Source organism: Levilactobacillus suantsaiihabitans (assembly GCF_004745505.1).
Classification (GTDB): domain Bacteria; phylum Bacillota; class Bacilli; order Lactobacillales; family Lactobacillaceae; genus Levilactobacillus; species Levilactobacillus suantsaiihabitans.
Genome location: NZ_RKLX01000002.1, coordinates 57672 through 173014, shown reverse-complemented (window position 1 = coordinate 173014; position 115343 = coordinate 57672). Strand labels below are relative to the sequence as shown.

Annotated in this window: 93 protein-coding genes and 1 tRNA gene (2 of these 94 cut by a window edge); 57 read left to right on the top strand and 37 right to left on the bottom strand. The window is 52.2% G+C overall.

Annotated elements, in window-relative coordinates:
- A protein-coding gene (locus EGT51_RS02360; RefSeq protein ID WP_135367199.1) for a cation-translocating P-type ATPase crosses the window boundary here: on the top strand, window positions 1–1088 show its 3' portion. 1258 nt of this gene lie to the left of the window's left edge; 1088 of the gene's 2346 nt are visible here — the last part of the coding sequence; its start codon lies off the left edge, out of view; it ends in the stop codon at window positions 1086–1088.
- An 89-nt stretch (window positions 1089–1177) separates the two neighbouring features.
- Window positions 1178–1702, top strand: a complete 525-nt coding sequence (locus EGT51_RS02355; RefSeq protein WP_125575546.1) for a DUF1836 domain-containing protein — start codon at window positions 1178–1180, stop codon at window positions 1700–1702.
- Between the two features lie 466 nt (window positions 1703–2168).
- Here EGT51_RS02355 and EGT51_RS02350 read toward each other — a convergent pair whose 3' ends face one another.
- Entirely contained in the window at window positions 2169–3962 is a 1794-nt protein-coding gene (locus tag EGT51_RS02350) for a glycerophosphoryl diester phosphodiesterase membrane domain-containing protein (RefSeq protein WP_135367198.1), read from the bottom strand.
- A 409-nt stretch (window positions 3963–4371) separates the two neighbouring features.
- Between EGT51_RS02350 and adhE the strand changes: the two genes are divergently transcribed.
- The 5 genes from adhE (at window position 4372) to EGT51_RS02325 (ending at window position 11947) form a co-directional block, all read left to right on the top strand.
- On the top strand, window positions 4372–6990 hold the full coding sequence (gene adhE, locus EGT51_RS02345; RefSeq protein WP_135367197.1) for a bifunctional acetaldehyde-CoA/alcohol dehydrogenase: 2619 nt from the start codon (window positions 4372–4374) through the stop codon (window positions 6988–6990).
- Between the two features lie 672 nt (window positions 6991–7662).
- Window positions 7663–8283 carry an aggregation-promoting factor gene (apf, locus tag EGT51_RS02340; protein ID WP_135367196.1) on the top strand — a complete coding sequence of 207 codons (621 nt, stop codon included), beginning with the start codon at window positions 7663–7665 and terminating at the stop codon, window positions 8281–8283.
- A gap of 1076 nt (window positions 8284–9359) precedes the next feature.
- Window positions 9360–10004: an aggregation-promoting factor gene (gene apf / locus EGT51_RS02335; RefSeq protein WP_135367195.1), complete on the top strand. Its 645-nt coding sequence runs from the start codon at window positions 9360–9362 to the stop codon at window positions 10002–10004.
- 224 nt (window positions 10005–10228) lie between these two features.
- Window positions 10229–10576 (top strand): aggregation-promoting factor C-terminal-like domain-containing protein, encoded by a 348-nt coding sequence (locus EGT51_RS02330; RefSeq protein ID WP_135367194.1) that lies wholly within the window; start codon window positions 10229–10231, stop codon window positions 10574–10576.
- A 183-nt stretch (window positions 10577–10759) separates the two neighbouring features.
- Entirely contained in the window at window positions 10760–11947 is a 1188-nt protein-coding gene (locus tag EGT51_RS02325) for an acetate/propionate family kinase (protein WP_135367193.1), read from the top strand.
- Window positions 11948–12343: 396 nt separating this feature from the next.
- On the opposite strand, the gene EGT51_RS02320 is transcribed toward EGT51_RS02325, so the two are convergent.
- Complete coding sequence (locus EGT51_RS02320) at window positions 12344–13141, bottom strand: alpha/beta fold hydrolase (RefSeq protein WP_135367192.1); 798 nt, start codon at window positions 13139–13141, stop codon at window positions 12344–12346.
- Window positions 13142–13375: 234 nt separating this feature from the next.
- Here EGT51_RS02320 and EGT51_RS02315 point away from each other — a divergent pair, with 234 nt between their 5' ends.
- Window positions 13376–13855 (top strand): hypothetical protein, encoded by a 480-nt coding sequence (locus tag EGT51_RS02315; RefSeq protein ID WP_135367191.1) that lies wholly within the window; start codon window positions 13376–13378, stop codon window positions 13853–13855.
- 381 nt (window positions 13856–14236) lie between these two features.
- Here the strand turns inward: EGT51_RS02315 and EGT51_RS02310 are convergent, their stop codons facing one another.
- Together EGT51_RS02310 and EGT51_RS02305 are read right to left on the bottom strand one after the other, a co-directional pair.
- Window positions 14237–15859: an ABC transporter permease gene (locus EGT51_RS02310; RefSeq protein WP_135367190.1), complete on the bottom strand. Its 1623-nt coding sequence runs from the start codon at window positions 15857–15859 to the stop codon at window positions 14237–14239.
- 5 nt (window positions 15860–15864) lie between these two features.
- Complete coding sequence (locus tag EGT51_RS02305; RefSeq protein ID WP_135367189.1) at window positions 15865–16758, bottom strand: ABC transporter ATP-binding protein; 894 nt, start codon at window positions 16756–16758, stop codon at window positions 15865–15867.
- Window positions 16759–16935: 177 nt separating this feature from the next.
- On the opposite strand from EGT51_RS02305, the gene EGT51_RS02300 reads away from it, so the two are divergent.
- From EGT51_RS02300 to EGT51_RS02280, 5 genes are all read left to right on the top strand, one after another.
- Complete coding sequence (locus EGT51_RS02300; protein WP_135367188.1) at window positions 16936–17571, top strand: TetR/AcrR family transcriptional regulator; 636 nt, start codon at window positions 16936–16938, stop codon at window positions 17569–17571.
- Window positions 17568–18227: an HD domain-containing protein gene (locus tag EGT51_RS02295; protein ID WP_225428666.1), complete on the top strand. Its 660-nt coding sequence runs from the start codon at window positions 17568–17570 to the stop codon at window positions 18225–18227. The genes EGT51_RS02300 and EGT51_RS02295 overlap by 4 nt, the downstream gene beginning before the upstream one ends.
- 192 nt (window positions 18228–18419) lie before the next feature.
- The gene (locus tag EGT51_RS02290; RefSeq protein ID WP_135367187.1) at window positions 18420–19823 is read left to right on the top strand and encodes an MFS transporter; all 1404 of its coding nucleotides are present in this window, start codon (window positions 18420–18422) and stop codon (window positions 19821–19823) included.
- A 190-nt stretch (window positions 19824–20013) separates the two neighbouring features.
- Window positions 20014–20418, top strand: coding sequence for a winged helix-turn-helix transcriptional regulator (locus EGT51_RS02285; protein WP_135367186.1), 405 nt, complete (start codon window positions 20014–20016; stop codon window positions 20416–20418).
- A gap of 173 nt (window positions 20419–20591) precedes the next feature.
- Entirely contained in the window at window positions 20592–21848 is a 1257-nt protein-coding gene (locus EGT51_RS02280) for an oxidoreductase (protein WP_135367185.1), read from the top strand.
- A 136-nt stretch (window positions 21849–21984) separates the two neighbouring features.
- Here the strand turns inward: EGT51_RS02280 and EGT51_RS02275 are convergent, their stop codons facing one another.
- Both EGT51_RS02275 and ybaK read right to left on the bottom strand, forming a co-directional pair.
- Window positions 21985–22848: a hypothetical protein gene (locus tag EGT51_RS02275; protein ID WP_225428665.1), complete on the bottom strand. Its 864-nt coding sequence runs from the start codon at window positions 22846–22848 to the stop codon at window positions 21985–21987.
- The gene (gene ybaK / locus EGT51_RS02270; RefSeq protein ID WP_135367184.1) at window positions 22793–23296 is read right to left on the bottom strand and encodes a Cys-tRNA(Pro) deacylase; all 504 of its coding nucleotides are present in this window, start codon (window positions 23294–23296) and stop codon (window positions 22793–22795) included. The genes EGT51_RS02275 and ybaK overlap by 56 nt, the downstream gene beginning before the upstream one ends.
- A gap of 185 nt (window positions 23297–23481) precedes the next feature.
- On the opposite strand from ybaK, the gene EGT51_RS02265 reads away from it, so the two are divergent.
- Both EGT51_RS02265 and EGT51_RS02260 read left to right on the top strand, forming a co-directional pair.
- On the top strand, window positions 23482–24207 hold the full coding sequence (locus tag EGT51_RS02265; RefSeq protein WP_135367183.1) for a GntR family transcriptional regulator: 726 nt from the start codon (window positions 23482–23484) through the stop codon (window positions 24205–24207).
- Between the two features lie 462 nt (window positions 24208–24669).
- Window positions 24670–27048, top strand: coding sequence for a phosphoketolase family protein (locus EGT51_RS02260; protein WP_135367182.1), 2379 nt, complete (start codon window positions 24670–24672; stop codon window positions 27046–27048).
- A gap of 552 nt (window positions 27049–27600) precedes the next feature.
- Here the strand turns inward: EGT51_RS02260 and EGT51_RS02255 are convergent.
- A complete protein-coding gene (locus EGT51_RS02255; protein ID WP_135367181.1) occupies window positions 27601–28980 on the bottom strand; it encodes an MDR family MFS transporter in 1380 nt (459 codons plus the stop codon).
- 95 nt (window positions 28981–29075) lie between these two features.
- Between EGT51_RS02255 and EGT51_RS02250 the strand changes: the two genes are divergently transcribed.
- Entirely contained in the window at window positions 29076–29666 is a 591-nt protein-coding gene (locus EGT51_RS02250; protein WP_135367180.1) for a TetR/AcrR family transcriptional regulator, read from the top strand.
- An 803-nt stretch (window positions 29667–30469) separates the two neighbouring features.
- Here the strand turns inward: EGT51_RS02250 and greA are convergent.
- Window positions 30470–30961, bottom strand: coding sequence for a transcription elongation factor GreA (gene greA, locus EGT51_RS02245; protein ID WP_135367179.1), 492 nt, complete (start codon window positions 30959–30961; stop codon window positions 30470–30472).
- Between the two features lie 71 nt (window positions 30962–31032).
- Between greA and EGT51_RS02240 the strand changes: the two genes are divergently transcribed.
- From EGT51_RS02240 to EGT51_RS02225, 4 genes are all read left to right on the top strand, one after another.
- Complete coding sequence (locus EGT51_RS02240; protein WP_135367178.1) at window positions 31033–31461, top strand: hypothetical protein; 429 nt, start codon at window positions 31033–31035, stop codon at window positions 31459–31461.
- A gap of 865 nt (window positions 31462–32326) precedes the next feature.
- Window positions 32327–33082, top strand: a complete 756-nt coding sequence (locus EGT51_RS02235; RefSeq protein WP_135367177.1) for a response regulator transcription factor — start codon at window positions 32327–32329, stop codon at window positions 33080–33082.
- A gap of 15 nt (window positions 33083–33097) precedes the next feature.
- A complete protein-coding gene (locus EGT51_RS02230; protein WP_135367176.1) occupies window positions 33098–34423 on the top strand; it encodes a GHKL domain-containing protein in 1326 nt (441 codons plus the stop codon).
- Between the two features lie 4 nt (window positions 34424–34427).
- Window positions 34428–35762, top strand: a complete 1335-nt coding sequence (locus EGT51_RS02225; RefSeq protein WP_135367175.1) for a signal transduction protein — start codon at window positions 34428–34430, stop codon at window positions 35760–35762.
- 478 nt (window positions 35763–36240) lie between these two features.
- Here EGT51_RS02225 and EGT51_RS02220 read toward each other — a convergent pair whose 3' ends face one another.
- The 4 genes from EGT51_RS02220 to EGT51_RS02205 form a co-directional block, all read right to left on the bottom strand.
- Window positions 36241–36840, bottom strand: a complete 600-nt coding sequence (locus EGT51_RS02220) for a zeta toxin family protein (protein ID WP_135367174.1) — start codon at window positions 36838–36840, stop codon at window positions 36241–36243.
- Window positions 36840–37022 carry a hypothetical protein gene (locus EGT51_RS02215; RefSeq protein ID WP_135367173.1) on the bottom strand — a complete coding sequence of 61 codons (183 nt, stop codon included), beginning with the start codon at window positions 37020–37022 and terminating at the stop codon, window positions 36840–36842. The genes EGT51_RS02220 and EGT51_RS02215 overlap by 1 nt, the downstream gene beginning before the upstream one ends.
- 360 nt (window positions 37023–37382) lie before the next feature.
- Window positions 37383–38273: an RluA family pseudouridine synthase gene (locus EGT51_RS02210; RefSeq protein ID WP_135367172.1), complete on the bottom strand. Its 891-nt coding sequence runs from the start codon at window positions 38271–38273 to the stop codon at window positions 37383–37385.
- A 120-nt stretch (window positions 38274–38393) separates the two neighbouring features.
- Entirely contained in the window at window positions 38394–38849 is a 456-nt protein-coding gene (locus tag EGT51_RS02205) for a universal stress protein (RefSeq protein WP_125575520.1), read from the bottom strand.
- Between the two features lie 531 nt (window positions 38850–39380).
- Between EGT51_RS02205 and EGT51_RS02200 the strand changes: the two genes are divergently transcribed.
- Window positions 39381–40049, top strand: coding sequence for a hypothetical protein (locus EGT51_RS02200; RefSeq protein ID WP_135367171.1), 669 nt, complete (start codon window positions 39381–39383; stop codon window positions 40047–40049).
- A gap of 13 nt (window positions 40050–40062) precedes the next feature.
- Here the strand turns inward: EGT51_RS02200 and EGT51_RS02195 are convergent, their stop codons facing one another.
- The 5 genes from EGT51_RS02195 to EGT51_RS02175 all read right to left on the bottom strand — a co-directional run bounded on the left by EGT51_RS02195 (window position 40063) and on the right by EGT51_RS02175 (window position 45922).
- The gene (locus tag EGT51_RS02195; protein ID WP_135367170.1) at window positions 40063–41874 is read right to left on the bottom strand and encodes an oligopeptide ABC transporter substrate-binding protein; all 1812 of its coding nucleotides are present in this window, start codon (window positions 41872–41874) and stop codon (window positions 40063–40065) included.
- Between the two features lie 139 nt (window positions 41875–42013).
- The gene (locus EGT51_RS02190; protein WP_135367169.1) at window positions 42014–42964 is read right to left on the bottom strand and encodes an ABC transporter permease; all 951 of its coding nucleotides are present in this window, start codon (window positions 42962–42964) and stop codon (window positions 42014–42016) included.
- A 14-nt stretch (window positions 42965–42978) separates the two neighbouring features.
- Complete coding sequence (locus tag EGT51_RS02185; protein WP_135367168.1) at window positions 42979–43938, bottom strand: ABC transporter permease; 960 nt, start codon at window positions 43936–43938, stop codon at window positions 42979–42981.
- Window positions 43938–44912, bottom strand: coding sequence for an ATP-binding cassette domain-containing protein (locus tag EGT51_RS02180; protein ID WP_135367167.1), 975 nt, complete (start codon window positions 44910–44912; stop codon window positions 43938–43940). The genes EGT51_RS02185 and EGT51_RS02180 overlap by 1 nt, the downstream gene beginning before the upstream one ends.
- Window positions 44909–45922 carry an ABC transporter ATP-binding protein gene (locus EGT51_RS02175; protein ID WP_179951122.1) on the bottom strand — a complete coding sequence of 338 codons (1014 nt, stop codon included), beginning with the start codon at window positions 45920–45922 and terminating at the stop codon, window positions 44909–44911. The genes EGT51_RS02180 and EGT51_RS02175 overlap by 4 nt, the downstream gene beginning before the upstream one ends.
- A gap of 437 nt (window positions 45923–46359) precedes the next feature.
- Here EGT51_RS02175 and EGT51_RS02170 point away from each other — a divergent pair, with 437 nt between their 5' ends.
- The 6 genes from EGT51_RS02170 (at window position 46360) to EGT51_RS02145 (ending at window position 51471) form a co-directional block, all read left to right on the top strand.
- The gene (locus EGT51_RS02170) at window positions 46360–46830 is read left to right on the top strand and encodes an Rrf2 family transcriptional regulator (protein ID WP_135367165.1); all 471 of its coding nucleotides are present in this window, start codon (window positions 46360–46362) and stop codon (window positions 46828–46830) included.
- Between the two features lie 440 nt (window positions 46831–47270).
- Window positions 47271–48284, top strand: coding sequence for a lipoate--protein ligase (locus EGT51_RS02165; RefSeq protein WP_135367164.1), 1014 nt, complete (start codon window positions 47271–47273; stop codon window positions 48282–48284).
- 132 nt (window positions 48285–48416) lie between these two features.
- Window positions 48417–48839: a hypothetical protein gene (locus tag EGT51_RS02160; RefSeq protein ID WP_135367163.1), complete on the top strand. Its 423-nt coding sequence runs from the start codon at window positions 48417–48419 to the stop codon at window positions 48837–48839.
- Between the two features lie 10 nt (window positions 48840–48849).
- Entirely contained in the window at window positions 48850–49461 is a 612-nt protein-coding gene (locus tag EGT51_RS02155; RefSeq protein ID WP_225428664.1) for a hypothetical protein, read from the top strand.
- A 336-nt stretch (window positions 49462–49797) separates the two neighbouring features.
- Window positions 49798–50388 carry a TMEM175 family protein gene (locus EGT51_RS02150; RefSeq protein ID WP_135367162.1) on the top strand — a complete coding sequence of 197 codons (591 nt, stop codon included), beginning with the start codon at window positions 49798–49800 and terminating at the stop codon, window positions 50386–50388.
- 15 nt (window positions 50389–50403) lie between these two features.
- Window positions 50404–51471: a YdcF family protein gene (locus EGT51_RS02145; RefSeq protein WP_135367161.1), complete on the top strand. Its 1068-nt coding sequence runs from the start codon at window positions 50404–50406 to the stop codon at window positions 51469–51471.
- Between the two features lie 337 nt (window positions 51472–51808).
- Here the strand turns inward: EGT51_RS02145 and EGT51_RS02140 are convergent, their stop codons facing one another.
- The 3 genes from EGT51_RS02140 to EGT51_RS02130 all read right to left on the bottom strand — a co-directional run bounded on the left by EGT51_RS02140 (window position 51809) and on the right by EGT51_RS02130 (window position 55554).
- A complete protein-coding gene (locus EGT51_RS02140) occupies window positions 51809–52660 on the bottom strand; it encodes an SAM-dependent methyltransferase (protein ID WP_135367160.1) in 852 nt (283 codons plus the stop codon).
- A 150-nt stretch (window positions 52661–52810) separates the two neighbouring features.
- Window positions 52811–53230 carry a helix-turn-helix domain-containing protein gene (locus EGT51_RS02135; RefSeq protein WP_135367222.1) on the bottom strand — a complete coding sequence of 140 codons (420 nt, stop codon included), beginning with the start codon at window positions 53228–53230 and terminating at the stop codon, window positions 52811–52813.
- A 515-nt stretch (window positions 53231–53745) separates the two neighbouring features.
- A complete protein-coding gene (locus EGT51_RS02130) occupies window positions 53746–55554 on the bottom strand; it encodes a M3 family oligoendopeptidase (RefSeq protein WP_135367159.1) in 1809 nt (602 codons plus the stop codon).
- Between the two features lie 126 nt (window positions 55555–55680).
- Here EGT51_RS02130 and EGT51_RS02125 point away from each other — a divergent pair, with 126 nt between their 5' ends.
- The 3 genes from EGT51_RS02125 (at window position 55681) to rny (ending at window position 60239) form a co-directional block, all read left to right on the top strand.
- Entirely contained in the window at window positions 55681–56625 is a 945-nt protein-coding gene (locus EGT51_RS02125) for an alpha/beta hydrolase (protein ID WP_135367158.1), read from the top strand.
- A gap of 655 nt (window positions 56626–57280) precedes the next feature.
- Entirely contained in the window at window positions 57281–57973 is a 693-nt protein-coding gene (locus tag EGT51_RS02120; protein WP_135367157.1) for a YoaK family protein, read from the top strand.
- A 655-nt stretch (window positions 57974–58628) separates the two neighbouring features.
- Entirely contained in the window at window positions 58629–60239 is a 1611-nt protein-coding gene (gene rny, locus EGT51_RS02115; RefSeq protein WP_135367156.1) for a ribonuclease Y, read from the top strand.
- 204 nt (window positions 60240–60443) lie between these two features.
- Here the strand turns inward: rny and EGT51_RS02110 are convergent, their stop codons facing one another.
- Both EGT51_RS02110 and EGT51_RS02105 read right to left on the bottom strand, forming a co-directional pair.
- Window positions 60444–62021: a bifunctional metallophosphatase/5'-nucleotidase gene (locus EGT51_RS02110; protein WP_135367155.1), complete on the bottom strand. Its 1578-nt coding sequence runs from the start codon at window positions 62019–62021 to the stop codon at window positions 60444–60446.
- A 1159-nt stretch (window positions 62022–63180) separates the two neighbouring features.
- Window positions 63181–65259, bottom strand: a complete 2079-nt coding sequence (locus EGT51_RS02105; protein WP_135367154.1) for a cation:proton antiporter — start codon at window positions 65257–65259, stop codon at window positions 63181–63183.
- Window positions 65260–65785: 526 nt separating this feature from the next.
- Between EGT51_RS02105 and spx the strand changes: the two genes are divergently transcribed.
- A complete protein-coding gene (gene spx, locus EGT51_RS02100) occupies window positions 65786–66184 on the top strand; it encodes a transcriptional regulator Spx (RefSeq protein WP_125575502.1) in 399 nt (132 codons plus the stop codon).
- A gap of 278 nt (window positions 66185–66462) precedes the next feature.
- Here spx and EGT51_RS02095 read toward each other — a convergent pair whose 3' ends face one another.
- Complete coding sequence (locus EGT51_RS02095) at window positions 66463–66747, bottom strand: ATP cone domain-containing protein (RefSeq protein ID WP_135367153.1); 285 nt, start codon at window positions 66745–66747, stop codon at window positions 66463–66465.
- Between the two features lie 730 nt (window positions 66748–67477).
- Entirely contained in the window at window positions 67478–68410 is a 933-nt protein-coding gene (locus EGT51_RS02090; RefSeq protein WP_135367152.1) for a ketopantoate reductase family protein, read from the bottom strand.
- Between the two features lie 161 nt (window positions 68411–68571).
- On the opposite strand from EGT51_RS02090, the gene EGT51_RS02085 reads away from it, so the two are divergent.
- The 3 genes from EGT51_RS02085 to EGT51_RS02075 all read left to right on the top strand — a co-directional run bounded on the left by EGT51_RS02085 (window position 68572) and on the right by EGT51_RS02075 (window position 74538).
- A complete protein-coding gene (locus EGT51_RS02085) occupies window positions 68572–70554 on the top strand; it encodes a S9 family peptidase (RefSeq protein WP_135367151.1) in 1983 nt (660 codons plus the stop codon).
- 651 nt (window positions 70555–71205) lie between these two features.
- Window positions 71206–72816 carry a putative polysaccharide biosynthesis protein gene (locus EGT51_RS02080; RefSeq protein WP_135367150.1) on the top strand — a complete coding sequence of 537 codons (1611 nt, stop codon included), beginning with the start codon at window positions 71206–71208 and terminating at the stop codon, window positions 72814–72816.
- 369 nt (window positions 72817–73185) lie between these two features.
- Window positions 73186–74538 (top strand): DUF5776 domain-containing protein, encoded by a 1353-nt coding sequence (locus tag EGT51_RS02075; protein ID WP_135367149.1) that lies wholly within the window; start codon window positions 73186–73188, stop codon window positions 74536–74538.
- A 664-nt stretch (window positions 74539–75202) separates the two neighbouring features.
- On the opposite strand, the gene EGT51_RS02070 is transcribed toward EGT51_RS02075, so the two are convergent.
- Window positions 75203–75676, bottom strand: a complete 474-nt coding sequence (locus tag EGT51_RS02070) for a C40 family peptidase (protein ID WP_125575497.1) — start codon at window positions 75674–75676, stop codon at window positions 75203–75205.
- Window positions 75677–75834: 158 nt separating this feature from the next.
- A complete protein-coding gene (locus EGT51_RS02065) occupies window positions 75835–76791 on the bottom strand; it encodes a linear amide C-N hydrolase (RefSeq protein ID WP_135367148.1) in 957 nt (318 codons plus the stop codon).
- A gap of 166 nt (window positions 76792–76957) precedes the next feature.
- Here EGT51_RS02065 and EGT51_RS02060 point away from each other — a divergent pair, with 166 nt between their 5' ends.
- Window positions 76958–77584, top strand: coding sequence for an LVIS_2131 family protein (locus EGT51_RS02060; protein WP_135367147.1), 627 nt, complete (start codon window positions 76958–76960; stop codon window positions 77582–77584).
- 255 nt (window positions 77585–77839) lie between these two features.
- Here the strand turns inward: EGT51_RS02060 and EGT51_RS02055 are convergent, their stop codons facing one another.
- From EGT51_RS02055 to EGT51_RS02045, 3 genes are all read right to left on the bottom strand, one after another.
- Window positions 77840–78394: a M15 family metallopeptidase gene (locus EGT51_RS02055; RefSeq protein ID WP_135367146.1), complete on the bottom strand. Its 555-nt coding sequence runs from the start codon at window positions 78392–78394 to the stop codon at window positions 77840–77842.
- 266 nt (window positions 78395–78660) lie between these two features.
- Window positions 78661–79308 (bottom strand): NAD(P)H-hydrate epimerase, encoded by a 648-nt coding sequence (locus tag EGT51_RS02050; RefSeq protein ID WP_135367145.1) that lies wholly within the window; start codon window positions 79306–79308, stop codon window positions 78661–78663.
- A 27-nt stretch (window positions 79309–79335) separates the two neighbouring features.
- Window positions 79336–79785, bottom strand: a complete 450-nt coding sequence (locus tag EGT51_RS02045) for a MarR family winged helix-turn-helix transcriptional regulator (RefSeq protein WP_135367144.1) — start codon at window positions 79783–79785, stop codon at window positions 79336–79338.
- Between the two features lie 140 nt (window positions 79786–79925).
- Here EGT51_RS02045 and EGT51_RS02040 point away from each other — a divergent pair, with 140 nt between their 5' ends.
- Both EGT51_RS02040 and EGT51_RS02035 read left to right on the top strand, forming a co-directional pair.
- Complete coding sequence (locus tag EGT51_RS02040) at window positions 79926–80252, top strand: hypothetical protein (protein ID WP_135367143.1); 327 nt, start codon at window positions 79926–79928, stop codon at window positions 80250–80252.
- Between the two features lie 51 nt (window positions 80253–80303).
- Window positions 80304–80375 (top strand) — tRNA-Arg (locus EGT51_RS02035).
- Window positions 80376–80498: 123 nt separating this feature from the next.
- Here the strand turns inward: EGT51_RS02035 and EGT51_RS13140 are convergent.
- On the bottom strand, window positions 80499–82226 hold the full coding sequence (locus EGT51_RS13140; RefSeq protein ID WP_135367142.1) for a phosphatase PAP2 family protein: 1728 nt from the start codon (window positions 82224–82226) through the stop codon (window positions 80499–80501).
- A 385-nt stretch (window positions 82227–82611) separates the two neighbouring features.
- Between EGT51_RS13140 and EGT51_RS02025 the strand changes: the two genes are divergently transcribed.
- Together EGT51_RS02025 and EGT51_RS02020 are read left to right on the top strand one after the other, a co-directional pair.
- A complete protein-coding gene (locus EGT51_RS02025) occupies window positions 82612–83574 on the top strand; it encodes a helix-turn-helix transcriptional regulator (RefSeq protein WP_135367141.1) in 963 nt (320 codons plus the stop codon).
- Between the two features lie 126 nt (window positions 83575–83700).
- Entirely contained in the window at window positions 83701–84636 is a 936-nt protein-coding gene (locus EGT51_RS02020; RefSeq protein WP_135367140.1) for a restriction endonuclease, read from the top strand.
- A gap of 68 nt (window positions 84637–84704) precedes the next feature.
- On the opposite strand, the gene EGT51_RS02015 is transcribed toward EGT51_RS02020, so the two are convergent.
- Window positions 84705–85787 (bottom strand): family 20 glycosylhydrolase, encoded by a 1083-nt coding sequence (locus EGT51_RS02015; protein WP_135367139.1) that lies wholly within the window; start codon window positions 85785–85787, stop codon window positions 84705–84707.
- Window positions 85788–86049: 262 nt separating this feature from the next.
- Here EGT51_RS02015 and EGT51_RS02010 point away from each other — a divergent pair, with 262 nt between their 5' ends.
- The 6 genes from EGT51_RS02010 to EGT51_RS01985 all read left to right on the top strand — a co-directional run bounded on the left by EGT51_RS02010 (window position 86050) and on the right by EGT51_RS01985 (window position 92375).
- Window positions 86050–86370: a nucleotide pyrophosphohydrolase gene (locus EGT51_RS02010; RefSeq protein ID WP_135367138.1), complete on the top strand. Its 321-nt coding sequence runs from the start codon at window positions 86050–86052 to the stop codon at window positions 86368–86370.
- A 10-nt stretch (window positions 86371–86380) separates the two neighbouring features.
- Window positions 86381–88117, top strand: coding sequence for a DUF2075 domain-containing protein (locus tag EGT51_RS02005; RefSeq protein ID WP_135367137.1), 1737 nt, complete (start codon window positions 86381–86383; stop codon window positions 88115–88117).
- 77 nt (window positions 88118–88194) lie between these two features.
- The gene (locus EGT51_RS02000; protein ID WP_135367136.1) at window positions 88195–89511 is read left to right on the top strand and encodes a replication-associated recombination protein A; all 1317 of its coding nucleotides are present in this window, start codon (window positions 88195–88197) and stop codon (window positions 89509–89511) included.
- Window positions 89512–89528: 17 nt separating this feature from the next.
- Window positions 89529–89957, top strand: coding sequence for an arsenate reductase (thioredoxin) (arsC, locus tag EGT51_RS01995; protein WP_135367135.1), 429 nt, complete (start codon window positions 89529–89531; stop codon window positions 89955–89957).
- Window positions 89954–90796: an aldo/keto reductase gene (locus EGT51_RS01990; protein ID WP_135367134.1), complete on the top strand. Its 843-nt coding sequence runs from the start codon at window positions 89954–89956 to the stop codon at window positions 90794–90796. Before arsC ends, EGT51_RS01990 begins: the two co-directional genes overlap by 4 nt.
- Before the next feature lie 385 nt (window positions 90797–91181).
- Complete coding sequence (locus EGT51_RS01985; protein WP_135367133.1) at window positions 91182–92375, top strand: ROK family protein; 1194 nt, start codon at window positions 91182–91184, stop codon at window positions 92373–92375.
- A 49-nt stretch (window positions 92376–92424) separates the two neighbouring features.
- Here the strand turns inward: EGT51_RS01985 and EGT51_RS01980 are convergent, their stop codons facing one another.
- The gene (locus tag EGT51_RS01980; RefSeq protein ID WP_135367132.1) at window positions 92425–94782 is read right to left on the bottom strand and encodes a MucBP domain-containing protein; all 2358 of its coding nucleotides are present in this window, start codon (window positions 94780–94782) and stop codon (window positions 92425–92427) included.
- Window positions 94783–95138: 356 nt separating this feature from the next.
- Between EGT51_RS01980 and xylA the strand changes: the two genes are divergently transcribed.
- The 6 genes from xylA to EGT51_RS01950 all read left to right on the top strand — a co-directional run bounded on the left by xylA (window position 95139) and on the right by EGT51_RS01950 (window position 103630).
- Window positions 95139–96488: a xylose isomerase gene (xylA, locus tag EGT51_RS01975; RefSeq protein WP_135367131.1), complete on the top strand. Its 1350-nt coding sequence runs from the start codon at window positions 95139–95141 to the stop codon at window positions 96486–96488.
- Between the two features lie 129 nt (window positions 96489–96617).
- Window positions 96618–98126 carry a xylulokinase gene (xylB, locus tag EGT51_RS01970; RefSeq protein WP_135367130.1) on the top strand — a complete coding sequence of 503 codons (1509 nt, stop codon included), beginning with the start codon at window positions 96618–96620 and terminating at the stop codon, window positions 98124–98126.
- A 459-nt stretch (window positions 98127–98585) separates the two neighbouring features.
- Window positions 98586–99959 (top strand): sugar porter family MFS transporter, encoded by a 1374-nt coding sequence (locus EGT51_RS01965; protein ID WP_135367129.1) that lies wholly within the window; start codon window positions 98586–98588, stop codon window positions 99957–99959.
- 331 nt (window positions 99960–100290) lie between these two features.
- Window positions 100291–101667 carry a sugar porter family MFS transporter gene (locus EGT51_RS01960; RefSeq protein ID WP_135367128.1) on the top strand — a complete coding sequence of 459 codons (1377 nt, stop codon included), beginning with the start codon at window positions 100291–100293 and terminating at the stop codon, window positions 101665–101667.
- A 257-nt stretch (window positions 101668–101924) separates the two neighbouring features.
- Window positions 101925–102704: a (S)-acetoin forming diacetyl reductase gene (locus EGT51_RS01955; protein ID WP_125575470.1), complete on the top strand. Its 780-nt coding sequence runs from the start codon at window positions 101925–101927 to the stop codon at window positions 102702–102704.
- A gap of 551 nt (window positions 102705–103255) precedes the next feature.
- Window positions 103256–103630, top strand: coding sequence for an iron chaperone (locus EGT51_RS01950; protein WP_179951121.1), 375 nt, complete (start codon window positions 103256–103258; stop codon window positions 103628–103630).
- A 704-nt stretch (window positions 103631–104334) separates the two neighbouring features.
- Here EGT51_RS01950 and EGT51_RS01945 read toward each other — a convergent pair.
- Window positions 104335–104850 (bottom strand): universal stress protein, encoded by a 516-nt coding sequence (locus tag EGT51_RS01945; protein ID WP_167850120.1) that lies wholly within the window; start codon window positions 104848–104850, stop codon window positions 104335–104337.
- Between the two features lie 20 nt (window positions 104851–104870).
- Window positions 104871–105380, bottom strand: coding sequence for a YbhB/YbcL family Raf kinase inhibitor-like protein (locus EGT51_RS01940; RefSeq protein ID WP_135367126.1), 510 nt, complete (start codon window positions 105378–105380; stop codon window positions 104871–104873).
- Between the two features lie 194 nt (window positions 105381–105574).
- Here EGT51_RS01940 and EGT51_RS01935 point away from each other — a divergent pair, with 194 nt between their 5' ends.
- Window positions 105575–106744 carry an ArgE/DapE family deacylase gene (locus EGT51_RS01935; RefSeq protein ID WP_135367125.1) on the top strand — a complete coding sequence of 390 codons (1170 nt, stop codon included), beginning with the start codon at window positions 105575–105577 and terminating at the stop codon, window positions 106742–106744.
- A gap of 277 nt (window positions 106745–107021) precedes the next feature.
- Window positions 107022–107801 carry a potassium channel family protein gene (locus EGT51_RS01930; RefSeq protein ID WP_135367124.1) on the top strand — a complete coding sequence of 260 codons (780 nt, stop codon included), beginning with the start codon at window positions 107022–107024 and terminating at the stop codon, window positions 107799–107801.
- A 40-nt stretch (window positions 107802–107841) separates the two neighbouring features.
- On the opposite strand, the gene EGT51_RS01925 is transcribed toward EGT51_RS01930, so the two are convergent.
- Window positions 107842–108456, bottom strand: a complete 615-nt coding sequence (locus EGT51_RS01925; protein WP_135367123.1) for a hypothetical protein — start codon at window positions 108454–108456, stop codon at window positions 107842–107844.
- A gap of 206 nt (window positions 108457–108662) precedes the next feature.
- On the opposite strand from EGT51_RS01925, the gene EGT51_RS01920 reads away from it, so the two are divergent.
- Window positions 108663–109526, top strand: coding sequence for an aldo/keto reductase (locus EGT51_RS01920; RefSeq protein ID WP_135367122.1), 864 nt, complete (start codon window positions 108663–108665; stop codon window positions 109524–109526).
- 807 nt (window positions 109527–110333) lie between these two features.
- Here the strand turns inward: EGT51_RS01920 and EGT51_RS01915 are convergent.
- Window positions 110334–110723 carry a hypothetical protein gene (locus EGT51_RS01915; RefSeq protein ID WP_135367121.1) on the bottom strand — a complete coding sequence of 130 codons (390 nt, stop codon included), beginning with the start codon at window positions 110721–110723 and terminating at the stop codon, window positions 110334–110336.
- Between the two features lie 169 nt (window positions 110724–110892).
- Here EGT51_RS01915 and EGT51_RS01910 point away from each other — a divergent pair, with 169 nt between their 5' ends.
- On the top strand, window positions 110893–111429 hold the full coding sequence (locus tag EGT51_RS01910) for a GNAT family N-acetyltransferase (protein ID WP_135367120.1): 537 nt from the start codon (window positions 110893–110895) through the stop codon (window positions 111427–111429).
- A gap of 451 nt (window positions 111430–111880) precedes the next feature.
- Complete coding sequence (nhaC, locus tag EGT51_RS01905; RefSeq protein WP_135367119.1) at window positions 111881–113323, top strand: Na+/H+ antiporter NhaC; 1443 nt, start codon at window positions 111881–111883, stop codon at window positions 113321–113323.
- A 790-nt stretch (window positions 113324–114113) separates the two neighbouring features.
- On the opposite strand, the gene EGT51_RS01900 is transcribed toward nhaC, so the two are convergent.
- Window positions 114114–114779 (bottom strand): metal-dependent transcriptional regulator, encoded by a 666-nt coding sequence (locus tag EGT51_RS01900; protein ID WP_135367118.1) that lies wholly within the window; start codon window positions 114777–114779, stop codon window positions 114114–114116.
- A 391-nt stretch (window positions 114780–115170) separates the two neighbouring features.
- On the opposite strand from EGT51_RS01900, the gene EGT51_RS01895 reads away from it, so the two are divergent.
- Window positions 115171–115343, top strand: partial view of an Nramp family divalent metal transporter gene (locus EGT51_RS01895; RefSeq protein WP_135367117.1) — the 5' portion only. The gene runs 1420 nt beyond the window's last position; only the first 173 of its 1593 coding nucleotides appear in the window; the start codon lies at window positions 115171–115173; the stop codon falls past the right edge of the window.

The following is a 115343-nucleotide window of genomic DNA, read 5'->3' as shown; positions in this document are numbered from 1 at the left end:
CAGCCGATTTAGCGACGCCGCGGCCGACTGATCCGCAGGCCATTGGTTTGGTGCTCATTACCGATGAACTCCGGCCGCGGGCCAAGGATACCTTTGGTTATTTTGCCAATCAAGACGTGGCCTTGAAGGTCATTTCCGGGGACAATCCCGTAACGGTCGCCAGCATCGCCGCACGTGCCGACATCGCCGGTGCCCAACAACTGGTCGACATGAGTCAGGTGGGCCCGAGCCCGGACTACGCCCAGCTGGTGGCGGACTACAACGTCTTCGGCCGGGTGACGCCGCAACAAAAGGAGTCGCTGATCAAGGCCTACCAAGCGGCGGGGCACACGGTCGCCATGACCGGTGACGGGGTCAACGACCTGTTGGCGTTACGCCAGGCCGATTGCAGCATCGCCATGGCCTCGGGGAGCGAAGCCACCAAGAGTTTGGCGGATTTCGTCTTAGTGAACTCGAATTTTGACGCCATGATCAACGTCTTAAATGAAGGTCGCCGGGTTATTAACAACATCGAGCGGGTGGCCTCGCTCTTCTTGATCAAGACCATGTATTCCGTAGCCTTGACGCTGATTTTTATCTTCATGAGTCGCAGCTATCCCTTTGAACCGATTCAACTGACGCCCATCTCGTCTTTGATGGTGGGTATTCCCACGTTCTTCTTGGCTCTACAGCCCAACTATGCGCGGATTACTGGTCGCTTTATGAAGCAAGTCATGGAAATCGCCGCGCCGGCCGCCGTCTGCGTGGTCGGCTACATCCTGGTCATTATGGGGATCGGCACGCAATTTCATCTGAGTTTTGCGACGACCTCAACGCTGAGCGTCTTGATGACCGGCCTCATCAGTCTCAACGCCCTGGTCATGGTGGCTCGGCCGCTGAATCGCTTCAAGGTCGGGTTGGTGGCGCTGATGGCCGGGTTATTTGCCATCATCTTCATCTTCTTTGGCCCCATCTTTTCGCTGGTCAGCCTGCTAAATTGGCGCTTGGCCTTGCTCTACTTGCCGCTGATGGTGAGCGTGGTTCCGGTCTTCATCTTGGTCCAAGACGTCTTGGGACACCGGATCTTAAGCAAGATTCACTGGCGCTAGGTGAATTGTCAAAATTGAGCTTTAGCTAGTCATTGAGACTAGATTATATGCTATAATTGGACCTAGAAACGGAAGGGTAGGGAAAAGACATGGCTGATTTTAATCAATACACCCGTTGGGAACACCAGATGCACGGCGTCAAGTTGCCCCGGTGGGATGATTTACCGAAGTTTGACTTGTACATGGACCAGGTAACGGCACTGATCAACGACGTGCTGGGGCCGCTGGGCGTTGACATGATTACGCCGGCGATGATTAACAATTACGTGAAGCATAACGTCATCTTGGCACCGGTGAAGAAGAAGTATCAGACCATGCAGCTGACCGATATTTTAATGATCAGCCTCCTAAAGCCCATGTTCCAAACGGATACGGTCCGCTCAGGAATCGACCAAATCACGGCGGGTGACTATCCCAAGCAGGCCTATGATAACTTCATCGACCGCCTGGAAGATCGGCTCCACCACTTGGGTGAAGACCAGGTCCAACCCGCGGCCAAGGACCTGAACGAAAAGCTGATGCAAGTCGCCGTCGATGCCGTGGTGGCGCGCTTGCAATCGGAAAAGTTGTTGCACTTGATCAAGCGGCCGATTCGTAAAATTGAGAAGAAATAATGGAAAAAGCGTGTGAGAGTGGGACAAAAGGCGATTAGCCGGCTGCCTCTTGGCGCACGTTTCAGCTATGTAAAGGTCACGCGAACGAGCCTGGTAGGTTTTGTCCCAGGCTCGAGTGATTCTAGCCAGTTTTAGGCTTTCAACCTACAGATTTAAAGATAAAAACGACTGCCGACCAGGCCGAAACCTGTGTCAACAGTCGTTTTTGTGTACAGCTGAAGGTTGAAAGACGAAAATCAGCTGGAATAATTGTTATCATGCGACTTATGGCGTCAAGAATAGTTGTTTTCAGCCTCACAATTTGAACTTGGCCGTCTACCGTCCGCCAAACATGGGTTGGAACGCTGGGGCGGACGGGTCTCGCCGCCTCGCTTTGAGCCGAAAGTCGCGTCTCAAAGACGCCAGTTGTCTAAGTGGCAGAACCGCGCCGTTAAGACAACTTCCATGGCTGAACCCCTATGCGGCATTATTGGGTTTGCGACTCCAAGGACAAATCATTCATCAGCGTCAACAACAAGTTGGCGTAGCTGGGATGATCCGTGTTTTCCTTGATTTCTTGTTGGATCACCGACAGGTTGTTGGTGATGACCCCGTTGGCGCCCAGAAACATCATTTGATCCAGGTTGGTGATGGTGTCGATGTCCCAGGCATAAACTTTCTTATGCTGACGGTTGGCCTGATCGATGAAGGAATCGTTGAGCGTGGTGGATTCCATGGTGTAGGCGTTGGCCCGGGTGTGCGGGAACGTCAGGTTGTAGGGCATGATGTAGCTGACGAACAGGTCGGGGTGCTCAGTCTTCAATTGATTCATGATTTTATAACTGAGCGTGTGAATCTGCTCGTGGTGGGCCAGGATGCGTTGGCCAAATTGCCGGTAGAAGCGTTCCGAGAGATCCGGTGTATCGGCGCTGCCCGTCTTGATCTCAATCAGGAGACGTTGATGGTGGCGGATGGCCGTGTTCAGGTACTGGTTAAAGCTGGGAATCTTGGCCTGGTAGCCGTTTTCCGTGACGGTCACCTTAGTCAGCTGCTTGAGCGTCATCTTGGCCACGGACCGTTTCAAGCCAGCCAGCGCCTTCAGATTGGCATCGTGCATCACGACAAATTGGTGATCCTTGGTCATGCGGACGTCCATTTCCACGAAGTCGGGTTTCTCGCGGCTGGTCTTGATCATGGCGGGAATCGTGTTTTGGACGCCGTTGCCATGGTCGACGCCGCGGTGGGCAATCGTCAGCGGTTTGGTCATGGCCAGGCCGTTTAAGTAGATGAGGTTGAAGCCGACCAGCGTGGCACTAATGACGGCCAGTCCACTGACAATCAACAGGCGGGTCCGCAACTTGGTCTTGGCAGGTTCTCTGAAGCTAAACAGCGACAACGGGGTCCGCTGGTGACGGTCGTGACTGCTCAAGATGATCATCATGAACAGCACCGTCGCGTAGCACACGATAAATTCCGTAATGACTTCCATCAAGAAGAGGTTGGCGGTCGCCGCGACCAGAGCCACGTGCGTTTTATCAAACAACACCTGGCCAATGTAGAGGGCGGCGTAGATGACAAAGACGGTGGCGCTGATCAAAGCTAGCGTCAATAGAATTTTACTCAGGTAGTTCCAGAAATTGTGGCGGGTTCGTTGCCAGCTCAGGCGAATGGCCTCACGACTGTGGTAGTGGTCGAGCATCATCAGCGGCAAGACCGCAATCAGGCGAATGCCGATGTAGGCCGCCACCACGTAGCCGACTGCCAATAGCGCGGCCCACAGCGGGTTATCCATGAGATAACTCACGATAAAGGCGGGAATCTTGGCCTTGTTGAGCAGGGGCGTGGTGAACAGCTCGCTACCAAACGGGATGATGACGATGAAGTAGCCGATGAAAAATAAAAAGGTGCTGGGGGAGGCGCCGGCAATGCTCCGGACCGTGTCGGCCAAGAGGGCTCGGGTGGATTCCGGGCGCCCGTTACGAATGTTAATGATCCCCAGTAATAAGTAGGCAAATTGCCAATAGATCAGGGTGACGACCACCAGTAAGATTAGCACCAGGCCGATGATGGCCAAAGGATGCTGGAACGCAATGGCGCCAATGTTGGTGTAGGACACGTAAGGGACGTGTTGCCAGTCCATCAAAGCGGACGTCAGCCAAGTCAAGGCCGGCACCGCCAGATAGCTAATGGCCAGATTGGTCACGAAGACCAGTGTCACGTAGCTCCCCCAGTGTTGGAAAAAATGACGGGTCGCTTCCCGCCAGAACCGCCAAGCTTGCACAGTTCTCAACTCCTCTCAACGAGTGAAAGTCCCAGTGGTTACCGGCACTTTCGCTAATGTATTTACCTTCTACTTTAGCACAATCACGGGCCGGCTACCTGAGAACTGTGGCGGGGCGTGTTCGCCGGTGAGATGGGAGGCGTATTTTGAAAAGACTACGGATAGTTATGAAAACAAAATAGTTCGGTAGTGATTTTATTCACAGATATAAGAACCGGTAATTTATTTTTACCGAGGTGTATGCGCTTACATTTCAAACGGCCGTAAGCCCCGTTAAATCAAGGCTAGTAAGCTGGACAAATTAATTGTGATATTTTTAACAAAAAGGTCTTGCGTAATTTCAAAATCATGATATGATATATCTCGTGAAGAAGTTAACAAAGATGTTTTCAAAAATGGAGGCATAACCATGTTAAAAGACGTGAAAGAGAAAACCACTACTAAAAAACAAGAAAACAATGAAACTGTTGATCAAATGATCGACCGCTTAACCGCCAAGGCTCACGACGCCTTGTGCGCGATGGACAGCTTTGACCAAGCCAAGGTCGACCACATCGTCCACCAGATGGCCATCGCCGGGTTGGACCACCATATGGAACTGGCCCAAGCCGCTTTCGACGAAACGGGTCGGGGTGTGATGGAAGACAAGGCCATCAAAAACATGTACGCGACTGAAGAAATTTGGCACTCAATCAAAAAGGACAAGACGGTCGGCATCATCAAAGACGACCACGAACGCCAACTGATTACGGTGGCAGAACCGCTGGGCATCTTAGCCGGGGTCACGCCGGTCACCAACCCAACGTCCACGACCTTATTCAAGTCCCTGATTGCGGTCAAGACGCGTAACCCGATCATCTTCGCGTTCCACCCGCAAGCACAGAAGTCTTCCGTCATGGCGGCTAAAGTCGTGCGCGACGCTGCCATTGCGGCCGGGGCACCTGAAGGCGTGATCTCTTGGATCGAAAAGCCTAGTATCGAAGCCACGACCGCTTTGATGAACCACCCGATGGTTGCCAGTGTCTTGGCAACTGGGGGTCCAGGCATGGTCAAGGCCGCTTACTCCACCGGGAAGCCAGCCTTAGGGGTCGGTCCTGGTAACGGTCCGGCTTACATTGAAAAGACGGCCAACATCAAGCGGGCCGTTTACGACATCGTCTTATCCAAGACCTTTGACAACGGGATGGTTTGTGCTTCTGAAAACAGTGCCATCATCGACCACGAAATCTACGCGGAAGTTAAGAAAGAAATGCAAGCACGTGGCGTCTTCTTCATTAAGAAGAGCGACGAAAAGGCCTTAGCCGAAGCCATGTTCAAGCCAGAAGGCGGCGTTAAGGGCCCCGTTCCCGGCATGTCTGCCCAGAAGATCGCTGACATTGCCGGCATCAAGATTCCTGCAGGCACCAAGGTCTTGGCCGCTGAGATCACGGGTGTGGGACCGAAATTCCCACTATCCCAAGAAAAACTGTGCCCAATGATCTCCGTTTACAAGGCTACCAGCAAGGAAAACGCTTTTGACCTCTGTGACCAACTGCTGCACTTCGGTGGGCTGGGCCACACGGCAGCCATCCACACCATGGACGACGATTTGGCCACTGAATTTGGCATCAAGATGAAGGCCAGCCGGGTCTTGGTCAATACCCCATCCGCTATCGGTGGGATTGGGAACCTCTACAACGAAATGGTGCCATCACTGACCTTGGGGACTGGTTCATGGGGCAAGAACTCCGTGTCCCACAACGTTTCCTCATTTGACCTGTTGAACATCAAAACGATTGCAAAGCGGCGAAATAATATGCAATGGATTAAATTACCTCGAGTTTACTTCGAAAAGACCTCTGTCCGTTACCTGGACGATATGCCAGGCATCAAGCGCGTGTTCTTAGTTACGGACCCAGCCATGGTGGAATTGGGTTACGTCGACACGGTCTTAAACGAATTGAAACGCCAACCAAATGGCATCGAATACTCCCTGTTTTCCGACGTAGAACCCGACCCAACGACCGACACGGTCAACCGTGGGGTCACGCAAATGCGGATGTTCAAGCCAGACACCATCGTGGCATTAGGTGGGGGCTCTGCGATGGATGCCGCCAAGAACATGTGGTTGTTCTACGAAGACCCAGAAGCTAGCTTCTTTGGGGCTAAGCAAAAGTTCTTGGATATCCGGAAGCGAGCTTACAAGTTCAACAAGCCGCACAAGGCCCAATTCGTAGCTATTCCAACGACCTCAGGGACTGGTTCAGAAGTGACGCCATTCTCCGTCATCACGGATTCCAAGACCCACGTGAAGTACCCACTGGCCGACTACGCCTTGACGCCAGACGTTGCCATCGTGGATTCTCAATTTATCGAAACGGTGCCAAAGAAGACGGTGGCTTACTCTGGACTGGACGTCTTGACCCACGCCATCGAATCCTACGTTTCCAACATGGCTTCCGATTACACGCGGCCATGGTCGCTGCAAGCCATCAAGCTGGTCATGGATAACCTGACCAACTCGTACAACGGCGACATCACGGCGCGTGAGGAAATGCATAACGCGTCGACCTTAGCCGGGATGGCCTTCGCCAACGCCTTCTTAGGGGTCGACCACTCCATCGCCCACAAACTGGGTGGCGAATTCGGCTTACCACACGGCCTGGCCATTGCCATCACCTTACCACACGTGATCCGCTACAACTTCAAGGAACCAACGAAGCTGACCATGTGGCCGAAGTACGAATACTTCCGGGCTGATGAAGACTACGCTCAAATCGCGCGTTACCTGGGCTTGCCAGGCACGACAAAGGAAGAATTGAAGGAAGCCTTGGTCAACAAGATCATCGACTTGGCCCACTCCGTTGACGTGACCTTGAGCTTGAAGGCCAACGGTGTCGACAAGGCCCACTTCGACAAGACGGTCGACAAGCTGGCGGAATTAGCCTTTGAAGACCAATGCACGACCGCTAACCCACGTGAACCACTTGTTTCTGAACTGAAACAAATTATGATTGACGAATACGATGGTAAGAACGTTGAAAAATAACGACTAACGACCGTATTCGGACTCAACTCTCTGTAAAACTAGGTCAGTTTCCCTTTACCCGGGGAGGCTGGCCTAGTTTTTTGGCGTCTTCAGGAAAAAGTGACGGACCAGAGTCGCTGTCGGGGGTCCAATCGTTTCACCTGCGCTGGGGAATGTGCCAACCCGAAGGTAAAGGGACGCCAGAATCGCTGTGCTGGTGCCGTAGAGCGGCGATTTGGGGGACGATTAGCAGTAAGTTTCTACTATAGTATAACGAGATTTATCAGTGAATCGTGGTGGGGGTTGCGCATTTGGGGGGTTAGTGATTGCGTGATGAGAGCAAAAGTTAGGCCGAATTTAGTCGGATTTCGATCGATTTTACTTAACTATTAACGACTACAATCATAAAAATCGGCCTCGCACCCCCCATTTTTCATCAAATTTTCATGAAAATTGGGAAATTTTTAGGGATATTCAGTGCAAAAGACACGGAAAAATCAGGGTCGTTTGCGCCAAAATGGGTAAAAATGAGGCCAAAAAAGCGGTTTATGTGACAACACCATTACAAATATTACAGATTGTCACACTGTAATATTTTTCTTAACGCTGGCGTAACGTAACCCCAATCTAACTGACACAACCATCAGTTATTCTAATAGCCGTTAAGCAAACAAAGGAGGACATTCATTTATCATGAATATCAAAAAAGCTTTAGTTAATACTTTGGGTACGGTTGCCGTTGTCGGTGCCGGCCTGTTCGCCACCAACGTCACGGCCAACGCCGACACTAATGTTACGGTCAAGCAGGGGGATTCTGTTTGGTCATTAGCTAACCAATACGGTTCATCCGTTAGTGCCATCGAAAGTGCCAACAGCTTGAGCAACAGCAACTTGATCTACGTGGGTCAAACGCTGAACGTGCCAAGCAGCACGAAGACGGCCACGACTAGCAGCTCTAACGTTGCCAGCCAAAACTACACGACTAACAACCAAGCTAGCCAATCCACGACTAGTCAAGCAACGACTAACCAAGCAACGACGACCAACAACACCCAAGCAAGCAGCACGACTGCTTCTACTGGTGTGTCTGGTTCCGAAGCTAGCGCTAAGGCTTGGATCGCCAACAAGGAATCTGGCGGTTCATACTCAGCTACTAACGGCCAATACATTGGAAAGTACCAACTGAGTTCTTCTTACCTGAACGGTGACTACTCAGCTGCTAACCAAGAAAAGGTTGCGAACTCATACGTCGCTTCCCGTTACGGCTCATGGTCAGCTGCCCAAGCTTTCTGGCAAGCTAACGGTTGGTACTAAACTAACCGCGGCTTAGATAAGCTAACTAATTTACGTTTAAAATCAAGTAACGCCTTCGGATGCAGGTCCGGGGGCGTTTTTTGTCGGAAATTAAGTAGGGATAATCCTGGATGTGTGGCTTCGACCCATGTTGGGAAAGACATTAAAGTGTGTTCATCCATGGCTGATCCTTTCTTTTAGTAAATACGGGATTATCTACTGAAGGTTGAAAGTGAAATTAACGCGCTGATTGCCGTAGTGACGGTGTTCTGACACCTAAAATTGGTGAAACCAGGTGCCTGCGTCAGGCTAGGGTGGGGCCTGCTATGGGGGACACCTCCAGCCTGAGGGGCGGTCTTCCGGTTCGCTTGAAAGCCTGGCAAAAATCACCAGTCTCTCAAGTCGTCCCGCGCTGTAGGCTGAGACAAAACCTCAGCCAACACCGCCGACCCAGATGGGGCCACCCTGGCTGACTCCGGCAAGGTTGACGTCTATCAGCAACATTGTGTTAATTAAAGACTAGTCGTCAATGGCAGCTATTATCTGTAGTTAAGATGACTGTTGCTGGCAAGCACTACCTTAGCCGAGAGTTCGCCAAATATGGGTTCAGCCGTGGGAGTTGCCTTAGCGGCGCGGTTCATGCCGCTTAGACAACTGGCGTCTTTGAGACGTGAACTTCGGCTCAAAGCGAGGCGTCGAGACCGCCCTTTGGCTCGGCCCGTCCGCCCCAGCGTTCCAACCCATATTTGGCGAACGGTAGGCGGCCAGTTCGGATTGTGAGGCTGTAGCCGACTATTTTTGACGTCATGAGGTGTGTAGCTACAAAAAACATCCACCACAAAGTGTTGTTCAACGACGACTGCTGTCTAAAAACGTTGCAATGGCGTGGTTGCCGTCACACTGATGCAACGTAAGAACCGGAAACCCGGTTAATGTTGCAACTGGATTAACCACATTACGGTTTGTCATTTAAGCCGGTTTTTCTTAACGTGGGTGTAACTCAGGAACAATGGCGGTGTAACCTCCACGGGTTATGATAGGTCTCGTTAAGTAATTGATAGACAGATTCACTAATCAAAAGGAGGACATTCATTTATATGAATATCAAAAAAGCTTTTATCACCACTTTAGGAACTGCAGCCATCTTAGGTGCCGGCATCTTCGCTGGGACCACTTCCGCTAACGCCGACGTCCGGGTAACGGTGAAGTCGGGAGACACGGTTGCCAAAATTGCTAACCAATACAACTCCAGCATTTCTGCTATCGAAAAAGCCAACAACTTAAAGAACGTTAACTTGATTTATGTGGGTGAATCCTTAGAGATTCCTAACGCCACGAGTGCTTCAACGACGTCAACGACTAGTGCTACCACGACACCTAGCCAATCCACGACGACTACGAACAACACCAACACTTACAATGCAGCCAATACGACCAGCAACTACAGTCAACAGTCCAGCAACACCGCTTCCACTGGTACGACTAGTAGCGCGTCTACGGCCACGTCAACCAGCACGTCAGACTCATCTTCAGCCAAGGCTTGGATCGCCAACAAGGAATCTGGTGGCTCTTACACCGCTTCTAACGGGAATTACTACGGTAAGTACCAGTTGAGCAAATCCTACTTGAACGGGGACTACTCTGCCGCTAACCAAGAAAAGGTAGCCAATGCTTACGTTAGCTCCCGTTACGGTTCTTGGGCCGCAGCCAAGGCCTTCTGGCAAGCAAACGGCTGGTACTAAACCAGTTTTCGGTCAACTAACCAATTAAATCAAAAAGAAACGACGGTTCAGTGTCAAAAACTGACCGTCGTTTTTTGTGTCTACAGCGGGCTTTAACGACATATTGTTACACCAACCCGGCGAATATGGGGTGCCTCGTTACAGGTTTGTAACATTCGGACAATCTGACTGTAACTTAAGAACGTTATGATATTCTTAACAAATTCATTAGGAGGGGCATTCATTTGAAACTTAAGACTGTTTTCATGTTAATCGTTATGGTGGTTTCTTTAGCCCTTCCTAGTGTCGCCGACGTGGTGACCCCGACCACGGCTGAAGCCAGCGTGACTTATACCTGCACCTTATCCAAGAAGGAAAAGCGGGCCAAGGCCTGGATCGCCGTCAAGGAATCCGGTGGCAACTATCGCGCCCGCAACGGTCGGTACTATGGCAAGTACCAACTGACCATTTCCATGCTGAAGGGCGATTACAGTAAAGCCAATCAAGAAAAGACGGCGGATCGTTACGCCCATAACCGTTACGGCTCATGGGTCAAGGCCAAGCGTCATTGGTTAAGCTACGGGTGGTTCTAGTCAGATAAATCGCATGTTAACGGGTCACGGCTGCGGTCGTGGCTTTTTTGATTTTCCTTATAAAGTGCGTTGCTGGAAGCCTGGTCTAAAAATTCTCACAGAAAGCCAATCTTTTCTTGAAAGCGGTTACAAAATCATTTAAACTGGGAAGTAACCGAGAAAATGATTGGGAGGATCAGGACGATGGCAAAGACATTAGCAATTAACGCAGGGAGCTCAACTTTGAAGTGGAAGTTATTTTCCATGCCCGAAGAGACGGTAATCGCCTCGGGGATGGTCGATCGGTTGAATTTACCGGGGTCCATTTTCAAGGTCAAGTTGCCTGATGGCAAGAAGATCAAGGAAACGCAGGATAACATCACCAATAAGTTGGCGGCAGCCATGGTACTGACGCGCCTGAAATCTTACGGTATCGTCAAGCACTTGAGTGAGATCACCGGGGTCGGCCACCGGGTCGTGGCTGGCGGGGAAGTCTTCAAGGACTCCGCGCTCATCACGCCGATCGTGTTAAAGCAGATCAAGGAACTCAAGGACTATGCGCCGTTGCACAACCCCGTGCAGGCTTACTACATCGAAGTCTTCCAACAACTTTTGCCGGAAGCCAAGCAGGTAGCGGTCTTTGACACGTCGCTGTACACGGAAATGCCCGCAGTGAACTACATGTACAGCATTCCGTATGAATATTATGATAAATTTGGTGCCCGGAAATATGGCGCGCACGGTACGAGTCACCGTTACGTGGCCCACCGGACCGCTGAAATCTTAGGCAAGCCGTTGTCTGACTTGAAGCTGATCACCTTGCACCTGGGCTCCGGCTCTTCCATCACGGCCTTTGACCACGGGCACGCGCTGGACACCTCGATGGGCTTCACGCCATTGGCAGGGGTCATGATGGGGACGCGCTCCGGTGACATTGACGTGTCGCTGGTGGCCTTCTTGGCAGAAAAGCTCCACAAGACCATGCCGGAAATGATCGACATTTTAAATCACAAGTCCGGCTTGCTGGGGATTTCCGAGCTGTCACCCGACCAACGGGACTTGGAAAAGACCCAAGACGAACGGCCAAAGTCCAAGTTGGCCTTGCAGATGTTCGTGGACCGCGTTGTCAGTTACGTCGGTAGCTATATCGCCGAATTGGGTGGCGTGGACGCCATCGTCTTTACGGCGGGTTCCGGTGAAAACGGTGTGGAAATGCGCCAAGCCGTGGCCGACAAGCTGAATTACTTTGGCATTGTCATCGACCCAGCCAAGAACGACTTCCGCGGCGAAGAACACATCGTCAGCCCGGATGGCAGTAAGATTCAAGTGCTGGTCGTCCCAACAAATGAAGAATTAATGATCGTGCGTGATGTGGCACGGTTAACCAAATAAGTAAAGTGAGAGCCTGGGCGGATGTTGCCTGGGTTCTTTTTTAGGTTGCGGAAGTCAGTCCGACCTGATTGCAACGTGACCGTGCTCCCGGTGATTGGTGCCGATGATGACCGATATGTTGTCGGATGTTGGGACAAGACGTGATGACCCTCGTAGTTGACAAACTTACGACAGTAGCCGGGAGTTCGCTAGAGATGCGTTCAGCTGTGGGAGTTCCCTTAGTGGCACGGGCCATGGCGCTTAGGGAACTGGCAACTTTGAGACGCGGGTTGTCGGCTCAAAGTTGAGGTCCAAGACCGTTCTTTGGCTTGGAACGGCGCCCTCAGCGTTCCAACGCATCTCTAGCGAACGGTAAGGCGGCCAGTTCGGCTGGTGTTGCCGATTACCCACTCTTTTTCAAGCAAACGTTGTCAGAAAGTGCCGGAAGTAAGCGGCCATCATGGCGTATTGGTCGATGGGCAGGTTGTGGCCGGCGTCGGCGAAGAGTCCCAGGGTGCCGTTTACTTGCTGCGCCATGAAGGCTAGGTGATCGGTGTAACCGATGGTGACGTCGTAGCGGCCAGACAACAAGGTGATTGGTTGGGTGAAGCGGGTGGCCTTGAGGTCCGATTCAAAGGTCAAGCGGTAGTGTTGGCCATGGTCGCGGTGGAGTTGGTGTAAGGCATCAAGGTCGGTGCGACGGATGCCGGGGATGACCTGCGTTTGAAAGGCCTGCCAGGTCTGCGGCGTTTGGACGACCGTGACCTTTTGGTAGTTGGCAAAGTAATCTGCGTTGGCCGTGACGTCGATGGGCGTGGTCGTAATGACGCGGTGTTTGGCCACGTGGCGTTCGCCCTTGATCCCAGTGAGGGTCGGGCAGACCAAAAAGAGACGCGCAACGCGTTCGGGTTGCTGAAAGGCCAGGCCTAACGCCAAATAGCCGCCGTAGGAATAGCCGACCACCGTGTAGGGTTGCGTCCCTAAGACCGCGTGGATGGTCTCTTGAATCGCCGCCAAGATGTGGTTGCTGTCCGTTTGGTCGGGGGGCAAGGCCGGCGTGGCGCCCATGCCCGGCAAGTCCAAATACAGGCGGGTGTGCGGTTGGTCGTCCAAAAGCGGCTCGAACCATTGCATCATGGCGTCGTGGTCGATGGCGGCGCCGTGAAGAAAGACGATTGGACTGCCGTGACCGCGTAATACGTAGTGTAGTTGCATGGAGATTCCTCCTTAAAGTCAATAGTTACCCTTAATTATACCTTAGTATCACCGTGTTAAACGGACCTTAAGTGGGGGCTTAATCCTTTCTTGCACACTATGTCAGTTTGGTAAAGACCGTGACAATTTGTCATGAACGCCGACATTCTTTAATCGAGTGGTAACGTGGGCCTAATGGCGTTGAGATATCTGGGGGGTAAGCTAAGGGTACATTCATAAGGGAGGAACCATTCGATGATTAAAAAAATTATGCTAACGGCGTTCAGCGCCGCCGCGGTCCTGGCCGCCGGTATCGGTTTTTCCAACGTTTCTGCTAGTGCGAGCGTGACGCAGACACCAGCACCAGGTTATCAAACACACGTGCAACAGGCGTCAGCGGGCTCTCAGGTGGCGTTTCGGACGACGAATCCGACCGTGGCCACGACGAGTAATGTGACCAGCAATGCTAGCGGCGCCACCATCAGCGTGGCCCAGTTCGAACAACAAGGGGTCGTCTACCTCAACGGCAATAAATGGACGTATTATTCTGGAAGTTTGACCGCCGATGGGACCCACATCAGCGCCAACGGGTTGGATCCGAACGGCTATCGGGTCGTTGCGGCACCGGCCAACGTGCCATTTGGGACCAAAATCATGACGCCACTGGGCATGGGAGTCGTGCATGATCGCGGGGCGGCCATCACCGGCAACCACTACGATGTGGTCATCCAATAAGCATAAGATAAACGTAACCGCACCTCTTCGGTCGAGCCGAGGGGTGCGGTTTTGTTTACGTCTAAATGGCTGGGGGAGCCAACGTATCTATAGCATACCTAATGTTTAGCCGAATTGCGAGTAATATCTAATTAATTTAGTTGGTCGCTTAGGGGTTAACTAGTTGAACTAAAAATGGTGGTGTGCGGACAGTTATTTTGATAATTAAATTGATTGAAAAATATAGGTAATATTATAGATAGTTAACACTTGATACCTAGCTAAAATCAGGTAAGCTAGAGAACGTTGAGAAGTAATTGCTGATGGCAGATCTTGGGGATTCCACCAAAAAAACGAGACCAGTCTAGTGGACCAATCTCGTTCGTGTAGCAAATTTAAGACTCAACTCATCTGTAAATCACGCCGCCGGTATCCCAGCCAACCGATCACGACTAGGACAACCGCTAAGCCGACCATCCAACTGAAGGTGGTCCAATCCAACGCATGTAGCGGAACCCGGGGCATCCAGCCGGTAGGGGTCACGTTTTTGACACAATCGGGCAGTTTTAAGAGACTCCCCATGTAAACGGTGATGAAACCTAGGGCCAAGTATAACCAGCTGATGGTCTTGAGACGGGGCCAGCAGCCCACTAACAGGACGCTGAGACCCAAGAAGACCCAGATTTCAGGCAATTGGGCCGCCACCCCATGCCAGAACTCGGTGGCACTGATACCGTCTTTGACGTGCGTCAGGCTGGCGTCACCCATCACCACGATGCCGCCCAAGCCGCCGATAAAGGCCAGCGTGCTGGTCACAAAGGCGGTGCCCACGTAACTGAAGAGCACGTGGGTTCGACTGATTGGCCGAGCGTAGAGCGCTTCGAGCCAGCCGCGAGTCTCATCGCTGTGGAGCTTTAAGATCAGTTGCATGCCGGGGATGATGGCGACCGCGGCCATGACGATGGCCAGCAGTGAGGTGAAGCTCAAGAGAATCTTGTGGTTGGCCTCGTGAACCATGGCGGCCCCGAAGACCTGTTGCATCGTGGGATTGGTCTTCAAGATGTCGCCAATCGTGTTGAAGACCGTCCCGTAAGCCACGCCGAAGATGATGACCGCGATGATCCAGGCGATGATCACGTTCCGTTGCCGTCGCCAAACCAAAGTGGCTGGTCCCCGCAAGTAGGCCGAGGCCTGGGCACGACCAGGCCGTGTCGTGATGGCGCCGGCGCCAATATCCCGGTGGTTATTGGCCCAAAAGGCCAGGCCCAACAAGATGATGGCTAGTACTAAACTCAACCCAATGGGTAACCACCGTGGTGAGTTGTAGGGGGCGAGCTTTTCCACCCATCCCAGTGGCGACCACCACGTTAGACGGGGATGCTGCACGTCGGTGATCATCCGGGCCAAATAACTGAGTCCAAAGAGCGTGTAGGCAATGCCCGTTGCGCTAGAAGCGTGGTCGGCCACCTGAGCGGTCAAGAGTCCCAGCATCCCAAATAACAAGCCGGTGGCAGCCAAACCGAGTCCAATCAGCCAATTGCCTTGCGTCGTGGCGCCCGGCATGTTAGCGGCACTGAGACCGACACTGTAGAGGACGCCCAAGCACAGGTTGACTAACAAGAGTTCGATAGCCGCCGCTGACAGCGGAGCCAAGGTCCCGACCGCGTGGGCGCGAACCAGTTCGGTGATGCCCAGGTCTTCTTCGGCCCGGGTCGCGTGGACACTCAAGGCCAGGTTCATAACGACTTGAATCAGCGCCATGAACAAGAGCATCTCGTTGGCAAAAATTTCGGCCGTGGTGACCTGACCCTTGAAGGAAAAGGCCCCAAACATGGCGACGATGCCCGGACTGGCCAGTGTCCCTTTAATAGCATTGATCTCACTCGGTGTGCCGTAGATGCCCTCAAATTTCCAAGCGACACTGGCCATGAGGGCGGCGAGAATCACGATCCACATGAGAATTCGGAAGCGGTCGCGGCGAAAGGCCAGCCGGACCAGCTGTCCCGTACGTCCAAAACGTGTCATGGTGATCACTCCTTCCCCGTGTAGTAGTGCATGAAGAGATCTTCCAGCGTTGGTGGTGTGCTCTGTAGGGCCGCCACGTGGTGTTGGGCCAGCGTGGCCATGACCGTGCTTAAGTGTTGGGCCTCAACGGAGAATTGCCATTCGTGTGGCGCGTGCCCGGCCTCGACGCCGTGGACACCAGGCAGGGTGGTGACATCAAAATCATCGCCTAAGGTAACCGTGACCATAGTCCGCGTCAGGTGGCGCATTTCCGCCAGACTGCCGGTTTCGATGATCTGGCCCTCGCGGATAATGCCGATACGGTCACACATGCGCTCAACTTCTGACAAGATGTGACTGGAGAGCAAGACGGCCTTACCCTGTTGCTTCAGAGTCATGACGGCATCCTGGAAGATCCGTTCGTTCAACGGGTCCAAGCCAGAGGTTGGTTCGTCAAAGATGTAAAAATCAGCGTCCTGAGAAAAGGCAGCAATCAACGCGACCTTTTGGCGGTTCCCCTTGGAGTAGGTCCGGGCCTTTTTGGTGGGGTCCAAGCCAAACTTCTTGATCAAGTCGTCGGTCTTGGCCGTGTGCGCGGTGCCGTTCATCTTGAGGAGGAGATCGATGATTTCACCCCCGGTCAGATTCGGCCACAAATACACGTCCCCGGGCACGTAGGCTAGGCGTTGGTGAATGGCTACGCTATCGGTCCAAACATTTTGGCCAAAGATGCTGGCCGTTCCCCCGGTGGCCCGAATGATGCCCAGTAAGACGCGAATCGTGGTCGATTTCCCCGCGCCGTTGGGGCCAATGAAGCCAAAAACCTCGCCAGGCCGGACGTCAAAAGTGATGTCCTTGAGCGCTTGGAAGTGGCCGAATTTCTTTTGTAGATGATTAATTTGCAGTACAGGATTCGTCATACGCAATCCCCTCCTTACAGTTTTAAAATCGATTACATCGTAAGCCCTCGGTTGGGTAAAGTCAACGAAAAAGTGAACTATTCATAAAAAATAGTTCACTAAAATTCCAACCAGCGGCCGTTTGCGGTATGATAAAATAAAAGAGCATGTCCAATCTGTGAGGAGGGAAACGGGCCAATGGCAACTAATCAGGAACGTAAAAAACAACAGCGTCAGGGAATCTTGGACGCCGCCATCAAGCTGTTCAGCACCCAGGGCTTTAAGCCGACGCATGTCAAGACGGTGGCCCAAGCGGCGGACGTGTCCCAGGTGACTCTATATAAATACTTTGATAGCAAGCTAGAGCTGGGCCACCAGGTGGTCATCGAGATGATCAATCAGGGCTATGCCAGTTTCCAAAAGTTGATCGATGATGACCAGCTGCCGTTTCCCGAGATCGTAAAGGCCATGATGGCCAACAAGGTCAAGCTCAGTGACCAGATCCATCCGGATTTCTATCAATTCGTCATTGACGAGATGGGCGGCAAAAATGGTAGCGACGTGGTGAAGCAAGCCTACGTGGCGGGAGAAGAGAAATTCTGGAACGCCGTGGTGGCGCGGGGCCGCGCGGCGGGCATGATCAATCCCAATGTTTCGGACGAGGCATTACTGTTATACTTGGAAATGTACGTGTCGTATTTCACGACGGCCAACATCGCGCCAGAGAAGTACCAGCGACTCATTGATCAGTTAATGCATTTATTTTTCTACGGGTTCGCGGGCGTGCCGGCAACCAGCGACCATCCGCAACCCACCAAGGAGGAAAAATCGTGACAGAAACCACAGTTTTAGCAGCAGTACGCCAGTTCTCTCAGGATAAAATGGGAGATGACGAAACGGGCCACGGGTTCGATCACATTCAACGCGTCGTGGGCTTAGCCGACCGCATCAGCCAGTCTTATCCGGCAGCCGATCATTTAGAAACGTTGACAGCCGCTTACTTGCACGACGTCATCGACGAAAAATTGGTGACGGACACCGCCGCGGCCAGCGCCGAGGTGAAGCAGTTCTTGGTCGACCAAGGCTTTACGACCGCCCAAATCACCGCCATCTTTTTGATCATGGACAACATGTCGTACCACAAAACGTTGGATGGCACCGCTAAGCCACTGCCGTTGGAAGGCCAGATCGTTCAAGACGCCGACCGCCTCGATGCCATCGGCGCCATCGGGATTGCCCGGGCGATTTATTTTGGTGGGCATTTTGGCGAAAAAATCTACGACCCAGCCGTGCAACCCCGGACGGCCATGACACACGCCGAATACCGGAATTTGAATCACGAAACCATCATCAATCATTTCTACGAAAAACTCTTAACCTTAAAGGATTTGATGAACACGGCGGCCGCTAAACAGATTGCGGAACACCGCCAACAGGTGATGTTGGATTATCTGGCCGAATACAAGGCCGAATGGAACGCGGAGGCTTAGGCCGACCGCGTTTTTTAGCGCCAACTGGGACACCGTCTGTCACTAGTTGAAACGTGGGCCACGGGGCAGTCGCTGCCGTTTAAACCGGCTAGCCTTAAAATTGGAATCGCTTTAATTGAAATTGGCTGGTGCATTTCCCGCTAAAAATGCGTATCATGGATAGTAATGCTAATTTAGAGAGAAGCGAATAAAATGCAAACGACTGTCCAACCCGAGAAGGTCCCGCGGGGCAATTTGATCGCCATTTTTGCGATTGCCCTGATGGCTTTCTTGGGAATTCTAGTGGAGACGTCCATGAACGTGGCGTTTCCCACCTTGATGACGCAGATGCACGTGTCACTGAACACGGTGCAGTGGATCACGACGGGGTACCTGTTGACGGTGGCCCTGTTGATGATCACGTCAGCCTTTTTGAAGCAACGGTTTACGAATCGCCAGTTATTCGTAGCGGCCGCGAGTGCCTTTATTTTAGGTGATTTAATCTGTGCGCTCGCAACTAACTTTCCCATTCTGTTGATTGGCCGCCTGATCCAGGCCGGTTGTGCTGGGTTGGCGATTCCGCTGATGTTTAACATTGTCGTCGAAAGCGTGCCGCGGTCTCGCCTGGGCTTTTACATGGGGATGGCCGGGTTGATCTTGATGATTGCGCCGGCCAGTGGCCCGACCTTTGGCGGTGTCATGGTTTACCTAGCGGATTGGCGGATGATTTTTTGGTCCACCTTGCCGATTGAAGTACTGATTCTCTTGCTGGGCTTCGGGGCCATCAAACAATTCTCGCCGGTCCAGCGGGTCAAATTTAACTGGGGGCAATTTCTCCTGTTGGCGGTGGCCTTCATTAGCTTCACGTTGGGCTTAAACAGCGTGTCCACGGCCGGGGCGTTGAGCTGGCAATTCTTAGGCGGCCTGATTTTGGCCATTGTGGCGGTTGTTGGATACATCTGGCTGGCTAAACACAGTGACCAACAACTATTGAAGCTGGAAATCTTTAAGAATCCCGTCTTCACCTACAGCTTTTTTGCCTACTTCATCCTGCAGTTCTGTAATATCGGCATCAACTTTGCCTTGCCCAATTACGCGCAAATCGTAGTCGGTGCCACGTCGCTGTTCGGAGGCTTAATGCTGTTGCCGGGGAGTCTGATTACCGCGGTGCTTCAGCCATGGTTCGGGCACCTGTTGGATGAACATGGCGCGCGGTTGCCCATCTTGTTGGGAAGCAGTTTATTTCTGTTTTCGGCACTGATTTTTACCATCTTCGGTCAGCACCTCAGTATCGTATTGATTTCGGTGATGTACATCATCTTCAGTATTGGGCGGTCGATGGCCTTCAGTAATACGCTGACTAACGGCCTCAAGGAAGTCGACATGAGTCAACGGGCCGACGCCAATGCCATCTACAACACGGGTCAGCAGTTTGCCGGGTCCGTGGGGACGACGATTCTGGCCGCCTTAATGTCATCGGTTAAGGTCAGTGGCATGTCCTACGCCCACGAAACGGCGCTGGGGAGCCAGTTAGCGTTCGGTTTGATTTTTGTACTGAGTATTTTGAACTTTGGATTTTACTTTATTGTATTTCGTTATCAAAAAACTGATAAGTAAGATTGTGGCGAGGGCGGTTGGTCCTCGTTTTTTTACATGCTAAAATTATCTTGTGGTAATGGTGTTTAAGCTACATGATAATAAGGGGTCATCACGACTTGGAATCAAGTTGTCATTTTTTATATTAATTCTTCACGTACAACTTATTTTAAGGTATTGAGCCAATTGAGCCAAAAGGAGCGTATTTGAAATGCAGAAACAAAATTATTTTTTAGGATGTAATTATATTATTGACTTGGTGGGTGGTAAATGGAAGCCATCCATCATTTGCTCACTTGGTTTAGGTGATAAGCGGTTCGGCGAGCTTCGTCATTATTTTAAGCGTCTTTACGGTGTTACACCAGCTGAAAAAGTTTTAAGCGAGCAGCTTCATCAACTGATTGAAAACAATATGGTTAAGAGAACTAGTTATGATGTTATGCCAATGAAGGTTGTTTATTCGTTAACGGATGAAGGGAAAAGATTAAAAGCCCTATTAGTTCAGATGACACAATTTGCAGAATCTATACAGAATGATTCCGTACACTTTAAATATAGTTCTAAGGCCATGTTAGGATTAGTTGATTTGAATTCACGAGAAAATTTATCAGATTAGTAATCATAACCCATTGAACGCCCTTTTAAACCTTTAGTAACCGGTTACCGTCCATTAAGGTTGGTACAACTTACTTCCGAGTAAGTATCTTACAAAGAAGTGTCTACTATTCATAAGCAAAAGAACGCTTTATAATAATTAGTGAAATAATAAACAAGAAGGAGATTACTAATATGACTGGTTTAAATGACTCTCTCACTTTTCGCCATGGTGCAACTGTTGATAACAGATTCGTTTTTCCACCTATGCTGACCAATAGCGGTAAAGATGGATATATTACTGCAGATACTATTGATTATTATCATGCCCGTGCCAAATCTGGTGGTCTAGTCATGACCGAGTATATGTATGTTACAGAAAACGGTGGACCTGCTCTAACTTGGAAACAGGGCCGGGAACAATTAGCCGCTTATGATGATAAGTTTTTGCCACAGCTAAAAGAGCTTGCTAAGACAATGAAGCGTTCCGGTAGTAAAGCTATTATGCAGATTGCCCATACTGGTCGGGAAGCAAACTATCGTGCAATGCAAGGGAAGAAAGTTTATGCACCAACGGGTTTGGAAGATGGAAGCGACTTTCCTTTTCTGGATTACAAGGTCCATTCATTATCAGATGAGCAAATTAAAGAAATAATTGCCGGTTTTGGTAAAGCTGCTAAGAGGGCCATTGACGCAGGATTCGATGGCGTTGAAATTCATGGTGCTAATCATTACCTCATTCAGCAATTTGTATCCGCTTACTCAAACCATCGTACTGATCACTGGGGTGGGTCCGTTGAGAAACGAATGAACTTCCCATTAGCAGTGGTTAAGGCCGTTATGGAGACCGTTAATAAGTATGCGCCGAAGAATTTTATTGTTGGCTACAGAATTTCACCGGAAGAAATTCATGGCAAGAATGTGGGTTATACTTGGCATGAATCCACACAGTTAATCGATCAAATTACTAAGCAATTTGATTTAGATTATATCCACCTTTCAATGTTGAATTTCGATTCAAAGCCCGGTGATGCTCTGTTATTGGATACTGATGGTGAAGCAGACAATAAATTCAAGGACTCTGACAAGCCATTTGCAACACTCTTCAAGCCATACTTGAACGGTAGCAAAGAGATTATTGTTGGTGGGATTGATAGCAAGGAAAAGGCTGAATCAGCATTATCTTTGGCTGACTTGGTTGCTGTTGGCCGGGAAAATATTATTGATCCAGATTTTGCCGAAAAGATTTTAAACCATCGAGAAGATCAAATCATTCGTTCATTGTCCGTTGAACAGACTCAGAAAAATCACATGACGCCAGGATTAATTGATACCTTCTCTGGTCCAACTGTTGCAATTCCCCTATCAGGTGCTGAGAATATTCAATCTCTACACCAGGGATTTGGTAGTTGGACTGAAATGACATATCCCAATAATAGTGAAACTAAATAATTTTATTGATGACCTAGTAGAGAAATAAGAATCAGATTAATTAATTTCATCATTATTAAAAGTCTAGCCACTATACTCAAGGTTAGGCTTTTTTGAATCAAAAAAGCCCGTGATCACAACGATCACGGGCTCAACCCTAATGCTCCTTAATCTGCAAAGCCAATCGCACCACCAAGTTTGTCAGCAACGAGATCACCAATGCGTACCCCAGCACGACTGCCAGTAAAATGATGGCGGCCGTGAGAAAACGCAGGAAGCCACTGGCCACGTTGAAGAGGGTCAGGACTACCGTCAGGGTGACCACGATGGTGATGAAGCCAATCAGACCGATGCGTGAATTGGCGAAGTCGGCCGCGCTCAGGTCAAAGCCACCGATGCTGAGATTGAGCGACAGCAAAATCATGATGGGCCAGCGCACCCAGGGATGGGGATCGCCGCCCAGCGCGCCGAAAAAGCCTGCCCAGTCTAGGGCAAAGGGATTGGCGATCAGCGTCAACATGCCCTGAAACCAACTGGGAATCAACACGGCCGTCAAGCCCAGTAGCACCGCCGCGCACCCAAAGATGGGAGCCACGCCGATGAACAGGTTGCCCGTCGTTTGGTACCAATTGCGCTGGTTCCAGGTGTGATTGACGTACCCTAACGATAGGTCCGGCTGGCCGTCACGCCCGCGTTGCTGGGGATGGGGCCGTTTTAACAAGCGCACCTGCTCGATGCGGTGGCCGAACAGCAATGCCGCCAGCAAGTGACTGAGCTCGTGGCAAAAAATGCCGATGAAGCCCAAATACAACTCGCTGTTAACGCCAAAGCCGTTGGCCAAGAACCGTTTGGTATCGCGATTCAGGTAGGTCAGCAAGGCGACGAACACGAACGGAATCACGAGCAGGTCCAACCCCACGATGCCCAGGTTTTTAAAAATCAGGCTCAGGTCGGTGTTCATCCGGTTACTCCAGCAGGTCGGTGAAGGTGCCGTGGACCAGCGTTGCCAGGTCCGTGGCATTGACTTCTACCGACCGGCCAATTTGACCAGAGGAGACGAGAATCTCGCCTTGTTCCTGCGCCGTGTTGTCGAAATAAATCGGGAAGTGGTTCTTTTCCCAAATGCCGACGGGCGTATTGGCGCCGTGTTCGTAGCCGGTCGTCTTGACCAGGTCCTTTAACGGCACCATGTCCACCTTTTTATTGCCCGACACCTTGGCCAGTTTCTTTTCGTCTAGGTGTTCGTCAATCGGCAAAACGCCGACGACCGGCCCCGTGGTGGGACCACTGAGCACCAACGTCTTGTAGATGTGGTGTTCATCCACGCTGGCGTGGTCGACTTCCAACTGCGCGACGTCACCCTTGGTGTGGGTGGCAAATTCGAACTGTTTGTAGGCGATTTTGTTTTTATCTAAAATCTGTTCCACCAATGTTTTGTGCAGGCGTTTGCCTTTTTTCTTCTTGGACATAAGCGTCACCTTTCAAAAAAATAATAAATTGGACCGCACTTTAAAATCAACTGGTCCGGTTGTTTTCCGATAAAAGAAGACACCGCCAGTAAAACCTGTTATACTCTAACACAGAGAAGTGATGTTGGGTAGCATCAACACTCAACACGTGACGGCGTTTATTTGCAGAGTTATGAGGAGATATCATGGCAGATTTAGTCTATCGACAAGTAATGCGGGACTTAAAAAAGCGAATCCATCAAAATGAATTTCCCAACAAGCGGCTACCAGACGAGCGGAGCCTCAGCGAAACTTACGGTGTTAGCCGTAGCTCGGTGAAACGAGCCCTCAGCATTTTAGCCAATCAGGGATTGATTTTTAAGAAGCGCGGTTCCGGGACATTCATTAACCCATTATATATGAAAAACCAGACAATTTTTCAATATGAGGGCTCAAATTTAGGAATTACTGACAGTATGAAGTCCGCGGGCAACACCCCCGGCATTCGGTTGTTGAACTTTAACGTGGTTCCAGCCAGCAAGGAAATTCAGCAAGATTTGTTCTTGGATGAAGGCGATTTCGTTTACGAGATCAAGCGGTTGCGGTTGTTTGACGACAAACCGTTTATGATTGAGACTGGCTACATCCCGATTAAAATCGCGCCGAACCTGTCTCAAGCGACGGTTTCGGATTCCATTTTCAATTACCTGGAAAGCCAAGACAAGGTTGTGACCAAGTCGTTCATGTCGATTCAGGCCCAACCGTCGACGGCCGAGGATCAGGAGTTGTTGCACTTGAAGCCCGTCGAACCGGTGGGCATCATGGAAGGCATCTTCTTCCTGGATGACGGGACACCATTTGAAGTATCCAACATGCGGTTGCACTACCAATATTTGAACTATAACACCTTTGTCTCCTTAGATGAAGAGTAGTTCGTAGCGGCACCGACCACCTGGTGGCAAATTAGAGTTTGGGAAATTTTTCCTGGACTCTTTTTTGTACGTAAAATTTCCGGGTCAGAGTTGGCGAACGGTAAGACGGGCCAGTGCATCCAGTGGTAAGTTCGGTCGCTGACATGGCCGGGCGTCTTGGCTGGCGCTACTGACGGTGAACCTGCTACAGTGGGCATAGCCCCGCGTCGTCTTTCGCGGCGGCGTGGTCAAAATCGCCGACAGCGCAACTGGTGACCGGGGGAGGGAGGTGTGTCTAACAAGTTGGTTCGCTAACTGCTAAAATTGATACGGTCCAATTGTCAAAAAGGTTGACTTTTATTTAAAACAGACTATGATAGGACTTGTAAAAAGCATCCCGGTCAACACAACGGGGTAAATTTTACTAAGTTATCTAGCAGTTAGGTAATGTCGTTACGAATTCAAAGAAGGAGTGTTATTTACATGGCAAATGCAGACTTCGACTCCAAGGCATACTTGGAAGGCGTTGACAAGTATTGGCGTGCAGCAAACTACTTGTCAGTTGGTCAATTATTTTTGCGTGACAACCCATTATTGAAGCGTGACTTAACCTCTGACGATGTAAAGATTAAGCCAATTGGTCACTGGGGAACCATTGTTTCTCAAAACTTTATTTACGCTCACTTAAACCGGGCAATCTTAAAGTATAATCTGAACATGTTTTATATTGAAGGCTCCGGTCACGGTGGCCAAGTCATGGTTTCTAACTCGTATCTAGATGGTAGCTACAGTGAAATTTATCCAAACATTTCGCAAGACGAAGCTGGGTTGAAGCGCTTATTCAAGCAATTCTCCTTCCCAGGTGGTGTGGCTTCTCACGCTGCCCCTGAAACGCCAGGTTCGATCCACGAAGGTGGGGAATTAGGTTACAGCCTGTCTCACGGGACTGGTGCAATCTTAGATAACCCAGACGTCATCGCTGCCGTAGAAATTGGTGACGGGGAATCTGAAACGGGCCCACTGGCAACGTCATGGTTCTCAGACAAGTTCATCAACCCAATCAAGGATGGGGCAGTTTTGCCAATCATCAACATGAATGGGTTCAAGATTTCTAACCCAACGATTCTTTCCCGGATGTCTGACGAAGACTTGACTAAGTACTTCCAAGGCATGGGCTGGGATCCACACTTCGTTGAAACTGATGGTTCCGACCACATGAAGGCCCACGAAGACATGGCCAAGACCATGGACGAAGTCATTCCTGAAATCAAGGCTATTCAAAAGAATGCCCGTGACAACAACGATGACTCCTTGCCTGTATGGCCAATGATCATTGTGCGTTCACCTAAGGGCTGGACTGGTCCTAAGGAAGACTTAGATGGCAATCCAATCGAAGGTTCCTTCCGTGCCCACCAAGTCCCAATTCCTGTTGCCGCTGGCGATATGGAACACGCCGACATGCTGGTCAACTGGTTGAAGTCTTACAAGCCAGAAGAACTCTTTAACGAAGACGGCTCAGTCAAGCAAGAAATCCGTGACATGGCGCCTAAGGGTGATCAACGGATGGCCATGAACCCAATCACCAATGGTGGGATCAAGCCAGAACCATTGAAGCTGCCTGACTACAAGAAGTATGCGGTCGACACCACCGAACACGGCAAGACGATTGCCCAAGACATGTTAGTTTGGTCCAAGTACCTGGCTGACGTGATGAAATTAAATCCAAACAACTTCCGCGGCTTTGGCCCTGATGAAACCAAGTCTAACCGGCTCTACGCTACGTTGGACTACGGCAAGCGTCAATGGATGGAAGACATTCATGAACCAAACGATGAAAACATGGCTCACGAAGGCCGGATCATCGATTCACAATTGTCCGAACACCAAGCTGAAGGCTGGTTGGAAGGTTACGTTTTGACTGGTCGTCACGGCTTCTTCGCCACTTATGAATCATTTGGCCGGGTCGTTGACTCCATGTTGACGCAACACATGAAGTGGTTACGCAAGGCCTCTGAACAAGACTGGCGTCATGACTACCCATCCTTGAACTTCGTGGACACCTCGACTGTCTTCCAGCAAGACCACAACGGGTACACCCACCAAGATCCTGGTATGTTGACGCACTTGGCTGAAAAGAAGCCAGAATTCATCCGTGAATACCTGCCTGCTGATGCCAACACCTTGTTAGCTGTCGGTGACGTGGCCTTCCGGAGTCGCGAAAAGATCAACTTGATCGTGACATCCAAGCACCCACGTCCACAATGGTTCTCCATTGATGAAGCCACTAACCTGGTTCACAATGGGTTGGGCTACATCGACTGGGCTTCAACGGACCAAGGTCAAGACCCAGATATCGTCTTCGCAGCTGCTGGGACGGAACCAACTTGGGAATCCTTAGCCGCAATTTCCTTATTGCATGACGAATTCCCTGAAATGAAGATTCGCTTCATTAACGTGGTTGACCTCTTGAAGTTGCGTTCACCAAAGCTGGACCCTCGTGGCCTTTCCGACGAAGAATTCGATCGGTTATTCACGACGGACAAGCCAGTGATCTTCGCCTTCCACGGCTTCGAAGGCCTGATCAAGGATCTCTTCTTCGACCGTCACAACCACAACGTTCACGTTCATGGTTACCGTGAAAACGGGGACATCACCACGCCATTTGACATGCGGGTTCTTAACCAATTGGATCGCTTCGATCTGGCTAAGGAAGCTGTTAGTGATATTCCAGCTTACGCAGTCAAGGGTGCTTACTTCATTCAACGGATGAACGACATGGTGGCTAAGCACACGGCCTACATTCGTGAAGTCGGGACTGACTTGCCAGAAGTTAACAACTGGCAATGGAAGCCTTTGAAGTAACCTTTAAAATCTAAACACAATTAACGTCTAAAAGGTGTTCAACCGGTCTGAATTGACTGATTGAACACCTTTTTTGTGGGAAAATTGACGTGGTAGTGGCTTTCAACGACACGGTTGCGGCTGGCCGCCTTACCGTTCGTCAACGATGAGGCTGGAACGCGGTGGGCGGACGGGTCGAGCCATAGGGCGGTCTCGACGCCTCGCTTTGAGCCGCAGAACCCGTCTCAAAGACAGCGCCATGGACCTTGCCGCTAAGGGAACTCCCACGGCTGAGCTCATCGTTGACGAACTCTCGGCTACGGTGGTGCTTTCCAAGACAAGTCGATTTCCCCCCATTCAGTGACTGGCCACAGGAGACGTACGTTATTGATAACCGGTTGTCTTGGCGAAAGCAGTTGGCAAACGGTGTCGCCCCGGTTAGCTGACCTAGGCAACAGGGTAGGTCAATTTCATGATGGTTCACCCCAGCGTTCCAACCCATATTTGACGAACGGTAGGCGGCCAGTTTCATTGTGAGGCTGTAGCCGCCTATTTAGCGGGTTGAAGGTGAGGTTATTTCGCAGACCGGTGGCTCAAAAACCAGGCGGGGATGGCGGTGATGGCGATGAAGCCGACGGACCACAGGAAGGCCGTTTGGTAAGCCGCGGTCTCGCCGACGTGGGGGAGTTCGTGTTGGATGATGGTGGCCAAGACGGCCGTGCCCAGGGCGCCACCGATATTTTGGAGCATGCGCGTTGCCGTGGTGGCCTCCGCTATCAGGGGCTGCGGGACGCCCGTGTAGCTGTCGGCCATGACAGGGATGGTCAGGCCGCCTTGGCCAATGCCGCGGATGAAGAGGGCCAGGAGAATCCACCCAGTGTTGGTGTGCGCGGTGAAGAAGACGAACGGCAGTGTTCCCGCGATGGCAATCACGATGGCGCCCAAAACGACCCAGCGTGCGCCAATTTGGTCGGTCAACTTGCCGATCTGGCTTCGCGAGACCAGGAGGCCCACACCTTGGGCAATCAAATAGGTACCGGACCAGATAACGCTGAGACCGCGGCTATTTTGCAGGTACAGCGGTAGGAGGAACATCGCACCGTTGACGGCAATGCCGGACAACATCAAGATGACCACGGCGGCGTCAAACGTGGGGGCTTGGAACAGTTTGAGGCTGACCAGTGCCCGTTGTGGCTGCCAGGTGGCATAACCGATGTAGCCCAACAAGAGGACGACGGCAATGCTCAGGGGAACCAGCACGCGGGTCGACGTGATCCCCGCGCCGGTGCTGAAACGGGTGATGCCAATGATAGCGGCCGTGAAGAGACCCGCTAACAGGCCGAGGCTGGGTAGGTCCAGGTGCTTGCCGCGCTTGGGTGCAGGGAAATGAGGCATTTTCCAACTTAAGAGGAGCAGGGAAACCAAGACCAGGGGGATGTTGATCAGAAAGATCCAGTGCCAATTGCCGGCCTCAATCAGATAGCCGCCGACTGTGGGACCCAAGATCGGAATCAAGACGGCGGGCATACCGACAATGGCCATCAATTTGCCCAGGCCTTGACTCCCAGCCACTTGGACGATTAATGTGGTAATGAGGGGCACCACGATGCCAGCGGCGGCCCCTTGGATGACCCGGCCAACCACTAGGAGTGGCAGGGTCGTGGCCCAGCTGGAAACGACGGATCCTAACAGAAAAACGACGAGAGCGCTCAGGTACAGCGTCTTGCCGTCAAACCAGTTGGTGGCCCAACCGGCAACGGGTACGGCAATTCCCAGGGCTAAGACGTAACTGGTCGTGACCCACTGAACGGCGTTGACGGAAACACGAAGGGACTGCATAATGGTGTCTAAGGCCACGTTGGTCATGGTCGTGTCTAGCAATGGCGCGATGGCACCGATGACCAGAAACAAGGCAATTTGAATGAGTTTTTTCGTAGATGGTTGTGAAGACATAAACGTCACCTGACTTTCAAATTAGATACGGCCGTATCTTATATTTGAAGATGGTACACCTCAGTACTTAAAAACGCAAGGAAGGCGGTGGAATTATGGCGAAAAAAAAACGCCGGCGGGGCGCGGAATTGGTGGATGCCATTTTAAAGGCGGCTTGGGAGCAACTCCAGGCCAAGGGCTACCAAAACGTGACGGTTGAAGGGATTGCGGCCGCCGCGGCGACCACCAAGACTGTGCTGTATCGGCGGTGGCCAGACAAGGCCCATCTGATTATTGCGGCGTTAAGTAAGTTTGGCAATTTACCGGATTATCAGGTCCCCGACACCGGGAGTTTGCGGGGCGACCTGTTGCATTTATTTGGGCAGATGGCCAGCTTGCTGGACCGCTTGCAAGAAGAAACGTTGCGGGGCTTACTGGCCGACCGCCTGCAACACCTGGAGTTTGGCGAGATTTTTAGCCACCTGTCGTCGGGCGAACAACTTAAGGGGTTGATCCAACCGCTACTGGACCGGGCGGCCGCTCGTGGGGAAATCACCCACGCCGATTGGCCCGACCGGGTTGTGACCTTGCCCGGTATCTTGTTATTGAACGAAATCTTGGGACGGCAGACGTTGACCTTAGACGCCCAGACGGAAATGGTCGATGAGATCCTTATGCCGATTTTTATGGCGGATCGGTCGCGGTAGAGTGGCCAGTGCAGTAAAAAAGAGCTTGAGCGCAGTGGCTCAAACTCTTCGGTAAACTGCGATGAGGTTACGATCTGAAGGTTGAAAGTAAAATTAACACGCTGATTGCTACAACGACGGTGTTCCAACACCTAAAATTGGTGAAACCAGACGCCTGCGTCAGGCTAGGGTGGGGCCTGCTCTGAGGAACGGCTCCAGCCTGAGGGGCGGTCTTCCGCCTCGCTTGAAAGCCTGACAAAACCCGCCAGTCTCTCAAGTCGTCCCGCGCTGTAGGCTGAGAAAGAACCTCAGCCAACACCGCCGACACAGCTGGCTCCACCCTGGCTGCCTCCGGCAAGGTGGAGGTTATCAGTGACACTGTGATAACCAAAGACTAGTCTTCAATGCAGCTGCTATTTGGGGTTAAGGCAACTGTTACTAACACGCACTACCGTAGCCGAGAGTTCGCTAAATATGGGTTCAGCCGCTTTAAAAGAGTGTGACGACAGGCGGTTAACTGGCGAGCATTAACGGTGCTAGGCGGATAATCCTGGTTCTGGATTATTTGCCTAGCAGTGTTAAGCGGAACCAGTTGCCTGTTGGCGCACGTTTCGGCCATGAGGCCACTTTGAGACGCGAACTTCGGCTCAAAGCGAGGTGTCGAGACCGTTCTTTGGCTCGGCCCGTCCGCCCCAGCGTTCCAACCCATATTTGGCGAACGGTAGGCGGGCAGTTCGCATTGTGAGGCTGAAAACGACTATTTTTGACGCCATGAGGCGCATGCTAGCAGTAGCTCCAGCTGATTTCTGTCTTTCAACCTTCAGTTACGACTGGTCGGGTTGCTGGAGACTGACCGCGATGATTTGGACGTCGTAGCTGGCATTGGGCGCGTGAATCGTGACCGTGTCGCCGGGGTGGTGGCCCAACAAGGCCTTGCCCAGCGGTGAGACCCGGGTGATTTTGCCCGCGTCGAGGTCGGCCTCTTGGGTACCGACCAGCTGATAACTGTCTTGGTCGGCGTCGTCCATGAATTGGACCGTGACCCATTTGCCCAGCTCGACCGTGTCATTAGCGGCCGGGTTGACTACCTTGGCGTATTGGAGTTGCTTGTTATAAAAACGCAGTTGGCTTTCCAGATGGCGCAAGTCGCGCTTGGCCGCCGAATACTCGGCGTTTTCCGAAAGGTCACCGTGGGCCCGCGCTTCAGCTAAAATTGCAATTTTCTCCGGCCGGTCGGCTTCCAGTGCCGCAATCTTAGCTTGTAGCGCCTGGTAGCCCGCCGCCGTGATGGGGTTAAAATCCCGTGAATTTGCCATTGAATCACCTCAACCTGTTCTGATACGTCCCATTCTAACGAAGGTTGCGGGAAAAGAAAAGGAGTTTTCCAATGAAATTATCACTTACCTATTGGGTGAAACAAACTGGCATTGGCCTGGTTTTTACCCTGATTTTTATGCTATTGGGGCACTTTAATTATGCCCAGGGCCGCTTGATGCCGGGTATCACGATTGCCGACTGGTATTTCTTGGTGTGTCTGTTGTGCTTTGCGCTGGCCAAATGGGTCATTCTCGAGGATAACCGTGACGTGAAGGCCCCCACGATTCGACGCCGAAAGCGGCGGGGCCACCGCAAAGCCGCGGACCAAACGGCATCTGTTTACGAGAAAATGGCCAAGCCGGCCCGGGAACCGCGGCTGCAAGCGGCGCCCAAGACCACGCTCAAATGGTACTGGCGCGTGCTCTTGGATGTTGTTTTAGCCTTCACGAGCCCACTGATTTTGGGTGGATTTTTAACTTATTTGCTACGACACAATTAAATTGTGCTGTTCAACTCCGCTTTATCGTGCATTAAATGACGTTTTTGCTTGTTCCCGGTCTTAGCGGGGGTTCCATGGTAAAGTGGTAACAGTTGGAAGGGGTCAGTTTTACGGCAACTGATTTTGCCAGTCAATCGGTTAAAGTATACGTGAATCGTGACACAAACCGTGACTGGGTAAACCCAATGATTATCTAATCAGAATAGTCGGCTTGACAGTGTTTAGTGAAAGTTATGGCTTAGGTTTGTTAGGTAATGGTGTTACCAATGTGCTAAAGAGTAAGTTGTGGTTATTGGAGGCCTAGGGTTGTGACTAGTTAGAACTTGGGGGAGTGCTAATTGCCGACGCGGGAATTAAATAATCCACTTAGAAAGGGGCTACCGATGGGGGTAGTTCTTTTTTTTGCTGAAGGTTGAAAGGTGAAAATTAACTGGAATTATTGTTCTCATGCGATTCATGGCATCAAAAATAGTCGTTGCCGGCCTCACAATATGAATTGGCCACCTTACCGTTCGCCAACAGGCACCTGGTTTCACCAATTTTAGGTTCAACCTTTACCTAACTTTAAATAGCCGAAACGCGTGCTAACAGGCCACTGGTGCCGCGCAAAAGGCAACCCCAAAAATTTCACAAAAAACCGGTTGTGACCGGACGAATGACTAGTGCCATGGGCCTGTCATCGCCAAACGCCGCCAGCGATAGGGCGGTCAGTTGATAAGCCAATGGGCCAGTACTTTGCTCGGGTACGAATAACCTCGTACCAAGTAAACGGCGTGCAACCGAAACGATTGCAAACGCCAGCGATTCAGGGTACATTAGTGGGTAATAGGTACGGTAACATGTTAGTTGAAAGGGTGTGAGGTTAATGCTAGCCGTTTATCTTTGTGAGGATAATCCGGAACAACTCAAACATTATACGGAAGTGGTGCAGCGCTACATCATGATCAATGATTATGACATGCAGGTTCGGCTAGCCACGCCCAGTCCGGCGGCGCTTCTGGATAATTTGCAGCAGGATCCCCCGGAATACGCCTTGTTTTTCTTAGACATTGAATTTCCGGCTGAAAAGACCACGGGACTGGAGACGGCGATTACGATTCGCCAGCGCTTGGCGTTTGCAGAAATCGTGTTCGTGACCACCCACTCGGAAATGGCGCTGCTGACATTTGAGCGTAAGGTGGAGCCGATGGACTTCGTGGTCAAGGACCTGGGGCGCGAGCAGATCGACCAGAAGCTCCGCGAAAACATCGATTATGGTTATCAACGGTACACCAATTACTTAGGTAACACGGAAAATTTATTTACTTATACCATCGGCGGTCGGACCTTCAAGCTACCGATGGGCGACGTCTACTTCGTGGCGACCGCCGCTACGCCGCATAAGGTGACCGTTCACGCCGCCACACAACTGGTGGAGTATCCGGGCTTTTTGAAAGACATTGCGGACCAGTATCCCGAACTTTACCGCACGGACAAGAGCTTCCTGGTGAACTTGGACAACGTCAGTGGTATCGATGAGGTCAATCGGCGGTTGATTTTTCCCAATGGGGACGAAACGGACGTGGCCACGCGACGCTTTCATGAAGTCAAAACGCTGGTTCAAAAGCATTTGAAAGGGTAAAAGAAGGTGAGAGCGATGTTGGCATTGCATCTATTTGATTCACATTTCTGGATCAATTTTGTGTTGGCCATCACGATGCAGTGGTTCATTACGCTGTGGATCGGGGTCATTCGCCCGCAGAACTGGAAGTTGCCCTTGAAGTGGATGGGCTGGGCCCTGATTCCGGCGTTCATTGGCCGGCCCTGGTCGCTGATGCTGCCACCCATCAGTGCGCTGGTTTATTTGATTCACCACCGGCCCAAGATGGCACTGATCTTTGTCAATGCCACCATCGTCATTTACCTGGTGGTCGTCTTGGTCAATGATGTCGTACGGGCTGTGACCATTGAGATCTTTGGTGCGACAACCAGTCAATCGGCGGTGATTATTGCCGGCCGGCTGGTATTTCAGCTCTTTATCTACACGCTGTTTTCTGTGGCGGTGTCAGGCATGCGCGTCCAGCCAGGGAACCTGGAGCGACTGGCCTTCAGCCACAAGGAACAGTGGACCGTCATGTCCATGCTGGCCAGCCTGGCGGTGTTGGCGCAACTATCGACGCTGATCATTCACCGCTTGGCCATCAATCACGCAATGATGACGTTTGCCCTCAGTATTGAATTGTTAATGATTCTCTTGATCAGCACGAGTCTGTTCTTCTTTCTGCAGAGCTTCTTTCGCCGGCAACGGGTTCAAGCGGAGTATCAAGCAACGCTGATTCGTTCCCGCTACGACCGACGCATTTCCAATCAGGTCCAGGCCATTCGCCAGTTCAAGCAGACGTATCAAAAGCAAATGTTGCGGCTGGGCGATTACTTGGATGCTGAGGACTATCAAGGTTTAACGGCGTATTACCAGTCGCTAAATTCCCGTTGGCAGGCAACCAGTCGTTTAGCCGGCTTAGAAGAGATGGGCTTACAACAGCTGCAGGACCCCCCGTTGAAAAGCCTCTTGTTTCAAAAAATTCTGGCCGCGCAAAATCACGGTTTGGCCCTGCGCCTGGAGATTCCCGACCCGATTCAACAGATTCCGCTCCCCAACGTGAAACTGCTGCGTATCGTGGGGATTCTCCTGGACAACGCGATCGAGGCGGGTGCCGTCGGGCAACGCAAGGACATTCACTGCGCCATTTTGAACTATCCGGATGCCATTGAAATTGCGGTCGCCAATCCGGTGTCGGCCACGCAGCCGCCCAAAATTAATCAATTTATGAAGGCGGGTTACACCACGAAGGGGACGGGCCACGGCCAGGGCCTCAGTACGGTCCAAGACATCGTGACCGCGGCCCCCAATGCCGCGCTACAGATTGCCATCAAGTACCATCGCTTGTACTTTACGCTGATTTTGACCAAGCCAAGGGGGTGAGTCTATGATTACGGTCAATGCGCTGAGCTTTTCTATCGCGGATTATTCGATTGTCTATTGGTTTGTTTTCTTTCAATACTATTGGTTCTCACAATTGGTCATGATGAAACACGTTTCGCTATTTTGTGCGCTGGTTGCTGGCGTCTATGTGGCCGTTGACCTCCTCAATCCCTTTACGGCGGATAGTCGGCTGCTCGGGGCGTTGCCCGTGATCTTGTTGCTGGGCTTTGAGTGGAGCGTGCTAGCGATTCGCCACCAATTGCAATTTTTGCCAGCGTTCATTGACGTGACGATCCTGGCGTATTTGATGATCGAATTCATTGATATGATGGTGATTGCCGCCACGATTCAGTTGACCAGTCTGTCCTTTGCCACCAGTTTGTGGGGGACGCTTAGTGAAATCGTGATTGACAACATGATCTTTGCTCTGGTCGCCTCGGGATTGTGGATGACGCGCGCACCGATGGAAAATATGATTCACGACATGCTGGGGCGGTCCATGGAGTATTTATTCTTGACGTTCATGACCATCCTAGCCGTTGTGTACATTTTATTCGAGTACTCCCTGCAATCGCTCCAGGATTCGGCGCAATACCTGGTCTTCTTGGGTGGGATTGCGGGGACCCTGGTCGTGGGGCTATCGCTGAGCACCTACATGCTGATGCAGACCCACCTGCAGGCGACTCATAGCCGGATACAAGCGCAAAATCAAGCTTTTCGTGAGCAGTACACGACGGAGCTGAATCGCCAGATGGGTGCAGTCAAAAAATTCAACCATGACTACCAAAATATGCTCCTGGGGTTAGGTGGCTATTTGGCTGACCACGACTACGCGGGGTTCCGTCAGCTGTACATCGATATTCGCTCCGGCTGGGAGACCAGCAATGCTGCGGAACTGACGATCGAGGACCTGGCCAACGTGCCCAATACGGAATTGCGGCTTCAGTTGTATCACAATTATCTGTTGGCCCGCCAGCAAGACGTTCAACTCTTTGTGAAAGTACCGGAGCCACTGACCGCCACGGTATCGATGCTCAAGCGGTTGGGGAAAATCGTTGATGAAACGCTCCCGGCCAATCTGCCCGTCTTACGCAATCTCCAGCCAGCCGCGGTGACCTTTGAGTTACAGGAGACTACGCGAGAATTACGGTGGTTGTTAACCTTTCCGGTCCCCAACAACGCGCAACTCGACGGTCACAGCCGCGTGACTTCTAGTGCTGGTATATTAGATTTTTCTTATATACATGAATTGTTACCGCCCAAAGCTACCAGTTCGCTGCAGATAAAATTTCATTGGGGACAATTAATTGTGGCTTTACCGAAGTCAATGACGGGATAGCCCACCCCTTGGAGCTTTCACAAAGTCAGTAGGCAAAACCGTTTACTGAATACTATCGTCCGAATAAACTAATTATCTGAAAACGCTTGCATTTCTACAGCCATCTGATATACTAAGTCTTGTAATACCAATCAATCTTTCAGGGAGCCTGGAAAATAAAGTGATTTTGCAGGTTCTTGACATTGTGAAGTTTCTCTCAATCGGTGTGATTAGGTGAATCTTCACAGCACGATTAGTTTTAACTAACTAAAAGTGATTTGAATTGCTCAATACTACATATTGAGATTATGGCTGATTTGAGTAACAGCGTTTTCCTGACTACAAACTGTGATTATGTTGAATGCTCTAATGATGCTAGTGGGAGTCGGAGAGTGGTTACTCCGGCTTTTTTGTTTTATATTGATAAGATAACCGAAATTCTAGAATCATTGATGCTGAGTAGTTCACAGTCAAGTTGATTAGAAAAAAGGCAACGCAATTAAGAGTTGCCTTGGAGGGGATAAAATTCATTTGATTGAGGTAACCAGGGGTGTAAGACGAGTAGATCTTGCAAAACTTGGTTGTGATCACGGGCGTAGACCAATTCCAAGAATGGCTCATTTGAATAAATCTTGACCGCATCCACGGAGCGCGCAATCTTTGGCAGGTTAGCTAATGATTGCCGAAATCTCTTCAAAATTAATTCGGTAGGGACACCGTGGCCACCTTTAGCAACTCGTTTTGCAACGCGATCTATCGCAATTTGTGGACTAGAAACACCAATGTATAGTAAAGTTACGAGAAAGCCTTGCTGCTGGGCTTGGGTAATTAATTCTTGCTGAGTTTTACCGTTACCCGCCAGTGTTGTTTCCATATGAAACGATACTTTTTCTTGTATATATTTGCGTATTAGTTTTAACTCCATACGCATCGCACGCAAATTGTCAGCTGAACTCTGCCAATCACCTTGGTGTTGACGTAAAATTTCGTCAGCATTGACTCGTTTGGTGTCAGAAAAAAGGGTTCGATTGTCAGTATACAGCGTTGTTTTACCGGAGCCGTTGACTCCAGCAACGATGATAAATATAGGCTGGGTCATTAGCGAACGAATCCTTTCTGGTTGATGGTCTTTTTTTGACGCTCCCCTAAAACGTAATTGTATAGCGCCAAGTAAACCTTCTTTTTCTGTGGATCTTTTTCGTACAATGCGCCATGTAATAGTTCATCAATGTCATACTTTTCCGGGTCATCAAAGACGTTAGAAATAGGGTTACTGGCCATTTATGATCACCATACTTTCCGTTTAGAATTAACGTTAGTATAACGTATTTTGAATACTTAGTCTCGTGTTGCGCGTAACGGTTACTCGTTTACGCTGGACGATGAATTAACATCATTTTTATTTAAAAAAACAAGGGCGTTACCGGTTTCCGCATGCCGGTAACGCCCTTAGTGATTTCAGGATAGATTTAGGATTCCCCAGATTAATAAGATGGCTAATAATAACAGTAACAGAATTAGAGAAACTCTGGATTGCCAACGCATCAAATCCCCCCTAAGCCTACTAACTATCCTTAGTTTATCAGGCGGGATGGTTAACGGTTACAATCGTCTAAATCGCCATTTTTTTGACGATAATGCCTAATTTAGCTGGAAATGGTCAAAATCAGGCGGTATCGGGGCCACCACCGTCGTTTGAGGGCCGTCTAGGGTAAATGGCTGGGGAAAGCGTAACTGCCAGCAGTGTAGCCGTAAACGGCTCTGACCGTGAACGGCGTATAAGGGGTCGCCGATTAACGGATGACCCGCGTGGGCGAGGTGGACTCGCAACTGATGCGTGCGGCCGGTCTCGAGCCGGAGCTTGACTAGCGTGGCTTGTGGCCGATGGTCGAGCACAGCGTAGTGGGTGATGGCGGATTGGGCGTGCACGCCGTTGACCAGTCGTTTGCGGCGGTCTTGGGGGTCACGGCCAATCGGGTCGGTGAAGGTGCCCTGGCCAGTTAAGGTACCGTGCACCCAGGCCAGGTAAGTGCGCTGAACGCGTTTTTCGGCGATGTTGCGAACCATGATGGGCACAACGGCGGGCGTTTTGGTCATGAGTAAAGCACCGGTCGTTTCCTGATCCAAACGGCTCAAAATGTAGGGGCCAGGCTGGTTGGGCCCCAGGTAGGCCGCCACGTGATTGAGGGTGGTGCCCCGTTCCCACGGTAGGTTGGGGTGCGTTTTACTGCCACGAGTCTTGTTGACGACAATGAGGTCAGGTGTTTCGTAGAGCACGCTGACCGTGGCGGCGCTGTCGGGGGCGATGTCTGGGAAGGGTTCCTTGAAATCACGGGGCAAGAAAGTTAGTGAAACGGTGTCGCCGCCAGTCACGGGCTGGTTCATGGTGCGGTAGCTGCCGTTGACCAAGACCCGTTGATGGATGCGCAGATCATGGACCAGGTGACTCGGCAGGTACCAAGCGGTCAGTAGCGCACGCAAGGGCATGGCGGCTTGGTTGACGGGAAGCTGAATGGTGTAGGTCCACTGCATGGGAGCACCTCCTTTGAAATGTGGTTAGTAGAAAAATGGCCACCAATTTTAGATACCACGCTTAGAAAAAGAGTCCGAGACACGTGGCCTCAGACTCTCGGTTAGGTTCTAAATGAAAAATTATTTCGTTGGTTCTGGCTTAACAATCAGCACGTCGCAGATGGCCGAACGGCTGACGTAGTTGGTTACGGAGCCGACCATTAACCGTTCAACGGCGGTCAGACCTGTTGAACCAATGACGATCAGTTCAGACTTGTGGTCTGCTGGGAATTCGCGGGCAATAACGGGCTTCGGGTTACCGAAACGCACGTGAATGCTGACATCCGGCACACCGGCGTCGATAGCTTGTTGCTTCAACGCATCGAGGCGGTCTTGGACGTCTTGAGAAAGTTTGTAGATGACGTCGCCACTTACGGCACCACCATAGGTATCGCTAAATTGATTGACTTCGAGGACGTTTAAAATATCCAGATGGGTCTTGTTGCGTTTTGCGACTTCGATTGCTTTTTCTAAGACTGGTTGGGTTGCCTTGGAACCATCAACGGGAACCAGAATGTTCTTGTATTGTTGTAACATATGGAATGCCACCCCTTCACGAGTCATGTTAAAACTTTACCTTAACTATATCATTTATTGCCCAGGGTGTAAGCCTTTTATTCTCAAAAAGCCGCATGAAAAACCGTGAAAAGGCCGTGAAGTAGGGGATTGTTCAGGAAAGAAAAAATCTCTTTTTCACCGTCAGCGATTAAGTGGTGAATCGGCAATGGCGACGGGGAATTGGCAATACAAATTAAAAAATTTTCGACTGATTCTTGATGACGCCAATTCGTGGCCAAGAGGTTGTTGCGGCAGTGATAATTTGCTATAAGAATCATTATAAACGTTGTTTTGACGGCGTTTATAACTATTGGCAAGAGCACCTAATTCCGGTATAGTGATGGTTACCAAAACGAATCGAATCGGGGAGGAAAAATATGTCGGATGGTGCAGGTCTCGAGTGGGTCAATGTGATTTGGCTGGCGGTCAAGGTGGGCTTAGTACTGATTTTTGTGAGTGGCTTTTGGTGGCAATGGCGGCATCGCGGGCGTAAATAAAGGGGATAGCGAAATGATGAAACAACTGCACGTTTTTTGGCGACAACATAGCCAGCGACTGGGAATCTTACTCACGCTGTTGCTAGTCACGGTGGTCGTTACGGGGTTTCAAGTGAACGGTCAGCTGGATACGAAAGGAACCTTGGATCTGGTCACATTGATGCTCCCCAGCCTGGTACTGGGTGGAACTTTAAGTCAGACCACTCAGACGCCGGGACAACGACTGGCGCTGATGGGCGTGGTGAATCTGCTCTACTTGGCCGTCTTGAGCAGTGGCCTGTTTTTGCTGACGCAATCGGCGTTTCAAAACCCGCTGCAGGTTGACTCCGTCTTGATGATGGGCCTGGCCTATGGTGGACTGGCAGGAGTTCAGGTCGGTCTCGAGTGGTGGTTACTCTTGATGTTCTTAGGCACGCTTCAGCTGATTGGTGGGCTCTATCATCACCGCTGGTCACTGCTAGTTCCGTGGCTAGTGCCCGTGGGCTGGCTCGGGTATCAGGGACTGTTGGTTCTCACGGCGGTTCCCTGGAGTTATCCGGGGTTCTTTGCGGCAGAAGTGCTGGCCTTTTTACCGGCGATCGTTCCAGTAGCCACCGGCATCAGCGTTGCGGAATACCTATACCTGATGGCACACAAAAACCGCCGCATCCCGAAAGATACGACGGTTCATCTGAGCGATTAGACAACGATTTTGATTATTCAAGCTTTGAAGAAGTCAGGCTCAAACTGCTCCAGAATTCGTTGTTGTCAGGACCGATATCAAAGCCCTTGACCCGCTTGTTGACTGGGTTCCAGCTGTAACTGAAGGAACCAGGAGCAACGGCGGCTTGTTCATTCATGTAATCTTGCCATTCCTTGAAGGCCTTAGTCCGGTAAGATTCGTTCCAAGCCTTGCTGTTGTTCATGTTGTTGATCAATTGCGTGTTCTTCTTAGTGACAAAGTGACCCATGTTGTAGGTCGCATCTTCACCGTAGAGTTGCGTAGGGGTTGGTTCAGAAGATAAGCCCCAGGCAGCGGCGTAAACGTCGATCTTGCTTTGCTTTGGTTGTTGTAACGTGGAGTAGAAGCTGTTCATTTCCATCGTCTTACCACCAGTGAATTTGACGTTCAAGCCGACCTTGTGCCATTGTTGTAGGTAGTCTTGGTATTCAGCGGCTTGTGCAGAGGTCCCGGTCATGGCACCGAAGTAGATAGTTAACTTCTTGCCATTAGGATCTGAACGCCACTTGCTACCGTTACGCTTCTTGTAACCGGCGTCGGTCAGTAACTTGTTGGCTTTCTTGATGTTCAGTGGGAAGCCCTTGGCACTAGAATCGTAGTACTTTTCAAAGATTGGTGGAATCAAGGTGTTGGCGCGCCAAGTGATCCCGTTCCCAAACTTCTTGCTGATAGCATCCAGGTTCAAGGCGTACATCATAGCTTGACGTAAGTTCTTGTTAGCCATCTTGCTGTTCTTATCCATGACGTTCTTTTGGGTCTTAGTGTCGTAGTGACCAACGTTGAAACCAAAGTAGTCGTAGGAAAGGGCAGGTTGACCAACGATCTTGTAGTCCTTCAGGTTCTTCAATTGCTTGTAATCAGTTCCGTGCATAACACTAGCTGGAACCGTGAAGTCGTACTTCTTGGATTGGATGGCTTTGTCAATGTTGTTTGAGGAAACAACGTTGATGGAGATGTGCTTGATTTGGGCTTTCTTGCCGTAGTAGTACTTGTTTGGTGACCAAGTGGTGGATTCACCTTCAACGACCTTGTCCAGCTTGTAAGGACCCGTGAAGATAGGGTTCTTCCGAACTTGACTAGAGGAAGCCAACTTGGCGATTGGGACGTTCTTGATGTATTCGTAAGGTTCAACGGTACTCCAGATGAAGGAGTTCCCAGCGTATTGCATGGCTGGCGTCACCTTATCTAAGTGTAAGACCGCTGTCCGGCCCTTTTCACCATCGGGGAAGGTGATCCCAGAGATAGTCTTGGCCTTACCTGTGTGGTAAGCAGCCATCCCTTTGATGTTGTTGAAGTCGGCCGAGTATTGTTGTGAGGTCGTCTTCGGGTTGGCAATGACTTCGTAAGGGTATTCGATATCCTTGGCAGTAACCTTAGAGCCATTAGACCACTTGGCGTTACTCCGCAAGGTGATGGTAACAGTCTTGGCTTTCCGGTTGATTCTTTGGTTAGCTAAGCCACCATCAACAATCTTGTAGTTCTTGTCGGTTTTCCAGAGGCTGGCTGAACCACCGGGAGAGAAGACGTCGGCATCTTCAGAATTGGTCGATAAAACGGGATCAGAGATACCTTGGAATGGCGAGTCGTTAGGTTCAGCGACCTTCAATGTACTGTTGTTCGTGGCAGACTTATCAGTGGCCTTCGTGTTGTTGTAAGCTGCGGACAGCTTGACGGCAGCGCCGGTAGTCCCACTACTGCTGGATGAACTCTTGTTGTTGGAACATGCCGCGAGGCTAATTGTCGCTAAAACGGCCACCGCTGACAATGCGAGTTTTTTCTTATCCATGCTATGTTTCCCCCTTGTTTTTGAGAATCCTCATAATCAACGCAAATCGGTTCCCCTCAGAATCGATTGGTAAAGCAGTAACGCAGCGAACACATACGGACGTTGAGTGGCACCATCTCCTCAAATGGATTCAGGTTAGTTAATCAGCAGCCCCTTGCCGTTGCGAAGCATCCGCTGCGCGCCGGAGGACTTGCCCGATGTAACTAATGGATAAACACAAAATAATGATTTCTAATGCGGCTGGCAACCAGGTCCACCAGTATTGGGTGATGTTGTTAGGATCATTGGCGTTGGCAATCATGGTCCCTAACGAAGGCGTTTGGCTAGGTAGCCCGAAGCCCAGGTAGGAAAGCCCGGTTTCAACCCCAATGTTTTCCGCAAAGGATAGGGTACAGTCGACGATGATCAGAGAAGAAATGTTGGGCATGATTTCGCGGAAGATGATTTTCCAGTTGCTGGTCCCGGAAGTCTTGGAAGCCGCAACGTAATCCTTCTCTGACTCAGCCAAGGTCCGCGACCGAATCAGTCGCGACGTGCCTTCCCAGTAGAAGATGGAGAAGATCAGTGTCAACGTAACTGAGTTGTAGTGGGGAATGATGGTGACCAACACGATGATCATCATGGTCATGGGCAACATCATCATGAAGTCGTAGACCCGTTGCATGCCCCAGTCGATGTAGCCGTTAAAGTAACCGGAAATCAACCCCCAGCAAATCCCAAAGGTGGAAGAGATAATGGTCAGCCCAATGGCAATCCCGATAGAATTACGGGAGCCCACAATCAACTGTTTGGCAACGGAACGCCCACCAGAATCGGCCCCTAACCAGAAGTCCGAAGTGAACGGCTGGTTAAAGTAAGCCATGATATTCGTTTCCATCATCTTGGGGGTGTTAATGAACAGGGCCCCAATCATGACGAAGAGAATAAAACCCACAATGATGAAGAGGGCGACCATGGCGGGTTTGTCAGCCTTGAATTCGCTCCAAATAATCTTAGCCGTAGAAGGCGTTGCTTCTGCCTGCGCCTCTTGCGTCAGACGGGCCAAATCAGTTGCGGAAACGTCTGAGTGTTGTTCAAAATTTTCTGCCATTCTGGTTAGCCTCCTTATTCGATTCGAATTCGTGGATCAACGATACTTAAGATAATGTCAGATAGTAAGGTCCCCAGTAAGTTCAGAATCCCGTAGATCAGGACCAACGCGGTAATGACCGTGTAGTCCCGGTAGCTGATCGAGTTCACGAAGAGTAGGCCCATCCCGGGGTAGGAGAAGACGGTTTCGGTAAAGATCGACCCGTTCAGTAACCCGGTAATGGAGTAGCCCGCGAACGCAGCGATTGGCAACAGGGAATTTCTGAAGATGTGGTGACGGTAGATGTCCTTGCTAGGCACCCCTTTGGAACGGGCCGTCCGGACGTAATCGGATCCCTTGGCGTCGATGACTTCGGAACGCAGGTACTGTACGATGTTGACGGTCCCAAACAGGGCTCCTAAGATACCCGGCAAGAGGATGTGGTAGAAGCGACTACCGATGGTACTTAGCCAACCGCTTGCCGACGAGGATATTGACCCGGTCGTGGGGAACCACCCGAAGACGTAGCCGAAGATCCAGATCCCTAAGACCAAGATGACGAAGAAGGGGATGCAGTAAGTCACGTAGGTGTAGACCCGGATGATGGTATCGGGTAATTTACCTTCGTGGCGACCGGCGTAGACGCCCATTGGTAAGGCGAAGGCGTAGGTCAGGATCATGGTGAAGAGGGCCAGCCACAAGGTGTTGGCGGCCCGGCCACCGATCAGCCGGGTGACGGGTTCTTGGTACTGGTAACTGTTCCCTAAGTTACCGTGGAACAAGTGAACGACCCAGTGCCAGTATTGCTGGTACCACGGGTCATACAACCCGTTAATTTTCATCAAATGGTGAATCTGTTGCGGGTCAGCCTTGGGGTTGATGGAGCCGGTAAAGGGATCACCGGGCATCGCTTTGGCCAAGAGGAAGACCAGAATACTGAGAATGATGACTTCGGGAATCATGATTAAGATACGACGGAGAATCGTTTTCCACATTAGGCCTGCACCTCCCCTTCCTGGCTGGCAAGTTGTTTAGCAATCGTTTCAGGGAGGGCCACCGAGTGGGTGGGGCTGACCTGAACCAACGGGAACGCCTCGCCGTTTTCATCGTAGTATTTACTCTGTTGTTCTTGGTAAATCTTTTCGACGGCTAGCCGAGAGGCCCGGTGTGCCATCCGTTGATTAACGTTGGTTTCGGGAATCGCGGCGAGCAGGCGTTTCGTGTAGATGTGTAGCGGGTTGTTGTAAATGTCGTCTCGCGTGCCAATTTCAACCAAGCGGCCTCGGTTCATGATGGCAATGTTGTTACACATGTGCCGCACGACCCCTAAGTCATGGGAGATGAACAGGTACGAAATGCCAAATTCTCGTTGAATCTTCTTCATGAAGTTCAACACTTGGGCTTGAACGGACAGGTCCAATGCGGAAACCGGTTCGTCGGCAATAATCAGCTTGGGATTGGTAGCTACCGCGCGGGCGACCCCAATCCGTTGCCGTTGTCCACCGGAGAATTGGTGGGGATACTTGTAAAGTGCGTCGGCATCCAGCCCAACGATATCTAGCAGTTGTAAGACCCGCAGCTTTTCTTCATCTTTACTGAGGTGTTCGAAATTCCGCAGTGGTTCGGCGATGATGTCTTCGATTCGCTTCCGGGGATTCAGACTAGATAGGGAGTCTTGGAAAATCATTTGGACGTCCTGGTTGTAGTCGAGCTTGGTGCGGTTCGCCTTCTTGGTGATGTCGACGCCCTTGTAGAGAATCGACCCACTGGTAACCTTTTCCAGGCCAACCACGGATTTACCGGTGGTGGACTTGCCAGAACCAGATTCGCCAACCAGGCCGTAGGTTTCACCGGCCTCAATATTGAAGGTAATACCATCCACGGCCCGAACGGAATCGGTGATACGGTTCCAGAAACCCGTCCGGATGGGGTAGTGGACCTTTAGATCTTTGATTTCAACTAAGCTCATGCGGTCACGCTCCCCTTCTCATCTGGAAATTTGAAGTGTTTGTAGCAGGTGCACCGGACCTCGTGTCCCGGGGCCACTTCATGCATGGTTGGATTGGCTTCGTGTGCTTCGGCAGGCACCCACGGAATTCGGGGGGCGAACCGGTCGCCGGTACTTGGCATCTTCTGTAAGGAAGGCACGTTGCCGTCGATGACGTAGAGGTCGTCGTTTTCATTGTCCCGTTGCGGCATGGACCGCAGTAGGGAACGGGTGTAGGGATGTTCGGGCGTGTTGAAAATCTGTTCCGCCGTTCCCTGTTCGACGATTTGCCCCGCATACATGACGGCAACCCGGTCGGCCGTTTCGGCAACGACCCCCAAGTCGTGGGTGATCAAGATGATGCCAGCGTGATTTTCCTTTTGAATCGCCCGTAAGACATCCAAAATTTGGGCTTGAATCGTCACATCCAGCGCCGTCGTGGGTTCGTCGGCAATGATGAGGTCCGGCTTGCAGGCAATGGCGATGGCAATGATGACCCGTTGCCGCATCCCACCGGAAAGCTCATGTGGAAATTGGCGCGCGGTCCGTTTGGGATTAACGATGCCAACTTCATCTAAGAGCTGTAAGACGCGGTCGTGTTTTTCTTCCTTGGTCAGCTTGGTGTGGTAGTCCATGACCTCACTGATTTGGTCCTCAATGCGCTTGAGTGGATTCAAAGCAGATAGGGGATCTTGGAAGATCATGCCGATCTTGGCGCCGCGGAATTGGTTGTAGTCGGCATCATCCAGTTGTAAGAGGTTGGTGCCTTCAAAATCAATTTCGCCGGAAATCTTGGTTTCACTGGGATCATGCAACCCCATGATCGTTGTTGCTAAGGTACTCTTACCACAACCTGATTCACCAACAATAGCGAGAATTTCGTCGTGCTGGACTTGGAGGTCGATGTGGGAAATGGCGTCGTAGAATTGGCCATTGATCTTGAAAGCCGTACTGACGTCTTTAATGTTTAAAAAGTTTGATGCGGTCTCCACGGAAATCCCTCCCCAATGTCATTTCTAATATATCTCTCATTTTTGTATAAAGCCCGGTGAATAAACATCTTGACGTATTCAGTTCGGTGCTTAACAATAATTGTGTTTGATTATAGTTAATCAAATTCTCATTTACAACCCCAAATTTGAATTTTTCCCCATTAAATTTTCATAGAATCATCACAAACTTTGTTATACCAATCATCTCAGACAATTACGAAAATGATAAAAAATTTAACTTGAAACTAAATAGTTGGACAATCTGGTTATCAAACTAGTTATTTAACGGGTCGAGCTATACATTTGCTTGAAACAATATGCATGTATATTCCGAATGAGAAAATCCTTAGTGGCCAGGGCCCATTGTCGTCGACAGCCACCAGGTGTGGTATGATACCAGTAATAACTACAGAATTTTTGAAAGCGATGGCTGAACGATGAGACTAGACTTTTCTGTTGCGGTCCACAGCTTGCTCTACCTGGACGAGAACCGTCCGCGCAAGATTGCGAGCCGGGAGTTGGCAACATCCTTACAATTGAATGCGGTCATGATCCGCAACATTCTCTCTGTCTTGCACAAGCAAGGGTATATTGAAGGCTCCGTGGGTAAAAACGGGGGCTATCAATTGGTACGTGACTTAACGGATATTAACGTGGGGGAACTGTACGACCTCACGATTCCGCCGACAATCAGCTATGCGCGCTTTATCACGGGCGATTCCAAGGGAACCAAGGCCACGGATAATACGGATATCTCCGCCAACATTTCGCAAACGTTGACGGATCTGTTCACACTGGCTGATGAAGATTATCGCAGATTTTATCATCAATTCACGATGACCGACCTCAAAAAAGACCTGCATCAGCACGGATTTTTCCGCCGCTTAATTAACCACGAAGAAGGGTGAGTGGCGTGAGCAGTTTACTGCGCTTTTAGTGGTCCAGCAGGTATAATAGAGATGTAGACAAGGGATGGTGGTCACGGCCACCATTAATGTTGTTGGCAATCGCCCGGGGTGAACCTGGACGATTTTTTTGTGAGCGGGTGCCAACAGGCGGTTAAGCGGAACCAGTTGCCCGTTGGCGCATGTTTCGGCCGTTTTAACGTTGACACATAAAGGTCAGAGATGCTTTCTCAGGTTCTTAGAGCCAACCTTGAAAAATTCCTCTCAGTGAGTGGGTGCGTTGCGCGCGTCTGGGGGTTACTGGGCCGCCTTTTTCACTAACAAAAATCAGTTTGAAAGCTAAATTGTAATCGATTACAAGTCGTGCTATGATTTAAAGTAACCGGGAAAGTTACCGTATGGGACGGCCCCGGGTTGGTTAATTTGAAAGGGGTTTTTGGGTTATGTATTGGTATGCCATGAAATCACACGATATTCGCCACAATTTAGCAACGGAACAATACTTAATGAACAACAAGGAATTTGATGAACCATTAGTTTTGTTCTACTATGAAGGGCCTTGCATCATCGTTGGTCGTAACCAAAACACGTTGGAAGAGATCAACCAAAAGTACGTTGAGGAAAACAACATTACGGTCACCCGTCGGTTATCGGGTGGCGGTGCTGTTTATCAAGACCTCGGGAACCTTTGCTTCAGCTTCGTGGTTGATAGCGATAGCGAAGAGTTCGGGGACTTCAAGTCCTTCGTCCAACCCGTCGTCGATGCCTTACACCAAATGGGCGCCACGACTGCCGAAGTTTCTGGCCGGAACGATATCTTAGTTGACGGCAAGAAGTTCTCTGGTAACGCGATGTACTCCCACAGCGGGAAGACCTTCTCTCACGGGACCTTGATGTTGGACGTGGATCAAGACGTGATTGCCCACGCCTTGAACGTGCCTGAAGACAAGATGAAGTCTAAGGGTATCAAGTCGGTCCGTTCACGGGTCACGAACTTGAAGCCATACCTCGCACCGGAATACCAAAACTTAACGGTGCCAGAATTCCGGGACACCCTGTTGAAGGAATTGTTCCACGTGGACAATTTGGACGCCATCAAGGACAAGGAAGTCGTCATCGAAGACAACGAAAAGGCTGCCATCGACAAGATCTACAACGACTACTACAGCAACTGGGATTGGGTCTACGGCAATTCACCAGAATTCACGGTCAAGAAGCGTCAACACTTTACGGCCGGGACCATCGATGCGCGTTTGTTAGTTGAAAACGGTAAGATCAAGAACATCAAGTTCTACGGTGACTTCTTCGGCCCAGCCGACGCCACTGAACTGGCTGACAAGTTGGCAGGTGTCCGGTACGACCGAGAAAATGTCGGCAAGGTCTTGGACAGCGTCAACACCCAGCTGTACTTCAACGGCATCGACAAGCAAGACGTTTTGAACTTGTTGGTTGATTAGATTCCCGTTAGTTTTCGGTGATTAGCTGATTTTCTAGCAGGAATAAGTTAGAATAGAATGGAATTGACTAAGACGTGGTCGGTTTGACTGCGTCTTTTATTTTATGAATTTATTTGAGGAGTTTATTTTAAAATGAAAGATCGTAACGTGATTGCCTGGGCCATCATTTCCATGGTGGGCTTTGTGGTATTAAATTTCCTGATGTCTCGGCCCTTCGTTGACTCGACCAACGTGCAAATGACGATGAGCGAATTTTGGCGGACCACGCTGATCGCCGTAGTCCTGTACGTGATTCCCATCGTGTTGGCGGCGTTGGATTGGCACCCGTCCTTTTACCTGATGGGGTTGGTCATTGCGCTGTACACGTTGTCACCCATCAGCGTTCTCTTCAACATGTGGATGGACAGCGGTGCCAGTGTCATGATCAAATTATTAATGTCGGCCTACAGCCTGGCGCTGATTGTCGGCAATGCCTACTGGCTGGTCCTGGCATTACGGTTACGGCAACGGCAACAAAAGATCGCCGACCGCAAGCGATTCGCTGCGAAAAAATGAGGTGTAAAGCATGAAACGTGAGATTCAAACTTTTATTGATGCGGCCGAAGCCGATGAGATTCAACATTTCACGGTGGACACCACTGCCAAAGACTTCGAACAAGACCCGGACAAGGCCATGGCCCCACTGGCCGCCTTTATCCGCGAACAAATCGGCAAGGACCAACTCGCCCAAGCCGAACTGAAGCTGAAAGATACGGCGGTGTCGGTGCGCTTGGAAATGAGCGTGCTCAACCTGCCGCTGCAGGATAGCAAGACCATCGGCAAGATCATGGCGACCGACCAAGAGGCCGACATCAACGTCTATGCCGTCATCGAAACGCCAGACATCAACGTTTCTGGCCTGCGTATCGATGCGTTGGCCCCGGCGGATACCTACGTGGCCCAAGCGGCCGTGGCGGACCAAAGCCTGCACGATTGGTTGAAACTCCAAATTGAAAAGCTCCAAACGGCCGCTGCCAATAAGGCGGCCACGGACGTTAAACAACCTGACGAGGCCCCCGCTGCCAAGAAACCGGCGGCTAAGACCACCACGCGCAAGACGGCGACGAAAAAGGCTCCGGCCAAGAAGCCCGCAGCCAAGCGCACGACGAAGCGGACCACGACCAAGAAAACGAAATAGGCTTGAACTCACCACTAGCGTGTGGTAGTATTGTTCCTATGCGATGAGTCGAGAAATCACGCGTCCCTTGCTTGCAAGGAGCGTCCGCGCAAGCGGCTAGGTGAATTTGTCAGCAGGGCACAGATGTCACCGGATTTGTGACGTGTCTGATCTTGAGGGAATGTGGATTCCGAGATAGATCCATTCGAGCAATCGAATGCTGTATAAAAGCGTCCAATCAGTCTTTTGACGGGTTGGGCGTTTTTTTTTTTTGACCAAAATGGCAGCGGTTCTCCACCGCTTGAACGAGAAACTGTGCTATTCTAAAATTATCTGAGAATTTAAGGGGACCTGGAGATGAACAAAGGACGCGTGGAGGCCTTCACTGATGCGGTGGTGGCCATTGTCTTAACGATCATGGTGTTGGAGTTTAAGACACCGGAAGAACCGACGTTTGCAGCGCTAGCTCAAAATTGGAGCTACTTAGTGGCCTATCTGATTAGCTTTCTGTTTATTGGTGTGGCTTGGTACAACCATCATTACATGTTTGCACTGACTAAGCGCGTGACTAAGAAAATCTATTGGGTGAATAATATCTGGATTCTGGTGATGGCCATGTTACCAGTTTCCACGGCCTGGGCGGGTAAATTTATCTTTAAGGTCCAGCCTGAAATTTTTTACTTTGTAATATTCACGTTTTGGGCGTGGGCGTATGCGGCGTTGTCCTATACAGTCATGCGGACCAATCAGGCGCACGACCCGCAGATTGCTCAGAAGATTCGTAACATGTCAGTTTACCGGTTACACGCCAATGTCTGGTTTTGGCTGGTTTGGCTCATCGTTTTTGGCCTGATCTTTGTGTGGCCGCCGATTTCGCTAGTCTTTACGCTGGTTGAACTGGTGGCCATGGCAGTATACACCCCGGCTGACAGCGACAAATTGTTTTAGAGGAGTTTGGAATCGATGCAAAATGAATTATTTGATATTCCCGGCGTCGTGTACCTGGGCTGGCTAGTACCGGTCGGCTTTGGCCTGATCTTTGCCATTAGCTATGGCATCGAGAAACGCCGCCTGGGCAACGGCATTTGGTTTTCGCTATTTTTCTATTCGTTTTTGACCATGTTGGCGGTGAGCATCCTGGGCACCAACAACAAGTGGCTGATCGTCATCAGCATCGCGCTGTTCGTGCTATTACTGCTGCTGATTGGGGTGGCCTTTGCCCTACAGGCGTTTTTGCTGCTATGGAATGCGTGGATCGTCTGGAAACGGGAGAGTCACACGCTGGCCAACATGTTGACGCTGATATTGGGCCTCGCCATTCTACTGGCGCCCTTCGTCACGCGACTGACCACGCTGTACTTGCCGGCGCCGGTCGCGACCGTGTTAAATTTATTTCCGGCCATGGTGATCTTCTACGTGCTGTTTTGGTTTTACAACTACTTGACCATGCTGTTTATTTATCAATTTAATCATCCCCGTTATAAGCAGGATTATTTAATCGTGCTGGGGGCGGGCCTGCTAAATGGTGACGAGGTCTCACCATTGTTGGGGCAACGCATCGACCGCGGGTTGAAGTTTTATCGCAAGCAACTGGCCAAGACCGGGCGGCCGCCAATGATGATTTTCTCCGGTGGCCAAGGGGGCGACGAGACCGTGGCCGAAGGGGTGGCCATGCGCCGCTATGCCTTGGCCAAGGGGTTACCGGCCGACCACGCGATTGCTGAGGACCAGTCCAAAACGACCTACGAAAACATGGTCTTTTCTCAGCGCATCATTGACCAGCGCGGTCCCGCCAAGCCGCGGGTGACGTTTGTGACTAACGGTTACCACACGTTTCGGGCGGGGATGATTGCTCGTAAGGCTGGGTTACGGGCCAACGGTATCGGCGCGCACACGGCCAAGTTTTTCCTGCCCAACGCCATCTTGCGCGAATACATTGCCATCTTTGTGGGCAACAAGCGCTGGCATGCTGTGGCCATTGGGCTGATGCTCCTCTTGACCCTATTTTTGACCTGGGCGGAATATCAGTAGATCGATCATTGCGTCGACTAAACGGCCACTGAACCAGATGCAGGCCAAATCTAACGCAAATTAAGCACGCAACGAAAAATGAGGTCAGGTCCATTGCCAATCGGCGGGACCTAACCTCATTTTTTAATGCTCTTCGTCATTGCGATGGGCCTGGTAGCTTGCGACCGCCGCGTAACCTAACGCGAGCAGTAGCAGCGTGCCCAAGCCGTAAAACAAAATATTCCCCAGTGCGACCATTCGTCGTTCCTCCCTGTCTGCCAGTTACTTGTCATATCATAGCAAAACTGCCAACAGGGGTAAATAGATGGTGGGTGAATGTAATATTACAGTTAAGGGGTTACTTGACCAAATAAACGTGGTCATGAATCAAATCAATTTGCGTGTAGTGACGGTTCAGGTCACGCGTGGCTTTATTTTCTAGCAAGTCGGCGTGGTCCCAGAAGTCAGCTGATCCGGTGGCGCCGTGGGGTTCGCCCAAAACGACAAAGTCCACGTCCTTACCCGATTGGCGAATCGCTTGTAGCAGTTCCCAATCCAGCGGCAGGCCGTCCGGTGACCAGGACATGACCACGACGCCCACCTGGTCTTGGTACTTGGCCCAAGCGTCCAGCGCAGACAAAGGTTCGATGGTGGTCAGGGGATGGCGGCCGGTCTCGTTTTCATGGGTCCAGGCCTGACTATCCGTGGCGAAGACCGTTTGGTGCTTGTCGCGCAGGCCCTTGGAAATGTAGCCGTTGCCCGCCATGACTTCTAAGACGGAACGACCGTCGACGAACTTGGCCAGGTCACTAATGAACGGCGCCGGCGTGTAGGCCCACATGCCATAGTGGTTTTCCAAGTAATCACGGAAGGAGCGCAGGTCGTGGTCCAGCTTCGGCAAGGCATCGGTCAGTTCGTTCCAGAGCCGGTCGCCGGTCGCGTCTCCAGCGGGATAGCTTTCGTTGAGCTTGCGGTAGACCTGGTCTTGGCTGTCGTCGGGCAGCTGCAGGAGTGGCAATTGCTGAGGCAAGTCGCCTGCCGCCAGCATCCGGTCGGCCAACAGTACGTTGCTAATTAAAATTTTAATCGACGGGTAATCATTAAATTGGTGATAATAGGCCGTCATGCGTTCGATGTAGGTCGTTTTGCGTTGACTCAACGGCGCGTGGCGGACTCTTTTCTTGAGTTTTTGCAGTTTCTTCGGATTCACAGTAAGGGTCCTTTCTGATAGAAATACTAAGAAAAACTTAAATCGGCCGCAAATGGGTCACAATTTGCGCTTGGCTTTCGTTTGTAAGTATAGGGCGACCCACAAGAAAAGCCGGCTGATTAGCAGGTTCGCTGACCAGCCGACCCCTGATTAATGGTCGTCTAAATGTAGATCCAGTTCCTCTTGTTGGTTCGGTGACGACGTGGTGGTCCGGTTTTCACGGCCATGCAGGTAGCCATCGATCAATTGGTAAATTTCGTAACGGTCTTGGCCACTCAGCAGTTCTCGGTTAAAGCTCAGTTGCTTGCCGGACAAGAAGAGGCGGCCCAGATCGTATTCGTCACGCTCGGCCTTCCCCGTGAGGTAGTCCATCGTGACGTCAAAGTATTCAGCGAGTTTGCGCACTTCCATGAAGGAAGGTGTCCGAATGCCGCGTTCCCAGTTGCCGAGTTGTGAGGCGGTATTCTTGCGCGTATGCGTTTCGTTTGGTAGGGCGTTCAACGCTGCGGCCAACTCACCCAAAGTAATATGTTGGCCTCGTCGTAAGGCCCGAAGTCGTTCTGGAAACATCTCACTCACCCGTTTCTTTCCTAGTCTTGATTACTACTAGTATACCACTCTCTGTGGTTTTTAAGGGAAAGTTTACTGGGGATGGGGCTGGCCGCCTTACCGTGGCGCCCATGGAAACCGAGATGTCACCGGCTAGAGGGACATCCCCAGCCCAAGTTCGGTCTACCAGCTCACTTTGAGGTATTGCCGAGATTGCAAAAGTGCGTGTCACCTAAGCAGCCTGTCACACCTGAGGTCATCTTCGCCTACCTGCGGCGATAGATGGCGTTTTGGGGGAAGCAAACGTAGTTGACGAACTCACTGGAGCCGAGAGTGGAGCCAAATCTGGGCTCAGCCGTGGGAGTTCCCTTAGCGGCGGTCTGTGCTGCTTAGGGAACTGGCGTCTTTGAGACGCGATTTTCGGCTCAAAGCGAGGCGTCGAGACCGCTCTTTGGCTCGACCCGTCCGCCCGCCGCGTTCCGGCCCGGATTTGGCGCAACGGAAGGCGGTCCCCGTGGGAAGTGTTGCCAAGAACGTTACTTCACCAACGGATCGGTGAGGCGCATGAAGTCGGCGACGTCGCGCTTGATCAGCTTGACTCCAGCCAGCCAGAAGTCCGGTTGGGTCAAGTCAACGCCCAGGTGCTTTTGCGCTAGCTCTTCGGTCGTCATGTTGGCGGTGTCGCGCAACAAGGCGATGTAGCTTTCCTCGAAGTCGCCGGTTTGTTGGGCCTTGGCGTAGATGCCGAGGCTGAACAGGTAGCCGAAGACGTACGGGAAGTTGTAGAAGGCCGGTTCGTCGATGTAGAAATGCAGCTTGCTGGCCCACAGGTGTGGGGAGTAGGTCGACAGGTCGTGGCCAAAGGCTTCCTTTTGGGCGTTGAGCATCAACTCGTTCAATTCAGCCGGCGTGACCAGTTTCTTTTGCCGCAGTTGGTAGAAACGCGTTTCAAAGAGGTAGCGGGCCCGAATATTTAAGAACATGGCCAGGGGGTTGTCCATTTTGGCGTTCAACAAAGTGATCTTCTCGGCGTCGGTCTTGGCCGCCTTGACGTTGGCATCCGCAACGATCAGTTCGCCAAAGGTCGAGGCCGTTTCCGCCACGTTCATGGCGTAGTCTTGCCGCAGTTGGGGCAGGTCGCTGATGACGCTGGAGTGAAAGGCGTGCCCCAGTTCGTGCGCCAGGGTGGCTACGTCGTTGGGGGAGCCGGTGAAGGTCATGAAAATGCGGGATTCGTTGGTCTCCGGGGCGCTTTCCATCCACCCACCGGGCGCCTTGCCCGCGCGATCCTCGGCTTCGATCCAGCGATGTTCAAAGGCGTGTTGGGCCAGTGCCGCCATTTTCGGTGAAAATTCGCCGTAGTGCTTGATGATGAAGGCCGCGGCCTCATCGTAGGTGAACTGGTGGGTCGCACTGCCCGGCAGATTCAGTGGGGCTTCGACGTCTTGCCAGCCGGCGTGTTTCTTACCCAACAGGGCCGCCTTGCGATCGAGGTAGTCTAGTAGAAATTGCTTATTGTCGTCGACAACTTGCCAAATGGTGTTGAGGGTGGCGGCACTCATGCGGTTGGCGCGCAGGGGGTCACGTAAGAAGTCGGTGGTCCCGTGAGCGGCGTATTCCGTCAACCGAAAGCCGGCCAAATGGTTCAACGTATCGGCGAAGAGCTGTTCCTTGTCCGTCCAGGCCTGTTCCCAAGCCGGCAATAAGTCCGCGCGGTACTGCGGGTCAGCGTTGCCTAATAAATTGTTGTCGGCCTGCCCGGCGGATAACGTCACCGCCTTGCCGTTCGCGTCATGGAAGGGCACGTTGACGGTGGCGACCAGTGAATCGTAGTGACTGCTCCAGGCGGCCTTGCCGTCGAGGTTGAGTCGACTGATCAGCGCTTCGGTCTTGTCGTCCAACAGTTCCTTGCCATCATTGCGCATCTCCGTCAGGTTAAAGGCAATCGGCTGGAGCGCCGGGGTGGCCAGCATGGCGGTAAAGTTGGCGTCGGGCACTTGAACCAGGACCTTCTTCAGCTTGCCACTGACGTTTTCGGCCTGGGTGCCCAGGTTGCGTAGTTCAGCTTCCATTGGGGCGACGTCGGGGTTGGCGACGTCCGCTGACCCCACGGCAGTGATGAAGATGCCCATTTGACCCAAAGCGGCATCGATTTGTTGCAGTTGCGTGATCAATTTTTCAAATTGTTGATACGCCGGTGCGTCACTCGCGGCGTCCCAACGGTCCAACAGGTCTCCCAGTGACGCGATGGCACTTTGCGTCTGGGTAAGCTTCGTTTTCAATTGAGCGGAATTGATCCCACCCGGAAATAGTGAATCGAGATCCCAATTTAAAGCGTAGGTCATCAGCGACCCCTCCTAAGAAATAAAGTTGTGACCATTATAGCAAATTTCAAAGTGATTGCGCTGACTGAAAGAACTTCGTATACTTACCAGTAAGAGAGAAATGAGACATTGGGAGGATATCGTATCATGAGCAAACGACGGAAACGGTGGCTGATTGCCGGCGGAATTTTGGTGATTTTAATTTTGGGTGGCTTGATTGGCGCCAGCTTTTATTTCTACAACATGACGGTGGCCAGCGGCAAGAAGAGCTTTGTGGCGGCCGCCAAGCCATTGAAGAAGTCGGACCCCTTGTACGCGCAAAAGAACTGGTATCAAAACGTGCACAAGTACCGGTGGACAGAAAACGCGGCGGGCACGCATTTGAAATTAGTAGCCGACTACATTCCGGCGGCCAAGGCGACTAAAAAGACGGTGGTCTTGGTTCACGGCTTCGGGTCCAACAAGGAAGCCATGGGCGGATACGCCGGCATGTTCCATGACCTGGGCTACAACACGCTGATTCCAGACACTCGCGGGCAAGGCCAGAGCCAAGGCAAGGTCATCAGTTACGGCTACTATGAGAGCCGCGACTATTTGAAATGGGTCAAGCAAGTCATTGCCAAACAGGGGCCACAATCGCAGGTCGTCTTGTTCGGCGTGTCAATGGGTGGCGCTACGACCATGATGACCAGCGGGTTAAAGACGCCGCGGCAACTCAAGGCCTACATCGAAGACTGCGGCTATACCAACGCCGACGCGGAAATCACGTATCAGGCCAAGCAAATGTACAACTTGCCTCATTGGCCGCTAGTGCCGCTGACCAGCTTGGTCACCAAGTTGCGTGCGGGCTTTTACTTCAAGGATGCCAATAGCGTCGCCGCGGTCAAACGCAACCACAAGCCGATGCTGTTCATCCACGGTGGGGCGGACACCTTCGTGCCAACGCGGATGGTGTACCAGGTCTACCAAGCCGACGCGGGGCCTAAGCAATTACTGGTCGTCCCCGGCGCCGCCCACGCCGCGGCCTTATCGCATGCCCCTAAGCGCTACACGCAAAAGGTCCGGGAATTTTTGGCGAAGTACATTCAGTAGGTTTGCGGGCAACACGGGTTGGTGTTGCCGCCTGCCGTTGCGCGAAGTCCAGGTTGGAACGCTGGGGGAGGACGGCCCGAGCCAAAGCCCGGTCTCGCTCCTTGCTTTGAGCCGAAAATCACGTCTCAAAGTCACCAATTTCGTGGCAAAGGTCGCCCAAAAATTCCCCGGCTGAACCTGGATTTCGCTTCACTCTCGGCTACATTGGTGATTGTCCACAACGCTTGGACTAATTGGCCAAGTAGCGCCTGTCGTGTGTGCTTCGGCAAGCAGTTGTTTGCGGGTTATCGCGGTGGTGTGCATGGACACGGCAACTGAGTGCTAGCCATCCGGAGCATCACCGGTCAGCCACGGCAGCTTGCTTGCTAAACGCTTTGTCGCTGACACCGACTATTGTAGCCGAGAGTGGAGCGAGTAGGCGCTCAGCCGTGGGAGTTCCCTTAGCGGTGGGTTGGGCCGCTTAGGGAACTGGCGTCTTTGAGACGCGGGCTTTCGGCTCAAAGCGAGGCGTCGAGACCGCTTTTTGGCTCGACCCGTCCGCCCACCGCGTACCGGCGCCTACTCGCGCAACGGTAGGCGGCAGCGTCACTCTATCGTAGCCCAAAAGGACGAACGTTTAGCAACAAGCAACGAGTAAACAGAGGAGATGATTTGGATGGAGCCCACTGTTTCGCGGCAATTTCGGCCCGTGACCGAGACCATCCTGACACTGGGGGCGACGCTGGTCATGGGGATGATCGACGCCGATACGTTTTTGAATCACGGCGCCGTCTTCGTGAGCGCGCAGACCGGGAACCTCGTGGTGTTCGTGGTAAAGTTTGTAGAGCACGGCTGGCAGGCCGCCTGGGTCAACGTGCCGGTGTGGATCGGCTACTTTTTGGGCTGTTTTTTGGCTCAGGGGATGAGTGAACGCCTGGGTCAGAACAATAAGCGCCGGCAAATGCGCTGGCTGATGCTGGCAGATGTGTTGGCGTATGCCATTTTGGCAAGCCTGCAGACGACGATTTCGACCATCTGGCTGATTTTTTGTTTGGGCATCGTGGCCGGCTACGAGCTGACGGTCTTTCGCCAGGTCGGTGGTATCGGCATCAACAACGGTATCATGACGGGCAATACCAAGAACTTGGCCACTGCGACCTATCAAGCCTGGGTCAATGGCGATAAGGTGGCCCGCAACAAGCAACGCCGCATCGCCATGGTCTTAGTCACGTTTATCATCGGCTGTGCCGTGGGCGCGCGGTTAGCGGTCTTGACCGCCCTGGGCGTGTTGTGGATCGCAACCGGATTGAAATTGATTCTGCTCGCCTGGTTGTTTATGCCAGCAGCGATGGAAAATCCGGACAGATGATTGCGAGTGGGCCAAAAGGTGATTAATGGCGAGTATTAAGGTTAAAGGTAGAATTAACACATTGATTGTTGGAATGGTAGCGTTCAGACAACCCAAATTGGTGAAACCAGGCATCTGCATCAGCCGGGGTCCACTTGCTCTGGAAAACGTCGTCGACACAGCCGGGGCCATCCTTGGCTGATTCCGGCAAAGTGACGTCTATCAGCGACACCGTGCTGGCCGAAAGCTAGCTGATAATTTAACTGTTACCAAGGGCTAAGTCAATTGTTATTGTCACGCACTACTGTAGCCGAGAGTTCGCCAAATATGGGTTCAGCCGTGGGAGTTCCCTTAGCGGCGCGGTTCATGGCGCTTAGGGAACTGGCGTCTTTGAGACGCGAACTTCGGCTCAAAGCGAGGTGTCGAGACCGTCCTTTGGCTCGGCCCGTCCGCCCCAGCGTTCCAACCCATATTTGGCGAACGGTAGGCGGCCAGTTCGCATGACGAGGCTGTAAACGACTATTTTCAGCCGCTTGAGGGTGACAGACAAGAATCGAGATTGTTTTGACCCAGATGATTGGTTGGGTTGTGGCCGCAAATAGCGTATAATTAACGAGATAAGTGACCAATCCACCCGGCAACAGTCGGGATTGACAAACTAAGGAGCACGACCAATTTGCTAAATATAGGACTCATCATCGGTCTACTACTGATTGGGTTGCTGGTCGGTTATCTGGTGCGCCGTCACAAGCATCGTCAGGAGCTCCTGGCGGTCCAAGAACAGGCTCGGGGGATCATTGCCCAGGCCAAGACGAAAACGCAGCAGCGTGTGGCCAAATTAAACGCTGAAGCCAAGCGGGACACTTTAGCCTATCAGCAGTCAGTTAAAGATGAATTGACCGAACAAAAAAATGATATTGCCGTCAGAGAGCAACGGCGGCAACAACGCGAACAGTTACTGGGCCAAATGAGCGTCCGGTTAGACGACCAAACGGCAATGTTAGACGAACGTAGTCAAAGCAACCGCGACCAGCGCCAAGCCATCCACGGTTTGAAAGACGACGCGGCCGCCTTGCGCACGACGCGTGACGAAACGCTGGCCGACCGCGCCGGCATGGACACGGCCGCCGCTAAGGACCACGTTTTACAGGCCACCGAACTGGCGTTGAAGCGCGACCGGGATATCGAAATCAAGGCGCTCAACGACAATGCCGTGGCTAATGCCGAAAAATGGGCCAAGGACGTGGTATTATCCGCTACGGAAAGCGGCCCGCAAGACTTGCCCAAAGAACACATGGAACACACCGTCACCGTACCTAATGGCGAGATTCGCAGTAAGATCATCGGCCGCGATGGTCAGCACATTCGCTTGTTGGAGACGCTGACCGGGACCGATTTGATCTTCGTGCCCGACGACAACACCACGCTGTTCATCAGCACGCACGACCCAATCCGCCGCGAGGTTGCCCGGCTGGCGTTGACCAATTTGGTCGCCAGTCGCCGCATTTCCGCCAATCAGATCGAGACCCAGGTGGAAAACGCCCAACGTGACGTCAACCATAGCTTGTGGGAGACGGGGGAACAGACCGTCAGCCTCTTACACGTCGGCTGGATGCACCCCGACTTGATGAAGCTGATCGGTCGGCTCAAGTACCGGACCAGTTACGGCCAAAACGTCCTGCTGCACTCAATCGAAGTGGCGCAGTTGACGGGGGCTATGGCGGCGCGGCTGGGATACAATACCCGTTTAGCTCGCCGTGCCGGCCTGTTGCACGATATCGGCAAGGCCATTGACCACGAAGTCGAAGGCACCCACGTGGAAATCGGGACGGAATTTGCCCAGAAATATGGCGAGGACGCCGTGGTTATCAACGCCATTGCGGCCCATCACGGGGACGTGGAAAAGACGTCGCCGTTGGCTGACCTGGTGGCGGCCGCCGATGCCATTTCCGGGGCCCGGCCTGGTGCGCGGAGTGAATCCGTGGAAGACTACATCAACCGCCTGCGCGCCTTGGAAAAGATCGCCAATGATCAAGAAGGTGTGGCTGAAAGCTATGCCATCCAAGCCGGTCGGGAGCTGCGGATTATCGTGAAGCCCAAGGAATTGGACGACCACGCCGCTGCCAGCCTGACCCAGGAAGTGGCTAAGCAGATTGAAAACACGCTGACCTATCCCGGGAAGATCAAGGTCACCACGATTCGCCAGTCGACGGCGGTCGAGTACGTCGGCGATGAAAAGAAAAAGACTAAAAAGAAGAAAAAGAAAAAGGCGGCTAGTGCGAGCTAGTTGCCTGAAGCAAAATCCGCTGCGACGCTGTGTTGCGGCGGATTTTTTGACTTAAACCGGAATTTTAAGTGAATTTGTCGCGTCCTCCTTACAGAGTTGGAACGTGCGCCAACAGACAGTCGGTTCCACGCTCCACGAAAAAAAGGTCTCCTTACCCAGCCACACAACGGTGGTGAAGTCAGGAGACCCTTTTTTGCTGGTGCCTTAATGACGCGGTTCGTTGATAATCGTGAAGTTGGCGTTGGCCGTGGCGTCGATCACCGGGTGTTCTTGGAGATAGTCGGCGATAATTTCGCTCATGGCCCCTTGGCTTTCGGCGATGATCTTGTCGGCGCTGTACATGCTGTAGTGGCCACCACCCACGGCCCGGTATTGGTTCAATACGATACGCAGCGGTTGGTCCGGCGTCACGGGCTGGCCGTGATACGTCAGGTTTTCCACGCGCTGGCCGACGGGATTGGCGATGTTTAAGGTGTAGTCGACGCCCTCGTACATGTCATAATTGTACTGGCGGTGTTTGGGGTGAATGAAGGCGGGGTTCACGATGATTTTGCCGTCTTCATTACTGAAGTAGCGAGCACTGACCTCCAGCGCCGCGCGCAAGTCCGCCCCGGTGATGTTGAGCAAAGACAGCCCGTTGGGATAGACGTAATTGGTCATAATGTTACGCATGGTAATCGGATTTTCAAAGCCGCGGGCCTCGTTGTTGAACAGGGCCGTGGCGGAAATGTCGGCGCCCATCGTAGCCATTTGGACCTTTTGAATGAACTCGATGTACGGCGTCTCGTGGATGCGGGCATCAAAGGGATCGTCAAAAGTCATGTCGCCCTTGATGTGGCCGAGTGGTTGGTCGAGCCAGTGGCCCACAGCGTCGTTTAAGTCGCTGGCCGCGGCGAGAACCTTGTGATCGAGCGGGGCTTCTTGAGCGGAGACCAGCTCGGAATGGTGTTGCGTCACGGTCACGTGGCCCTGGTTGTCGCGGTCGAGGTCTAGCGTGATCTTGCCCACGGCTTGGCCCCGGAAGCCCGGTTGGGTCGTGGGGATGTCAAAGACGTCGGTGGCCAGTTGCCGGTGTTGGTGGCCGGTCACCAAAGCGTCGATGCCCGGAATGGCCTCTAAAATGTGATAGGCTTCGTTTTCGCCGACGTGAATGTCGTTAGGCTCACCGGTGGTCAAATCGCGCTCAAAGCCGCCGTGATAGCACACAATGACTACGTCTGCCTGTTTGCGGATGAGGGGGACGTATTTTTTTGCGGCAATAAAGGCCGACTCAAATTGGAGGCCACTGATGTTGGTGGCCTTTTCCCATTTGTACACGGCTTGAGTCGTCAGGCCCAAGACACCGATCTTGATGCCGTCTTTTTCAATAATTTTATAGGGCTGGCCGTATTCCGGATCGCCATTTTCGTCTAAAATGTTGGCGCATAGAATCGTGCGTTTGGCATCTCGAATAGCGGCCTGCAGGTATTCCTGGCCGTAGTTGAATTCATGATTGCCCAAGATGCCGCAGTCATAATTAATTTGATTATAAATGTTGATCAGCGGTTGCGGGTCGCGGTCAGGCTGGACGCGCGCAACGTAGTAGGCCAAAGGCGAGCCTTCCAAGAAGTCCCCGTTTTCAATGGTCACCACGGGGCCTTGTTCCTTGGCAGCGGCTTGCTCGCGGGCGATGACCGTGGCCGCCCGGGCCAGGCCAAATCCCTGGTGGCTTCCCTTTTTTACGTAGTTCGTGGGGAAGACGTACCCGTGGGTATCACTTGTCGATAAAATTGTCAGCTTCATTGTAATGTCACCCTCCAATAGGAAGTCTGGCTGGCCACGGGTCACGTAGACCAGTTGCTGGCAGACCGTTCGCGAAAAGACGCCGAATCTTTAACGTGTTAAAGAAATTATAAGCTAGTTTGGGTTGTGTGTAAATTTTAGCTGGCTAAAATCGTAAAAATTTGTGATTTTTCTTCCTGAAAACGATTCCGGGTGGTAAAAAATAGCGCCCGGCAACACTGAGCTCCGAGTCCGCCTGCTCTGGGGGAACGCCTCCAGCCTGAGAATCACCCCTGGCTGTCTCCGGCAGAGTGGTGATTGTCAATAATATGGCGCTGGTGCCCATGCTGTGTCATGAGAAGTGAAACGGTGGTCAATGATAATTGGTGTTACCATACCGAATACACGGTTGTTACGTGATGATTTCTGTTTTGAAGGCCGTCAATTTTCATCGATATTGCCTGGGAATTTTGGTCACAATTGTCTTGAAGGCCAAACTGCATGGCAAAACTAGCGGATTAATCAGCAAAACCAACCGTAGCCAACCAGGCAATCAAGACCGGCCCCGTTTATAGTTGCCACTAACAGCCACTGTAGCCGAGAGTGGAGCGAAATCCAGGTTCAGCCGGGGAATTTGCCAGTGGGGTTTGCTGGCAAATTGGTGTCTTTGAGACGTGGGTTTTCGGCTCAAAGCAAGCCACGAGACCGCTCCTTCAGGCTCGGGGCGGTCCTCCCCCAGCGTTCCAACCTGGATTTCGCGCAACGGCAGGCGGCCAGCAAACGCAGTCCCAGTTCCAAGACGACAAAAAACGGCGGCCAGGCCTTGATTACCTGCGTCGTCGCTTTGAGAAGAACGTATCTTACGTTTGGAGTGGGCTGGTTGCAGTAGCAGTGCCGCCCGTTTTTTACTTGGAGGAGTAAAATTGGTAACTTATTCGTTTGTTTTAGTCGTAAGTTATGATTTCACTATACCAACAAATTGTGAAGAAAATGTGACGCGAATATTACAATGACAGCGGTAGTGCACAATCTCGTTCACGGGGGAAACGACTCGCCGACCAGACCTGACGAGGCACTAAGGACGGTTGCCGGCGGTGGTTCACGCGTTTGCGGACCCGGACCAGTTGCACCGCCACGGGTCAGTTAGTGACGAGTGGGGTGAAAAATATTCCTGCAAAATTTAATCCGTCCCGGCATTTTCTTGCATGTAAAGCATTTGGTCGGTGGAAATTTGCTGGTACAATTCATCCGCCAGGGCCGGTGACATGAGGTTGGCGCTACGCTGTTGGCGAATGTAGGTGTATTCGTACTGGAAGGCCTGAATAAAGAGTTCATTTTCCAGATCCGTGGTTTCCTGGGAGACGAAGCGGCGGTGCCGGGCGTTGTAGTAGTTGCGCACGGCATTGACCTCGGTCTGGTTATCAACGCTGGAGACCTCATTTAAGAAATTGGCCACGTGGGTGTAAATGTCGTTTTCAATCCGCAAGAAGTTCTCGCGGCGCTTGGCCTCGGTCTGCGGTGTGCGTGCGGGACGATGGACCAGCGATTGTTGCCGTTCTTGCGCGATGCGTTGCGCCTGTTGGGCGGCTTGGTCGGCAGTAGGTGTTGTTTGGGCCAAACGTTGTTGTTGCAAGGCAATGCGCTGTTCGCGGTGGCGCCGGCGAGTGACCATGTGGGTGAGCCGGTGGCCGACAAATTTCAGCCACAGCGTCAGGTTGATAAACGGATTATTGCTGTTCATTTGGGACTTGATCACCAGCAGACGGACGTAACGGTTGGCGTAGCCGTTGGGGATGACGCCTTGATCGGCTAGTTCTTGGACCGTCTGGACCTCGATTTGGGTCGCCTGATTCAAGAGTTCACGGACCTTGCGCTTGTCCGGACGCTCCGCCGTGGCTTGACTGTTGAGAACCTCAATTACGGCCTGCGTAGCGCTGGGGTTGCTGGGATTTTCCTGGACCAGCCGTTCACTGGCGTAGGCGACCAGCGCCTTGCGTTGTTGGAGCGCCTCGGCGGGATCGACGGCCGTTTCCTTGCTGGGCAGGATGTGGGGCATGACCAGGGTCGGTACCAATAGGCTTAAGATGATGACGACGGCCGCCACGAAGATCAGGGAGTTTCTAAAGGGAAAGGCCTGACCATTTAGCGTCAATGGTAGCGAGAAGGCCATGGCCAACGTGATGGTCCCGTGAACGCCGGAAAGTGCACCAATCACGGCATTGAGCCGTCGTTCGTGGGGCTTGGAGTGGATCAGCGCCCAGTCGAAGCGAATCCACAGGTAGCGTAGCGCCAGCATGACCAGGTACAAGACGACGGCTAAGAAGATCAGGCTCGGCAGGGTCTTGGAGGTGTCTTGTTGAATATTTACCCAGACTGTGGGCAGCGAGACCCCCAGCAAAACGAAGACGAAACCATTTAAAATGCTGGTTAGAAAATGCCAGGTCGACCGGGTGACCAGTTGGAGTTGCGTACTGGATAGCCGCAGTTGGTTGGACGACAGGCTGTACATCAAGCCGGCCGCCACGACCGCCAGGATGCCAGATAGGCCAACGTGTTCGGCCGCCAGATAGATGAGGAAGGGCACCAGCACGTCGTAAGGCACGATGACGCTGGCGGAGTCCTTACCGCTGCGGACCAAGAAGACGCGGATCCAAACGGCGAAGATGCCCAAGATGATCCCGATGAGCAGGCCACCGAAAAAGACGACCAAGAAGTGCTTGAGGCCGCCGCCGACGGAGAATTTCCCGGTGGTAAAAGCGGTCAGTGCCAGGCTGAAGGCGACCAAGCCGGAAGCGTCGTTGAAGAGCGACTCGCGTTCCAGCATGCCCATGACCCGCTCGGGCACCGCCATGTTAGTGGTAATGGAGCTAACGGCCACGGCATCGGTCGGCGTGACGATGGCGGCCAGCGCAAAGGCCAGGGCCAGTGGCAACGTCGCCAAGATGGCGTGGCTGAGGTAGCCCATGAGCACCACGGTCAGGATGGCCAAAACGACCGCCACGGACATGATGGAGCCCACGTTTCGCCGGAGTTCCTGCGCGTTGGTGTTGCGGCCATCGTAGAACATCAAGGGTGCGATGATCAGGAGCATGAAGACCTCAGGCTCGAGCACAAAGTGATGGTAGAGCGGCACCAGTGACAGGATGGCCCCGGCAAAGATTTGGTAAAAGGCTTGGGGAATCGCCGGAAAATAGGGGTAGATGGTGTTGGCAACAATCGTGGCTAACACCAGCAGTAGGACGGCATAGAAGACTTCCAAATTAATCCCTCCAGATGAGTTTATTCGTTACCGTATATTCTACGCCAGTCGCGTGAAAAGTGGCGAAAAACTTCTTGGTAATCTGCCCTTGACCAAATTAGGGAAAGTGGCTAGACCTACGCGTGTGGGGAGAAACCAATAATGAATATTAATGCGAATTAAATGGATATTAATGCATTTTATTGAAAAAGAGACGCCAGGCGGGATAGTTTGTAAAACTTCATAATTTATCAATAGATAATTGGCCAACGGGGAAAACCTTGTGGCCGCGTTGCAAGCTGATACGGTGGCCATTTTTCGAATTTATCACAAATCAGTTTAGTGGCCTCACAATGGTTGGGACCCACAACCAACCCACTAAGAAATGTGGGGGATTATTTAGAAAGTTTCCAAAAAAGGTTGATTATTCATTCAATTGTGGTAACATATAAGTTGGTTCTACTAGATGGTTCAATGAATTGTTTAGGCGAGCTTAGTTACGTTGTCTGTTATCGTTACTCAATCCAACGATAAGGAAGTGCTGAATATGATCAATTTGTACATTGCACCAAGTAGCGCATCCAGCCGGAAAGCACGCGCTTGGCTGAAGGAACATGACATTGCGTTTAGAGAACGGAATATCAAGTCCAAGCCATTGAATGCAGCTGAGGTTAAACAGATCTTACGCTTAACCGAAAACGGTAGTGAAGACATCATCTCTACCCGTTCCAATGTATTCAAGGAACTGCACGTAGATTTAGACAGTCTGTCAGTCAGTCAACTCGTTGATTTGGTTGTGAAGTATCCAGACCTCATCAAGCGGCCGATCATCTTTGATGACAAGCGCCTGGAGGTTGGCTACAACGAAGAAGAAATTCGCCGGTTCTTACCACGTGAAGTCCGGACGGCAGAATTGCACCACCTGGAATCACAATTAAGCTCATAGATCGGATCGATCAGTTCTCGGGGGAGTGCTGGTCGGTTTTTTATTGAAATAATTATAAACGCGAGAAAAAATAGTGCTCACGCCGGATGGATGACCATCGGTGATGAGCACTATTTGTTTATAGTTAGAGATTGTTTAGGCTGGCACAATAAGCTGATTAGTGTCCGTACTTGGTGTCAGCTAGGAAATTGCATCTGTAGTGGCAGTGTCATGACAAGTACTACAGTAGGCGGCAAGCTAACACTGGATGAAGTTACCCGGACACCACAGTATGTGGTTTAATGATTGGCCTTTAAGTAACTTTTAGCCATGTGTGCGTAGCCTAATTGTTCCAACGTATCGACAATCGTGGCCTGGATAGTCCCGGTTGCCACCACGTCAAACCCCGCTAGTTGCGCCACAATCAAGCTCTCGACCCGATGAACGACGGTTGGGTCGTTAGTGAGGTCAGCCAGCGCCGCGTGAATTTTACGCGAATTAAACGGTGTGTGTTTTCCGCTGGGTGTTTCCACGGTCAGACCGGTTGGGTCCATTGTCGCTTGAGATCTTCTGATAACGTCCATCGTCTTAACCCTCCTAGGTTTTACGACTTCTTGGGGAGCTAAATGTGCTGACCGAAAAAAGCCTGTACAACTATGGTACGATGAATTCAGAAAAAATACAACTAGATATGGGGGTAAAATTTGGTTAAATTCTACATATGGTAGCAAAACCACAGAGTGTGGTCCACCAAATTTTCCGTTGGCTGGTAATCATTAAAAATAAGATGAATTGTGCCCAACCACCGTTAGGAAAGAAAACGGTGATTGGGCACAGCTTGTCAGATAGCGAATTTTGAAATGACCTGGTTTTGAGGGCTGGAATCTAAAGGCTGAGAGTAATATCCGTGCTTAACCGCGAAACAACAGTGTTCTGTTTACCAAAAACAATGAAACCAGGAACCTGCTGCAGGAAATCCGATTGACGCCGACCTGACAGAATCACAGATTTCGTCTAGTCTATGGACATTGGTTGTCGATTTAGGGGTTAAACCAGTAGACTATGCAACGACTATCGTAGCCGTGAGTTCGCTAGAGATGAGTTCAGCTGTGGGAGTTCCCTTAGCGGCACGCTTCATGGCGCTTAGGGAACTGACACCTTGAAGACGTGGTTCACCGGCTTCAAGGTGAGGTCCAAGACCGTCCTTTGGCTTGGACCGGCGCCCTCAGCGTTCCAACTCATCTCTAGCGAACGGTAAGGCGGCCAGCTCCCGCCACACGCTGGTAAGGAACTAGTTCCACCCACTAAAGTCGACTAAGAGATGCCCTTCAAGGCTTCCTGGGCGTGAATTTCCTGAGCCAGAATAGCGTTCGTCGGCGCGGGCACCTGGAGTTGGGCACCTAATTTGGCCACGTAGCCGTTTAGAAAATCAATTTCCGTCGGTCGTTGATGCGCCATGTCCTGGTGCATGGACGGGTAGTGACCGCCATTGGTTTCCGGTGAGAATTGCGCGGCAATCAGGTCGGTGACGTCTTGGGCGCTAAAGGCAACGCCCGCGGCCTGGGCGACGGCTTCAAATTCATTGAGGACGGCATCGTTGAGGGTCCGCCAGTTGGGTAGCGCGCCGAATTCACCGATGTTGCAGTCGAACAGGGTGCAGTAGGTGTTGAGCACGCTGTTGAGCCCCGCCTTTTTCCAAATGGCTGCCATCACGTTATCCGCCTGGCTGGCATTGAGCCCGGCAGCGTTTAGCGTGGTCAGTAAACCAGAGAAGTCGGCAAATTCCGTGGGCACTACGGCCTGTAGCGAGATGCTGCCAGTGCCCGTTACCTTGATGTGACCGGGGCCCGGCATGCCGGAGGACCAAACGGTAGTGCCGACCACGATCTGACTCTTCGGCACGTGGCGTTCAATAGTCTCGACGTTACCAATCCCGTTGGCCAGCGTTAAGACCGCGGGGTGGTTGCCCAAGATGCCGCTGATGTCTTGCAACATCTGGTCCATCTGCATCGCTTTGGTAAAGAGGATGACCAGGTCAAACTCCCCGGTCACCGCCTGTGGGGCCACCGCTGTTAGATGGTAAACGTGATCGGTGCCATCATCGGTCGTGACCGTCAGACCCTGTTGATTGATGGCCGCCACGTGGGCCGCCCAGTTGTCGATCAACGTGACTTGGTTCCCGGCTGACTGGAGCTTCACGCCAAAGCGACATCCCATGGCGCCAGCACCTGCAATCGCAATTTTCATGTTCCATTCACTCCTTTAATCGTCGTTAAGTTCAGTGTATCAGTTTTTATGAGAGGTGTGGCAAAAAGAGCAATTGACATTGGCGGAGCACTGGATTAAGATGTAAAACAATTATTTGATGAGAAAATAATGAGAAAATAACTTACATAGGAGTGATGCGTATGGCAAAGGGTGTTAGTGCACAGGATCTATTCAAGTTAAAATCGGTGACGCAGCCGTTAGCAACGGGGCGTCAGGTCGTTTTCGTGGAAAATGGCATCGATGAAGCCGCCAACGATTATCGTGCCCAGCTCAAGCGACTGGACGCGGCCGGCTATGTCCAAACGGTCGCAATCAACGGTAAATTGAACGTCCAACCCGCCGTCGCCGGAGACCAGCTCTTTTACACGGCCACGGTCGGTGACGCCAAGGCGCAGTTGTTCCAGGTCAACGTAACGGGTGGCGAGCCTAAATTGGTGACCACGACCAGTCCCGATGAGGCCGTGAACACGGTGATTGCCGCCGCGGACGGCCGGAGCGTGTTCTTCAAGACGACGGCCACGGCGGAACATCCCAAGTTGCCCAGTCCGCAGAAATTTCCGCAGACCCGCCACGTTGACCGACTGATCAACAAGGCCGATGGCTACGGCTGGTTGCCATTAGACGTCACGTATCGCTTGCGGCGCTACCAACCGGCGACTGGGGTGGTAGACGAGCTGTTCCAGCAGGGCAACGATTTCAGTTTGACCTCGGTCAGCGACGATGGCCAGGCCGTCACCATTTTACAAGACGACCAACCGGATAACGACCGTGACTTTGCCCACGGCGCCTACCGCTTTGACGTGGTGACCCGCCAACTGACCGATCTCACGGCCAGCTTTGCCCACGGCCATTTTGACGACGCCACGCTGTCACCGGACGGCCAACAGGTCGCGCTGATCGGCGATGATGGGGCGTTTGGCCGCCATACTGTGGCCAATTTATATCTGGTCGACCAGGCGGGCCAACACGTGACCAATTTGACGGCCGACCTGCAGGCGGACCTGTCGCCGGAATTTGCCGGGGATTTCGTCCAGCAGGCCGGTGGCAAATTGGTGCGCTGGTTGAGCGCCGATCAGGTCGTCTTTGCGGCGTGCTTCCACGCCCACAGCCAACTCTACGTGGGGGATTCCCAGGGCGTCAAATTGGTGGATGACACGGCGCGACAAATCGTGGACTTCACGGTCGTCGATGCCCAGACGGTGGTGCTGGCCGTTTCCTATCAGGATCAGCCGAGCGCCTTGGTACGCTTGGACTTGACGAGCGGCCAAGAGACCGCACTGTACGACCCCAACGCCGCTTACGAAGATACTCATGAGTTCGCTCATCCGCAGCGCTTCGACTTTCAGGCCGCCGATGGTCAAGCGCTAGAAGGCTGGTATTTACCGGCCCAAACGACGGCTGCTAAACAACCCGTGTTGCTGTACGTGCATGGCGGTCCCCATGCCAATTATGGCGAAACGTTCTTCTATGAATTCCAGGTCCACGCCAGCCGCGGCTTTGGCGTCGTCTTCTTCAATCCACGCGGGTCAACCAGTTACGGTCAAGATTTCGAGAGCCACGTCAACGGCCATTACGGCGAAGACGACTACACGGACGTCATGACCGGTCTAGATACGGCGTTGGCAAAATTCCCGCAGTTAGACGCCGACCGGCAGTACATCGCTGGCGGTTCCTATGGCGGCTTCATGACGACCTGGGCAGTCGGCCACACGCACCGCTTCGCAGCGGCCGTGGCCCAACGCGCTGTGACCAACTGGATCAGCCTGTTTGGGACCAGTGACATTGGCTTTTACTTCAACCCTGAGGAACTAGCCACCGACCTGTTTGACGAGGGTGGCGCGGCGGCCTACTGGCAAGCGTCGCCACTGGCCTATGCACCCCAGGTGACCACACCGATTCGCCTGCTACACGGTGAGTGGGACATGCGTTGTCCCATCAGCCAGTCCGAAGAATTCTTCACCGCGGTCAAACGCGCGGGCGTCGACGCCGATTTGGTCCGCTACCCGCAAAGCTTCCACGGCATCTCCCGTGGCGGCTTACCGAGCTTACGCATTCAACGACTGGACGACATGACGGCCTGGTTCACGGCCCATCCGACGGTGACTAACAACGACCAGGCATAAATGGCGGTAACCAGTTGCCAGTGATTGCTAGGGAGGGCGGTCGCTTCACTAACGTTGTGCTGAAGTGGTTTGCCCCAGTGGTGATGACTGGTCAGGAGTATTCACAAATGAATTGAAATTTTGGAGTCCAGGACGCAATTGTCTGGGCTCCTTTTTCTTGTGCATTTTTGAGTGGTACCGGTTACTATTTTAGGAGAGGAATATCTGAGCTGTGGCCCAGTATTGGATACTCAGACGGGCTACTAGCGGATAGCGAAGCAGGGATGGAGATGATTGGCCTAGGCCTGACGATTGCTGCGGACAATCACAAACCGTAGCCGAGAGTGGAGCGAAATCCAGGTTCAGCCGGGGAATTTGCCAGTGGGGTTTGCTGGCAAATTGGTGTCTTTGAGACGCGGGTTTTCGGCTCAAAGCAAGCCACGAGACCGCTTTTCAGGCTCGGGGCGATCCTCCCCCCAGCGTTCCAACCTGGATTTCGCGCAACGGCAGGCGGCAGCTAACCCAATCGTCCCCCGCCAACCGCCAGGCGTTTGCCAGGTATCCGGAAAATTCACCGCTGTTCCGGCATTGGTTATGTACAGCGCCAGGTGAGAAGTGTATCCTGACTAGTGGTGCTTGACGCATTAGACTAGAAGAGTGAGAGCAAGTTTTATGGATAAAAAAATAATTTCAGGATCGTTTTGGCTCTCATTTGGGAGCATTTTTTCGCGGGTCTTAGGGGTGGTTTACCTGATTCCGTGGTTGGCGATGATTGGGTCGCCGCAACATCAAACCGTGGCGCAGGCGCTGTTTAACACGGCGTATACGCCCTATGCCTTGTTCATTGCGCTGGGAACGGCGGGTTTTCCGTCCGCGATTGCCCGACGCGTGGCGTTCTTTAATGGGGAAGATAGTTTTCAAAATTCGAAACACATTGCCGTGGCCGGATTTGGGTTCATGGTCGCGTCCGGAGTCATCTGTGGCGCGCTGTTGTACGGGTTAGCGCCCGTACTTGCCGCCAACAGTCCCGTGAGTTCGGTGGCCAATGCGACCACGGCGATTCGTTGCCTGGTGCCGGCCATTGTCATTTTGCCATCGATGAGCATCTTGCGGGGCTGGTTCCAGGGCAACGGGGACTTGAAGCCGTTTGGCATTTCGCAGTTGTGGGAACAGTTCATTCGCATCCTGGTGATTCTGGGCGGGACCTACCTGTTGATCGAGGTCTGGCATCAAAGTTACGTGCAGGCCGTCTTCATCAGTGTGGCCGCGGCCTTCGTCGGGGCGGTCGGCAGTTATTTGTACCTGCTGGGGCACCTCTGGCGACAACGCGGCACATACCGCCAGTTAGCGGCCAAAAGCCAAGCGGGTAAACAACACGCTGCGGGACAGTTGCTCAAGATGATTGGTTACGAGTCGATTCCGTTTGTCATCGTGGGGTCGGGGATTACCCTGAGTCAATTAGTGGATCAGTTGTTCTTTAAGCAAATTATGCAGGGGATGCTGCACCAGACGGCGGCCATGACCCAATACGTCTTCACGATTTTCTCCGCCAATCCCAACAAGATTACGACGGTCATCGTGTCATTGGCCATGGCGGTGGCGGAAACGTCGCTACCACTGTTGGCAGGGAAATTGGCCGATATTCAACGCAACCGGCCGCAGATCAGCGCCTTGTTGACGAATAATTTTCAGCTGCTCACGTTCGTGTTGTTGCCGCTGGTCATCTTGGTCAGCGTCTTTGCCTACCCAACCTACGGCATCTTCTTTAACTTTGACGGGGCCGGCGCGACCTACCTGGTAGCCAACGTCTGGCAAAGCCTGGTACTCGGGCTGGCGCTGGACCTGTTGACGGTGCTCCAAGCGCTACGGATGAGCAAAAAGGCCACGACCTACCTGTTGACGGGATTGGGCATTAAAATTGTGCTGCAACTGCCGTTCGTCTACGCGTTCCAAGGATACGGGGCGCTGCTGACGACCGGGATCGCCTTTGGTTGGATCACGTTGGTCAGCTGGCGGCTGATTCGGCGGAGTTATGCGGTCCGGCTGAGCGCAATTGGGCCTATCGCGCGGTTGAATCTAATCTTTGCCGTGGTGGCCACGGTGTTGGTCGACGGCTGTCAATGGGCGTTCGGCCACCTGTTCTTCACCAGCAAGCTTCTCGCCATGGGTTACGTGGGCGTGTTGGGCCTGGTGACGCTGGGCATCTACATTCTCCTGGCCAACCGGCTGGGCGTCGCGCAATTGATTTTCAAACGACCGATCAAGCTGGCTTTGCGCCGGTAGGGTGATTTTGATGAGTGAAATAACGGTTCGAATTTGGTTTAGCCGGATTTGAGCCGTTTTTTATTTTGCAAGTATCGTTAGAGGTGTAAACGATAAATGCGAGCTGAACGACATTCATAAAAACAAGAAATTTGGGGCCGAATTGTTAGATTGGCGATTAATTTTAACTTTTATTTTGTCATTCTTTAAAAGAGAGCATTTAATTGAAAACACTGATGTGACGGCGTTTAAACGAGGCTATACAGATTGATAATCGTTATTTTGACTAACAATACCATCAATAAATTCTGGACAACATAAAAAATTCAGTAACAAAACTAACAAATTAATTATTTGAGCGTTATACTGTAAGTGTGAGGGGTGATTAAGATGTTAAATAAAAGAATGTTACAACGTATTTTGGCCGGCCTTGGTATCCTGTTGGTGTCATTAGCCTTGGGGATATTTGCTGGCAACCAGCAGACTGCACGTGCGGATATACATCACACTGATAATATTAATATGCCGCTGGAGTTTGTGGCACCAGATGGCACGACTCAGGAAGCGGTTACATTGACGCATAATAATATTTCAGTCGCTGATGCCAATAAGACGACGGTGAAGGACTTCATCGACACGGCGGGGTTAAATCCGGCTCTGGCTAAGGGCCATACGATACTTGATATGTACAATATTCTTTTTGAGTACGCTGACCAGCCGGCGCTGAAGGCCCAAGCTGTTAGGGAAATGCAAGCGGTCTTTGCGGATATGGACCAGGCAACTGCAGAGGGCTTGGTTGATCAGGGAATTGCGTCCATTAAATCCTTTAGTGGGTTAGTCTTTGATACGGACCGCATCACCCAAGAGGAAAACGAAACACTCTCTTTGGACCTAGACAATCCGTACACGCAGGGCGCTGATATAACGAGTTACCATACCCAGCAACCCTTTAAAATCTATTTGAAGAAACGCGCAGCGACCACGACCACCACACCTGCCATTACCACGCCCGCTGTCGTCGACCAGTCCAGCCTGACTGCCGATGACACCGCGACCGTAACGGTTGGTGACCCGGTCAATGCGGCGACCTTCAATGCGCACGCGACGACTAGCGACGGCCAGAACAGTCCGGTGACGGTCGATACCGGGAAGGCCGATTTGCAGCAGCCGGGGACTTATACCCTCACCCTCAAGGCGGCCAACGGCAAGACCAAGTCAGTCACCCTGACGGTCCAAGCGGCACCGATTCTGACCGGTGCGGCCGCGGCCACGATCGCTCCCAAGCGTTCCGCCGTCTACGCGCTGAAGACGTTGTACCTGTACCAGCAACCAACCTTTAAGAAGCGCCAACGCATCGTGAAATACCGCAAGACGAAGCGGACCCAACGCCCGATGTTTGTGGTCACCGGTTACGCCAAGTCCAAGGCGGGCTTGCGGCGCTACCGGGTCAGAGACGTCAATCACCACAGCAAGACGGCCGGCAAGACTGGGTACATCACAGCTAGAGCGGCTTTTGTCACCCCAGTTTACTATCACCAAACAGCGAAAAAAATCAAAGTGATCAACCCCTCCGGCGTGAACGTTTACCGGAATCTGAAATTAACGAAGCAAGTGAAACACGTTAAGCACGGCCAGACGTTGAAAGTGACGGCCATCAAGCAATATCATTTGACGACCCGCTTCACGTTAAGTAACGGCCAGTACGTCACGGCCAATAAGAAGTTGGTCATGCGGGTGAAATAGAAAGCATACCAAGCAGCGACGCAGAATCGACCTGATTGTCGAACCGGCGTCGCTGTTTTTGTGTCTAATCAGTTCTAAGCTAAGGGTTGGAGACAGAGATAACGCGTTGGCTTTTGAAATGGCAGGGCGCTGTCGACTAGGATCAGTTAAGCCTGAGCACGTGTCAGCCCATATTGGGTGTGACAGTGGGCGGCCAGTAAAGTCCGATTGACCATCGTTCGTCGAATAGGGGGGGTAGCCTCGAGGCAGTATTTGACGTCGTGTTAGTGGTGATTGGTTTAGGACGTAGTGACTGTGAATTTTTGGTTTAATCTTGACTAACACAATTATCTTGATAATCACGAATTTACCGGAGGCAGCTAGGGTGGAGCTGGCTGTGTCGACCCAGTTAGCTGGCGTCTTTTGCCAGGTTACTGGGTGGGACGACTTGAGAGACTGGCGAACTTAGCCAGGCTTTCAAGCGAACCGGAAGACCGCTCCTCAGGCTGGAGGTGTTCCCCAGAGCAGGCGGAACCCTAGCTGACGTAGGGGCCTGGGTTGCCAATTTTAAGAGTGAGAACACTGTTTTTCAAGGCTTTTTTAAACCAAAAATCCCCCGTCGCGACCAACGACGGGGGAGACAGTTATTTCATTTATGAAGTGTGGAACTGTGGGTGAGACTTAATTATTCAACATTACCTACGCGGGCGTAACCCACTGCGTGCCACCATGGGGCGTGAACGGCTTCCGTCACAACACCACGGTTTTGAGAATCGATCATCCGACCGTTACCAACGTACAGCCCAACGTGAGAGATAGACCGCTTGGAACCACCGAAGAAGACCAAATCACCCTTCTTGATGTTCTTGTAGCTAACGTGCTTGTACTTGTTGTATTGTGCTTGAGCGGTCCGGGGAATCTTCTTGGAAGCCCCTTTCTTGTAGACGTAGCTGGTAAAACCAGAGCAGTCGAAGCGGGAAGGACCAGTTGCGCCCCAACCGTAAGGCTTCCCTAATTGGGCCTTGGCAACCTTGTGGATCTTGTCGTAAGACATGGTAGCGGCACTGGCATCAGTTGGTTGCGTGATGGCAAAGCCGGCAATGGCAAAGGCCACAGTGGCCATCAAAGTTAAAATAATATCAGTCAACGTCTTCTTCATAAATGTAAACAAACTCCCTTTTTTTCAATTAGTTTTTAGTAGTGATGATTTCGTCTTGCGTTTCAACATGACTAATACTATCAGGGAGTTGTTACAGAAATGTCTCAAAGAAATATCAATCGGATTAAAGGTAATCTTAAGCTTTGCAACATTTGACCTCAGTCAGCAGGATAGGCGTGCGGAAAATGCCGGTGGGCCGCCATTTCAGGGGTCAAGGTGATTTGTTGCAAATGGTGGGTCGTGCGCGGAATGAAGTGGTAGGTGAGGCGGTCTAAATCAATCACGCCGCGGTAATGGGTGTAATTGTGGTTGCCTTCGTGCCGCCGCGTCGGGTCGTAGGGCAACTGGACCTCTGCTAACCAGCGAAAAAGTTGGGTCACGGCCGCATCGCTGGTCGGTGCCAGTGGGGTGCCCCAGCGCCGCACCGCCGTGTGGACGAAGCGACGGGTAGGGACGGGACCGGCCGGCAGGGACGCGCCACTAGCGATGTAGGCTTGAGCGGCACGCTGCGTGGCGGCGGTAAAGGTGGCGCCGGGAACCTGGAGGAAATCGTTGAGGTTTTGCAGGTGGGCGGCTAAGACTGGCGTGTTGGTCAAGACTCCCGCGGCGTTGACCTGGGCCGTCAGGGGGCCGCCGGTGGGTTCGATCACGAGCGTTTGTCCCTGCCGGTCACTTAAAATCCAGTGGAAGGGGTAGACATAGCGGTCGGCCCCCCATTTGCGGCCTACCAAGGTAACGTGAGGCAGGTCGGCCACGACTTCGGCGAGGGTGGCGTGTTCACCCAGAACCCAGTTGATGAAGTCTTGCGGGGTCAAGTTGACGCGGCCGGCTACCGGGTCATCGACGTAATCCACGGCGCCGGGCAAATAGAGTTCGGCACACGTGATACCGGTTTCATTTACGCCGTCAGCCATGAGGTAGGCGCTGAAATCACTGGCGATCCGACCACCGCCCAGCAGTGCGTATTGTGTCGTCCGCGAATCCCCCAGTGCCGTGCGCCAGCGGTAATGACGCGGCAGAAAGACGGGGCGCCAGGGCGTGGTCGTCGGAAAATCCATCGTCCGGGCAAAAAAGTGGTGGCCTGATACGGCTGTATAGGTTAGACTAGTACACACGAGGGTTTCCTCCTTTGAAAACTAAAATGGGGTAATTAACGTTGCAGAATATCCATTTAAGTATACCATTATGGTGGGAACCGGTTCAGTGGGTCCGTCCCGGTGAATCATCAGCGAAAATAAGTACCATAATTAAGAGAATTATTTTTGGAAGGGAACTGGGAAAATGAAATCGACATGGAACTTGGTCGGGATGGCACTTTGGTTGCTGGTCCTGGTAACGCTGGTCTGGATGGTCCACGACATGCGCGTGCGCCGCATCCGATTGATCGTGAAAGAACACCACAGTTTTTCGTGGCGGAACTTGACCATTTCAACGATTGAGCTAGTGGTTTGGCTGTTATTCTTCGGGGGCATGAGCTACACGACGTTCTTCCAAAACGTCAACCAGCTGGGCGACCGGGTCACCCAAACGACGCGCTACGAGCCGCTGGTCATCAATACCGGCGATGGCAACGGGTCGGCGTACTATGTGACCGTCAACAACAGCACGGGCAAGAAGCCGGTTCAGACCTATACATACCTGACCGAAGGGGAAAAATACCAGGTCAGCAGTACGGACGCCACGGTATCGGCGGGTAAGAAGGCCATCAACTTGCCGGCGTCGGCCTACAAGTGGGACACCAAGAAGGTCGCCAAGTACGATCAACGCCACCAACGCGCTTGGGTCGGCGTCATCGAAACGACCTACAAGAAGTCGTTCGTCAACGGCATCGGCTTGCACGCCGGCCGCTTGGCCAACCGTTTCACGCTGATTCGCATTCCGGATCACTCATTCATGCAAAACAACTAAAAAATCGCCTGGTACGCACAAACTGATTGCGCACCAGGCGATTTTTAGTTGTCAATAATACTGTCCGTGAGTCCGCCTACCGTTCGCTAGAGAGACGTTGGCACGCTGAGGGCGGCCGGGTCGAGCCAAGAGACGGTCTCGACGCCTCGCTTTGAGCCGGAAGCCCGTTTCACAGGCTGGAGGCGTTCCTCACAGCAGGTGGAATGCGCGTGCCGTTACCGGAGACAGTTGGCACGGTCAGGCGCCAATCCCAGACTAGAAGTCGTTGGGGTCCGCGGCGGCGGGCTCGTAGTCGTCCATCTGGGTGTCGCGGTAATCCCACCACTCGTTTTCGTAGCCGAAGAAGCCGGCCGCCTCCATAGCCTGGTTCAGGATTTGGTAGTGCTTCTCCTGGATGGCCGTGCGGGGGTGGTCGCGGTGAGCGGCGGTCGTGAAGTCGTCAAACGGCGTCTGCATTTCCAGTTCGTTGCCGTCGCTGTCGCACAGGGTCACGTCAAAGGTCACGCCCTTTTGGTGAGAAAAATTGGGGTTGGGTTTGGCCACGAACGACGGATCCGGGTAGACTTCGTAGAGTTTTTCTTGGGCGGGTACGGGACGATAGGCGTCCCACACTTTGAGCCGGTAGCCTTGTTCGCGCAACAAGGCGCTGGCTTGGGCGAGTTTTTTCGCCGTGCCAGTCCGCGCGATGGCGGTCGTGAAATCATAGATCACGTGATGGGTAAAGTTGTCAGTGGTGGCATAGCGCAGGTCGACTAAGATGCTGGGGTCCAGCGCTTGAACGTTGGTAAAGCCAGTTTCGAGTTGTGACATGGGGCACCTCCGAAGTGTATTGCACAATCGGCTAAAAAGCGCGATTGCACCTTACTTCTAGTATACCGGGTTTGTTTTAGGAAAGCTTGTGAAGTGCCTCGGCAAAGTGCGGGTCAAATTTGTCCCAGAAAAAACGACCAGCCGCGCTAGGCGGTCAGTCGTTAGTCGGGAAACACGAAAGTCACTCAGCTCTCGCAAATCCCATTTTACTCGTATCATGGTCTTTCTCTAAGTTAATTCTCGCGGTTGGTTAGGCGACCGTCCAATCACCGTGCGTGTTCCAGCCGGTCTTGGGCGTAAATGCCGATGTCGGCCACGTGAACGGTACCGGCGTGTTGCTTGCCCACTGTCGTTAAGAGGCCAATCTTGTTGTAGGCCATGGTCGTGGTGGAGTCCGCCACCACGGCGACCCCGAGCACGTCGCCGGTGTCCGCGTTGATGCCAGAAGGTACGTCGATGGCGACGGTCTTGGCATCGGCCGCGTTAATGGCATTGATGGCGTCCGCAAATTTGCCGGTGACCGCCCGCGACAGGCCCACGCCGAAGATGGCGTCGACAATCACGGTCGCGTTGACGATGTGGTTGAGGTCGCTGGTGATGGGGATGTTGTAGTAGTTGGCAATCTTGAGCTGTTGCGTCGTTTGCGGCGTGGCTTTGGCCGGATCACCCAGCAGATAAATTTCAACGTCGATGCCGCGAATCTTCAGAAGCCGCGCGACCGCAATCCCGTCGCCACCATTGTTCCCGGTTGCGGCGACGACCACTACGCGGGTCAGGTCGAAATCATCATTTAAAATATTGTTGAAGGTGGCCAGTGCCGCCCGTTCCATGAGCACCAGCGCCGGGATGCCAATCACGTCAATCGTGTGGGCGTCGTAGCGTTGGGCTTCGGCAATCGTAATGGCTTTACTCATACAAATCCCTCCTCGTGAAAAATCGGGCTAGTGACTCTCCGTTTGGTCACGCAAAACGCGTGAGGACAGCAGCTGCAGTTGCGCGGTAATACCGGCGTAGTCGAAGTCGGCATCGGTGGGCGTGACCTGTTGCCACCAGTCGTGTAACACGGTAATGGCCTGTTTCACCAGCGCTTGACCATCGGTGGTGAGCGTCAGTCGGCGATTGCGCCGATCATCCGGGTCCGTTTCCTTTTGTAACAATTTCAGGTCGACCAGGTGATGCACCATGCGGGCCATCAAGCCCTCGTCGACCGCCATGGTCCAAGCGGCCTTGCGTTGATTGAGTTGGCTGGTTTCGGAGACCAGCACTAGCAGGTAAAATTCTGTGATGTTGATGGGCATTTCGTCGGCTTCCAGAATTTGGTTCATTGCCCGCTGAAATTGCCGGTGGAGGATGGCCAAATTCGTGGTAAAGTCCAGTATCGAGTCTTCCATGAGTCGCCCCACCTCCTAAAGTCATAGTCGTTTACATACCCCTAGTTTACACCAGATTTGTGAGAAGGATAACGCTTTGCCTCTATTCTTTACCGGAACGTGCTAGAATAGCAATAAAACTAATTATGGGAGGTACCATGATGTTTATTCAAGTACCAACGGATATGGATGAGGTGCAGCTGCGCCAGTTACAGTTAAAGCAACACGGTGAAGACGTGACGGAGGACGCCATCATTCGCCAGGCCGTGCTGGACATTTTCCAAAATGTCTTGGACCAAATCGAAGACGGCCACTACGATACGGCGACCTGGGCGGGGGAACAGCTGACGGTCACCGACATCAACGGCGAACAGACTGCCACGGTAGCGCCTCAGGGCGACACGTTTATCGCCGATTTCCGGCAAAATGCGGACGCCACGGAAGATTATTTGGAGCAACAGGCCATCAAGGCGTCGGGTGCACGGTAAGTGAAATTATTTGGTCATCGAACTAATATTGCGCTAAAATAAAGGCGTTGGGCGCCCTTAGTGTAATGGATAGCACATGAGATTTCGGTCCTCATGATCCGAGTTCGACTCTCGGGGGGCGCATGAATTGGATAGTGTTGGGAATGAGGTGCCGGTTGATGGGCACCTTTTCTTTTGGGATGACAGATAGTCAAAAAATCCAGCGGTGCACCGAATTAAGGTGGCCGCTGGATTTTTGAGTTGAACTTATTTTACTAATTTGACCGCATGCGTCGTGTAGACCACGTGCCAGCCCGTTGGTAAGCCGGTGACGTGAGTGAACTTTCCTTGGTGATGCCGGAAAGTCAGTAGTTTAGCACCATTCTTCAGTTGGCCACCAGTTAGCTTTAATGTGCCGGCTAATTTGGCCGTCTTCTTAATGGTTAAGTGGGCATTCTTGGCCAGGGTCAATTGACCGCTCTTAGCCTGTTGGTAGCGGCCCTTGACGGTGACTTTTTGCGCGCACAACTGGAGCTGACCGCGATTGATTTGAACGTTGCCCTTACCAGCGGCCGTTGCCGAGGCCAATTGCAGGGTTCCCCCCGTGACGGTCGCGCCACCAGCGTAAGTGTTGTCGCCGCTCAATTGGAGTGCGCCACTACCGGCTTTGATCAAAGCCCCTTTACCGGAGATATCGTTACGCCAATTGTCTTGGGCATTGAAGCCACCCTTGGCAGCGTTCATCTTGACCGTTACGGCATCGTTGAATTTTCCATAACCACTGGCGGCGGAGAAAAGGTCTAAGCGGCCCCAACCTTCGGCGTCATCCATCAACGGATAGCCAGAAGGCATTCCCGTCGTAAAGAGAACATCACGACGTTGCGTGTCAGTCAGGTAAGGCAGTCGGGTAGCCAGCAAGGCTTCGGCCCCCTTGGGTACGTGCATATCAACGTTAGGGTTGCCGATTTGCTTGAAGCCGTAAGTCATGCGGTAACGGTAGTCTTCCCGGTTCTTTTGGTAATCGGCAAAGTCATCGTGGACCGCTGAATCCTTGCTCCCTAGTAAGGCGTCGGAATGCGCGGCATCGTAGGCTTGCTTCATCATTTGTTGGTTGCTGGGGTTGTTCAAGGCCGAGGCAACGACGGCGGTACCGGCCATTCGTCCGCCCATGACGGCAAGCGGGGAGTGGCGGCCGGCAATGACGCGGTCGAGGCCGATTTCCGAGGAACGTGTGAGGAGTTCTTGGAATCTTTCAGGGAAGGCATAGGCTAGCGACAGGCCGTCCTCGAAGCCGGTGGTGGTGTGGCCGCTGGCAAAGTCAAAATCAGTGGCGGGTGCTGCGGCCATAATCTTTGACAGGGCGGGCAACGGTTTAACCTCGTTGCTCCAACGATAAGGCCGTTTGTAGCGAACGATACTCTTGACGATCCCGGTGTTGGAGTAGGCCGTGTAGGAGTTGTGGTTCATGAAAGCTACAATGGGGCCTAGCTTTGAGTATTCATCGGCCCAATTAACGTGGGCGTGCTTTTGGTTGACCGGTTCGGGTGTACTGGGCATGGTGTGGTAAGGCGTTTGGGCGCTTGCGTTTTTGATGAATGCGGGTGCATAGGGACCGAGGGCGTTGATAACGCTGTATCGGAGGTCACGACGGTCGGTTAAGTAGGAACGTTCTTCTTCTGCTGGGGTACGCGTCTGCGTGATTTGGGCTGATTTGTCAATGTTTTCTTTCATTAACGCTTTGTTCAGATTTTTGCCATCGGCATAGTAGTTGGAAAATTCGGCGAGCATGCCAATCATGGGATTGTTGGCCGCCGTCTTGTAGGTCGAGACGTTTTGTTTATATGTATCCATAAAGTAGCCGTAAATTGCTCGTTGCGGCGCTAATTGTGCGGCCGTACTGGCGTGGGCCACGTTGGTTGCCAGGGGGAGGGTGACGGCGACCAGTGAGATAATGGCCGCGGCGCGTTTGGTCCAAGGACGTTGTCTGATTTTCATGGAAATTTTCCGCCTTTCACATTGAGAGGTATGATTTTCATTTCGTGTTGCAGATACCATCATACCTGACTTGCGGCGTGATATGGGCGGCTTAACCAAACCTGTACGTGAACGATACAAAATCGATACATACCATTAAATATATTTATAACTGATTATTGTTGGATTAATAATGACTTGTTTTTATAGATTTATAAATAAAGTTAGTCACTACGGTTAAACGACCTCAGTCAAAAAAATTGAAAAATCAGACGCACAACGCCAACAAATTTTTCCGAGCGACAAATGGTGACACCCCCACACGGTATACTGAATTTATTCAAGCGGAAATGGCAGTTACGAGCTGACAGCCGGGCCGTTTCGGCAACGATTTAGGAGGGTGACGATGAAGAGTCAAGAGCGTGTGATCAATATCTTACTTAAACTAATCAATGGTGAAAAAATTGCAATTGATGCGGCCACCACGGACCATTACCAGGTCACGGAACGGACGCTACAACGCGACATCAAGGTGATTCGCGACGCAGTCAATGTAAGCGAGGCGGATTACCAGATGCAGCACGATACCACGACCGGTAGCTATCATCTGGCCAAGGGTAGTACGCTGGCGACCGAAGAAGTCCTGGCGCTGCTCAAGATGGTGATTGGCACGCGCTCGTTGACGACAACGGAGCTGCTGCGGGTCAAGGACCATTTGGTGGCACTGGTCACGGCCGACGATCAGCCGTTGGTGGAAAAACTGATCGATCAGACCTTGAAGGACTACACGCCGTTGTTTTCCAACGGTGACCGCGAGATTTTGCCACGGTTGCGGAGTTTTTCCAAATGGATTGCGCACCAAACGCCGATTGCCTTCAGTTACCGCAGTAGCGTGCCCAATCGGCAGGGCGAAACGATTGCCCAGTCCGGCGCCGGGATTCCGTTGAGTGTGTACTTTGCTGATTTCTACTTTTACGTGGTGATGTATCTGCCGGACCGCGACAAGAGCCTGAACTATCGCTTAGATCGCTTTGAGGAGGCCCACGTGGCCCAGGATAGCGGCATGACAGCGCCGAATGCCCAACGGTTGGCGACTGGTTCCTTGACGCACTTGCTGACCGGGACGACGGATACGCCGTACGAATTCCGGTACTGGGGCTACCCGCAAACGGCGCTGGATCAGTTGCCCAACGCGCGCATCACCAGCTGGGAAGATGACGGTAGCGTCATCATCAAGGGCGACCATCTGGCTTCACGGGGAACCTTGTTGTGGGTCATGAGCCAGGGCGCCCAGATTCAGGTCAAGGCACCCCAGAAGCTGGCCTTGGCGGTGAAACGCGAGCTGGTGAAGGCGTTGCGGTATTATTAAAGCTGAGTCTCTTGGCATTTGCCAGGAGGCTTTTTATGTGGTTGCGACAAAGTAATCGTGTTTTGGGGATGAATCTTTTATAATGAAAATATAAACCTGATAACAAGTAGAAAGGTCGCGTCAGCCATGGATTATCACCAATTGAAAATCGGTAAACATGGGTTACCCACGTGGGATGCATTAGGTCCTAGCGTGTTAGCCTTAGTCGCTACCAAGCCGGAATGGCATGGGAGAAAATTAAATGAAGCGGTGGCGGATGATTTGCAGCTACCAGCGGATTTACGCCAACTCACCTACCCCAACCAGCAAAATATTATTGAGAATCGCGCAGGCTGGGCTGTTAGCGAAATGACGACTGCCGGGATATTACGGCGGACGCGACGTGGTTACTATGCCATTTCCAAGCTAGGCCAACAGATTGCGCAGTCTGGTGTGCCGGTAACACGTGAACTCATGCATCAACAACCGCTGTACATCCAGCATGAGCGCGACCTGGCAGAACGGCGTCAGCGTAAGCAAGACACGGTTGTGCCGGAAACAGACGATGAGGCGGCAACAATTGACCAATTGACCCAACAGGTGAACGCCTACAATGACGAAGTAGCAACTAACTTGTTGCAGCGGATTCGTGAGGCAGAACCTGCCTTCTTTGAAAATTTAGTGGTCAAATTGCTGAGCGCCATGGGGTATAAGGGGCCAAATGGCTCGTCGTGGGTCACGCAGTTGAGTAATGATGGTGGCATTGACGGCGTTATTAATCAAGATGCCTTGGGGACCAGTACGGTCTACGTACAAGCGAAACGCTACGAAGAGGCCAATACAGTCCAACGCCCCGCCATCGATTCTTTCTATGGCGCGCTGTCGCGATACCATGCCGATCGTGGTGTGTTCATTACCACTTCTAGTTTCTCTGCTAAGGCGATTGAGACGGCGAAGAGCTTTTCTATTGTGTTAGTTGATGGCATTCAGCTGACGGAGCTGATGTTGCAGTACCACGTCGGCGTTCAGGTGAAGCAACAATTAGAAATATTTGAGATTGATCAAGACTTCTTTGAAGATTAAAAATGGCACCGGCCAACCGCCAGTGTCATCAAGAAACGTTAGGGACTGAACACAATGTTCGGTCTCTTTTATTTAGGGACAGTAAGTTTATGGATAAAGTCAACGATTGCGCTGGTCTGAACGCCCTGGGCGTCGTGGCCCCAGAGGCTGACCAACGTGCCAGTCGTGGTGACGCGGGGTTCGTAGGTCCGGTCCTGGTTTTGGCCGGCGGCGTTGATTTCATTGAAAAAGTACGGGCGGTACGCATCACGCAGGTAGTCGATGAAATACTGGTCGTTGGCCGCGTTGCCGATGAACTGCAGCTGGTAATAAGTCGCGTAGCTGTTGGCATTGACGATGGTCCGTTTGGCATTCAGAAGGTCGCTCACGGAAACGCGCTTGGTGCGGCGATTGGTGAGCGCCTTGGTCGTGGCACGGTTGCCAGATTGCGACCAATAGTTGACCACGATGTTGCGGTTGAGCTTTTTGAGCTGGCTTTTGAGCAACGAGTCGTTCCAGACGATGGTCGTGTAGCCGCGTTTATTCTGAAATTGATTAAGTTGGTTGATAAATGTGGTCAGCTGCCGATACATGTTGTCCGTACCCGGTACTTCGTCGGCGCCCAACAGTAGGGCCCGTTGGGGTTGGTTTTTAAAACTGGCGTCGAGTTCCTGATAGAGCTTTTTGACCAGCGTGACGGTGGCCTTGTGGGTGTAGTCCAAGGACTGACTGTCTAGCTTGACGCGCCGGTAGTCTTTCGGATGGGTCTTCTTCAGTTGCCGCAATAACGCCCCGGTGTGGGCGGGTACGTCTAGCGCCGGAACCAACTGAACATGACGCGCGCTGGCGAATTTCACCAAGCGCTTGAGGGCCGCGGGCGACAGGACGGTTTTAGTCGCCTTATTTTTGAGGTATTTGGATTGAAAACTCAGGTGCTCGTTGTCGCTCAGGTGTAAAACGACGTAATGGAATTTTTGATCCGCCGCGGCCTGAATGACCCGCTGGAGGTCTGGTTCCGACAGCGGATGGCGCCCAAGGTCGATCAACAGCCCCTGCCGATTGGCAAAGGCACTGGGATTAGCGGCAGCCTGGGCTTGCGTCGGTCGAGCGAAGACCAACAGAACGCTGAGCACCGCCATCAGCCAGATTCCGAAACGTAATTTGTTGTGCATGGTGAACCCCCTCCAAAAGCGAATTTGATTGATGAGATTAGCATAGCTTTTTTGGGTACGCCAGGTCAACGAGATAGCTTGCCCGCGGTCAGATTTCGAGGGGATGGCTTGGAATTTTGACCGGGGTGGTGGAAATGACTTGTCAGGGGGGTGGTTGGGTTGAATAATGGGAAGCTGAACGCAAAGCAAAAGCTATTCTCAAACCGATCCCGCCAATGGTATAATTTGACCAACTAATCAAACTGACAGGGGGACGCGCAACATGGCTGATTTAGACTATTCGCAAGTGATTCAGGAATTACGGGACTTTCGGCATCAACGGGGTTGGGAGAAGTACCATACGTTACCGGCCTTGGCCCGAGCGTTGTCAGTGGAAGTGGCAGAGGTCAACGAGTTATTTCTCTGGCAAGATAGCCGGCAGTTCTTCAGTGACCAGCAAATCGCTGACCTGAAGCTGGAGCTAGGGGATGTCCTGACCTACGCGTATTACATGTGTGACCAGCTCGGCGTCACGCCCAACGAGCTGGTCCAACAGAAACACGATATCAACGTGCATCGCCATTGGAAATTTGACCAAGACTAGAGGTGGCAGTATGGCAAAGGTGGAAAGACCTGAAGTTCAAAAAGTTGATTTTGACGGACGGGTATCGACTGAGATTAAAAAGAAGGTCTCGGGTCAGCGGGTCGAGCTGTTGCTGGAATACCCGACAGTCTACATCGTTTACGACAAGCAAAAAGCACACGACTATCAAGTTTACGTGGGGGAGACCAACGATATTGTGCAGCGGACCTGGCAACATCTGGAAATCGACCCAGCGACGCGTCAGGATTGGAAATATCTAGCGGAAAGTCCAAATTCGCAGCTAGTCGTCATCGGCCATCCCCATTTCAATAAATCACTGACCATGGATATCGAAAACAGCATGATGCTGTACATGTCAGGGGTGCCCAGCGTTAAGCGCCTAAATAATCGGCGAGAAAACCAGCAAAATAAGTACTACACTGCTAACGAAAAGAACGCCATCTTCTCGGTTATTTGGCGGAAGCTGCATGATTACGACGCCGACTTATTTCCGATTGAAGCCATCGTCCGGGATTCGGCGCTGTTCAAAGCCTCGCCGTTTCATAGCCTGACGCGCGAACAGGACCATGCGCGTGAAAAAATCCTGCGCAAGATTCAGGCGGCCTTCAAAGCAACACAGGGCCACCAGCTGATTTTAGTGGAAGGCGAGGCGGGGTCCGGCAAGACGGTTCTACTGAGTTCGCTGTTCTATCAGCTCTGGCAGCTGGGGCAAGACCAGAATTACACGGCCTATCATGCCGCACAAAATTACCTACTGGTCAATCACGATGAGCAGGTCAAGGTTTACCAAAATATTGCGGAGAAACTCGGCATCCCGGTCACCCATGTCAGCAAGCCCACGACCTTCATCAATGATCCTAAAAATACCCAAGTCGATGTGGTCTTAGTCGACGAGGCCCATCTCTTATGGACACAAGGTAAGCAATCTTATCGTGGTAAGAATCAGTGGGACGACATTTTATCGCGAGCTAAGGTGGTCGTGGCGGTCTTTGACAAGCGCCAGATTCTCAGTCGGGAAGGCTATATTTCGGCCGACCAGGTGCAGCGATTGGAGCGTCGCGCGGACCAGCAGGGCGGTCTTATCACCCTCAAACATCAATTACGCATGAACGCTAATCAGGCGACGCAGGACTGGTTGATCCATTTTGTACAAGATGGCGTCGTGGGTTCCGTGCCCGCTGACGAGAACTACGATTTGCAGGTGTTCACGGATCCCGTAGCCATGTATGACGCCATTCGAACCAAGGCTCAGGACCAAACACACGGCTTGTCACGGATGCTGGCGACCTTTGATTGGCCGTACTCATCTACGAATAAGCAGATCGATTACGTGACGGTCGGTAAGTTGAAATTGCCGTGGAACAAACAACTCAAAGCGCCCAAGGGTCAGCCGCGGTGGACCAAGCATTTGGCCTGGGCGGAACAGGAACAGACGCTGGGCGAAGTTGGGTCAACGTTTACGATTCAAGGCTTCGACCTGAACTACAGTGGCGTCATCATTGGGCCATCCGTGAAGTATCGCGACGGCCACGTGGTGTTTGATCCGAGTGCCAGTCAAAATAGCAAAGTGACTAAGAAACGCACGGTGCAGGATGTCAACGGCCAGCAGCAAAAAATCTCCGTGGCCGACCAACTCTTGCCCCATGAGTTGAACGTCTTACTCACGCGGGGCGTCAATGGCTTGTATATTTATGCCGTCGATGAAGCTTTGCAGGCCGCGTTACTGGCTGCTCAGGCACAACGCTAGCTGTTACGCCCCAGTTTTAATAACTGTCGGATTCCCCCAAAACAAGGTATCATGGACCTAAAAGGGAAGTGTTTCACGTGGAACAAGAGTCGCTATTTGCGAATAATCAAAACACGCCGCTGGCGAGCCGGGTGCGGCCACGGACGCTGGACCAGTTCGTGGGGCAGACGCACTTGCTGGGGACCGGGAAGATTCTGCGGGAACTGATTGAAAATGACCAAGTCTCGTCGATGATCTTCTGGGGGCCGCCGGGTGTCGGCAAGACCACGTTGGCCGAGATCATTGCCCGGCAGACGCAGGCCAATTTTCTCAGCTTCAGTGCCGTTGATAGCAGCATCAGTAAAATCAAGAAGATCATGCACCAGGCCGAAAGCGACCGGGAGATCGGCGAGCAGACCATCGTCTTCGTCGACGAGATCCACCGCTTCAACAAGGCCCAACAGGACGCCTTTTTGCCGTACGTTGAGCGGGGGAGCATCATCCTGATTGGCGCCACGACCGAGAATCCGTCCTTTGAGGTCAATTCGGCGCTGTTGTCTCGCTGCAAGGTGTTCGTGCTCAAAGCCTTAGAGACCAGCGACATCGAGCAGCTATTGACCAATGCCCTCAACAATCCGGACGGGTTCGACGTCACCGTGAAGATTGGTGGCGACGAACTGCGGGCGATTGCGGAGTTTGCCAATGGGGATGCGCGCAACGCCTTGAACACGCTGGAAATGGCCGTGTTGAATGGGCAGAAGTCCGGCCAACAGGTCACCGTGACCATGGATGACTTAAAACAGCTGATTACGCAGAAATTCGTCCTTTACGACAAGACCGGCGAGGAACACTACAACATCATTTCCGCGCTACACAAGTCGATGCGCAACTCCGACGTGGACGCGGCCATTTACTGGCTGTCGCGGATGCTGGAAGGCGGCGAAGATCCGCTGTACATTGCGCGGCGCCTGGTCCGCTTTGCCAGCGAAGACATTGGTCTGGCCGACACCAACGCGCTCAACGTGGCCGTCAACGTGTTTCAGGCCTGTCAATTTCTGGGGATGCCGGAGTGCGACGTTCATTTGACCGAAGCCGTAGCCTACCTGTCGCTGGCGCCCAAGTCCAACGCCATTTACAAGGCGCGGCTGGCCGCCAAGAAGGACGTCAAGGAGACCCGCGATGAGCCAGTGCCGCTACAGATTCGCAATGCGCCGACCAAGCTGATGAAAAATCTGAACTACGGCAAGGGCTACCAGTACGCCCACGATACCCAGGACAAATTGACCAACATGCAGACGATGCCGGACGATTTGCAGGGCCACGTGTACTACGAACCGACTGAACAGGGGCGTGAGGGTCGCTTCAAGGAACGGCTGGCCTATATCAAACGCTGGCATCAAGAACATCAAAGTTAAATAAAGGAGTGATCAGCATGTCGCAACAACTTTACTTTCTGTGCACGGGCAATGCCTGTCGCAGCCAAATGGCAGAAGGCTTCGCTCGAGCGCTGGCACCCAGTGATTGGGTGATTGCCAGTGCGGGGGTGGAAACGCACGGATTAGATCCGCGGGCGGTCCAAGTCATGGCCGAGGTGGGCATCGACATTTCCCAACACACCTCGAAATTAATTGATCGCGCCTACTTAAACAGCAGCGACGTGGTAGTCACGCTGTGTGGGGATGCGCGCGATAAATGCCCCATGACGCCGCCCACCGTGGAGCGGCGTCACTGGCCGCTGGCCGATCCGGCGCAGGCGACCGGCGATGAGGCCGCGGTGTTGACCACTTTCCGGCAGGTCCGTGACGATATCCAGACCCGGGTGACGCACTTGCTTCGCGAATTGGGGGCGTCACCGCAATGACCGTGACCTTAAACAACGGCGTCACCATGCCCCAACTGGGCCTAGGCGTCTTTCAGGTCTGGGATTTGGCCGAAACGCAGGCCACCGTGGAGACCGCGCTGCAGCTGGGATACCGGCTGATCGACACGGCTGCGGCCTATCACAATGAGACCGCAGTCGGGGCCGCCATTCAAGCCAGCGGCGTGCCGCGCGAAGACCTCTTCGTGACCTCTAAACTGTGGGTGCAGGACATGACGTACGACGGCGCACAGCGCGGCTTTCAAGATTCACTCGACAAGTTGGGGTTAGACTACCTGGACCTATACCTGATCCACCAGCCCATCGGCGACGTCTATGGCGCCTGGCGCGCCTTAGAGGAACTTTACGCGGCCGGAAAGATTCGGGCTATCGGCGTGTCCAATTTCACCCCGGCGTTGTTGGCGGCGTTTACCCACTTCAACCACGTGGTGCCCGCAGTCAACCAGATTCCCATCAACGTCTTTCGCCAACAAACCGCCGCGGTTAGCTACCTGCAAGCCCACCAGATGCAACCGGAGGCCTGGGGACCGTTCGCGGAGGGACAAAACGGGTTGTTCACCAATCCGGTCTTGCAAAAGATTGGCCGCAAGTATGGCAAAACACCCGCGCAGATTGCCTTGCGTTGGCTCCTGCAGCGGGGCATCGTGGTGATTCCCAAGTCCACGCACGCCGACCGTCTGCAAGAAAACCTGGCCGTCAGAGACTTCGAGCTACTGCCAACCGACATGGTGGCCATTACGGCACTGGAAATGCACCAGGTGCCGGTGCAAACGGCCGCCGACGTGGACCGGATCTTACAGATTAAGGTGCATGATGATTAAGTGAATAGTTGTGGGGCCTGGGATGGGATAAACCTTCCTGGGCTCTTCGTTTTACCGCCACATAGTCGAAACGTGCGCCAACAGGCAGCCGGTTCCGCTTAAACCTGATAACCAAATAATCCAAGACCGGGATTATTTGGTTATCAGCCTTAATGCTCGCCGGCTAACCGCCTGTTGGCCCACTCTTTTTTCTGAGAAATTATTCAAAAACTGTTGAATTTTACGTTTCAGTAGGTGATACTGGAGTTGGTTGGTTCACTAAACCAGAGTAAGTGAAATGTTACCGCTTGCAAAACAGGCTAACGCTAGCTTATTTTAAAAATCGGTTAGTTGGTTTAGTTAAACGTCCAACCAAATTAATCGTCTGACCTGAGGAGGGGACCACATGGTTCGTCGCAGTATGAATCGTAACGAGTTGCATGACCAGAATTTGAGCCTGGTGCTGCAACAAATTTTTAATAACCATCCCACCTCGCGGATCGCGATTTCTCACCAGTTAAACTTGAACAAGTCCACGATCTCATCACTGTACAACACCCTGATGGCCGCCGGTTACTTGACAGAGTTGGGGTTAGGTGAGGCGTCGACCGCGGGGGGCCGTAAGCCCACGTTGGTGGAAATCAACCGGGATTACGGGTTCACGTTAACGTTTGACCTGGGGTACCGGCATTTGCACGCGCTGGCAACCTTTTTGGACGGGCACGTCTGGAAATATGACCGCATCGAAACCAAGGGGCAGTCGATCCACGAGATGTTGGCCCAAATCAAGACCTACATCGCCCAGCGCCAACAAGAAGACCAGACCAGCCACGGCCTGTTGGGTATCTGCTTTTCCATTCACGGCATCGTGTTCAACAATCAGGTCCAAACGTCGCCATTCATCGATATGGACGGCATCGACCTGGAACAGACCTTTAGTGCGGCTTATCACGTTCCGGTGGTTTTGGAAAACGAAGCCAATCTGGCTGCCGTATACGAACGCGACTTCAACGGCGCGCGCGACCTCAATAGCACCGTGACCGTCAGCATTCACCGCGGGATTGGGGCCGGGATCATCTTACGGCGTGACCTGTTTCGTGGTGAACACGGCGATGCCGGCGAAATCGGCCAGACCGTCGTCAGCATTGCCATGGACGGCGCCGGCAACGCTCACCCGGTCCACGCCGAAGACATCAGTTCCGAAGACGCCATCATCCAGCAGATTGAAGACAAGAAGGGGCTGACCAACCTCGACCGCGCCGGCTTAGTCCAGCTTTATCAAGACCGCGACGTGGACACGGTGGTGGTCTTGCGCCAATTCACCACGGCCATCGGCGGGCTGATCTACAACCTGATGCGCTCGCTCGACCCGGACGCTTTCTTCTTGAACTCACCTTTAGTAGAAGAAATTCCCGACCTGTTGACGCAGATTCGGGAGGTCTACCACAGTCTGGCACAAAATGACCTGTCCATCGACGTGACGCAAAACGCCCGGCTGGCAACGTTATTGGGTGGCTGCTCGCTGATCACGCACCGGGTCTTACACCTGGATCATTATGAATTGAATTTTGAACGGCCGACTGCCGATGAAACTGACTAACACAAAAAATCCGACTCTCCGTTTGGGGGAGCCGGATTTTTTAATGGGCTTAGTGTTGCTTACGTTTCAGACCAAAGCCAATCAGCGTGCCCACCAGCAGGGCCAGGCCAATGAGTGGCGAGCGGGTCTGGTCGTTGGTTTGCGGCAGGGTAGTCTTGGCGGTGGATTGGGTGGGTGCCGGAGAAGTCGTCCCAGCAGGTGCGGTGCTGGTAGTCGTCACCTTAGCCGGCTGACCAGTGGTGGTCGTTAAATCGGCGATGGTAGCGCCTTGCCCGGCGTGGCTGACGAGGGTGGCGACGTCAGCTACTTGCGGATTGACCTGCGCGGCCTGTTGCCCGGCTATGGTGTCGATGCCAGTACCAGCGGTGGCGTCATCATCAGAGTTATCAGTGATCGGCGCCGGCGTCGTTGGCTGGTCTGGGTCATCCAGCTGGTGGTAAACGTAGGTGACGACGACATCGGCCGTGCCTAAGGTTCCGCTAGCGTTGGCTGGCGTAGCGGTGAGCGTGTAGTTAGGAAGCGTTAAAGCCACCGTGGTGTAGTGGTCGCCCGCTTGACCGGTTTGAATCTGGTCGGCGTGTAGCGACTGGCCGTTTTGATCCACGTAATGCGTCGTCACGGTAACGGTTGCGGTTGGCGTCACAACCGGTGGCGTAACCGGGGTGACCGGCTTGGTAGCGTCCTTGGTGAAGTACAGGGAAATCGTCTGCGGGTTGGTGGTGTAAGCACCAGTCAGCTCGCCGTCCGCATGGTCATAGGTGTAGCCAGTAAGGCTGGTGGTTTCCGCCGTTAGGTCGTAGGTGTCGCTGGTTAGTTTGCCAGTGATGACCTGGTCGGCTTGAATGGTAGTGCCGTCGATGTTGAGGTACTTGACGGTGAGGTTGCCGGCGGCCTGCAAGTTATCATAAGGGATGAATATTTTGAAGAAGGCATTCTGTGTTTTAGTGCTATTACTTGCAAGCGTGTAGCTGAGAGATAAATCAGCCCGTAAATAGAATTTGTGATCCTGCTTAATAATTGTAACGGCAGGGAGGGTGTTGATTTCATAGTCAGTGTTAGCATCTTTCCAGTCGTTTTCAGAGACTGTTCCGAAAGGTTCTTGCGGAAAGATGTCAGAGAATTGAATATTTCCGTCCTTAAATTGATAGTTAGCCATGGTTGTGCCAGATTGAAGGAATAGAACATTTCCAGTTAGACGGTTATTGTCATGAATTGTACTATTTTTCAGTTCAAGCAATTTGTCATAACTAGGATCTTGTTCGAACGTTTTGGTGAATTTCCCAACAAAATTTTGAGGGAGCTTAAGTGGTTGTGGCATAGTGAGTGTTGGATGTTGCGGATCAATGAATTGTGTGTCATTGGTCATAACGAGTTGGTCGTTAATCAGTAAGCTAGAAAATTGGGATGCATCTAGCATTGAGAAATCTAAAATATTGTTGTTTTTTAAGTCCAATGTCTTTAGGTTCTTCAAGTTAGCTAATGGCGAAATATCTGATATGCGGTTGTTGGTGAGTATGAGGGTTTGTAGATTAGTTAATCCGGATAGAGCATCCAAGGAGGTGACATCCCCCCAGTGTGAACGGTTTCCTTCTGATAGGCCTACGTAGTCAACGCTTGGATCAAACGATAAATCCAAATAAGTCAGATTAGTCGCTAACTCTAACCCCGTAAGGTCAAAAGAGCTAGTGCCATCAACAAAGACATTGGGGCTGTACTGCACGTGGGTAGCTTCAAGGCGGGTCAGACTGGTAATGTCTTCTTTAGTTAGGCTGGCAACATCCTTATGCAACTGGTTAGCGACCATTTGCTGCAGCGTCTTATTCGGCATCAAAGTATCAATTGACGCATCGCTAGCGGTAATGGGCGCAGCTTCTGGTACCGCAGCGGGTGTGGCGACGGGAGCTGGTGTAGTCGGTGCTGGCGTGGCGGGATTCTGTGGTGTCGGTGCTGCCAGCTTAGCCAATCTGCCGGGATGCCTGGTCGGTGTCACTGGCGTAGTGGGTTCCTCGGTATGACCATCGTTGTCGACCAAGTCCTGATTTTGCGGATCATCCGTGGGTGCTGGCGATGTTGGGTCGTCGGGAACCGTATCCGGCGTAGTATCCGCGGCCGTTGGCGTCACGTCGGATTGTTGGTCATCAGGGGCGACATCGTCAGAATTTGCAGCGCCTGGCAATGAAGCATCAGCCTTCGACGCATCGGCCACTGAACCGTCAGCTGATGTCGGCTGTTTTTCCGCCATAACTTGTCCAGCCGGGTCGTCGGAAGTCGTCGGGGCAGTGTCCGCCGAAGCGGTAACGCCACCAAAGCCCACTAGCAGACCGACCGAAACAATCCCGGCGAAAACCCAGGATTTACCACTCTTGTACATCTTATAATGCAGCGATTCGTTGTGCCCCTTAAACATGATGGTTCCCCCTCAAATGGTTGATTAACGATTACCCAGTTTCCTAGTGCTGGGTGATAAGTAAATATCCAGTAAAAATAAACACTGTTATTAAAGCCTATTATAGCCGCCTGCTAGACTAAAATCTATAAGATACGTAATAAAGTTAATAACCATAATTGTACGATTATACTGTGAAACAGCCAGCACGTTTGTTGACCCTGATGGTTAATCACCTAAGAGAACCGACAAATCAACGGCTCTGTAAAATTTCCCAACATTTTTAAAGAAAACGCTTGCAAAAACAGAAAAACCTTGTATACTGATATTTGTAAGTTGGTTGTCGCAACGAACTAACTAGGAGGGTATTATAAATTATGACTGAAGAATACTGGAAAGGCGTCGACAAGATTCAATACGTCGGCCATCAAGATAAAAAATCAGGTTTAGGTTTTCAATACTACAATCCAGAAGAAGTAATTGCTGGTAAAAAGATGAAGGACTGGTTACGGTTTGCCGTCGCTTACTGGCACACCTTCGATCAACGGTTGGTTGACCCCTTCGGTGATGGGACTGCGCAACGGCCATATGACAAGTACACGGATCCAATGGACCAAGCCTTAGCCAAGGTTGATGCTGCCTTTGAATTCTACAACAAATTAGGCGTTGACTACCTGTGCTTCCACGACCGCGACTTAGCACCAGAAGGCGACACGTTACGGGAAACCAACGCGAACCTCGACAAGGTTGTCGACAAGATCGTTGAAAACCAAAAGACTTCTGGCATGAAGGTACTGTGGAACACGTCTAACATGTTCACCAACCCCCGTTTCGTTGAAGGGGCCGGCACTTCACCATACGCTGACATTTACGCTTACAGTGCTGCTCAACTCAAGCACAGCTTGGAGATTGGGAAGCGCGTTGGCTCTGAAAACTATGTCTTCTGGGGTGGCCGTGAAGGTTACGAATCACTCTGGAACACCAACATGAAGCAAGAACAAGAACACGCCGCTAAGTTGTTCCACATGGCCAAGGACTACGCCAACGAAATCGGCTTCGACGCTCAAATGTTGCTCGAACCAAAGCCTAAGGAACCAACGACGCACCAATACGACTTTGATGCCGCTACTACGATTGCCTTCATGAAGGAATACGACTTGGACAAAGACTTCAAGTTGAACTTGGAAGGTAACCACGCCAACTTGGCTGGCCACACTTACCAACATGAAATTCGCGTGGCTCGTGAAGCCGGCTTACTGGGTTCATTGGATGCCAACCAAGGCGATAAGCTGATTGGCTGGGACATCGACGAATACCCATCTAACTTATACGAAACCACGGCTGCAATGTACGAAGTCGTTGAAAACGGCAGCATTGGCCCTCGTGGTGGGTTGAACTTTGACGCCAAGCCACGTCGTTCCTCATTTGCCCCAGAAGACCTCTTCTTAGGCCACATCGTGGGGATGGATAGCTTCGCCGCTGGTTTGCGGGTTGCCGCAGCCATGAAGGCTGATGGGTTCTTGGATAACCTGAAGGCCGACCGTTACAGCTCATACCAGTCTGGTATCGGTGCCGACATCGAAAGCGGTAAGGCTGACTTGAAGTCACTGGAAGCCTACGCCATCGACAAGCCACAATCTGAATTGATCGCCGCAACGCATTCCGATCACTTGGAAGAAGTTAAGGACACGATCAACCATTACATCATCGAAACCCTTAGCAAGTAATCGTTTCGTGACGCGAAATAACTGACCAGCAAATGGCGGACGAACGGTGGGTTCGTCCGCCAATTTGCGTGGCCGTGAAACCGTGATTTACGGTAAACTAGAACAGAGAACATCTAGGAGGAATGACTGATGGGGAAGTACGTACTGGGCGTCGACCTGGGCACGAGTGCCGTGAAGGTGTCCGCCCTCGACCACAGCGGGCAGATTGTGGCCCAAGAAAGTTTTGACTACGATTTGATTCAAAAACAACCGGGCTACAATGAACAGAACCCAGAAGACTGGGTCTCCGGAACGACCGTCGCCATCGTGCGGCTGATCTTAAACGACCATCTGGCCGCCGAAGACATCGAGGGGCTGAGCTATTCCGGGCAAATGCATGGGTTGGTCTTGTTGGACGCCAACAAGAAGGTCTTGCGGCCGGCTATTTTGTGGAACGATACCCGAAGCACGCCGCAACGCGAAGAAATCGAGGCCAAGCTGGGCGACGAATTTATCGACATCACCCGCAACCAACCGCTGGAAGGCTTCACGCTGACCAAGCTGTTGTGGGTCAAGGAAAATGAACCCGACATCTGGGCTCAGGCCAAGTATTTCGTCTTGCCGAAAGACTACGTGCGTTACCGAATGACCGGCAACCTGGCCATGGACTACTCCGATGCTACCGGGACGGTCTTACTGGACGTCGCCAAGGGTGAATGGAGCGAAAAGATCTGTGACGCCTTCGACATTCCGTTGTCGATGTGCCCACCGCTGATCAAGTCGGTGGACTTCGCTGGGACGGTCACGGACGCTTACGCCGAATTCTCCGGGTTGACGCCTGCTACCAAGGTCTTTGGTGGCGCGGCTGATAACGCTGCGGGCGCCGTGGGAGCGGGCATTTTACAGCCCAACATGGTACTGTCCAGCATCGGGACGTCCGGTGTGGTTTTGAAATACGAAGATAACGCCGACGTCAATTATCACGGTGTTCTGCAGTTCGAGGACCACGCGATTCCCGACAAGTTCTACTCCATGGGTGTCACGCTAGCGGCTGGCTATTCGCTGAGCTGGTTCAAGAAGACCTTCGCGCCTAGCGAGGACTTCACGGCCTTCGTGGCCAGCGCCGCCAACTCCACGGTCGGCGCCAATGGCCTGCTGTACACGCCGTACATCGTGGGCGAACGGGCACCATATGCGGACGCCGACATCCGGGGGAGCTTTACCGGTGTCGATGGCACCCATCAACGCTATGACTTCGTGCGGGCCGTGCTGGAAGGCATCAGCTTCTCGTTCAGAGACCTCTTTGACATCTATGAGGAAAACGGTGCAGACTTTGACACCGTCGTTTCCATCGGTGGTGGGGCCAAGAGCCCGCTGTGGCTGCAAATTCAGGCCGACATCTTCAACCGTAAAGTGGTCAGCCTGACCAACGAACAGGGACCAGGCATGGGTGCCGCCATGATTGCGGCCACCGGTCTGGGCTGGTTCGACTCGCTGCAGGACTGCGCCAAGACCTTCGTGCACTTCGGTAAGGCCTACGAACCGAACCCCGAGAACGTGAAGAAATACGCGAAAATGCACGCCATTTACAAGCAGGTCTACCAACAGACCAAGGGCATCAGTGCCCAGCTGTTAGCTTACCGGAAGGCAGAATTGTAGCCAGTTAAGAGTGGGGCAAAGGGCGCTTAGCCGGCGAGCATTAAGGCTGACCCGCGAATAATCCTAGTCTTGGATTGTTTGCGGGTCAGGTTTAAGCAGAACCGGCTGCCCTTTGACGCACGTTTCGGCTATTTAAAAGTAGTGAAAAAGTTTGAGAATTTGCGGTTCTCAAACTTTTTTGCGTGGGCGCAGGATAGTGGCCAATTGGGTAAAACGATAAAGCAAGGTGCGCTCAGGAGTGCCGGTGAGGCGGGGCCTTTCAGAAACTAGACAAATTAACAAAAAAGTTCTATTTTTAAAGAAAACGCTTTCAAAATAATGACAATCGTGCTATCCTACTCTCAGGGTTGGTTTATCTGGCCAACCAACGTGAACAAAACCAACTTACACATTCAGCTATACTTCCACATATTTTGTCACACGTGAATTCTGGCGAAAGCCACATAAGGAGCGAGATCTATGCGAAAAGTTTCGACCGGATTTGTTTATTTCTTTGGGGCACTAGGGGGCCTACTCTTCGGTTACGATACCGGGGTCATCTCTGGCGCCATTTTGTTTATTCAAAAGCAGATGCACCTGGGTTCCTGGCAACAGGGCTGGGTCGTGAGTGCCGTGTTGCTTGGCGCGATTCTGGGGGCTGCCATCATTGGGCCATCGTCTGACCGCTATGGTCGGCGCAAATTGTTATTGTTATCTGCCATTATTTTCTTCGTCGGGGCCGTGGGGTCCGGGCTGGCACCGGAATTTTGGACGCTGATCATCTCACGGGTCGTCTTAGGGATGGCCGTGGGGGCCGCGTCAGCGCTGATTCCGACGTATTTAGCCGAGTTATCGCCCGCTGATAAACGGGGGACGGTCTCCAGTCTGTTCCAGCTGATGGTCATGACCGGGATCCTGTTGGCGTACGTGACCAACTACGCCTGGGCCGGCTTCTACACCGGCTGGCGCTGGATGCTCGGGTTCGCCGCAATTCCAGCCGCGCTGTTGTTCTTGGGTGGGTTGATCTTGCCCGAAAGTCCGCGGTTCCTGGTCAAGACCGGCCACGCCGACCAAGCGCGCGCCGTGTTAGACACCATGAACAAGCACGACACGGCGGCCGTTGAGACCGAATTGGCGCAAATCAAGGAACAGGCGCAAATGAAAAATGGCGGCTGGTCTGAATTATTTGGCAAGATGGTGCGGCCATCCCTGATCATTGGGATCGGGCTAGCCATTTTCCAACAGGTCATGGGTTGTAACACCGTGTTGTACTATGCCCCAACCATCTTCACCGACGTGGGCTTTGGCGTGAACGCCGCCTTATTGGCTCACATCGGGATCGGGGTGTTCAACGTGATTGTGACGGCGATTGCCGTGGCCATCATGGATAAGATCGACCGTAAGAAGATGTTGAACGTCGGTGCCGTGGGGATGGGGATTTCTCTGTTCGTCATGAGCATTGGGATGAAATTCTCCGGTGGGTCGCAGGCCGCGGCTATCATTTCCGTGATTGCCCTGACCATCTACATTGCCTTCTTCTCCGCCACCTGGGGTCCCGTGATGTGGGTCATGATTGGGGAAGTCTTCCCATTGAACATTCGGGGCTTGGGCAACTCGTTTGCTAGTGTCATCAACTGGTCAGCCAACATGATCGTGTCCTTGACGTTCCCAACCCTGTTGAACTTCTTCGGGACCGGGAGCCTGTTCATCGGCTACGGCGTGCTGTGCTTTGCCTCCATCTGGTTCGTACAAAAGAAGGTCTTCGAAACGCGGAACCGTTCGTTAGAAGACATCGAAGCCACGCTCCGGGCCAAGGCCGGCGAAACGGCTCAGGACTTGAGTACGGTGAAATAAGCATCAAATTAGTTAAGGTCGCTCCGGTGAGGGCGGCCTTTTCTAATAGACAAAATCCCATTTGTGACGAAAACCGCAAGCCCACTTTAGAAAACGCTTTCAAATGGCAGCTAAAAGTGTTAAAATAATTGTCATGGTTGGTTGTGACAATCAACCAACTGAAAGTACCAACTTACACTTATTCACATACACAGTGTGGACTGCCGAACTACCGAAGTCAAAAGCGTTCCTCCAGGCGGGGAACGACTCTTCTCATTCCTTAGCTGACGCCCACTCAGCCGGTTTCTGAATTTTAAAGTCTACGGCGCAGACCGTATAAGGAGCGAGAGTTATGCGAAAAGTTTCAACCGGATTTGTCTATTTCTTTGGCGCCCTCGGCGGCTTATTGTTTGGGTATGACACAGGGGTCATCTCAGGGGCCATCCTGTTCATCCAACGCCAAATGCACCTGGGGTCTTGGCAACAAGGCTGGGTCGTGAGTGCCGTGTTGCTCGGGGCCATTTTAGGGGCCGCTATCATTGGGCCATCGTCTGACCGATTTGGTCGGCGTAAATTATTACTGTTATCTGCCATTATTTTCTTCGTGGGGGCCTTGGGGTCCGCGTTTTCACCCGAATTTTGGACGTTGATCATCTCCCGGATCATTTTGGGGATGGCCGTCGGGGCCGCTTCGGCCTTGATTCCGACGTACCTGGCCGAACTGGCGCCTGCCGATAAGCGGGGGACGGTCTCCAGCCTGTTCCAGTTGATGGTCATGACCGGTATCTTACTGGCTTACATCACCAACTACAGCTTCTCCGGGATGTACACTGGCTGGCGCTGGATGCTCGGGTTTGCCGCAATTCCAGCTGCCATGTTGTTCTTGGGCGGGCTGATCTTGCCGGAAAGTCCCCGGTTCTTAGTCAAGTCGGGCCACATGGACCAGGCGCGGGCCGTACTGGAAACCATGAACAAGCACGATGAACAGGCGGTCAATCAAGAAGTTGCCGCGATTCAGGAATCTGCCAAAATCGTGAGCGGTGGCTGGTCTGAATTATTTGGTAAAATGGTGCGACCATCCTTGATCATCGGGATTGGCTTAGCCGTCTTCCAACAGGTCATGGGGTGCAACACGGTGCTTTACTATGCACCAACCATTTTCACCGACGTGGGCTTTGGTGTGAGTGCCGCTTTACTGGCCCACATCGGTATCGGGATCTTTAACGTGATCGTCACGGCGGTAGCGGTGGCCATCATGGACAAAATCGACCGGAAAAAGATGTTGAACATTGGTGCTATCGGGATGGGGATTTCCTTGTTCGTCATGAGCTTTGGGATGAAATTCTCTGGCGGTTCCCAAACGGCGGCCATCATTTCCGTGATTGCCTTGACCGTCTACATCGCCTTCTTCTCCGCAACTTGGGGCCCCGTGATGTGGGTCATGATTGGGGAAGTCTTCCCGTTGAACATTCGGGGGTTAGGAAACTCTTTTGCCAGTGTCATCAACTGGACGGCGAACATGATCGTTTCCCTGACGTTCCCATCCTTGCTGGACTTCTTCGGAACCGGGAGCCTGTTTATCGGTTACGGTGTGCTGTGCTTCCTCTCCATCTGGTTCGTGCAAAAGAAGGTTTTCGAAACCCGGAACCGGTCATTGGAAGACATCGAAGCTACCTTACGGGAAAAGGCGGGGACCGAAGCCGCTTCTTCCTTGAGTACGATGAAGTAAGTTATTAATTGAAGATTTTTTCAGAAAAGGCTATCCGGAAACGGGTGGTCTTTTTAGTGAGCAAACCACCATTTTCGCAAATGATTAAGGGGTCATAAACCTAATAGGCTGTAGTGTTGTCGCGGCCGGGGACCCAATCTTGTGATAAATGAACATTTTTTCACAAAATATGGGGTAATCGCTTTCTTTTTCATAATTTTTCCGTTATGATAGACACGTACCTGGAAATTTACTTATTCTGAAGGAGTGAATGGCACATGGCATCAAATGGAAAAGTAGCAATGGTTACTGGCGGCGGACAAGGAATTGGTGAAGCCATTTCCAAGCGCTTAGCTAGCGATGGATTCGCAGTTGCAATTGCTGATTTGAACTTAGATAATGCCAACAAGGTGGTTTCTGCTATCGAAGCTGATGGTGGGAAAGCCATTGCAGTCAAGACGGATGTCTCTGACCGCGACAGTGTCTTTGCGGCAGTTAACGAAGCTGCAGACAAGCTCGGCGGATTTGACGTAATCGTCAACAACGCCGGCCTTGGCCCAACTACCCCAATTGACACAATCACCCAAGAACAATTCGACACGGTTTACCACGTTAACGTTGGTGGTGTACTGTGGGGGATTCAAGCTGCTCACGCCAAATTCAAGGAACTCGGCCACGGTGGGAAGATCATTTCTGCAACTTCTCAAGCCGGGGTTGTCGGGAACCCGAACTTGGCACTCTACAGTGGGACTAAGTTTGCCATTCGGGGGGTTACGCAAGTTGCTGCCCGTGACTTAGCCGCTGAAGGCATCACGGTTAACGCCTATGCACCAGGGATCGTTAAGACGCCAATGATGTTTGACATTGCCCACAAGGTTGGTCAAAACGCTGGTAAGGACGACGAATGGGGTATGCAAACCTTTGCTAAGGACATCACCTTAGGCCGTCTGTCAGAACCAGAAGACGTCGCTAACGGGGTTGCCTTCTTAGCAGGCCCAGATTCAAATTACATCACCGGCCAAACGCTTGAAGTTGATGGCGGGATGCAATTCCACTAAACCTTAAACAATAATCATAGATTGATTGGTAGGTCGCCGCTCAGAGATGGGTGGCGATTTTTTTGCGTCCGCGCTAAAAAGGCCATTAAAGGACCAGCTGCCGAGAACCGAATTTGAAAAACGGGAGTAAACAAAAGCGCGTAGAAGCGGAGGGTAAGGACGTTTCTGCGTGCTCTTGGCACTACTTAGATTGGAGTTCTTGGACGGCGGCAGCTAGACTGGGACTGCCAAAGCCGACCAGGAGAAGGGACAACAAAACTAGGTTACTGAGATTGGGTGTGTTGCGTTGAGACATTGACGAGACCTCCTTAGGTTTCATCTTTGTCATTGTAGCAAGCGCGTTTATCAGTTTCGTATGGGTTACGTATCATTGTTGTAAAGGTCTGAAAAGCCGCTGGAAAATGGTGCTCGTCATAAATACCAACGAAATTGCGCGCTGATTTGTCATCCCCATTTGCCGATCTTTAGAAAATTTTAAGCGAGCGACGAACCAGCTCATTCAGGGGGTTCATGGTACAATGGGGGCAACGACATGAGCATGGGGTGATAAGATGATTACGGAATTCGAAAACTACTTGGCAAAGATTGATGACCCAGACCAGCAAATGCGCGTGCGGACGGTGCTGAACTGGGTCCAAGAGACCTTTCCGCAGCTCGAACAGCGCTACGCCTGGAACCAGCCGTTGTTCACGGATCACGGCACCTTCATCATCGGCTTCAGCGTGGCCAAGTCTCACATGGCCTTTGCCCCCGAAGGTCCAGCCATGGAACAGTTTGCCGATCAAATCGCGGCGAATAAATATAATCCGGGTAAGATGTACGCCCGCATCAAGTGGACCCAAGACGTGGACTATGAGCTATTGCGGCAGATCATTGCCTTTAACATCGCTGACAAGGCTGACGTGACCACGTTTTGGCGGAAATAACGGCAATTTAAAGCGAGATTGTGACAACCTCACAGTGAAAAGCCGCCGCCTTACCGTTCGCCAAATATGGGTTGGAATGCTGGGGGCGGGTCGAGCCAAAAGCCGGTCTCGACACCTCGCTTTGAGCCGAAAAACACGTCTCAAAGTGGCCTCATAGCCGAAACGTGCGCCAACAGGCAACTGGTTCCGCTTAACACTGCTAGGCAAATAATCCAGGACCAGGATTATCCGCCTAGCACCGTTAATGCTCGCCAGTTAACCGCCTGTCGTCACACTCTTGTTAAGCGGCTGAACCCATATTTGGCGAACTCTCGGCTACGGTGGTGCATGCCAGTAACAATCGCCTTAACCCCAGGTAGTAGCTACACTGACAGCTATCATTAACACAGTGTTACTGATAGGCATCACTTTGCCGGAGGCAGCCAGGGATGGCCCCATCTGGGTCGGCGGTGTTGGCTGAGTTTTTTCTCAGCCTACAGCGCGGGACGACTTGAGAGACTGGCGGGCTTTGCCAGGCTTTCATGCGAACTGGAAGACTGCTCCTCAGTCTGGAGGTGTTCCCCAGAGCTGGCCCCACCCTGGCTGACGCAAGCTCCTGGTTTCACCAATCTTAAGTGGTCAGCTCAATCTAGCAGAAGTATCATTAAACCAAAAGCATGGGACCCGCCATTTCTGGCAGGTCCCATGCTTTTTAAGCGACACAATTAAAAGAACTTCGGTTGATCCTTGTTTTCTGCGGCCATCTGACTGGCGTCGATTTGCTTGCCGTCTTCGTCAGTCCGGACCACGTAAACATCGACGGCCGCCATCCGGCTAACGTAAGCCGTGACGGAGCCTTCTACCATTCGGGCCACGGCGCTCATCCCGGTGGCGCCCAGTACGATCAGATCGTTTTGGTGGTCGCGCACGAATTCGTGGGAAATGACAGTCTTGGGATTGCCGAACCGTACGTGAATCGCCATGTCCTTGAAGCCGGTGGCCGCCCGGGTCGTTTGGACCAGCGAGTCGAGGTATGACGTCGCATCTTGGGCCAAGTCATGGATCACACCGCCGGGCATCGAGCCGCTGACGTAAAAGCCGTAATGGTTGATGCGCAAGACATTCAGTAGGTCAACGTGGGCGTCATTTTGTTGCGCCACCGCGACCGCCTTTTTTAACGCTAATTCCGCTTGAACGGAGCCGTCCACGGGAACTAGGATGTTTGCATAGTTCTTTTCCATAATTAGCCTTCTTTTTTAGTTTAGACGCGACCACGCAGCGTAATCGTTGCGGTGTCTAAGACGTGACCGCTGATCTGATGCAGCAGGTCGTTGAGCCAAAAGCCGTCCTCTAAGTCGAGTTTGGTATTCAATGCGTAAACGGTCAGGCTGTAGTCGTGATCGGCGTTGGGTGGGAAAGGTCCCGTGTAATTTTGAAAGACCGCGGGATCCGTGTTGCCAATCAGGGAACCGGCATTACTGTTGCGGCCATGAACGTGAGGAATGGCGTTGGTTCGCGACACGTCCGCGGTGATTTCGCGCGTGGTGCCCGGGAAATTGGCGGCTACCCAGTGGATCCACGGGAACCCGCTTACCGGCACGGCGTCAAAATCGATGAGGTTCAGCGCAATCGTCTGCGTTTTCTTGGGAATCTTCGACAGGCTAATAGGAAACGACTTCACGGGTTGGCCCGCATAAACGTCGTCGCCAGTCGCGTGTTTACTGTATTCGTCGGCCAAGTAGCCGTTGTCGGTTGGCACAAAAATTCTCATAAAATCCCTCCTATGATCAGTCCTTAACATTATTATACCGCAGGCGACCCCCATTCTGCGAATATTCATTAATAATGTATAAAAATACGTATAAAATAGATATTACTCATAAAATTGCAAAAAGTGGTTGCCTTTCTGATAAATGAGCGTATGATTAGAACCATTAAGTTTGTCACAAAGAAAGGATGACGCCCATGACGCCCCAAGATAAGATTGCAATTCTCCAACACCTGATTCAGATTCAGTCGGTCAATGCCAACGAGACGGCGGTCGCTGACTACATTGCCAGTTTATTTGCCCCGTACCCGCAGGCTGAGATCGTCAAGGTTCCCTTTGCGCCGGGCCGCGATAACTTAGTCGTCACGATTGGTGATCCGACCGGTCCCATGTTGGGGTTGTCGGGGCACATGGACGTCGTGGCCGCGGGGGATGCAGCCGCTTGGCACCACGATCCGTTTGGCGGTGAAGTGGTGGGCGACCAACTCTTTGGCCGGGGCGCCTCGGACATGAAGAGTGGGCTGGCCGCCATCGTCATCACCATGCTGGAATTGCTGGAAGCCCAGACACCGCTGGCGGGGAGCATTCGCTTGCTGGCCACGGTGGGAGAAGAGACCGGCGAATACGGTGCGGCAACGCTGACTGATGCCGGGTATGCGGACTCGTTGGCCGGTCTGGTGATTGCCGAACCCAGCGGCTTGAACAACGTGGTCTACACGGCGCGGGGCGTCATCGACTACAAGGTCGTTTCGACCGGGAAGGCCAGTCACAGTGCCCGTCCGGAAAATGGCGTCAATGCGATTACGAATTTGATGAAATTTTATAACGCGGTTGGCCCGTTGATGGCTAAACACACCCAGGTCGACCCCGTGTTGGGCGGCCTGTTGCACAACGTGGATCTGATTTCTGGGGGCGAGCAGATCAATTCGATTCCCGCCCACGCCGAGCTAATGGCGAACATGCGGACGATTCCGGCCTACCCCAATCAGGTGATTTACGATGAATTGGCCGCGCTGATTGCCCAGTTAAATCAAGAAGACGGGGTGCAGTTGGACCTGAGCTACAGCTATCCTGAAGAGGCAATTCCGGGCGATCCCCAGGCGCCGCTGGTTCAACTGGCCAAGCAGATCAGCGACCAAGTCTGCGGTCACGACACCCAAGTCATTGGGTCGGGCGGAGCCAACGATGGTGCGGAATTCCTGCGGGCGAAGGGCGAATTCACCAGCATTGAATTAGGACCGGGCAACGACTCGTCGCATCAGGTCGACGAGTACGTGTCTGTGACCGAGTATTTGCAAGCCATCACGGTCTACGAGGCCCTGGTGCCAGCCTTCTTCGCGCAGGTGGCGGCCACGGTCGGTGAATAAGGGATTATAAATATAGCGCCTGAGCAGTGGTGTTGAAACTGTTCAGGCGCTATTTGATTTGCTGGGGAATCAGGTTAGTGGCTAATGACGAATAGTCACATTTTGATATACAGGTGCTAGGCTGGTCGGGTATACTGAAACGATAGTGGCAGACATCAATTCTTAAGTTTCTGCCGCGATGCTTACTAAATCTCTAAAATTAACCATTAATCCTGGAAAAAATCGCAATTCTGACTATATTAGAAGGTAACTTATCAATTGGGGGAAGGGTAGTGTCATGGCCAAGCAATCTGCGGGCTTGATTGCCTATCACGTCGGGGTCACGACCCTCACGTTAGGCTCGGTTTTCAATGTGTGCTTGATTTTCTTAAAGGTGGGCAACCGGTCGTTAGAGTTGGGACTAGCCAACGGATTACTGGCGATCTTTGCCGTGGACTATTTGGTGCGCCTGCTGATCACCAAGAACCGGAAGATTTTTTTGATTCAATCGGCGTTTGATCTGCTGGGTATTATTCCGCTTCACCCGGTCTTCGCCTTTTTCCGGTTGGCGCGGCTGGTCCGGTTGATGCGGTTCCACCACCTTTTTTGGCGTTGGGGTATTGCCGGCAAGTGGACGCAGGCGTACCACCGCTTTATTTATAAGACCGGTTTCATCTACCTATTTTCCATCAGTGTGGCCATCATCGTGCTCAGTGCGTTTCTCTTTTCGTTGACGGAAAAACAGAGCCTGGCCAATTCCTTGTGGTGGGCAATCACGACCGCAACGACCGTGGGGTATGGGGATGAGACACCCCACACCGCGGTGGGTAAGATCATCGCCAGTTTCCTGATGGTCGGCGGCGTGGGCTTCATTGGGTTGTTGACCAGTACGATCACGGACTTCGTGGCCAGCCGCACCGAACAGGCGACTACCACCCAAGAGGCGCAACAACTGGCCGATATGGCCCAGCTGTTGGCCAAAATCGATACGCTTACGGCGAAGGTCGACCAACTCCAAACACAGGTCGACCGGTTGACACCCAAGCACGCCAAGCGAGACAACAAAAAACGGCCGTGACCGAGGTCGCGACCGTCTGGATAATACCATAGACGAAAGATTAGCGGACAAACTGTAGGTTGTAATTGCCTTGTCCGTCAGAGGTGATGGTGTAGGTGGAGTAGCCGGCTTGCAACCACTGGTCTTTGGAGGCCTGGGCCCAGTTTTGGGCGTCGGCGACCGACGAAAAAGTGTGCGTGGTGGCAAAGGTTGAATCCGCGCTACTCTTGCTACTGGAACTAGCAGATTGACTCGAACTGGTGGCGCTTTGCTTGGTTTGGGCCTGGTCGAGCAACTTTTGCTCGCGGTCCTGCACGGCGTCATTCGATTCGTTGTTGATGATATTCTGTAATTTTTGCTTTTGCGTGACGGTTAACCCGTTATCATTATAGCTGCTGTACGTTGATTTGAAGCTCTCGAAAGCGGCCTGTTCCGAAGCCGATGAAGCCTTGGCCACGACAGAGGCACTGGTGCTCGATGAAGCGCTGGTGTCATTCCCAGAGTTGTTGTGATGGTTAATCGCTAAGACCAGCAAAATGGCGATTGCCAGCGTGATCAACGTCATCAGCCATGGCCACCACCGCCGCGGCTTACGTTGCCGACGACGGGTGGGTTGGTCCGATCCCTGGTTAAAGTTATACCGTTGTACGCGTGATTTTGGTTCTTGGTTGTTCAACTGAAAAACCTCCATGTCCAGAACGGTGTGAAAAAACAAGCTTGCCGCCGAGACGACAAACTACCACACCCTCCATAATACCGCAAAATGCCAACAGAAGAAAATTTTCACCCTGATTTTTACCATTTTCCAATCATTCTCATCACGAAATGGCGAAACCTATTGTATGATGGTAGTGGAACTAAGATTGAAAGGTGGTTTTACTTTTGCATAATGATATTCCCGAATTACCGTTAAACAACGGCAACCGGATTCCCCAACTGGGGTTAGGGGTCTTTCAAGTTGATAATGCATCAGATACCAAAAATGCCATCAAATGGGCGTTAGCTGCGGGTTACCGGCACATTGATACGGCCGCATACTACGGCAACGAGCAGTGGGTCGGCGAAGCAATTCGCGAAAGTGACGTCAAGCGCGAAGACGTTTTCGTCACGTCGAAGCTGTGGAACAGCGTGCGCGGGTATGATGAGACCAAGGCGGCGTTCCAAGCAACGCTCGACAAATTAGGCTTTGATTACCTGGACATGTACCTGATCCACTGGCCAGCTCCTGGTTATCTGGACAGCTGGCGGGCCATGGAAGACCTGTACAAGGCTGGCAAGATCAGAAACATTGGGGTCTCCAACTTCAATCAAAAGCAGATGGATGACATTTTGACCAACGGCACCATCAAACCCGTCGTTGACCAAATCGAAACCCACCCGTACTTCCAACAAGCTGAGATGCACGCTTATTTGGAAAGCAAGGGTATCTTGCACGAGGCCTGGAGCCCACTGGGTGGCGGCAATAACAACGCCTTATCCGACCCCGTCATCAACGAATTGGCCGCAGCCCACGACGTTAGTGCGGCTCAAATCATCTTACGGTGGCACGTACAACGCGAAGAAATCGTGATTCCCAAGTCGATTCACGAAGCCCGCGTTCAACAAAACCGCGACATCTTTGCCTTTGGTCTGGACGAAGATGAAATGAAGGCTATCGCCGACCTCGACGCTGGCAAACGCGTCGGTCCAGATCCCGACGATGCCGCCTGGTTAAAGAAGTCCCAGACGTACTCCAGCCGGAAATAACCACAAATAACCAACAAGACGTTCCCACCCAATCCAACGGTGGCAACGCCTTGTTTTTTGTTTTGCGTAAACCAGTGCTTGCGTCCGCCAGGGGTTCCGCCTGCTTTGTAAAATCAACGTCAGTAAGGCGGACGGGCAACATCGTGGGAACTGGCCGCCTGTTCGCTAGAGATGAGTTGGAACGCTGAGGGCGCCGGGCCAAGCCAAAATGCGGTCTTGACCCTCACCTTGGAGCCGGAAGACCGCGTCTCCAAGGTGCCAGTTCCCTAAGCGTCGAAAACCGCGCCGCTAAGGGAACTCCCACAGCTGAACTCATCTCTAGCGAACTCACGGCTCCGGTGGTGGTTGCCAGTCGAGTTGGTTCGCAATCGTCCGTGGTACAGATGTGACCGCCAGGGTAGCCGGAATCTCGACATGCGCCAGTACTGAAATAACCATACTTGTGACGCTGGATGACATAAAAAGCGAGCCGTGGTGGCCAACGATATCGCTTATCGCGGTTTAACGCTAAGTGGCCTGACCTCGCCATCTATGCCGGAGGAGGCCAGGGGTGGAGCCAGCTGTGTCGACGGTGTTGGCCGAGGTTGCTTCTCGGCCTACAGCGTGGGGCGACTTTGGAGACTGGCGACTTGTGCCAGGCTTCAAAGCGAACCGGAAGCCCGTACTTTGGCTGGAGGTGTCCCCCATAGCAGGCGGAACCCCTGGCAGCCGCAGGCATCTGGTTTGCCTAATCGTAGCAGGCAACATACTCATCTAGATTTCGCGTAATGGTAAGGCGGCCAGCCCCCACTATGTCGTCAGCCAAGCCTACCGGTACAGCGGAATGCCAGCGTCTTTGGCCATGGGTACCAGCTTGTCAGTCAAGACGTTGACCACGTTGATAGGCACTTTGGCGAAGGGGCTGAAGAAGTCCGGATGATCCGGGTTGGGCACGTCTTGGGTCTCCTTTAAGTTGGGGACCATGGCCTTCAAGTCGTCCTGATGCAGGCCAAGTTGCGTGGCGTAGTAGACGACCTCGCGATAACTGACATTTTTAAAGTAAAAGTAGTAACACAAAGCGGCAACGACAAAATACCAGAAGATAGTCCATTGTAGACCAATTTGACTGGGGTCCAAGAAGCCAATCACGATGGCGGCCACCACAAAGATAATGTAGATGGCCACGGAAATGGCGGCCCAGCGCTGTTTGTGCGTCAAAATAGAGCACCTCGTTTTTCTTTTAGAGTTGTTCCCAGTGTACGGGGTTTTAGGGGCGAAATTCAAGCAATTTCTTTAAAATTGACGCGGAAGTTTCGACTTTTACGGCTAGTCGTGTATAATAACACGGTAATGTTGTCAATCGCTTAAGAAATGAGAGGTAGACGAAGTGAGTTTAAGTTTTGAAACGATCCAGCCTGAAGACTTCAAACAGGTAGACCAATTAGTTTCAGCGGCGTTTGCACCCGTCGAGGAAAGTGACGGCAGTGAGGTGGGGTTGATCCACCAGCTGCGGTCAACGTATGATTATCAGAGTAGCTTTGAGGTCGTCGCCAAGCCCAGCATTGACCAAGTGGTCGGTCACGGCTTATTGAGTCCCATCACGGTGCGCGGTGACCGTCACACCACGACTATCGTGGCTCTGGCGCCGCTGGCCGTTGCGCCAGATTGGCAGGGCCAAGGTGTGGGGAGTCAACTACTTAGTGAGTTAGAGACCCGCGCCCGCTTAGCCGGTTTTCCCGCCATCAGTGTTGTCGGCGACATGAACTACTACGGCAGCCGGGGCTACGTGATGGCCGAGGACTTTGCCATCCACAACAGCCTGCCAGTGCCAATGGGCAGTCACTTGATCAAGCCGCTGACGGCCGGGTCGCTGGCCCACGTGGGGGGGATGATCGAGTACCCGAACGCCTTTTACCGCGATTAGGTTGGTTAAGAATTGCTGAGTGACCGGGTGATTTCACAAACTAAAAAAATGTGGATGCTGTTGAAACGTTGATTTGGCAGCGATAGAGCCGCTCAACGAAAGATTAAAATTAAATTAGAGGTTGACGGGTACGCAGCAGCGTGCTAATATCAAAGTCAATCAAATACAGAACGCTAATTTCCATTACCAAGTAGCGTGTCATCTGGGTGTCAGAAAGTCGGTGGTTGCTGCGAACCGATCAGGGTGATTACGACGAAATACAGTGGAATGTCCTGGTACGCCAGGCGGAAAGACTAGAGCCGTTACCTTCTAGAGAGTGGAGTTACTGGGTCTAGAACCAGTGACCCAAGTTGGGTGGTACCACGGTTTAGTCTAAATCGTCCCTGTTGCAGAATTGCAGCAGGGGCGATTTTTTTATACATACTTGGCAAAATAAGAGGGAGCGATTTTTATGCAAGAACACACACCATCAGAAAAAAAGCCAATCAAGTTTGGCGAAGCGATGACCATCTTACTGGTCATGTTACTCATCATGGGCTTAGGCGTCATCAAATTTGGTCTGTCACCAACCACGCCGGTCCTGCTGGTGATTGCCTTGGTGATTTTGTGGGCGAAGGTTCGTGGCGCTGATTGGGACACCATCCACAGCGGCATCATTGACGGTATCAAGACCGGGATCATCCCCATCTTCATCTTCCTGTTGATTGGGGCCTTGATCAGTGTCTGGATCGCCGCCGGGATCATTCCATCCATGATGGTCTTCGGGTTTCATTTGATTTCTGCCAAATGGTTCGTGCCATCCGTCTTCTTGGTCTGTGCCATCGTCGGGACGTCCATCGGGAGTGCGTTTACCATCATCTCTACGATTGGAATCGCCCTGTTCGGGATGGGGACCACGATGGGCTTCAACCCCGCCTTGGTCGCTGGGGCCATCATCTCCGGAGCCATCTTCGGTGATAAGACTTCACCACTGTCTGACTCCACCAACCTGGCCTCGGCCATCGCGGAATCCGAATTATTTGCGCACATCAAAAACTTAATGTGGTCGACGATTCCCGCCTTCATCGTCTCGCTGATTCTCTACTTCTTCATGGGTACGGGCGCTTCCAATGCCAATGCCTTGAGCAAGATCAACAGTACGGTCGCCACGTTAAACGCCAACTTCTCCATTACTTGGTGGGCCGCCTTACCAATCATCGTGATGTTCGTCTGTGCTTGGCGGAAGATTCCGGCCATTGAAACCTTGTTGTTAAACGTAGGCTTGGGCATCGTGATGTTGTTCATCGAAAAGCCTAACACCTCTGTCAGCAGCATTGCCACGATGATCGAATCCGGCTTCGTGTCTAAGACCGGCAACACCAGCGTCGATGCCTTACTGACGCGGGGCGGCATCAGTGCCATGATGTCCACGGTTTCTTTGATCATCTTGACCCTGACCTTAGGGGGCCTGTTGATGAAGTTCGACGTCATCCAAACCGCCATGGTGCCCCTGGCAAAACGTCTGAAGAGCACCGGTGCTCTGGTCACGGCCGCAATCCTGTCCGGGATTGGCGTCAACGTCTTCGTTGGGGAACAGTACCTCTCCGTCATCTTACCTGGGAAGGCCTTCAAACAGACCTTTAACCAACGGGGCCTGGACAACCTAGCCTTGAGTCGGGTCTTAGAAGATGGTGGGACCGTCATCAACTACTTGGTTCCTTGGGGAGTTGCCGCGGTCTTTGCCGCCAACACGCTGGGCGTTTCGACCCTGGCATACCTGCCATTTTGTTTCTTCAGCCTCTTGTCCCCAGTCTTCTCCATCTTGAGTGGCTTCACCGGCGTCGGCTTGAAGCGCCTGCCATCATCTGACGACAGTAGCGCCACCGCAGCCACGATGGCCGCTGATGGGCGGTAGTCAGTCACAACGGTCAAACGATAGTCATAGAGAGCATCCCCGTGGGTGGCCGACAGCCTGTGTTGGCCGGGGGTGACACGATAAAATAAGATGTAAAAACGCGTGAACACTGGCCAAGCGATGGCGATGTTCACGCGTTTTTTGGTTAGCACCTGAAGGTTGAAAGTAAAATTAACACGCTGATTGCCACAACGACGGTGTTCCAATACCTAAAATTGGTGAAACCAGACGCCTGCGTCAGCCAGGGTTCCGCCTGCTCTAGCCTGAGGAGCGGTCTTCCGCCTCGCTTGAAAGCCTGACAAAACCCGCCAGTCTCTCAAGTCGTCCCGCGCTGTAGGCTGAGAAAGAACCTCAGCCAACACCGCCGACACAGCTGGCTCCACCCTGGCTGCCTCCGGCAAGGTGGAGGTTAGCAGTGACACTGTGATAACCAAAGACTAGTCTTCAATGCAGCTGCTATCTGGGGTTAAAGCAACTGTTACTAACCCGCACTACCGTAGCCGAGAGTTCGCCAAATATGGGTTCAGCCGTGGGAGTTCCCTTAGCGGCGCGGTTCATGACGCTTAGGGAACTGGCGTCTTTGAGACGTGGTTTGCGGCTCAAAGCGAGGTGTCGAGACCGCCTTTTGGCTCGACCCGTCCGCCCCAGCGTTCCAACCCATATTTGGCGAACGGTAGGCGGCCAGTTCGTGTTGTGAGGCTGTAAACGACTATTTTTAAAGCCATGAGTCGCATGATCACAATAGTTCCAGCTGATTTTTGTCTTTCAGCCTTTAACTGACACCAAATGGTTAGTTCTCAACGGGGACAACTACCGGCTCCGTGTACAAATAAGTCGCTACCAGCCCGTTGACCGTGATCTCGCGCTGGTCCGGTAGCTGGAGATACAGCAAGTGCAGCTCGTCGTCACGGGCGGTCACCGTGACCGGCGTGTCTAGCGGCAGGCACAGGTGTGTCACGTAGGCCACCAGGTTGGCCGTTTCCAGGTACCCACACAGCGTGACCGTCGTATTGACGGGAACGTCGCTGAGTCGGGTAACGCGGCTGTCATCGAGCATCAGATCCGGCTTCAAGGCACCGCCGAACGGACTGCGTTGGGGATGGTCGAGGTAATCGGCCAACGCCGCCACGGTCGCTAGCGTCAGACTATCGGCCATTTGCCAGGCCTGATCTGGAATTTGGGCCAGGGGCAAATGCAGCTGACGGTCCAAGAACACCTCGCACAGCCGATAGGCGAACAGCAGCCGGCGCGCCTGGTCACGGCCTTGTTCAGTCAGTGTGACGCCCGTGTAGCGCCGGCGATTGACCAACCCTTGGGCCTGTAGCTGCCGGGTGGCCTCGGTCACGGTCGCCGGCGTTACGTTGGCAAAATGAATGATCTGCTTATTACTGACGCGTGCACGGGCAAAACTACACTCGGCGATAATTTTTAAATACGTATTTTGATGGTTCGACATCTAATCAACTCCCCAGAAAATGGTGCAATAGTTCAGTACCCCTAAAAATTATTTTTTACGGTTTAAATTCTACTGGTCTTGGCGACAGGTTGCAAATTTTTCTGATAGTTAACGTTTTGATAATCGTTTCATAAGGAAATTATAAAATAAAATGCCGACAAACGGGCATTTTACCCGGCAAAGTTTTGTGGACCGAAAAAAGTTTCTGTATTTTTCACAAAATCAGTTCACCGCCAGCCAACCGATAAAACCAGGAATGAAACCGCTTTAGTTGCGGACAATTTTATTAATAAGTTCATATTTTAAAGTTAATTGCCCCTAAAAATCTATTTGATTTAAGTGAACTTTAGGGTACAATGGGCCTTGTAGGAAACAGAAGGGGGTCTTGATTTTGAGTGATACACCAAAGAAACACAAACTCATTGAATATGCCAATGGGCGGTCACTTGAAGAAATTAACGGTACGGTTAGAGTACCAAAGGGGAAAGGGTTCTGGAAAACATTATTCATGTACTCTGGGCCTGGCGCATTAGTTGCGGTCGGTTACATGGATCCAGGTAACTG

What these genes read in the sequence shown, in the direction of transcription:
- EGT51_RS02355 (WP_125575546.1), top strand. Translation starts at nt 1,178, where the DNA reads ATGGCTGATTTTAATCAATACACCCGTTGGGAACACCAGATGCACGGC.
- adhE (WP_135367197.1), top strand. Translation starts at nt 4,372, where the DNA reads ATGTTAAAAGACGTGAAAGAGAAAACCACTACTAAAAAACAAGAAAAC.
- apf (WP_135367196.1), top strand. Translation starts at nt 7,663, where the DNA reads ATGAATATCAAAAAAGCTTTAGTTAATACTTTGGGTACGGTTGCCGTT.
- apf (WP_135367195.1), top strand. Translation starts at nt 9,360, where the DNA reads ATGAATATCAAAAAAGCTTTTATCACCACTTTAGGAACTGCAGCCATC.
- EGT51_RS02325 (WP_135367193.1), top strand. Translation starts at nt 10,760, where the DNA reads ATGGCAAAGACATTAGCAATTAACGCAGGGAGCTCAACTTTGAAGTGG.
- EGT51_RS02320 (WP_135367192.1), bottom strand. Translation starts at nt 13,141, where the DNA reads ATGCAACTACACTACGTATTACGCGGTCACGGCAGTCCAATCGTCTTT.
- EGT51_RS02315 (WP_135367191.1), top strand. Translation starts at nt 13,376, where the DNA reads ATGATTAAAAAAATTATGCTAACGGCGTTCAGCGCCGCCGCGGTCCTG.
- EGT51_RS02310 (WP_135367190.1), bottom strand. Translation starts at nt 15,859, where the DNA reads ATGACACGTTTTGGACGTACGGGACAGCTGGTCCGGCTGGCCTTTCGC.
- EGT51_RS02305 (WP_135367189.1), bottom strand. Translation starts at nt 16,758, where the DNA reads ATGACGAATCCTGTACTGCAAATTAATCATCTACAAAAGAAATTCGGC.
- EGT51_RS02300 (WP_135367188.1), top strand. Translation starts at nt 16,936, where the DNA reads ATGGCAACTAATCAGGAACGTAAAAAACAACAGCGTCAGGGAATCTTG.
- EGT51_RS02290 (WP_135367187.1), top strand. Translation starts at nt 18,420, where the DNA reads ATGCAAACGACTGTCCAACCCGAGAAGGTCCCGCGGGGCAATTTGATC.
- EGT51_RS02285 (WP_135367186.1), top strand. Translation starts at nt 20,014, where the DNA reads ATGCAGAAACAAAATTATTTTTTAGGATGTAATTATATTATTGACTTG.
- EGT51_RS02280 (WP_135367185.1), top strand. Translation starts at nt 20,592, where the DNA reads ATGACTGGTTTAAATGACTCTCTCACTTTTCGCCATGGTGCAACTGTT.
- EGT51_RS02275 (WP_225428665.1), bottom strand. Translation starts at nt 22,848, where the DNA reads ATGCCACGGACCTGGCAACGCTGGTCCACGGCACCTTCACCGACCTGC.
- ybaK (WP_135367184.1), bottom strand. Translation starts at nt 23,296, where the DNA reads ATGTCCAAGAAGAAAAAAGGCAAACGCCTGCACAAAACATTGGTGGAA.
- EGT51_RS02265 (WP_135367183.1), top strand. Translation starts at nt 23,482, where the DNA reads ATGGCAGATTTAGTCTATCGACAAGTAATGCGGGACTTAAAAAAGCGA.
- EGT51_RS02260 (WP_135367182.1), top strand. Translation starts at nt 24,670, where the DNA reads ATGGCAAATGCAGACTTCGACTCCAAGGCATACTTGGAAGGCGTTGAC.
- EGT51_RS02255 (WP_135367181.1), bottom strand. Translation starts at nt 28,980, where the DNA reads ATGTCTTCACAACCATCTACGAAAAAACTCATTCAAATTGCCTTGTTT.
- EGT51_RS02250 (WP_135367180.1), top strand. Translation starts at nt 29,076, where the DNA reads ATGGCGAAAAAAAAACGCCGGCGGGGCGCGGAATTGGTGGATGCCATT.
- greA (WP_135367179.1), bottom strand. Translation starts at nt 30,961, where the DNA reads ATGGCAAATTCACGGGATTTTAACCCCATCACGGCGGCGGGCTACCAG.
- EGT51_RS02240 (WP_135367178.1), top strand. Translation starts at nt 31,033, where the DNA reads ATGAAATTATCACTTACCTATTGGGTGAAACAAACTGGCATTGGCCTG.
- EGT51_RS02235 (WP_135367177.1), top strand. Translation starts at nt 32,327, where the DNA reads ATGCTAGCCGTTTATCTTTGTGAGGATAATCCGGAACAACTCAAACAT.
- EGT51_RS02230 (WP_135367176.1), top strand. Translation starts at nt 33,098, where the DNA reads ATGTTGGCATTGCATCTATTTGATTCACATTTCTGGATCAATTTTGTG.
- EGT51_RS02225 (WP_135367175.1), top strand. Translation starts at nt 34,428, where the DNA reads ATGATTACGGTCAATGCGCTGAGCTTTTCTATCGCGGATTATTCGATT.
- EGT51_RS02220 (WP_135367174.1), bottom strand. Translation starts at nt 36,840, where the DNA reads ATGACCCAGCCTATATTTATCATCGTTGCTGGAGTCAACGGCTCCGGT.
- EGT51_RS02215 (WP_135367173.1), bottom strand. Translation starts at nt 37,022, where the DNA reads ATGGCCAGTAACCCTATTTCTAACGTCTTTGATGACCCGGAAAAGTAT.
- EGT51_RS02210 (WP_135367172.1), bottom strand. Translation starts at nt 38,273, where the DNA reads ATGCAGTGGACCTACACCATTCAGCTTCCCGTCAACCAAGCCGCCATG.
- EGT51_RS02205 (WP_125575520.1), bottom strand. Translation starts at nt 38,849, where the DNA reads ATGTTACAACAATACAAGAACATTCTGGTTCCCGTTGATGGTTCCAAG.
- EGT51_RS02200 (WP_135367171.1), top strand. Translation starts at nt 39,381, where the DNA reads ATGATGAAACAACTGCACGTTTTTTGGCGACAACATAGCCAGCGACTG.
- EGT51_RS02195 (WP_135367170.1), bottom strand. Translation starts at nt 41,874, where the DNA reads ATGGATAAGAAAAAACTCGCATTGTCAGCGGTGGCCGTTTTAGCGACA.
- EGT51_RS02190 (WP_135367169.1), bottom strand. Translation starts at nt 42,964, where the DNA reads ATGGCAGAAAATTTTGAACAACACTCAGACGTTTCCGCAACTGATTTG.
- EGT51_RS02185 (WP_135367168.1), bottom strand. Translation starts at nt 43,938, where the DNA reads ATGTGGAAAACGATTCTCCGTCGTATCTTAATCATGATTCCCGAAGTC.
- EGT51_RS02180 (WP_135367167.1), bottom strand. Translation starts at nt 44,912, where the DNA reads ATGAGCTTAGTTGAAATCAAAGATCTAAAGGTCCACTACCCCATCCGG.
- EGT51_RS02170 (WP_135367165.1), top strand. Translation starts at nt 46,360, where the DNA reads ATGAGACTAGACTTTTCTGTTGCGGTCCACAGCTTGCTCTACCTGGAC.
- EGT51_RS02165 (WP_135367164.1), top strand. Translation starts at nt 47,271, where the DNA reads ATGTATTGGTATGCCATGAAATCACACGATATTCGCCACAATTTAGCA.
- EGT51_RS02160 (WP_135367163.1), top strand. Translation starts at nt 48,417, where the DNA reads ATGAAAGATCGTAACGTGATTGCCTGGGCCATCATTTCCATGGTGGGC.
- EGT51_RS02155 (WP_225428664.1), top strand. Translation starts at nt 48,850, where the DNA reads ATGAAACGTGAGATTCAAACTTTTATTGATGCGGCCGAAGCCGATGAG.
- EGT51_RS02150 (WP_135367162.1), top strand. Translation starts at nt 49,798, where the DNA reads ATGAACAAAGGACGCGTGGAGGCCTTCACTGATGCGGTGGTGGCCATT.
- EGT51_RS02145 (WP_135367161.1), top strand. Translation starts at nt 50,404, where the DNA reads ATGCAAAATGAATTATTTGATATTCCCGGCGTCGTGTACCTGGGCTGG.
- EGT51_RS02135 (WP_135367222.1), bottom strand. Translation starts at nt 53,230, where the DNA reads ATGTTTCCAGAACGACTTCGGGCCTTACGACGAGGCCAACATATTACT.
- EGT51_RS02130 (WP_135367159.1), bottom strand. Translation starts at nt 55,554, where the DNA reads ATGACCTACGCTTTAAATTGGGATCTCGATTCACTATTTCCGGGTGGG.
- EGT51_RS02125 (WP_135367158.1), top strand. Translation starts at nt 55,681, where the DNA reads ATGAGCAAACGACGGAAACGGTGGCTGATTGCCGGCGGAATTTTGGTG.
- EGT51_RS02120 (WP_135367157.1), top strand. Translation starts at nt 57,281, where the DNA reads ATGGAGCCCACTGTTTCGCGGCAATTTCGGCCCGTGACCGAGACCATC.
- EGT51_RS02110 (WP_135367155.1), bottom strand. Translation starts at nt 62,021, where the DNA reads ATGAAGCTGACAATTTTATCGACAAGTGATACCCACGGGTACGTCTTC.
- spx (WP_125575502.1), top strand. Translation starts at nt 65,786, where the DNA reads ATGATCAATTTGTACATTGCACCAAGTAGCGCATCCAGCCGGAAAGCA.
- EGT51_RS02095 (WP_135367153.1), bottom strand. Translation starts at nt 66,747, where the DNA reads ATGGACGTTATCAGAAGATCTCAAGCGACAATGGACCCAACCGGTCTG.
- EGT51_RS02090 (WP_135367152.1), bottom strand. Translation starts at nt 68,410, where the DNA reads ATGAAAATTGCGATTGCAGGTGCTGGCGCCATGGGATGTCGCTTTGGC.
- EGT51_RS02085 (WP_135367151.1), top strand. Translation starts at nt 68,572, where the DNA reads ATGGCAAAGGGTGTTAGTGCACAGGATCTATTCAAGTTAAAATCGGTG.
- EGT51_RS02080 (WP_135367150.1), top strand. Translation starts at nt 71,206, where the DNA reads ATGGATAAAAAAATAATTTCAGGATCGTTTTGGCTCTCATTTGGGAGC.
- EGT51_RS02075 (WP_135367149.1), top strand. Translation starts at nt 73,186, where the DNA reads ATGTTAAATAAAAGAATGTTACAACGTATTTTGGCCGGCCTTGGTATC.
- EGT51_RS02070 (WP_125575497.1), bottom strand. Translation starts at nt 75,676, where the DNA reads ATGAAGAAGACGTTGACTGATATTATTTTAACTTTGATGGCCACTGTG.
- EGT51_RS02060 (WP_135367147.1), top strand. Translation starts at nt 76,958, where the DNA reads ATGAAATCGACATGGAACTTGGTCGGGATGGCACTTTGGTTGCTGGTC.
- EGT51_RS02055 (WP_135367146.1), bottom strand. Translation starts at nt 78,394, where the DNA reads ATGTCACAACTCGAAACTGGCTTTACCAACGTTCAAGCGCTGGACCCC.
- EGT51_RS02050 (WP_135367145.1), bottom strand. Translation starts at nt 79,308, where the DNA reads ATGAGTAAAGCCATTACGATTGCCGAAGCCCAACGCTACGACGCCCAC.
- EGT51_RS02045 (WP_135367144.1), bottom strand. Translation starts at nt 79,785, where the DNA reads ATGGAAGACTCGATACTGGACTTTACCACGAATTTGGCCATCCTCCAC.
- EGT51_RS02040 (WP_135367143.1), top strand. Translation starts at nt 79,926, where the DNA reads ATGTTTATTCAAGTACCAACGGATATGGATGAGGTGCAGCTGCGCCAG.
- EGT51_RS13140 (WP_135367142.1), bottom strand. Translation starts at nt 82,226, where the DNA reads ATGAAAATCAGACAACGTCCTTGGACCAAACGCGCCGCGGCCATTATC.
- EGT51_RS02025 (WP_135367141.1), top strand. Translation starts at nt 82,612, where the DNA reads ATGAAGAGTCAAGAGCGTGTGATCAATATCTTACTTAAACTAATCAAT.
- EGT51_RS02020 (WP_135367140.1), top strand. Translation starts at nt 83,701, where the DNA reads ATGGATTATCACCAATTGAAAATCGGTAAACATGGGTTACCCACGTGG.
- EGT51_RS02015 (WP_135367139.1), bottom strand. Translation starts at nt 85,787, where the DNA reads ATGCACAACAAATTACGTTTCGGAATCTGGCTGATGGCGGTGCTCAGC.
- EGT51_RS02010 (WP_135367138.1), top strand. Translation starts at nt 86,050, where the DNA reads ATGGCTGATTTAGACTATTCGCAAGTGATTCAGGAATTACGGGACTTT.
- EGT51_RS02005 (WP_135367137.1), top strand. Translation starts at nt 86,381, where the DNA reads ATGGCAAAGGTGGAAAGACCTGAAGTTCAAAAAGTTGATTTTGACGGA.
- arsC (WP_135367135.1), top strand. Translation starts at nt 89,529, where the DNA reads ATGTCGCAACAACTTTACTTTCTGTGCACGGGCAATGCCTGTCGCAGC.
- EGT51_RS01990 (WP_135367134.1), top strand. Translation starts at nt 89,954, where the DNA reads ATGACCGTGACCTTAAACAACGGCGTCACCATGCCCCAACTGGGCCTA.
- EGT51_RS01985 (WP_135367133.1), top strand. Translation starts at nt 91,182, where the DNA reads ATGGTTCGTCGCAGTATGAATCGTAACGAGTTGCATGACCAGAATTTG.
- EGT51_RS01980 (WP_135367132.1), bottom strand. Translation starts at nt 94,782, where the DNA reads ATGTTTAAGGGGCACAACGAATCGCTGCATTATAAGATGTACAAGAGT.
- xylA (WP_135367131.1), top strand. Translation starts at nt 95,139, where the DNA reads ATGACTGAAGAATACTGGAAAGGCGTCGACAAGATTCAATACGTCGGC.
- xylB (WP_135367130.1), top strand. Translation starts at nt 96,618, where the DNA reads ATGGGGAAGTACGTACTGGGCGTCGACCTGGGCACGAGTGCCGTGAAG.
- EGT51_RS01965 (WP_135367129.1), top strand. Translation starts at nt 98,586, where the DNA reads ATGCGAAAAGTTTCGACCGGATTTGTTTATTTCTTTGGGGCACTAGGG.
- EGT51_RS01960 (WP_135367128.1), top strand. Translation starts at nt 100,291, where the DNA reads ATGCGAAAAGTTTCAACCGGATTTGTCTATTTCTTTGGCGCCCTCGGC.
- EGT51_RS01955 (WP_125575470.1), top strand. Translation starts at nt 101,925, where the DNA reads ATGGCATCAAATGGAAAAGTAGCAATGGTTACTGGCGGCGGACAAGGA.
- EGT51_RS01950 (WP_179951121.1), top strand. Translation starts at nt 103,256, where the DNA reads ATGATTACGGAATTCGAAAACTACTTGGCAAAGATTGATGACCCAGAC.
- EGT51_RS01945 (WP_167850120.1), bottom strand. Translation starts at nt 104,850, where the DNA reads ATGGAAAAGAACTATGCAAACATCCTAGTTCCCGTGGACGGCTCCGTT.
- EGT51_RS01940 (WP_135367126.1), bottom strand. Translation starts at nt 105,380, where the DNA reads ATGAGAATTTTTGTGCCAACCGACAACGGCTACTTGGCCGACGAATAC.
- EGT51_RS01935 (WP_135367125.1), top strand. Translation starts at nt 105,575, where the DNA reads ATGACGCCCCAAGATAAGATTGCAATTCTCCAACACCTGATTCAGATT.
- EGT51_RS01930 (WP_135367124.1), top strand. Translation starts at nt 107,022, where the DNA reads ATGGCCAAGCAATCTGCGGGCTTGATTGCCTATCACGTCGGGGTCACG.
- nhaC (WP_135367119.1), top strand. Translation starts at nt 111,881, where the DNA reads ATGCAAGAACACACACCATCAGAAAAAAAGCCAATCAAGTTTGGCGAA.
- EGT51_RS01900 (WP_135367118.1), bottom strand. Translation starts at nt 114,779, where the DNA reads ATGTCGAACCATCAAAATACGTATTTAAAAATTATCGCCGAGTGTAGT.